Source organism: Paraburkholderia lebeckiae, assembly GCF_050436225.1.
Lineage (GTDB): Bacteria > Pseudomonadota > Gammaproteobacteria > Burkholderiales > Burkholderiaceae > Paraburkholderia > Paraburkholderia tuberum.
In genome coordinates, this window is record NZ_JBNDLU010000001.1 from 2,925,137 (window position 1) to 3,040,479 (window position 115,343).

84 protein-coding genes and 4 pseudogenes (1 of these 88 cut by a window edge) are annotated in these 115,343 nt (G+C 64.8%); 55 read left to right on the forward strand and 33 right to left on the reverse strand.

Features of this window, described 5'->3' with window-relative positions:
- Nucleotides 1–109: 109 nt before the first annotated feature.
- A complete protein-coding gene (locus OKW45_RS13750; protein ID WP_018424055.1) occupies nt 110–385 on the forward strand; it encodes a winged helix DNA-binding protein in 276 nt (91 codons plus the stop codon).
- A 542-nt stretch (nt 386–927) separates the two neighbouring features.
- Here OKW45_RS13750 and OKW45_RS13755 read toward each other — a convergent pair.
- Both OKW45_RS13755 and OKW45_RS13760 read right to left on the reverse strand, forming a co-directional pair.
- Nucleotides 928–1,686, reverse strand: coding sequence for an SDR family oxidoreductase (locus OKW45_RS13755; protein WP_429468869.1), 759 nt, complete (start codon nt 1,684–1,686; stop codon nt 928–930).
- 53 nt (nt 1,687–1,739) lie between these two features.
- Nucleotides 1,740–1,931, reverse strand: a pseudogene (locus tag OKW45_RS13760) (helix-turn-helix domain-containing protein); the annotation flags it as partial.
- Nucleotides 1,932–1,946: 15 nt separating this feature from the next.
- Between OKW45_RS13760 and OKW45_RS13765 the strand changes: the two are divergent.
- Nucleotides 1,947–2,579: pseudogene (locus OKW45_RS13765) on the forward strand (MFS transporter); the annotation flags it as partial.
- Between the two features lie 394 nt (nt 2,580–2,973).
- Here OKW45_RS13765 and OKW45_RS13770 read toward each other — a convergent pair.
- Nucleotides 2,974–3,705 (reverse strand): GntR family transcriptional regulator, encoded by a 732-nt coding sequence (locus OKW45_RS13770; protein ID WP_018424059.1) that lies wholly within the window; start codon nt 3,703–3,705, stop codon nt 2,974–2,976.
- A 170-nt stretch (nt 3,706–3,875) separates the two neighbouring features.
- Here OKW45_RS13770 and OKW45_RS13775 point away from each other — a divergent pair, with 170 nt between their 5' ends.
- The 4 genes from OKW45_RS13775 (at nt 3,876) to OKW45_RS13790 (ending at nt 10,371) form a co-directional block, all read left to right on the forward strand.
- Nucleotides 3,876–5,096 carry a pyridoxal-phosphate-dependent aminotransferase family protein gene (locus tag OKW45_RS13775; protein ID WP_018424060.1) on the forward strand — a complete coding sequence of 407 codons (1,221 nt, stop codon included), beginning with the start codon at nt 3,876–3,878 and terminating at the stop codon, nt 5,094–5,096.
- Between the two features lie 155 nt (nt 5,097–5,251).
- A complete protein-coding gene (locus OKW45_RS13780; protein WP_429468872.1) occupies nt 5,252–6,538 on the forward strand; it encodes an MFS transporter in 1,287 nt (428 codons plus the stop codon).
- A 3-nt stretch (nt 6,539–6,541) separates the two neighbouring features.
- On the forward strand, nt 6,542–7,291 hold the full coding sequence (locus OKW45_RS13785) for a 2-keto-4-pentenoate hydratase (RefSeq protein WP_429468874.1): 750 nt from the start codon (nt 6,542–6,544) through the stop codon (nt 7,289–7,291).
- A gap of 47 nt (nt 7,292–7,338) precedes the next feature.
- Complete coding sequence (locus tag OKW45_RS13790) at nt 7,339–10,371, forward strand: FAD-binding and (Fe-S)-binding domain-containing protein (protein WP_429468876.1); 3,033 nt, start codon at nt 7,339–7,341, stop codon at nt 10,369–10,371.
- A gap of 38 nt (nt 10,372–10,409) precedes the next feature.
- Here the strand turns inward: OKW45_RS13790 and OKW45_RS13795 are convergent, their stop codons facing one another.
- On the reverse strand, nt 10,410–11,285 hold the full coding sequence (locus tag OKW45_RS13795) for a helix-turn-helix domain-containing protein (RefSeq protein WP_429468879.1): 876 nt from the start codon (nt 11,283–11,285) through the stop codon (nt 10,410–10,412).
- 234 nt (nt 11,286–11,519) lie between these two features.
- On the opposite strand from OKW45_RS13795, the gene OKW45_RS13800 reads away from it, so the two are divergent.
- The 3 genes from OKW45_RS13800 to OKW45_RS13810 all read left to right on the forward strand — a co-directional run bounded on the left by OKW45_RS13800 (nt 11,520) and on the right by OKW45_RS13810 (nt 15,220).
- Entirely contained in the window at nt 11,520–12,422 is a 903-nt protein-coding gene (locus OKW45_RS13800) for a DMT family transporter (protein ID WP_429468881.1), read from the forward strand.
- Nucleotides 12,423–12,684: 262 nt separating this feature from the next.
- A complete protein-coding gene (locus tag OKW45_RS13805; RefSeq protein WP_429468883.1) occupies nt 12,685–14,868 on the forward strand; it encodes an NHL repeat-containing protein in 2,184 nt (727 codons plus the stop codon).
- Between the two features lie 94 nt (nt 14,869–14,962).
- Nucleotides 14,963–15,220 (forward strand): hypothetical protein, encoded by a 258-nt coding sequence (locus OKW45_RS13810; RefSeq protein ID WP_018424067.1) that lies wholly within the window; start codon nt 14,963–14,965, stop codon nt 15,218–15,220.
- Between the two features lie 120 nt (nt 15,221–15,340).
- On the opposite strand, the gene OKW45_RS13815 is transcribed toward OKW45_RS13810, so the two are convergent.
- The 4 genes from OKW45_RS13815 to OKW45_RS13830 form a co-directional block, all read right to left on the reverse strand.
- Nucleotides 15,341–17,071: an FAD-dependent oxidoreductase gene (locus tag OKW45_RS13815; protein ID WP_429468885.1), complete on the reverse strand. Its 1,731-nt coding sequence runs from the start codon at nt 17,069–17,071 to the stop codon at nt 15,341–15,343.
- Between the two features lie 118 nt (nt 17,072–17,189).
- Complete coding sequence (locus tag OKW45_RS13820; protein ID WP_429468887.1) at nt 17,190–18,182, reverse strand: DedA family protein/thiosulfate sulfurtransferase GlpE; 993 nt, start codon at nt 18,180–18,182, stop codon at nt 17,190–17,192.
- Nucleotides 18,183–18,577: 395 nt separating this feature from the next.
- The gene (locus OKW45_RS13825; RefSeq protein ID WP_008921056.1) at nt 18,578–18,829 is read right to left on the reverse strand and encodes a hypothetical protein; all 252 of its coding nucleotides are present in this window, start codon (nt 18,827–18,829) and stop codon (nt 18,578–18,580) included.
- Between the two features lie 457 nt (nt 18,830–19,286).
- Nucleotides 19,287–20,687, reverse strand: a complete 1,401-nt coding sequence (locus OKW45_RS13830) for a GntP family permease (RefSeq protein ID WP_018424071.1) — start codon at nt 20,685–20,687, stop codon at nt 19,287–19,289.
- A gap of 328 nt (nt 20,688–21,015) precedes the next feature.
- Between OKW45_RS13830 and OKW45_RS13835 the strand changes: the two genes are divergently transcribed.
- The 7 genes from OKW45_RS13835 to OKW45_RS13865 all read left to right on the forward strand — a co-directional run bounded on the left by OKW45_RS13835 (nt 21,016) and on the right by OKW45_RS13865 (nt 30,332).
- Entirely contained in the window at nt 21,016–22,482 is a 1,467-nt protein-coding gene (locus OKW45_RS13835) for a sigma-54 interaction domain-containing protein (RefSeq protein WP_018424072.1), read from the forward strand.
- Nucleotides 22,483–22,581: 99 nt separating this feature from the next.
- Nucleotides 22,582–22,845: a hypothetical protein gene (locus OKW45_RS13840; RefSeq protein ID WP_429468890.1), complete on the forward strand. Its 264-nt coding sequence runs from the start codon at nt 22,582–22,584 to the stop codon at nt 22,843–22,845.
- A 540-nt stretch (nt 22,846–23,385) separates the two neighbouring features.
- The gene (locus OKW45_RS13845) at nt 23,386–23,589 is read left to right on the forward strand and encodes a hypothetical protein (protein ID WP_084754379.1); all 204 of its coding nucleotides are present in this window, start codon (nt 23,386–23,388) and stop codon (nt 23,587–23,589) included.
- A gap of 143 nt (nt 23,590–23,732) precedes the next feature.
- Entirely contained in the window at nt 23,733–24,932 is a 1,200-nt protein-coding gene (locus OKW45_RS13850; protein ID WP_429469397.1) for a serine hydrolase domain-containing protein, read from the forward strand.
- A gap of 124 nt (nt 24,933–25,056) precedes the next feature.
- A complete protein-coding gene (locus OKW45_RS13855; RefSeq protein ID WP_018424077.1) occupies nt 25,057–25,356 on the forward strand; it encodes an H-NS histone family protein in 300 nt (99 codons plus the stop codon).
- 752 nt (nt 25,357–26,108) lie between these two features.
- Entirely contained in the window at nt 26,109–27,710 is a 1,602-nt protein-coding gene (locus OKW45_RS13860) for a peptide chain release factor 3 (RefSeq protein ID WP_429468891.1), read from the forward strand.
- Between the two features lie 171 nt (nt 27,711–27,881).
- On the forward strand, nt 27,882–30,332 hold the full coding sequence (locus tag OKW45_RS13865) for a bifunctional acetate--CoA ligase family protein/GNAT family N-acetyltransferase (protein WP_429468894.1): 2,451 nt from the start codon (nt 27,882–27,884) through the stop codon (nt 30,330–30,332).
- Between the two features lie 42 nt (nt 30,333–30,374).
- Here OKW45_RS13865 and OKW45_RS13870 read toward each other — a convergent pair whose 3' ends face one another.
- The gene (locus tag OKW45_RS13870; RefSeq protein ID WP_429468897.1) at nt 30,375–30,920 is read right to left on the reverse strand and encodes a hypothetical protein; all 546 of its coding nucleotides are present in this window, start codon (nt 30,918–30,920) and stop codon (nt 30,375–30,377) included.
- A gap of 91 nt (nt 30,921–31,011) precedes the next feature.
- Nucleotides 31,012–31,797 (reverse strand): IclR family transcriptional regulator, encoded by a 786-nt coding sequence (locus OKW45_RS13875; RefSeq protein WP_018424081.1) that lies wholly within the window; start codon nt 31,795–31,797, stop codon nt 31,012–31,014.
- Nucleotides 31,798–32,055: 258 nt separating this feature from the next.
- On the opposite strand from OKW45_RS13875, the gene OKW45_RS13880 reads away from it, so the two are divergent.
- Genes OKW45_RS13880 through OKW45_RS13895 form a run of 4 tightly spaced genes read left to right on the forward strand, consistent with a single transcriptional unit; the run spans nt 32,056 to nt 35,612 of the window.
- On the forward strand, nt 32,056–33,096 hold the full coding sequence (locus tag OKW45_RS13880) for an aldo/keto reductase (protein WP_429468900.1): 1,041 nt from the start codon (nt 32,056–32,058) through the stop codon (nt 33,094–33,096).
- A gap of 7 nt (nt 33,097–33,103) precedes the next feature.
- On the forward strand, nt 33,104–33,934 hold the full coding sequence (locus OKW45_RS13885; RefSeq protein WP_429468903.1) for an amidohydrolase family protein: 831 nt from the start codon (nt 33,104–33,106) through the stop codon (nt 33,932–33,934).
- Nucleotides 33,935–33,967: 33 nt separating this feature from the next.
- Complete coding sequence (locus OKW45_RS13890) at nt 33,968–34,711, forward strand: SDR family oxidoreductase (protein ID WP_429468906.1); 744 nt, start codon at nt 33,968–33,970, stop codon at nt 34,709–34,711.
- Between the two features lie 52 nt (nt 34,712–34,763).
- Nucleotides 34,764–35,612 (forward strand): ureidoglycolate lyase, encoded by an 849-nt coding sequence (locus OKW45_RS13895; RefSeq protein WP_018424085.1) that lies wholly within the window; start codon nt 34,764–34,766, stop codon nt 35,610–35,612.
- Nucleotides 35,613–35,699: 87 nt separating this feature from the next.
- Here the strand turns inward: OKW45_RS13895 and OKW45_RS13900 are convergent, their stop codons facing one another.
- Nucleotides 35,700–36,134 (reverse strand): PaaI family thioesterase, encoded by a 435-nt coding sequence (locus OKW45_RS13900; protein ID WP_018424086.1) that lies wholly within the window; start codon nt 36,132–36,134, stop codon nt 35,700–35,702.
- Between the two features lie 283 nt (nt 36,135–36,417).
- On the opposite strand from OKW45_RS13900, the gene OKW45_RS13905 reads away from it, so the two are divergent.
- Nucleotides 36,418–38,040 carry a methyl-accepting chemotaxis protein gene (locus OKW45_RS13905; protein ID WP_429468908.1) on the forward strand — a complete coding sequence of 541 codons (1,623 nt, stop codon included), beginning with the start codon at nt 36,418–36,420 and terminating at the stop codon, nt 38,038–38,040.
- Nucleotides 38,041–38,171: 131 nt separating this feature from the next.
- Here the strand turns inward: OKW45_RS13905 and OKW45_RS13910 are convergent, their stop codons facing one another.
- Both OKW45_RS13910 and OKW45_RS13915 read right to left on the reverse strand, forming a co-directional pair.
- Nucleotides 38,172–38,375: a cold-shock protein gene (locus OKW45_RS13910; RefSeq protein ID WP_018424088.1), complete on the reverse strand. Its 204-nt coding sequence runs from the start codon at nt 38,373–38,375 to the stop codon at nt 38,172–38,174.
- A 303-nt stretch (nt 38,376–38,678) separates the two neighbouring features.
- Entirely contained in the window at nt 38,679–39,812 is a 1,134-nt protein-coding gene (locus tag OKW45_RS13915) for an AGE family epimerase/isomerase (RefSeq protein WP_429468911.1), read from the reverse strand.
- 326 nt (nt 39,813–40,138) lie between these two features.
- On the opposite strand from OKW45_RS13915, the pseudogene OKW45_RS13920 reads away from it, so the two are divergent.
- The 6 genes and pseudogenes from OKW45_RS13920 to OKW45_RS13945 form a co-directional block, all read left to right on the forward strand.
- Nucleotides 40,139–40,601 (forward strand): annotated as a pseudogene (locus tag OKW45_RS13920) (MgtC/SapB family protein); the annotation flags it as partial.
- 154 nt (nt 40,602–40,755) lie between these two features.
- The gene (locus tag OKW45_RS13925; protein ID WP_429468914.1) at nt 40,756–42,102 is read left to right on the forward strand and encodes a hypothetical protein; all 1,347 of its coding nucleotides are present in this window, start codon (nt 40,756–40,758) and stop codon (nt 42,100–42,102) included.
- A gap of 154 nt (nt 42,103–42,256) precedes the next feature.
- Nucleotides 42,257–42,415, forward strand: coding sequence for a hypothetical protein (locus OKW45_RS13930; RefSeq protein ID WP_018424094.1), 159 nt, complete (start codon nt 42,257–42,259; stop codon nt 42,413–42,415).
- Between the two features lie 497 nt (nt 42,416–42,912).
- On the forward strand, nt 42,913–43,227 hold the full coding sequence (locus OKW45_RS13935) for a hypothetical protein (RefSeq protein ID WP_429468917.1): 315 nt from the start codon (nt 42,913–42,915) through the stop codon (nt 43,225–43,227).
- A gap of 213 nt (nt 43,228–43,440) precedes the next feature.
- Nucleotides 43,441–44,316: a 3-hydroxyacyl-CoA dehydrogenase family protein gene (locus OKW45_RS13940; RefSeq protein WP_429469400.1), complete on the forward strand. Its 876-nt coding sequence runs from the start codon at nt 43,441–43,443 to the stop codon at nt 44,314–44,316.
- A 110-nt stretch (nt 44,317–44,426) separates the two neighbouring features.
- Nucleotides 44,427–45,038, forward strand: a pseudogene (locus tag OKW45_RS13945) (flavin reductase family protein).
- Nucleotides 45,039–45,185: 147 nt separating this feature from the next.
- Here the strand turns inward: OKW45_RS13945 and OKW45_RS13950 are convergent.
- A complete protein-coding gene (locus OKW45_RS13950) occupies nt 45,186–46,631 on the reverse strand; it encodes a polyhydroxyalkanoate depolymerase (RefSeq protein WP_429468920.1) in 1,446 nt (481 codons plus the stop codon).
- Between the two features lie 226 nt (nt 46,632–46,857).
- Here OKW45_RS13950 and OKW45_RS13955 point away from each other — a divergent pair, with 226 nt between their 5' ends.
- Complete coding sequence (locus OKW45_RS13955) at nt 46,858–47,511, forward strand: glutathione S-transferase family protein (protein ID WP_026226457.1); 654 nt, start codon at nt 46,858–46,860, stop codon at nt 47,509–47,511.
- A 44-nt stretch (nt 47,512–47,555) separates the two neighbouring features.
- On the opposite strand, the gene OKW45_RS13960 is transcribed toward OKW45_RS13955, so the two are convergent.
- The 3 genes from OKW45_RS13960 to OKW45_RS13970 form a co-directional block, all read right to left on the reverse strand.
- A complete protein-coding gene (locus tag OKW45_RS13960) occupies nt 47,556–49,529 on the reverse strand; it encodes a methyl-accepting chemotaxis protein (protein WP_429468923.1) in 1,974 nt (657 codons plus the stop codon).
- Nucleotides 49,530–49,722: 193 nt separating this feature from the next.
- Nucleotides 49,723–52,365 (reverse strand): heavy metal translocating P-type ATPase, encoded by a 2,643-nt coding sequence (locus tag OKW45_RS13965; protein ID WP_429468926.1) that lies wholly within the window; start codon nt 52,363–52,365, stop codon nt 49,723–49,725.
- 95 nt (nt 52,366–52,460) lie between these two features.
- On the reverse strand, nt 52,461–53,108 hold the full coding sequence (locus OKW45_RS13970) for an FMN-binding negative transcriptional regulator (RefSeq protein WP_429468929.1): 648 nt from the start codon (nt 53,106–53,108) through the stop codon (nt 52,461–52,463).
- Nucleotides 53,109–53,452: 344 nt separating this feature from the next.
- On the opposite strand from OKW45_RS13970, the gene OKW45_RS13975 reads away from it, so the two are divergent.
- On the forward strand, nt 53,453–54,871 hold the full coding sequence (locus OKW45_RS13975; protein ID WP_429468932.1) for a DUF1254 domain-containing protein: 1,419 nt from the start codon (nt 53,453–53,455) through the stop codon (nt 54,869–54,871).
- Between the two features lie 213 nt (nt 54,872–55,084).
- Nucleotides 55,085–58,855, forward strand: a complete 3,771-nt coding sequence (locus OKW45_RS13980; protein WP_429468935.1) for a DUF748 domain-containing protein — start codon at nt 55,085–55,087, stop codon at nt 58,853–58,855.
- 143 nt (nt 58,856–58,998) lie between these two features.
- Here OKW45_RS13980 and acnA read toward each other — a convergent pair whose 3' ends face one another.
- From acnA to OKW45_RS14010, 6 genes are all read right to left on the reverse strand, one after another.
- Nucleotides 58,999–61,713, reverse strand: coding sequence for an aconitate hydratase AcnA (acnA, locus tag OKW45_RS13985; RefSeq protein ID WP_429468938.1), 2,715 nt, complete (start codon nt 61,711–61,713; stop codon nt 58,999–59,001).
- Nucleotides 61,714–61,755: 42 nt separating this feature from the next.
- Nucleotides 61,756–63,207: a bifunctional 2-methylcitrate dehydratase/aconitate hydratase gene (locus tag OKW45_RS13990; RefSeq protein WP_429468941.1), complete on the reverse strand. Its 1,452-nt coding sequence runs from the start codon at nt 63,205–63,207 to the stop codon at nt 61,756–61,758.
- 24 nt (nt 63,208–63,231) lie between these two features.
- The gene (locus OKW45_RS13995) at nt 63,232–63,744 is read right to left on the reverse strand and encodes a hypothetical protein (RefSeq protein ID WP_018424107.1); all 513 of its coding nucleotides are present in this window, start codon (nt 63,742–63,744) and stop codon (nt 63,232–63,234) included.
- Nucleotides 63,745–63,841: 97 nt separating this feature from the next.
- Nucleotides 63,842–65,029: a bifunctional 2-methylcitrate synthase/citrate synthase gene (gene prpC / locus OKW45_RS14000; RefSeq protein ID WP_018424108.1), complete on the reverse strand. Its 1,188-nt coding sequence runs from the start codon at nt 65,027–65,029 to the stop codon at nt 63,842–63,844.
- Between the two features lie 54 nt (nt 65,030–65,083).
- Nucleotides 65,084–66,100, reverse strand: coding sequence for an HpcH/HpaI aldolase/citrate lyase family protein (locus OKW45_RS14005; protein WP_429468944.1), 1,017 nt, complete (start codon nt 66,098–66,100; stop codon nt 65,084–65,086).
- A gap of 192 nt (nt 66,101–66,292) precedes the next feature.
- Complete coding sequence (locus OKW45_RS14010; protein ID WP_018424110.1) at nt 66,293–67,276, reverse strand: malate dehydrogenase; 984 nt, start codon at nt 67,274–67,276, stop codon at nt 66,293–66,295.
- Nucleotides 67,277–67,816: 540 nt separating this feature from the next.
- On the opposite strand from OKW45_RS14010, the gene OKW45_RS14015 reads away from it, so the two are divergent.
- The 8 genes from OKW45_RS14015 to leuC all read left to right on the forward strand — a co-directional run bounded on the left by OKW45_RS14015 (nt 67,817) and on the right by leuC (nt 75,533).
- Nucleotides 67,817–68,617 (forward strand): GntR family transcriptional regulator, encoded by an 801-nt coding sequence (locus tag OKW45_RS14015; RefSeq protein ID WP_429468947.1) that lies wholly within the window; start codon nt 67,817–67,819, stop codon nt 68,615–68,617.
- A gap of 157 nt (nt 68,618–68,774) precedes the next feature.
- Entirely contained in the window at nt 68,775–69,191 is a 417-nt protein-coding gene (gene sdhC, locus OKW45_RS14020) for a succinate dehydrogenase, cytochrome b556 subunit (protein ID WP_018424112.1), read from the forward strand.
- Nucleotides 69,192–69,194: 3 nt separating this feature from the next.
- On the forward strand, nt 69,195–69,563 hold the full coding sequence (gene sdhD / locus OKW45_RS14025) for a succinate dehydrogenase, hydrophobic membrane anchor protein (protein WP_018424113.1): 369 nt from the start codon (nt 69,195–69,197) through the stop codon (nt 69,561–69,563).
- Between the two features lie 4 nt (nt 69,564–69,567).
- Entirely contained in the window at nt 69,568–71,343 is a 1,776-nt protein-coding gene (gene sdhA / locus OKW45_RS14030; protein ID WP_429468950.1) for a succinate dehydrogenase flavoprotein subunit, read from the forward strand.
- A gap of 26 nt (nt 71,344–71,369) precedes the next feature.
- Nucleotides 71,370–72,074 carry a succinate dehydrogenase iron-sulfur subunit gene (locus OKW45_RS14035; protein ID WP_018424115.1) on the forward strand — a complete coding sequence of 235 codons (705 nt, stop codon included), beginning with the start codon at nt 71,370–71,372 and terminating at the stop codon, nt 72,072–72,074.
- 83 nt (nt 72,075–72,157) lie between these two features.
- Complete coding sequence (locus OKW45_RS14040) at nt 72,158–72,430, forward strand: FAD assembly factor SdhE (RefSeq protein WP_018424116.1); 273 nt, start codon at nt 72,158–72,160, stop codon at nt 72,428–72,430.
- Nucleotides 72,431–72,502: 72 nt separating this feature from the next.
- The gene (gene gltA / locus OKW45_RS14045) at nt 72,503–73,804 is read left to right on the forward strand and encodes a citrate synthase (RefSeq protein WP_018424117.1); all 1,302 of its coding nucleotides are present in this window, start codon (nt 72,503–72,505) and stop codon (nt 73,802–73,804) included.
- Nucleotides 73,805–74,123: 319 nt separating this feature from the next.
- On the forward strand, nt 74,124–75,533 hold the full coding sequence (gene leuC, locus OKW45_RS14050) for a 3-isopropylmalate dehydratase large subunit (RefSeq protein WP_026226462.1): 1,410 nt from the start codon (nt 74,124–74,126) through the stop codon (nt 75,531–75,533).
- Nucleotides 75,534–75,565: 32 nt separating this feature from the next.
- Here the strand turns inward: leuC and OKW45_RS14055 are convergent, their stop codons facing one another.
- Nucleotides 75,566–75,802, reverse strand: coding sequence for a hypothetical protein (locus tag OKW45_RS14055; RefSeq protein ID WP_429468953.1), 237 nt, complete (start codon nt 75,800–75,802; stop codon nt 75,566–75,568).
- Here OKW45_RS14055 and leuD point away from each other — a divergent pair.
- The 15 genes from leuD to OKW45_RS14130 all read left to right on the forward strand — a co-directional run bounded on the left by leuD (nt 75,789) and on the right by OKW45_RS14130 (nt 93,652).
- Complete coding sequence (gene leuD, locus OKW45_RS14060) at nt 75,789–76,442, forward strand: 3-isopropylmalate dehydratase small subunit (RefSeq protein ID WP_018424120.1); 654 nt, start codon at nt 75,789–75,791, stop codon at nt 76,440–76,442. The two genes, OKW45_RS14055 and leuD, sit on opposite strands and share 14 nt — an antisense overlap.
- Before the next feature lie 89 nt (nt 76,443–76,531).
- Complete coding sequence (leuB, locus tag OKW45_RS14065; RefSeq protein ID WP_018424121.1) at nt 76,532–77,599, forward strand: 3-isopropylmalate dehydrogenase; 1,068 nt, start codon at nt 76,532–76,534, stop codon at nt 77,597–77,599.
- Between the two features lie 360 nt (nt 77,600–77,959).
- On the forward strand, nt 77,960–79,081 hold the full coding sequence (gene asd, locus OKW45_RS14070; protein WP_429468956.1) for an aspartate-semialdehyde dehydrogenase: 1,122 nt from the start codon (nt 77,960–77,962) through the stop codon (nt 79,079–79,081).
- A 138-nt stretch (nt 79,082–79,219) separates the two neighbouring features.
- Nucleotides 79,220–81,874: a FimV C-terminal domain-containing protein gene (locus tag OKW45_RS14075; protein ID WP_429468959.1), complete on the forward strand. Its 2,655-nt coding sequence runs from the start codon at nt 79,220–79,222 to the stop codon at nt 81,872–81,874.
- On the forward strand, nt 81,871–82,683 hold the full coding sequence (gene truA, locus OKW45_RS14080) for a tRNA pseudouridine(38-40) synthase TruA (RefSeq protein WP_429468962.1): 813 nt from the start codon (nt 81,871–81,873) through the stop codon (nt 82,681–82,683). The genes OKW45_RS14075 and truA overlap by 4 nt, the downstream gene beginning before the upstream one ends.
- Nucleotides 82,680–83,390 (forward strand): phosphoribosylanthranilate isomerase, encoded by a 711-nt coding sequence (locus OKW45_RS14085; protein ID WP_184072219.1) that lies wholly within the window; start codon nt 82,680–82,682, stop codon nt 83,388–83,390. Before truA ends, OKW45_RS14085 begins: the two co-directional genes overlap by 4 nt.
- A 60-nt stretch (nt 83,391–83,450) precedes the next feature.
- Entirely contained in the window at nt 83,451–84,644 is a 1,194-nt protein-coding gene (gene trpB / locus OKW45_RS14090) for a tryptophan synthase subunit beta (protein ID WP_429468966.1), read from the forward strand.
- Nucleotides 84,645–84,653: 9 nt separating this feature from the next.
- A complete protein-coding gene (locus OKW45_RS14095; RefSeq protein WP_429468969.1) occupies nt 84,654–85,568 on the forward strand; it encodes a DNA-methyltransferase in 915 nt (304 codons plus the stop codon).
- A gap of 80 nt (nt 85,569–85,648) precedes the next feature.
- Nucleotides 85,649–86,461, forward strand: a complete 813-nt coding sequence (trpA, locus tag OKW45_RS14100; RefSeq protein ID WP_429468972.1) for a tryptophan synthase subunit alpha — start codon at nt 85,649–85,651, stop codon at nt 86,459–86,461.
- 79 nt (nt 86,462–86,540) lie between these two features.
- On the forward strand, nt 86,541–87,413 hold the full coding sequence (accD, locus tag OKW45_RS14105) for an acetyl-CoA carboxylase, carboxyltransferase subunit beta (RefSeq protein ID WP_018424130.1): 873 nt from the start codon (nt 86,541–86,543) through the stop codon (nt 87,411–87,413).
- Between the two features lie 311 nt (nt 87,414–87,724).
- A complete protein-coding gene (gene folC / locus OKW45_RS14110) occupies nt 87,725–89,035 on the forward strand; it encodes a bifunctional tetrahydrofolate synthase/dihydrofolate synthase (protein WP_018424132.1) in 1,311 nt (436 codons plus the stop codon).
- A gap of 29 nt (nt 89,036–89,064) precedes the next feature.
- Nucleotides 89,065–90,018 carry an SPOR domain-containing protein gene (locus OKW45_RS14115; RefSeq protein WP_429468975.1) on the forward strand — a complete coding sequence of 318 codons (954 nt, stop codon included), beginning with the start codon at nt 89,065–89,067 and terminating at the stop codon, nt 90,016–90,018.
- Nucleotides 90,019–90,025: 7 nt separating this feature from the next.
- On the forward strand, nt 90,026–90,577 hold the full coding sequence (locus OKW45_RS14120) for a CvpA family protein (RefSeq protein ID WP_184004328.1): 552 nt from the start codon (nt 90,026–90,028) through the stop codon (nt 90,575–90,577).
- Nucleotides 90,578–90,666: 89 nt separating this feature from the next.
- On the forward strand, nt 90,667–92,217 hold the full coding sequence (gene purF / locus OKW45_RS14125; protein ID WP_018424135.1) for an amidophosphoribosyltransferase: 1,551 nt from the start codon (nt 90,667–90,669) through the stop codon (nt 92,215–92,217).
- A gap of 238 nt (nt 92,218–92,455) precedes the next feature.
- On the forward strand, nt 92,456–93,652 hold the full coding sequence (locus tag OKW45_RS14130; RefSeq protein ID WP_429468978.1) for an O-succinylhomoserine sulfhydrylase: 1,197 nt from the start codon (nt 92,456–92,458) through the stop codon (nt 93,650–93,652).
- Nucleotides 93,653–93,808: 156 nt separating this feature from the next.
- On the opposite strand, the gene OKW45_RS14135 is transcribed toward OKW45_RS14130, so the two are convergent.
- Both OKW45_RS14135 and OKW45_RS14140 read right to left on the reverse strand, forming a co-directional pair.
- A complete protein-coding gene (locus OKW45_RS14135; RefSeq protein ID WP_018424137.1) occupies nt 93,809–94,597 on the reverse strand; it encodes an AraC family transcriptional regulator in 789 nt (262 codons plus the stop codon).
- Nucleotides 94,598–94,616: 19 nt separating this feature from the next.
- The gene (locus OKW45_RS14140) at nt 94,617–94,958 is read right to left on the reverse strand and encodes an FKBP-type peptidyl-prolyl cis-trans isomerase (protein WP_018424138.1); all 342 of its coding nucleotides are present in this window, start codon (nt 94,956–94,958) and stop codon (nt 94,617–94,619) included.
- A gap of 195 nt (nt 94,959–95,153) precedes the next feature.
- Between OKW45_RS14140 and OKW45_RS14145 the strand changes: the two genes are divergently transcribed.
- Both OKW45_RS14145 and OKW45_RS14150 read left to right on the forward strand, forming a co-directional pair.
- Nucleotides 95,154–95,975: a sensor histidine kinase gene (locus OKW45_RS14145; RefSeq protein WP_429468980.1), complete on the forward strand. Its 822-nt coding sequence runs from the start codon at nt 95,154–95,156 to the stop codon at nt 95,973–95,975.
- 91 nt (nt 95,976–96,066) lie between these two features.
- On the forward strand, nt 96,067–97,410 hold the full coding sequence (locus OKW45_RS14150) for a hemolysin family protein (protein WP_429468983.1): 1,344 nt from the start codon (nt 96,067–96,069) through the stop codon (nt 97,408–97,410).
- 40 nt (nt 97,411–97,450) lie between these two features.
- Here the strand turns inward: OKW45_RS14150 and treY are convergent, their stop codons facing one another.
- The 7 genes from treY to OKW45_RS14185 all read right to left on the reverse strand — a co-directional run.
- Nucleotides 97,451–100,318: a malto-oligosyltrehalose synthase gene (gene treY, locus OKW45_RS14155; protein WP_429468986.1), complete on the reverse strand. Its 2,868-nt coding sequence runs from the start codon at nt 100,316–100,318 to the stop codon at nt 97,451–97,453.
- On the reverse strand, nt 100,315–102,519 hold the full coding sequence (malQ, locus tag OKW45_RS14160) for a 4-alpha-glucanotransferase (RefSeq protein WP_429468988.1): 2,205 nt from the start codon (nt 102,517–102,519) through the stop codon (nt 100,315–100,317). Before malQ ends, treY begins: the two co-directional genes overlap by 4 nt.
- The gene (gene treZ, locus OKW45_RS14165; protein WP_429468991.1) at nt 102,516–104,420 is read right to left on the reverse strand and encodes a malto-oligosyltrehalose trehalohydrolase; all 1,905 of its coding nucleotides are present in this window, start codon (nt 104,418–104,420) and stop codon (nt 102,516–102,518) included. The genes malQ and treZ overlap by 4 nt, the downstream gene beginning before the upstream one ends.
- A gap of 139 nt (nt 104,421–104,559) precedes the next feature.
- Nucleotides 104,560–106,773, reverse strand: coding sequence for a glycogen debranching protein GlgX (glgX, locus tag OKW45_RS14170; protein ID WP_429468993.1), 2,214 nt, complete (start codon nt 106,771–106,773; stop codon nt 104,560–104,562).
- A 115-nt stretch (nt 106,774–106,888) separates the two neighbouring features.
- Entirely contained in the window at nt 106,889–109,099 is a 2,211-nt protein-coding gene (gene glgB / locus OKW45_RS14175) for a 1,4-alpha-glucan branching protein GlgB (protein WP_429468996.1), read from the reverse strand.
- Nucleotides 109,092–112,559, reverse strand: a complete 3,468-nt coding sequence (treS, locus tag OKW45_RS14180; RefSeq protein WP_429468999.1) for a maltose alpha-D-glucosyltransferase — start codon at nt 112,557–112,559, stop codon at nt 109,092–109,094. Before treS ends, glgB begins: the two co-directional genes overlap by 8 nt.
- A protein-coding gene (locus OKW45_RS14185; protein WP_429469002.1) for a maltotransferase domain-containing protein crosses the window boundary here: on the reverse strand, nt 112,556–115,343 show its 3' portion. Its footprint extends 665 nt past the window's final position; the window shows 2,788 of its 3,453 coding nt (coding positions 666–3,453); its start codon lies off the right edge, out of view; it ends in the stop codon at nt 112,556–112,558. The genes treS and OKW45_RS14185 overlap by 4 nt, the downstream gene beginning before the upstream one ends.

Genomic DNA, 115,343 nt, shown 5'->3' on the forward strand with positions numbered 1-115,343 from the left:
GTGCTACAAATTGCGAATGGTTTCCTCTGAAACTAATATCGCATTCCCAACCTTGCTTCCTTCTCGTCAGGTTCGCCCACGTCGATGCAACGTTTCCGTTTGAGGCGTCATGCGGTCAGGCCGTCTCGCCGGAAGCCGGCGAAGGCGGCGCGCACAAGAGACAAAGGCGCTGCTCGAACGCGAGAAGGTCGACGAAGACCGTCGCAATCATCTGATCCGGTTAAGCGATGCCGCACAGGCGCTCGTTCCCGAACTCGCGCAATTGGACGATCAGAACGCCGACGAAATTTGCGGCCATCTGCCCGCGCAGGTTAGAACGGCGATCTTCGACGCGATGAAGAATGTCGTCGCGGTGCATGGGCTGAAGAACGCGCCGATTGAATGAACGTGGCGCGTGCATCGCGTCAAAGGTGAGGACTTTCGGGAGTCGTGCGCGGCGGTTCTTTTGCAACTAACCGGCCGGGCCAGGAACGGCACAAACCGCGCGGCAAGAGGCTCGCGGGAATGCGCGCATTTATGCCTGTCAGCAATAGGTGAGGATATTCGGGAGCCGTCGATGCTGTATCGGGCGACGGCACGTCGTGCTGACGTACAAAACGCGCTTCATGCAGTCGCCAATCATGGCATCCGTCGCGGTGACCTTGCGCCGGTTGTGTAACGTAAGTCGTTGAATGTCCAGGCGATCTGCCGCGTACGCGGCCGGCATCGGCGATGCGAACCGGCTGCGTTCGATCAAAGGTGAGGGTTTTCGGGAGCGGTGTGTGAGCGCCGAATGCGCTCGCTGAAATGCCCCTTCGAGTCCTCTTTTCACCTCAAAGGTGAGGCATTTCGGGAGCAATGCCGACGGTAACTGACGCCGATCCGCCACCGCTCCGTGCTTGAGGTGAGGATTTTCGGGAGCGCAAATACCCGGCAGCAATAGGCCGTTCAAGCCGATTTCGCGATCTCGCGAATGTCCGCGACCGGCGTCTGCCCGAACGCATCGCTGAGCGCATAGTCGATCAGCTGCGCCGCGCATTGCTCGGGCGTCGACAGTTGGCCGTTGCGTTTCAGCTCGTCGAAGCGCTGGCGCATCGGGAACTGCTCTTTGCCGCTACCGCGAATTTGCGCCTGCATGTCCGTATCGATCACACCCGGCGCAAGGCTGCAGATGCGCAGGGCGCGATTCGCGTCGAGCGCGACGGCGCGCGCGTGATGATCGAGCGCGGCCTTGGTCGCGCAATAGATGCTCCAGCCCGGATACGCGTTGCGCGCCGCGCCGCTCGAAATGTGCACGATGCGGCGGTCGGTTGCGTCGACGGCCGCGGCGGCGAGCGCGCTCGCGAGCATCAGCGGCGTCGCGACGTTCAGGCTCACCGCGTCGGCGACGTTCGCAGCGTCCTGTCCTTCGATGGGCCCGATCGGCTGCACCATGCCCGCGTTGTTGATCAGCAGCACCGTCTGCGCGCCGCGCACGAAGTTGCTCAGTGCGTCGGTGGCGATCCATTGCGCGACGCGTGCGGGCTCGGCCAGCGGCAGCTCGATCTCTTCGAGTTGCGCGGCAAAGCGCGCCTTCAGCGCGGCATGCCGCGAGCGCGACAGACCCAGCACGGTGACGTTGCGCGCGAGCAGTTGTTCGGCGAGCGCCGCGCCCAGGCCGCGCGTATGGCCGGTGACGATCGCGCGAATCGGAGAAGAGGAGGTCATGTCGTTCCTGGTGATCGTTGTCTTGCAGAGTCGACGATTTTCTCACGCCGTATTCACACCGGGCGAAAGCGCTCGCGATACTGCATCGGCGTCACGCCAAGCCGCTTCGTAAACACGATGCGCATGCGGTCGGCGGTGCCGAAGCCGCAATCGTAGGCGATCGTCTTCAGCGCCGCGGCGCTGCTTTCGAGCAGCTTGCGTGCGGCATCCACGCGCGTGCGTTCGACGAATTCATGCGGCGTCACGTTTTCCACGCACAAGGCCGAGTCGTTCGTCCAACTGCTCGCGGCGCTTGTGATCGGCATATGGACGGCGTGCTCGGCATGCCCGGTTGGCACTGGCTGTTCCTGCTCGGCGGCTTGCCGTGCGTCGTGCTCGGTCTGCTGGTGCTGAAGCTGCTGAAGGATCGCATCGACGACGCGGGCTGGCTGTCGTCGGTGGAAAAGAGCCTGCTCGCTGGGCAGATCGCGCAGCAAAGCCGCCCGGCAGAGACGGCCATTCGCTGCTGGGCGCGCTGAAAACGCCGGACTTCCTGACGCTTGGGCTCGTGTACTTCCTGATTCAGGTCGCGTCGTACGGCCTGAATTTCTGGGCACCGCATCTGATTCACGTGGCGGGCACGAAGAATCCCACCGTGGTCGCGTCGATCCCGGCATTCTGGGCGCTGCCGCCAAAGCTGCTGACGGGCGCGGGCGCCGCGCTGTATCGCGTTGATCAACACGCTGGGGCAACTCGGCGGGATCGTGAGCCCGGTGATGGTCGGACGCGTGAAGAATCTGAGCGGCAGCACGACGCCGGCGCTGTGTGTGATCGGCGCGATGAGCGTGGTGTGCGCGCTGATCGTGCTGTATGGGTTGCCGGAGTCGTTGCGCAGTCGTGAGACGACGCAGTGAAATCGAGGGTGGGGGGCGCGGCCGTTGGCTTGCATCGCGTGAGGTGCCGCGCCGCTGCCCGCTCCCGCATCCGCGCACGATAGGCCTGCCGCATCAAACACTTGGCAGGCCTGTGCGCAGGTTGTCCACAAGCTTGTTCCCAAATTATGTGGACAACTGGACTTCGAGGTCGGCGCGAGCGATACGGCATCCCTGCTAAGCGCATTCGCCAGTATCACGGACTCCGTAGCGACGCTCACTGCCTACGCGTGCACCGCGCGCGGATAGTTCTCACGCTTCAAGCACTTAAGCTCGCTGTGCGAAGGTTGTCCACAGGCTTGCCAACAATTTAGGTGGACAAGTTTTGTTTGCCGACGGAGTGGCGAGGAGCGGGATTCGGCATCAGTTGTCCGCATCACGCCTTCAACACGGAGGCCGAAGCGACCACCTCCTCCGGCACCTGCACCTGCAAAACCGCATCCCGCTTATCAAGCAGATGCTGCCGCAAAATCGCGCTGAGCTTCTTGCCGTCGCGAGCCTCGAGCGCCTTCAGCATTTCATCGTGATCGTGAATCGCGCGGTCCCACTTCGGCGTCTGATAGTTCGAGCGAAAGCGCAGTGCCTGCAGCCGCCGGTTGACCGACACATACGTCTGCCGCAGCGCCGAATTTCTCGCCGCTTCGTTGATCTTGTCGTGGATCGCCTGGTTGCGACTGTAGTAGCCCGGCAGATCGTTCTGCGCGCGGCACGCCAGCATCGCGTAATGCAGCGCCTTGATCTCTGCGAGTTCGGCCGCCGTTATGCGCTCGGCCGCGAGTTCGCCGGAAAACGCTTCGAGGCCGCTCATCAATTCGAAGGTTTCGCGCACTTCCGCTTCCGACATCTTCGATACCGACGCGCCCCGGTTCGGCGAAATCTCGATCAGACCTTCGGCAGCCAGCACCTTCAGCGCCTCGCGCAGCGGCGTGCGCGAAATGCCGAGCGTTTCGCACAACTCCCGCTCGTTCAGTTTCTTGCCGGGCTCCAACGCTCCCTCGACGATAAAGCGGCGGATGTGCTCCACCACCGTGTCGTGCAGGCGCTGACGCTCGACCTTCGGCATTAGCGGGCCAGCGGTTAGACCCGCATCGAGATCCGAATTTTGCATACAAAAACCCTCAGCTTCATATGGATTGGATTTTATCGGAACCGCATCGATTAGTTAATCTGTAGCCACACGCGGGTAAACACGGGCCTGAACGGCCAATTTTCGTCTTGGAAGCGTCACGGTTCATCTGATATAGTTTTTTGCATGCAAAATTCAATTGGAGGAGTCTGATGCTGAAGCTAGATTTTCATCCCGCTGGCCGTCATTTCCTGCAGATTCCGGGGCCGAGTCCGGTGCCCGATCGCATTCTCCGCGCGATGAGCTATCCGACCATCGACCATCGCGGACCCGAATTCGGCGAGCTGGGTCTCAAGGTGCTCGACGGTATCAAGAAGATCTTCAAGACGCAGCAGCCGGTCGTCATCTATCCGGCGTCCGGCACGGGCGCGTGGGAAGCCGCATTGTCGAATACGCTGAGCCCCGGCGATCACGTGCTGATGTTCGAGACCGGCCATTTCGCGACGTTGTGGAAAAAAATGGCCGAGAAGCTCGGCCTGATGCCCGAATTCCTGGGGCTGCCAGGCATCGAAGGCTGGCGGCGCGGCGTGCAACCGCAGATGATCGAAGAGCGCCTGCGCGCCGACACGCAGCATGCGATCAAGGCGGTCTGCGTCGTGCACAACGAAACCTCGACCGGCGTCACGTCCGACATCGCCGCCGTGCGTCGCGCGATCGACGCCGCGGGTCATCCGGCGCTGCTGCTCGTCGACACGATCTCCGGTCTCGCGTGCGCTGATTATCGTCATGACGAATGGGGTGTCGACGTGACGGTGTCGGGCTCGCAAAAGGGCTTGATGCTGCCGCCGGGCATCAGCTTCAACGCGATCTCGCCGAAGGCGATGGCCGCCAACCAGCACGCGAAGCTGCCGCGCAGCTTCTGGGACTGGGCGGAAATCGTCGACATGAACAAATCCGGTTACTGGCCGTACACGCCGAACACGAACCTGCTGTACGGGCTGCATGAAGCGATCGAAATGATTCTCGGCGAAGGGCTCGACAACGTATTCGCACGTCACGAGCGGCTTGCCGAAGCGACGCGCCGCGCGGTGCGCGCGTGGGGGCTCGAAATCCAGTGCGCCGATCCCGCCGTCTATAGCCCGGTGCTGACGGGCGTGATGACGCCCGACGGTGTCGATGCCGATGAGGTGCGCAAGCTGATCTACGAACGCTTCGACATGTCGCTCGGCACGGGCCTCGGCAAGATGAAAGGCCGCATGTTCCGCATCGGCCATCTTGGCGATTGCAACGATCTGATGCTGCTCGCGACATTGGCTGGCTGCGAAATGGGTCTGCGGCTTGCTGGCGTGCCGCTCAAGGAAAGCGGCATGCCGGCCGCGATGGAGTGGCTGAGCCAGGCACCGAAGACGCCGGGGTTGAAGGCCGCGGCTTGATTGTCGGGCGCAGGGAGCGCTTCCCTCATCGAGCCGCGCGCAGAACGCGGCCAGAACAACATGCAATGCGTCCATAGCGGCTCTCGCGGCCGACGGGCGACGGACGCAGCGCGCCACTTCGGGCGCGCCGTCGACACATGCCATGGAGAGAGACGATGAAGCGGTTTCGTTTGACCAGTGCGACCAGTATCGTTCTAGTGATGCTCTGCATCATGTACTTCATCACGTACCTCGATCGCGTAAACGTCAGCACCGCGGCGGCGGGTTTCGGCAAGGAATTCAATCTCACGCATACGCAGGTCGGCCTCGTGTTCTCGGCCTTCGCGTATCCGTATCTGGTGTTTCAGGTGATCGGCGGCTGGGTAAGCGATCGCTTCGGCGCGCGACGCACGCTGCTGTTCTGTGGCGCCATCTGGGGTCTCGCGACGGTATTCACGGGCTTCGCGGGCGGGCTCGCTTCGTTGCTCGCCGCGCGGCTCGTGCTCGGTTTCGGTGAAGGCGCGACGTTCCCGGCTGCAACGTCGGCGATGTCGCGCTGGGTCGCGAAGGAAAAGCGCGGCTTCGCGCAGGGCATCACGCACGCGGCGTCGCGAGTCGGCAATGCGGTCGCGCCGGCGCTTATCGTGATCGTGATGACCAACTGGGGCTGGCGCGAATCGTTCTTTATCTGCGGCGGGCTAAGTCTGGTGTGGGTCGTCATGTGGGCGCTCACGTTCACCGAGCATCCGAAGGATCATCCGCGCATCACGGCCGAGGAACTCGCGGTGCTGCCCACGCCGAAGCCGAAGGTCTCCGGCCTGCCGTGGGGCAAGCTGTTTCGCCGTATGACGCCGGTCACGATCGTCTACTTCTGCTACGGCTGGACGCTGTGGCTGTTCCTGAGCTGGATTCCGCTGTACTTCCTGCATAACCACCATCTGGAATTGAAGAAGTCGGCGATCTTCGCGTCGGTCGTGTTCTTCGCGGGCGTGATTGGCGACACGCTCGGCGGCATCGTCACCGATGCGATCTTCACGCGCACCGGCAGCCTCAAACGCGCGCGCAGCTGGATGGTGTCGGTGTGCATGCTGTTCTGCCTGCTGTCGCTGATTCCTCTGATGTTCACGCATGACCTGACGCTGTCGATCGCCTGTCTCGCGTCGGGCTTCTTCTTCGCCGAGATGACGATCGGCCCGATGTGGGCGATCCCGATGGATATCGCGCCGGAATTCGCCGGCACCGCGAGCGGCATGATGAACACGGGCTCGGCGCTCGCCGCGATCATCTCGCCGGTGATGGGCGGCTTTCTGATCGACCACTTTGGCAACTGGGATCTGCCGTTCGTGGGCAGCATGTTGCTGATGGGCATCGGCGTCGTGCTCGCGTTCCGCATGCAGCCGGAGAGCCGCTTCGAAGTTGGCGCGTCGGAGAAGGCGCACGTTTCCACCCGGATGGGCGTGTAACACATGACTTCATCATTTAGCCAGCTGCTTGCCGATGCGCGTCGCAATCGCACGGTGCTCGATACGTTGCCGCCGGAGCTGCTTCCTTCCGATGCCGACGCGGCCTACGCAATCCAGCACGAAATCTTGAGCGCGTGCGGCGCGCGAATCGGCGGCTGGAAGATCGGCGCGAAATCGGCGAGCGGACCGATTCAAGGCGCGCCATTGCCCGACACCGATCTGCACGCCGACGGCGCGCGTCTATCGCGCGAAGGCTTCGCGCCGCTCGGTCTCGAACTCGAAGTCGCGTTCCGTTTCGGCCAGCGTTTCGAGCCGTCCACTAAACCGTACCGCGAGGACGAAGTGCTCGGTAGCATCGGCTCGATCGGCGCGACCATCGAGATCGTCGCGAGCCGCCATGCCGCGTGGCCCGCCATCGACAAACTCGCGCAGCTTGCGGACCTGCAGAATCATGGCGCGCTGATCGTCGGTGAATTCACACGGTATCGCGAGGATTTTCCGTTCGTCGCGCCGTCGCTGCGCTTCGCGTTCAACGGAGGCAATGTCGTCGAAACGACGCCCGCGAATCCTGCCGGCGATCCGCGGCGGCTGTTGACGTGGCTCGTCAATCACGCGAGTTCGCGCGGCATTGCGGTGACGCCGGAGATGGTGATCACCGCCGGTTCGTACACCGGTATGTTCTTTCCGCGCGAGGCGGGCACCGTGAGCGGACATATCGAAGGACTCGCGCCGGTGCATCTGACGCTGTACTAGGTAATTCGAGCCGTGCGGTTCAGGCGCGCTCCTCACAGGCCGACGAAATGACGAATCCCACTGCGGGCTTGCTCGTCAAGCCGATCCATCTGGTCCCCTCCGCCGCGCGCGCAACGAGTCCGCTCGCGCAGCATCTGCGCAAAGCGCTGCGCGGCGACGTGCTGTTCGATCTCGCCAGCCGCGGCCGCTACGCGACCGATGCGTCGATCTATCAGATCACGCCGGTCGGCGTCGTGGTGCCGCGCGATCAGGACGACCTGCGCATCGCGCTCGAGATCGCGCGCAGCGAGAAAGTACCGCTGCTCGCGCGCGGCGCGGGCACGAGCCAGTGCGGGCAGACGGTCGGCGAAGCGCTGGTGGTCGATACGAGCAAGTGGCTCAACAACATCGTCGCGTTCGATGCCGACGCGCGCACCGTGACGGTCGAACCCGGCGTCGTGCTCGATCATCTCAACGCGTGGCTGAAACCGCATGGACTGTGGTTTCCGGTGGATGTATCGACGGCTGCCCAGTGCACGATCGGCGGCATGGCCGGCAACAACTCATGCGGCTCGCGCTCGATAGAATACGGCAACATGGTGCACAACGTCGACGCCATCGACGCGATTCTCGCCGACGGCAGCGAAGCGCGCTTCGCGTCGCTGCGCGAGCCGCCGCAAGGCGAGCGCTTGCAGCAGATCGTCGCGGGCGTCACGCGGATCGCGCAGCGCGAGCGTGACGAAATCGTCGCACGCGTGCCGAAGGTGCTGCGCCGCGTCGCGGGCTACAACATCGACCTGTTCGACTGCCAGAATCCGCGCGCCTATACCGATGACGGCAGCGCGAACCTCGCGCATCTGCTGGTCGGCTCGGAAGGCACGCTCGCATTCAGCCGGCAGATCACGCTGAAGCTCGCGCCGCTGCCCGCGCACAGGGCGCTTGGCGTGGTCAACTTTCCGACCTTCCGGCAGTCGATGGCGCTCACGCAGCACATCGTCAAGCTGAAGCCGGTCGCTGTCGAACTCGTCGATCGCACGATGATCGATCTCGCGTTGACCAATCCCGCGTTTCGTCCGGTGATCGAGAAGGCGCTGGTCGGCGAGCCGCAGGCGATTCTGCTCGTCGAGTTCGCGGGCGAGGATCGCGACGCGCAGCTCGCGTCGCTGAAGCAGCTCACGGAGTTGATGGGCGAGTTGGGCCTGCCCGATGCGGTCGTCGAGATGCCGGACGCAAATGCGCAAAAAGCGCTGTGGGAAGTGCGCAAGGCCGGTCTCAACATCATGATGAGCATGAAGGGCGACGGCAAACCGGTGTCCTTCATCGAAGATTGCGCGGTGCCGCTCGAACATCTGGCCGACTACACGAGCCGGCTGACCGACGTGTTTCATCGCCACGGCACCGAAGGCACGTGGTACGCGCATGCAAGCGTCGGTACGCTGCACGTGCGGCCGATTCTCGACATGCGCCGCGACGGGGCGACGAAAATGCGCGCGATCGCCGAGGAAGCGGCCGCGCTCGTGCGCGAGTACAAGGGCGCGTATTCCGGCGAGCATGGCGACGGGCTATGCCGTGGCGAATGGGTTGCGTGGCAATACGGGCCGCGGCTCAACGAGGCGTTCAGCGAGATCAAGGCGTTGTTCGATCCGGACAACCGCTTCAATCCCGACAAGATCGTGCGTCCGCCGAAGATGGACGACGCGCGCAATTTCCGCTTTGCGCCGGGCTATCGCGAACAGCGCATCGAAACGGTGCTCGACTGGTCGACGTGGAACGTGAAGCGCGATCCGCTGACGGGCGCAGAAAGCGCGCCGGGCAGCGGCGACGATCTGAGCGGCGGCCTCGCGAAAGCGGTCGAGATGTGCAACAACAACGGCCACTGTCGCAAGTTCGACGCGGGCACGATGTGCCCGAGCTATCGCGTGACGAAGGACGAGCAACATTTGACGCGCGGGCGGGCCAACACGTTGCGGCTCGCGATTTCGGGGCAGCTCGGCGAAAGCGGGCTCGCGAGCGATGACGTGAAGGAGACGCTCGACCTGTGCGTATCGTGCAAGGGCTGCAAGCGCGATTGCCCGACCGGCGTCGATATGGCGAAGTTCAAGATCGAGGCGCGGGCGGCGCGTGTCAAGACGCATGGGGTGCGGCTGCGCGACAGGCTCGTCGCGTTCATGCCGCGCTATGCGGGCGCGGCGAGCCGCATGCCGAGGCTGCTGGCGCTCGCGGACAACGTGCCGGTGCTGTCGGCGTGGTTCAAGCGCTCGGTCGGATTCGCGACCGAGCGGAGTTTGCCGCGGTTCAAGAAGGCGTTTCTGGCCGATGCGGTGTCCGTGAAGCCTGCACGCAACGCCGCCCAGGCGTCCGCGCTGAAAGAAGTCCTGCTGTTCGTCGATACCTTCAACAACCACCTCGAGCCCGACAACGCGCGCGCCGCGCAACAGGTGCTCGAAGCGGCGGGCTACACGGTCCACTTCAATGCACGCCCGGGAGAGCGTCCCGTGTGTTGCGGCCGCACGTTTCTCGCGGCGGGTCTCGTCGACGAAGCGAAAGAGGAAGCGCGGCGCATGCTCGAGCTGTTCAGGCCGTTCGTCGAACGTGGCGTGCCGGTGGTGGGGTTGGAGCCATCGTGTCTGCTGTCGTTGCGCGATGAATTTCTGCAGTACGGTTTCGGCGAAGAGGCGCAGCGCCTCGCGCAGCACGCGTTTCTGTTCGAGGAATTCCTCGTGCGCGAAGAAAAGGCCGGACGATTGCAGCTCGAATTGAAGCCGCTGCCGATGCAGCAGGCACTCGTGCACGGCCACTGCCATCAGAAGGCGTTTGACGCATTCACGCCGGTGCAGACCGTGCTGAAGTGGATTCCCGAGTTGAAGGTATCGACGGTCGAATCGTCGTGCTGCGGGATGGCCGGCAGCTTCGGCTATGAAGCGGAGCACTACGCGAGCTCGCAGGCGATGGCCGAGCTGGCGCTGCTACCCGCGGTGCGCAAGCTGGACGCGGCCACGGTGATGGTCGCCGACGGCACTAGCTGCCGGCATCAGATTCACGACGGCGCGGGCGTCGACGCGATCCACGTCGCGCGTGTGCTGGCGATGGCGCTGCGATGACACGGAGCTAACCGCAAAGCGAAACTCGAACGCGAATCTCAAACACCGATAGCCTGCCGGAACCCACTCGGCGTCACCCCTACAGCCTCGCGAAACCGGTGACTAAAGTGACTCGCGTTCGCATAGCCACACTGCCCGGCGATCTGCGCGAGCGGCAACGTCGTCGTGCGCAGCAGCGTGCGCGCGCGATCGAGCCGCTGCCGCGCGACCCAGGCGGCGGGCGGCAACCCGAACGACTCGCGAAACATCCGCGCAAGATGAAACTCCGACAGCGCCGCGACACCCGACAACTCCCCGAGCGTCAACGGCTGCGCAAGATGACTGTCGATATAGTCGCGCAGGCGGCGCCGCGTCGCGGCCGACAGCCCGCCTTTCAGCGCCACGTTCGCGCGCCGTACGCCTTGGCCGCGCAATAGCAGGCTCAGCACTTCGTGCGCGGTCTCGTTGGTGCGCAGCAGACCGTCGGGACTTTCCCACTCCTCGTTGACGAGCGACTGACACAGACTCGCAATGCGCGGGTCCTCGAAATAGGTGCGATCGGCGAGCGTCAGTTCGCGCGGTTCGCGGTCGAGCTCCTGCACCGCGCGTCGCGTGAAGTGCTCGGGCAGGAAGTACAGATGCATGAAGTGCATGTGGCCGCGCACCCACCAGCGCGATTCGTGATCGCCGGGCAGTGCGCACAGCCGCGACGGCGCGCCGTAGTGGCCCGGCATTTTCTGGCGCTCGGTGCGATAGCCGCCGTCCAGATAGCACGACAGCGTGTGATGGCCGGGCCGTTCGTAGACGGTCTCGTCCTCCTTCGTGTCGCGAGTCCATAGCGCGATCGCGAGTCCGTCGCCGAGCCACGCGAAGCGGTCCAGATGCGCGTTCGCACTGGCGAGCGTGTGACAGACCGACTGCAGGCCAAAAGGCATGCCGGCGGTGGATATCACGGGGACGGACGGGGTGGGGTTCACGGGGCGCGCGGAGGTTTTCGGTGTAGGGTGCTGGTTGAGCGGCCAGTATACGGCGGGGTCCCGTCTGCCTGCGCATCGGCGTGAAAAAGTGCGCAATTTTGGACAATTGCGGTCGGCGGCGCGGTTGCATAGTCGGGCTTTCTTCCATGCTGCACGTCATCGCAGTCCGTCATTGCAGTCTGAGGCCCGACCATGAATCTCCTCCTTTATGCCATCACCGTGCTGATCTGGGGCACCACGTGGATCGCAATCAAATGGCAACTCGGCGCGGTGCCGCCACCGGTATCGATTGCGTGGCGTTTCTGGATCGCCGCGCTGCTGATGTTCGCACTGGCGCGCATCATGCGCCGCCCGATCTGGCCGCCGCGCGACGCCTGGCGCTACCTCGCCGCGCAGGGTCTCGCGCTGTTCTGCCTGAATTTCCTGTGCTTCTACTACGCAGAACAGCTCGTGCCGAGCGGGCTCGTCGCGGTGGTGTTCTCGACCGCGCCGCTGCTGAACTCGATCAACGGGCGGCTGTTCATGGGCCGGCCTCTGCAGCCGAGCGCGATTGCGGGTGCGTTGCTCGGGCTCGTCGGCATTGTCTGCCTGTTCGTGCAGCAGATGGCCGGGCATCTCGGCGACCACACCGCATGGCTCGGGCTCGGCGTCGCGTTTCTCGGCACGCTGTGCTTCTCGGCCGGCAACCTGCTGTCGAGTCGCATGCAGTCAATGGGCCTGCATCCGTTCGCGACCAACAGCTGGGCCATGCTGATCGGCGCTGCCGTCCTGACGCTCGGTAGTCTGTTCGCCGGCTATTCGTTCGCGGTGGAACCGTCGGCGCGCTATCTCGGTGCGCTCGCGTATCTCGTGGTGTTCGGCTCGGTGATCGGCTTTACGGCGTACTTGATGCTCGTCGGCCGTATGGGCCCGGAGCGGGCCGCCTATTGCACGGTATTGTTTCCGATCGTCGCGCTCGCGGCATCGACGCTGTTCGAGGGCTATCGGTGGTCAGCGCTCGCGGTGGTCGGTCTAATGCTCGTGGTGGTCGGCAATCTGGTGGCGTTCGATCTGACGCGGCGGATTTTCGAGCGTCGCCGGGCGGCGCGGACATGATGAGCGTCTCGCTCAAGGTGAGGATTTACAGAAGCAGAAAAAGCGACTTAATCTCTGATCGGTGAGTGTTTACGGGAACCGGTATTTACCGGATTCGTGGAGGAAAGACTTTGTCGGAAACATGATTCCATGCAAATGGAATGAATTCGATGAATCGGCATTCAACAAACATTTTTCAACAATAAATTTACTATTTTTATGTGAGAGGATAAAAGGCACAAATCTGATGTGCGCGTCTCGCGCCTAGCAAGGACCGACTGCCGTGAAGCCTTTCTCCCGCCTTGGCTTGGCCGTGGTGTTAATCCACAGCCTGATCTCGCCGAATGTTTCCGCGCAATCCCAATTGAATTACACGACCTCATGGATCGGTAATAGTTTCGGATTCGGCGACGGCAAATGGATGCAGCAGGATATTCAGGCCATTAGCGTCGGCGCCAATGGCACCGTTTATACGAATGCGCCGTGGGACGAAAGCGGCAGTGAAATCGCCGCCTATCAGGGGGGCGACAAGCTCGCGGTGGCCGGTTCGACGCATGGCTGGGGTGCGGCCGGCGGCGACGCGGTGGCCGTCAACCAGACGTACCTGTATGCGGCGATGTCGATCGGCAACGAGAACAATGCGCTGGTCGGCGCCGACTATCCGCCGGCCAATCAGACCTGGTACGGCATCACGCGACGCACGCTTGCGAATCTCGCGACCGGCGCGCCGTTTTCCAGCGGCATCGGCAATAGCGCGAACGCGACGAAGAACAGTTTCGTCGCGGTGGAAACGGTGAAGACCGGCACCGACGCGAGCATTCGCGGCCTCGCCGCAACCGACAGCGAGCTCTACGTGGCCGACACGTACGGCAACCGGATCGCCGTGTACGACGCGCAGTCCATGCAGCCGCTGCGTTCGTGGAGCGTCGCGTCGCCGGCCCGCATCGCGATCGACACCGACTCGACGCTGTGGATCATCAGCGGCTTCGGCACGGGCAATCTGAGCATCCTGCACTACCGCGCCGACGGCACCGCGCTCGCCGGGCCATTGACGTTGCCCGCCGGCACCGTGCCGAGCGACCTCACAGTGACGCCATCCGGCCAACTGCTGGTCGCCGACAACGGCGTTTCGCAGCAGATCCTCGTGTTCAACAAGGGCGCGGGCGGCGAGATGCAGGCGGGCACGTCGATCGGCACGCGCAACGGCATTTTCCACCCGGTGCGCGGCGTGCCCGGCGATACGCGTTTCAACGGCATCACCGGCATCGGCGTCGACGCGGCCGGCACTCTGTACGTCGCGCAAAACGGCGAGGGACCGCGCGCGCTCGGCTCGGCATCCGTAGGGCAGGGCGCAGTGCTGGAGAGCTACGTGTACGGCACGCGCGTGCTCAACTGGCGGCTCTACGGTCTGAGCTTCGTCGATAGCGGCGCGTTCGACCCGGCCACGCCCGCTTCCATCTACACGGGCTCGAAGCGCTTCACGCTCGATTACAGGCAGCCGGTCGGCCTCGAATGGTCGTATGCGGCGTTCACGCTCGATCGCTTCGATTACCCCGACGATCCCGCCTTTCACGAGCCGCGCGGCGTGCGTGGCGAACCGATGGTGCGCAGATTCGATGGCCAGCGCTTTCTCTATACGCTCGATCCGGGCGCGCACTATCTGAACGTCTATCGCTTCGATGCCGCGCATGGCGAGATCGCGATACCGTCGGGGATGCTCGCGCAGAATCCGCTGCCCGGCGCATGGCCCGCCGCGCAACCGACCTTCGGCGAATGGCTGTGGCGCGACAGCAATGGCAATGGGGCCGTCGACGCGAGCGAGATCAGCGGCAATCCGTCGACCGGCAGCACGGTCGGCGACGGCTTCTGGTGGGTCGACGAACCCGGCAACGTGTGGCTTGCCACACCATTGAGCGGCGTGCGCGAGATGCCGCTGCAAGGTCTCGACTCCGCCGGCAATCCGATCTACACGTACGCGAGTGCGAAGATGTTCGCGATGCCCGCGCCATTCACGCGGCTCGCGCGGCTCGTCTATGTCGCAGCGACCGACACGATGTATCTGTCCGGTTTCACGAGCGCGATTCCGTGGGACTCGACGCACTGGAAGGAAGCGGGCCCGGTGCTTGCGCGCTATGACAACTGGAGCAGCGGCACACCGACCCTGGTGTACACGGTCTCGCTGCCGTGGAACACGCAAAGCGATCCGCAGACCACCACGGTCGGCGTCGCGGTGGCGGGCAACTATATCTTCGTTGCCGAGCTGTACACCGATCGCATCGACGTCTACGACGCGCGCAATGGCACGGCGGTGGGTTACATGACGCCGGGCGCGAGCGTCGGCGGCACGAGCGGCTGGGTCGACGTGTATCTCGGCATCAGCGCGGTGCAGCGCGATAACGGCGAGTATGTGGTGCTGGTCGAAGACGACGCGCGCGCGAAGCTGCTGATGTATCGCTGGACGCCTTGACGTGGATCGCTGTCGCGCCGAACACGAATAGACGGCGGCGCACGATCGGTATATAACAACTTTACCAATGCACTCAATGGAGCGATGTTCGATCATGACGCAAGACGTTTCCCCCAAGCCGCCCTCCGACGATCGTCCCGAGATCGAGCAGCTCGACGCGGCGCTCAGTCACGTCGATCAGCAGGTGTCGTCAGGCGGCATTGCGTCGGGCGCCGCGAAAGGCATTGTGTACAGTCTGATCGAAACGCTCGGCGCGCTGGTCGGCGATCCCGATCTGCCGGAGCACGCGCGTTCGGGTTACGAAGGACTGCTGGAGGCCGCGCGCGAGTTGCGCGCGAAGTTGGACCGCTGAATGGACCGCTGAATGGACCGCTGAACGCGCGGGTCCGCTCCGGCGCAGCCATCGTGCCGTCTGTTATACAAAAGCGCACTGTGTAACTCACCGTGCGCTTTTTTTCATGCTCTTTGAGGCTCACGCCCCGAGCGCCACCTCTTCACCGCTCGTCTGCGCCAGCAACTGGTGAATCTGCGCGACCACGGCCGCGCCTTCGCCGACCGCCGCGGCCACGCGTTTCGTCGACCCGGCACGCGCATCGCCGATCGCATAGACGCCTTCGACCGTGGTCCCGAGATCGCACGCGGTGGCCGAGCCATCCGCGCTGATGCCAGTCAGCACGAAGCCTTTCGCGTCGAGCTGCACGCCGCAGGTACGCAGCCATTCAGTGTTCGGGTCCGCGCCGGTGAACAGAAATAGATGCCGGGTGTCGAAGTGATCGACGCCGCCGGGCAGCGGCCGCTTCAGCGCGACCGACACGAGCCCGTCCTCATCGCCTTCGAGCCGGCCGACTTCCGAATTCGGATGCACGAACACGTTCGGCAGCGAGCGGATGCGGTCGATCAGATAGCGCGACATCGTCGCCTCGAAACCGCTGCGGCGGATCAGTACGTGAACCTTGGCCGCGTGCGTCGCCAGATAGACGATCGCCTGGCCGGCCGAATTGCCGCCGCCAACCAGCACGACCTCCTGGCGCTTGCACAGCTTCGCCTCGACCGGCGACGCCCAGTAGTAGACGCCACGTCCGTCGAAGCGCTCGAGCCCGTCGAGCGCCGGGCGCCGGTACACGGCGCCGCTCGCGATCACGATCGCCTGCGCGCTGATGTGGCCGCCGCATTTCAGCTCGAGCCGATACGGCGACTGCCCGCAATGCAGCGCTTTCACGTTGACTGGGATCGCAACGTGCGCGCCGAACTTCTGCGCCTGCACGAACGCGCGGCCGGCGAGCGCCTGGCCCGAGATGCCGGTCGGAAAGCCGAGGTAGTTTTCGATGCGCGAGCTCGCGCCCGCCTGGCCGCCCGGCGCGCGGCTGTCGAGCACGATCACCGAAAGTCCTTCGGAGGCCGCGTACACCGCGGCGGCAAGTCCCGCCGGCCCCGCGCCGACGATCGCGACGTCGTACACGTACGTGTCGTCGAGATCGGGCAGCATACCTAAGCGAGTGGCAAGCTCCGGCATGCTCGGATGACGCAGCACCGAGCCGTCCGGGCAGATCACGAGCGGCAGGTCCTCGCGCTGCGCGGCGAACTGCTCGATCAGACGCAGCGCGTCTTCGTCGCGTTCGTCGATCACGGAATGCGGATGGCCGTTGCGCGACAGGAAGCCTTGCAGCGTCACGAGCCGTGCGTCGCTGCTATTGCCGATCAGGATTGGCCCGCCCGCGCCCTTTTCGATCAGCGCCACGCGCCGCAGAATCAGCGCGCGCATGATGCGCTCGCCGAGTTCCGCTTCGGCGACGATCAGCGCGCGCAGGCGCTCGGGCGAAATCAGCAGCGCTTCGACGGGGCCGATCGCGAGGCCGTTCACCAGCGAAGGCTTGCCCGACAACTGCCCGACCTCGGCCAGGAAATGCCCGGCGCCGCGCTCGCTGATCACGTGCTCGCGGCCGATGCCGTCACGCTGATAGACCTTCACGCGCCCTTCGAGCAGCACGAACATGCCGGGGCCGGTGTGACCGGTCTCGAACAGCAGCTCGCCGGACTTCCAGTGACCGATCTCGCCGAAGCGGCGCAGCCGGTCGATCTCGGCGCAACTGAGCTCCGGAAACATCTGGTGCATGCGCGTCGATAGCGACGAAAACGGCGCGTCGGCGACGACCCCCTGCTGTCCTTCCACCTCTTGAGTCGAAACGTCCTGAGTCGAAAGCATCGAACCGCTCCTTCGATATTCATTGCACGATTGAACGCGAGGCAACGCGATGCGCGCTCGCGCGCCGGGACGAGCCGTGCCGCGCGCGTCAGGCGGACGCTGCCGCCGCTAATTCCAGCTAGACGGCTTTGGGCGCGATGTCGTCGACCGCGACTTCCGGCGGCGGCATCGCGGGCAGCGAGTCGACCGGCTTGCCCGAATCGCGCCAGGCTTCCATGCCGCCGCGCAGCGGCAGCACGTCGGAGAAGCCGGCTTCGTTGAGCTGCTTGGCCATCCATGCCGCGGAAATCTCGTTCGGGCAGGAGCAGTAGATCACGAGCTTCTGATCGTGCGCGTAGGTGGCGACGATGTCGTCGAGTTGCCGTTCATCGGCGAATTGCGCGCCGGGGATCACGAACGGATCGAGCTTGCGCTTCTCCTCCGAACGGATGTCGAACACGACCGGCGCCCGATCAGCCGCGAACAGCTTCGCGAGTTCGTCGACCTCGATGCGCGCGGACGCGAGCTTCGCGATCAACTGACGGCGCCGGATCCACCGGTACGCCGCGTACAGCACCAGCAACGCGACGACGACGAGCGCCGCGGTGCGCCCGAGCCGCCCGGCGATCGCGAACAGCATGTCGATCTGCCGCGCGAACAGCGCGCCGATGATTAGCCCGGTGCCGGACCACAGCGCGGCGCCGACGCCGTCATAGGTGAGGAAGGTGCGGTAGCGCGTGCCCATCGCACCGGCCATCGGGATCGACACGATCGACAGCCCCGGCACGAACTTCGCGACCGCGAGCACGCGCACGCCCCAGCGACCGAAGAAGCGCTCGGTCTTTTTCACGCAGGTGTCACGCGACAGCGACAGCCGGCAGATCGTCTTCAGCGTATTGCCGCCGTAGATGCGGCCCGCAACGTACCACGCGCTGTCGCCGATCAGCGTCGCGAAGATCGACAGCACGAGGACCGGCAGCAGTTGCGTGCCGACCGAGCCGGGGTGCATCGCGGCCATCGCGCCGAACAGCACGAGCGACGGCATGGCCGGCACCGGCAGCCCGAGCGCGGCGGCCAGCACGTTGAGGAAGACGAGCGCCGGTCCATATTGCGCGACGAGGTCATGTAGCATCGGTTTAACATCCGCGGCCCTTGCGGGCGCAGCGTGGTAAGGAATGCACAGGGGAATTCAACGATTATGGACGTATTTTCGAGACGTGCAACCGGCCCGTCATCTGGCTGCGATCGGGCCGGCATGCGTGGCCGCATGTCCCGAAGCACAAGCGTGGCAACCGCTTGTGACAAGTTGCTGAAGGCTGGGAAAGCGTGCTCGACGAGACGCGCGAAAGCGCTTGCAAAAAACCGTAGGAACGCGGGATTGATGGCGTGAGCGGAACAAACGGAAGCACGGCGACGCGCGCAGGCGCGCCCAATGCCAATAATCCCGCGCTGACGCGTCGAAGTGCGACGCAACCGGCGCGAGAGGCTGACGAGTCACGCGACGGTCACCCCCGCCGCGCGCCTGCTTCACTGACGATGATTGTGCTGCTCGCCCGGCAACTCGGCGCCATGCGCGCGGATCGCGGCGATCAGCTCCGCGGGCGTGATTTCGTAGCGCACTTCGCGATGTATGCCCGGCTTGCGCTCATCGACCTCGATCAGCAGGATGCCTTTGCCGTCTTCGGTCGATTCGAGGCGCAGCGAGCGAAGTTCGCGCGCCGTTGCGTCGTCGTATTCGGTGAGCAGGGCCATTGACCCGGAGGACCCGGTGATGCGCATCGAAGTTGTCCTTGTTGCGTTGGTGATGGAACCATTGTACGGGGCGGACGGCGTGCCGTCTGCCGCGTCCTCGTGCCGTGTTGCGTCTGCCTCTGTCTCGCCGGGGTTTTAGTCGAGTATGACGCTGCCGCTAGCGGATTCGCGGTTGCGGAGCGAGCAACCAGTTTAACGCGACTCCTCGTCGCGACGGATGCATTTTTCATGCCCCACCGTGGCGCGACGTGCGTTCGGATTTTGTCATGCGGGTGACGCGGGGGCGGGCTAGGAAGCGTTGGGCGCGCGCAAAAAAATAGCCCGTCCGGACAGGGACGGGCCGTTAAACGCCGTTGTTACTCGGGTCAGCCTGCCCTTGCAACATTGGGCGCTGACGACTCCATCCTGGTGCTTCGTTGGCGGGCTGTCGAGGTGGGGGTAATGCGGATCTATCAGATCAAAGTACTGTTTTCCGGTTCGGCGTTCACACGAGGCCGGTCGCGTAATACACCGCGATCACGAAGAACACCGCGAGCGTCTTGATCACGGTGACCGCGAAGATGTCGCGATACGACTGCCGGTGCGTGAGACCCGTCACGGCGAGCAGCGTGATCACCGCGCCGTTGTGCGGTAGCGTATCCATGCCGCCGCTCGCCATCGCGACCACGCGATGCAGTACTTCGAGCGGAATATGCGCGGCTTCCGCACCCTTGATGAACGTATCCGACATCGCGGCGAGCGCAATGCTCATACCGCCCGATGCCGAGCCCGTGATGCCCGCCAGCGTGCTCACCGACACCGCGGCGTTGACGAGCGGATTCGGGATGCTTTTCAGCGCATTGCTGACGACGAGAAAGCCCGGCAGCGCCGCGATCACACCGCCGAAGCCATATTCCGACGCGGTGTTGAGCGACGCCAGCAGCGCGCCCGCCACTGCCGCCTTGGTGCCCACCGCGAAGCGCTGGCTGACGCGACTGAACGCCGTCACGACGACCATCACGATGCCGAGCAGCAGCGCGCCCAGCACGGCCCAAATCCCCACGAGAGCCTTGACGCTCGTTTCGACCGGTGCATGCAGCCCCGGCAGGATGTCCGGGGTGACTGTGAAGGACGGGCCGTACCAGGTCGGAATCCAGCGCGTCAGCAGGAAGTTCGCGACGCCGACCATGACGAGCGGCGCCACCGCCAGCAGCGGATGCGGCAGCTGCTTCGACTCGACGCGCTCCGGCTCGTTGACGAGGTCGGTGCCGTAACCCTCGCCGGTCGCCATCGCGGCGCGGCGGCGCCATTCCAGATACGACAGACCGACCACGATGATGAACAGCGAGCCGAGCACGCCGAGCGTCGGCGCGGCCCACGAGGTGGTCTTGAAGAACGTCGTCGGGATGATGTTCTGGATCTGCGGCGTGCCGGGCAGCGAGTCCATCGTGAACGAGAACGCGCCGAGCGCGATCGCGCCGGGCATCAGCCGCTTCGGAATGTTGCTCTGGCGATACAGTTCGGCCGCGAACGGATAGACCGCGAACACGACGACGAACAGCGACACGCCGCCGTAGGTGAGCAGCGCGCACACCGCGACGATCACCGCGTTCGCGCGCGAGCGGCCGATATAGCGGATCGCGGCCGCGACGATGGACTCCGAGAAGCCCGACAGCTCGATCACCTTGCCGAATACGGCGCCGAGCAGAAACACCGGGAAGTACAGCTTTACGAAGCCGACCATCTTGTCCATGAAGATGCTCGTGAAGACCGGCGCGACGGCGGCGGGCTCGGTGAGCAGGACGGCGGCGAGCGCCGCGATGGGCGCGAACAGGATCACGCTGTAGCCGCGATACGCAGCAAACATCAGAAACGCCAGCGCGGCGATAACGATGAGAAAGGTCATTGAGTCTCCATAGCCTGTTTGTTCTACATGTTTGCCGTCCTGATCAAGCGACGGCGCGGCGCGGTCGGAATGCAGGTTCCATGCCATGCCTGCCGTTTTGCTGCCGGCGCGCCGTGGCGCATGGCGCGCCCGCGCAGGGGCGGGCCGAGGCATCGTTGGCGGATTGTACCCAAGCGTCTCCGAAACGGGACTTCTACCCGGTGAAGATCACCTGAAACCAGGGTAAGTCATGATGCATAAGGCCTGTCGTGTGTCTCATTTTGGAGATAAATTCGTCCACAGTTTGAGATCGATGCCATCAAAAACGATAAGCGGAGACAACGACAGCATGATGACCGACTGGACGGGCCTGCCCGCCACCTATGACGACGTGCTTCGTCGGGCGATGGATTCGCTGTTTCGCACGTTCGAAAACTTCAGCGAAGGCACCTTCATCGTCGATGGGCAGGCGCGCGTCGTCTGGATCAACAAGCGGTATGCGGCGCGCTTCGGCTTTGCCGACCCGCAGCAGGCGATCGGCCGCGATTGCGAAGCGGTGATTCCAAACAGTCTGATGCGCGAGGTCGTCAACACCGGCAAGCCGATCCTGCTCGACATCATGGAGACCGATCGCGAGCCGCTCGTCGTCACGCGCCTGCCGCTCAAGGACGATGCCGGCGTGACGATCGGTGCGGTCGGCTTCGCGCTGTTCGACGAGCTGAAAGCGCTGTCGCCCCTCTTTTCGCAGTACTCGCGGTTGCAGCAGGAGCTGATCGCGACGCGCCAGTCGCTTGCGCAGGCGCGCCGCGCGCGCTATACGTTCGGCAGCTTCGTCGGCACGAGCGCGGTGTCGCTCGAAGTGAAGCGCCAGGCGCGGCGCGCGGCGCAACTCGAAGCGCCGGTGCTGCTGCTGGGTGAAACCGGCACCGGCAAGGAGCTGCTCGCGCATGCGATTCACGGCGGCTCGGCGCGCGCGCACAAGCCGCTCGTCAGCGTCAACGTCGCGGCGATTCCCGACACGCTGCTCGAAGTCGAGTTCTTCGGCGCCGCACCCGGCGCGTACACCGGCGCGGATCGCAAGGGGCGGGTCGGGAAGTTCGAGCTCGCCAACGGCGGCACGCTGTTTCTCGACGAGATCGGCGACATGCCGCTGCCGTTGCAGGGCAAGCTGCTGCGCGTGCTGCAGGACAAGGAATTCGAGCCGCTCGGCTCGAATCGGATCGTGCGCGCGGATGTGCGGATCATCGCGGCGACATCGGCCGATTTGCCAGCGCTCGTCGCGGCCGGGCGTTTTCGCGCGGATCTGTTCTACCGGCTCAACGTGCTGACGATCCATGCGCCGGCGCTGCGCGAGCGTCCGTCCGACATCGAGGCGCTTGCCTACGCGATGCTCGAGGATCTGGCCGCGCAGGCAGGCGGCGGCAGCCACTTCGAATTGCACGACGACGCGTTGCGCCTGCTGTGCGCGTACGACTGGCCCGGCAACGTGCGCGAACTGCGCAACACCTTGGAGCGCGCCGTGATGCTGTCCGACAGCGAGCGCATCGACGCGCGTGTGCTCGCGCCGTTCATCGGCTCGGGGCAGGGCGGCGCGGTGGCACCGGCGCGGACCCCGTCTGTCGCGGCCACCAGCGCGGACGTGGCCGCCACCGCCGAACCCACCGCGTGGAGCGACGCGATGGCCGCGTTCGAAAAGCGCTTTCTCTGCGACGCGTTGCGCGCGAACGGCGGCCGCGTCATTGACACTGCGAAACAGATCGGCATGGGCCGCGCGACGCTGTACAAGAAGATCGCCGCGCACGGCATCGACGTTTGACTCGCCGCGCCCGTCCAGCCGCGCCGCGCCAGCTGACGCAGCACGAGAGCAGCGTGGCACAATCGCGAGATCGAAAAACAAGACGCGACCGGGGTCTCCATGAAATGCATTTCCTTCTTCGCGCGCCGCTCGAGCGGCATACTGGCCGTCGCCGCGATCGTCGCGCTTGGCGGTTGCAGCAGCAGTGCGCCGCTGTTCCTGCCGGACGGCCGTGCGACCACGCTCGTGCAATGCCCGGTCGGTTCCGACTCGTGCTCGCAACAGGCGGCCGCCAGTTGCAATGGCGCGTTCGACGTCGTGCGCCAGTCGAGCGAGGGCGGCACGTTGAGCCTGATCTACGCCTGCCGCGCGACCGCGAAGTAAGCACCTGATGCCGTGCCGGCGCAATGCCGGCGCGCGCGGCTGGCCGATCCGTTGGCGGCCTTCGGTTTTTTTCACCCGTTCCCGGTTATTCCCTGCCGATTCCCGATACGCTCGCTGACCACGCTCGTGTCATTCCGGTCACCACATGGCCGTCATAAATTCATGCGCCTAATGTGTGCCCGATAAGCGGTTAGCATGCGAATTGGGATAAGTAAGTCGCATGCGGCATTTTTACAACGTTGAGTCACCGCGCAGCGATTATCCTTTGCGCCCGGGCCACGATTTATCTTTACCTTCGGGGCGTCGAACGAAGTCAGTGCGCCAGGCAACGGAACGTGAAATTTGACAGCAGTATCCTTTTTTAAACCGTTGGGGATTTAACCCCGGCGCGCAGAAATTGCCGGTTTTTTTCCGACATAGGAGAAGTTCAGGAAGGTTTTTCGCTACTGGCGGGCATTACATTGGCCGCGCGGGCCAACGCGGCTTCATGCTTTCGATTTTTTTGCTTCAATACTAATTCAATAAAATCCGGGGAAAGCAATGAATCACCAGCAACTCGAAAAAGACATCGAGCATCTCGAGCACATAATTTCCCATATTTCCGCAGAAGACCGCATTCCTTTGTCTTACTGGCGTAACCGCCTTCAGCACGTTTCCGGCGCGGTTCTCGTGCCGGCGCAGGCAACCCGCGTCAAACGCCTCGATGCCGCGCTTTGCGCGTTGGAAAAACGGCAGAAAGCCTAATGTCGTCATTGTGTCCGCCAATCGGGATCGGCAGTTAGGAAAGCCGTCGTGTGCGCTTTCGCCGGAAAGGTTTTATCTTTCGGTTTGATCGCCCAAAGCGATCAGGGCGCGCGCACGTTTTCTTTTACCGACACAGGGTGAACATGCAGATAGCAGGACTTGCCGCGACCCGGCTCGCGACGCTGACCAACGCGATGCAGGGCTATGTGGAGCGGGGCGAAGTGGCGGGGGTGGTGTCGCTCGTATGGCGGCGCGGCGAAATCGGCTACTTCGAACCGGCGGGCCTACGCGACGAAGCCGCGCAATTGCCGATGGAGCGCGACACGCTGTTTCGCATCGCGTCGATGACGAAGCCGGTGACGAGCGCCGCGATCATGATGCTGATCGAGGAAGACCGCCTCGCGCTCGATGCGCCCATCTCGCGGTGGCTGCCCGAGCTTGCGGCGCCGCGCGTGCTGCGTGACCCGACCGGCCCGCTCGACCAGACCGATCCGGTACGCGCGCCGATTACGGTGCTCGACCTGCTCACGCATCGCGCGGGCTTCGCGTATGACTTCACGGCGTCGGGTCCGCTCGCCGAAGCCTACGCAGCCGCGTTCAACGGCTTCGAGGCGAGCGGCGGCAACAGCGCGTGCCTTGCGCGCATCGCCGCGTTGCCGCTGATGTTCCAGCCCGGCTCGCGCTGGCACTACGGCGTGGCGACCGACGTGCTCGGCGTGCTGATAGAACGCGTGAGCGGCATGACTCTTGGGGAGTTTTTCCGCACGCGCATTTTCGCGCCTCTCGGCATGCGCGACACCGCGTTCTGGGTGCCCGACGCACAGCTTGCGCGCCTCGCCACCGCATATAACATCGATCCCGGCACGCGGCGACGTGTGGTCGAGGATCATGCGGCGGCGAGCCGCTGGGCCAATCCGCAACGCTTTCAGAGCGGCGGCGGCGGGTTGGTCTCGACCGCCGAGGATTATCTGCAATTCGCGCAACTGCTGCTCGGGCGCGGCCGCGTCGGCGACACACGGCTGCTGTCGCATCGCTCGGTCGACCTGATGCGCAGCAATTTCCTGAGCCGCGAGCAGCGCCGCCTGCCTGCCTTCGGTCACGTGATCTGGGCGGGGCAAGGCTTCGGCCTCGGCCTGTCGATCGTCGATGATCCGGCGCAGCAATTGCCGCTCGGCTACCGCTCGCTCGGCTCGTTCGGTTGGCCCGGCGCGTACGGCACGAGCTGGTTCGCCGATCCGGTCGAGAACATGATCGGCCTGATGCTGATCCAGCGCCGCTCGATCGACCCCTTCCCGATGGCTGTCGACTTCGAACGCCGCGTCTACGATGCGATCGACGATTGAGCGCGGCCGCCGCGCCTGCGCTCGGCCGCGCGATTCACTATCCTGTGATTTATTCGTCTGATAGTGTCCGTCGACCATTCATCGCGATTCATCGTAGTGCGTCCAACCGAGGGGGAACACCGGCATGGCCTCTTACAAACAGCTGACTGCGCAACTCGAAAAACTCCACAAGGAAGTCGCAGCCGCGCGCGAAAAAGAAGTCTCGCAAGCTATCGCCGATATCAAGCAGAAGATTGCCGAATACGACCTGACCGCCGAAGAACTCGGTTTGACGAGCGCCTCGCCGAAGCCGCGCCGCAAGTCGTCGACGACGTCGGTCGCCAAGTACCGCAATCCGAAGACCGGCGAAACCTGGAGCGGCCGTGGGCGCTCGCCGGCCTGGCTCGTCGGGAAAAATCGCGAGCGGTTTCTGATCGAAGGTTGAGCTTCGTCGTGGACGCCGATGCGTCCGGGTTCTCTGAAGTGATGCGTGGTTTGCTCCGTATCGCACCGTTGCAAAGGTCCCGAAAACGCTCACCTTTGCGTGACGCCTGACCGTACACAGCGATATTCACCGAACATTCGAACCTCGCGGGATGCTTCGGTGAGCCAGGCTTTGTCGCGCGACGCACCTCCGCGGGTGCGAATCGCCATCGTGCCGCCCCGCCCCGCGCCGTTCGTCGCAAACCCGCGATAGCCTTTGCTGGCGGGCGTTTCCAGGCGTCGAGCCGGAACCTGTTCATAGCGGTGCGAAGCTTTATCGCCGTTTTCCCGCGCATCGTGTTGGTGGCGCCCGGGCCCTGACAGGTGCGTGCATGCGCTTCGCGATCCTCACCTTTGACCGCAAATCGATATTCGCCGCCGCAAGTCCCGAAAACGCTCACCTTTGCCAGAAGCATGCGCGGCGCGCCGACGCTCGCGCCGTCGCCCCGTCCGGCGCCCGGGCCCTTTCCCCCGGCCGTCGCGCCGGACGTGTATCATTCGCACCTTGCGCCGTTTCTGCGCCAGCGATTCCCGCATTGTCGAACGCTGGGTCGTGACCCGTTCGCCACCCGTTTTCGGACGCGGCGCGAGCGCCGGCCGATCCGGGCCCGCGCCCGATTCTCGCAGCTCGACGCCGCCGCGCCACGCGCGGCATACCGGCCGCCCACGGCCGCCGGGAACCGCCTGAACCCCTTTCCGTGACCGCCAGACCCGATGTCAGTCTCCGAACTCAAACGCCGCCGCACGTTCGCGGTCATTTCCCACCCGGACGCGGGTAAAACCACGCTCACCGAAAAACTGCTGCTGTTCTCGGGCGCGATCCAGATCGCCGGCACCGTGAAGGGCCGCAAGAGCAACCGCTACGCGACGTCCGACTGGATGGAAATCGAAAAGCAACGCGGCATTTCGGTCGCGAGCTCGGTGATGCAGTTCGAGTACGGCGATTGCGTGATCAACCTGCTCGACACGCCGGGCCACGAAGACTTCTCCGAGGACACCTACCGTGTGCTGACCGCGGTCGACGCCGCCGTGATGGTGATCGACGGCGCGAACGGCGTCGAAGCGCAGACGCTGAAGCTGCTGGAAGTCTGCCGCAGCCGCAAGACGCCGATCGTCACGTTCATCAACAAGCTCGACCGCGAAGTGCGCGAGCCGCTCGAACTGCTCGACGAGATCGAGCAGCACCTCGGCGTGGCAGCGGTGCCTTTCACATGGCCGATCGGCATGGGCAAGGATTTCCAGGGCGTCTACGACGTCCAGCGCGATCAGGTGCGCGTGTTCCGCGCCGGTCAGGACACGGCCGGCGGCGCGGTCGAAACGCTGCAGGCACTGAGCAACGAGGAAGGCGAGCGCCGTTTCGGCCACGCGTGGGTGCGTGCGAAGGAAGAAATCGATCTGATCACCGGCGCGACGCCCGAGTTCGACCGTGAGCAGTTCCTCGCCGGCCAGCAGTCGCCGGTGCTGTTCGGTTCGGCGATCAACAACTTCGGCGTGAAGGAGATTCTCGACGCGCTGGTCGACCTCGCGCCGCCGCCGTCAATGCGAATGACCGTGCAGCGTCCGGTGCAGCCGGAAGAGTCGAAGTTCACCGGCGTCGTGTTCAAGGTGCAGGCGAACATGGACCTCGCGCACCGCGACCGCGTCGCGTTCATCCGCGTGTGCTCGGGACGTTTCGAGCGCGGCATGGCGGTGAAGGTCACGCGCTCGAACAAGACGTTCCGCGCGAACAACGTGGTCACGTTCCTGTCGCAGCGTCGCGAGACGGTGAGCGAGGCGTATCCGGGCGACATCATCGGTATTCCGAACCATGGCACGCTGAGTCTCGGCGATACGCTGACCGAAGGCGAGCAGCTGCAGTTCGTCGGCCTGCCGTTCTTCGCACCGGAAATTTTTCAGACCGTCGAAGTGGTCGATCCGATGCGCGCCAAGCAGCTCGGCGAAGCGCTGAGGCAGCTCGGCGAGGAAGGCGCGATCCAGGTGTTCCGTCCCGAAGCGGGCGGTCTGATGATTCTCGGCGCGGTCGGGCAGCTGCAGTTCGAAGTGGTGTCGCACCGTCTGTCGACGGAATACAAGGTCGACGTGCGCATGGCGCCGGCGCGTTACCGCCTGTCGCGCTGGGTGACCTGCGACGATCCGGGCGAGCTGCGCCGCTTCACCGACTCGTACTCGGCGCGAATCGCGCTCGATGCGTCCGATGCGCCGACCTATCTGGCCTCGCACGTGTCGGAGATCGAAGTCGCGCAGAAGGCGTGGCCGAAGATCGTGTTCAACGAGTTGCGCGAGCACTCGGGGGCGCCGTTCAGAAAGGCGATGTAAAACCGCGAGTCCGCTGGTTTCGAAGCAAAAAAGCCGCGTCGTTCGACGCGGCTTTTTACTTTTCCGCCGCAACAACGTCCCGCGCCAGCGCGCGACTTCGCCTATGCTGACGGAACCACCCGCCCCGCCGCGAAGCCGGCTCCAATTCCTGTCCAACCGCATGGAGCGCCCGTGACCGTTCGCAACCTCGACGCCTTGTTTCGCCCGAAATCCGTCGCCGTGATCGGCGCGTCCGAGCGGCCGGGCAGCACCGGCGCGATGGTCTGGGCGCGTGTGCTGGAAGGCGGCTTCGACGGCCCGCTGTGGCCGGTCAATCCGAAGCACGCGACGCTCGGCGTCCACCCGGTGATTCCCGACGTCGGCGATCTGCCGCAGGCGCCCACCGTCGCGGTGATCTGCACGCCGCCCGCGACGTGGCCCTCGTTGATCCATAAGCTCGGTGGCATGGGCACGCGCGCCGTAATCATCGTTGGCGAGGTGCGCAGCGATGAAGACCGGCTCGAGCTGCGGCACGCGCTGTCGGCGGCGCGGCCGCATCTGTTGCGCATCGTCGGACCCGGCAGTCTCGGCGTGGTCTCGCCGGCGCTCGGCGCGCATCTGGGCGCACCGTCGTGCACGGTCAAGGCGGGCGGCGTCGCGTGGGTGTCGCAGTCGAATGCGCTGACCAACGCAGTGCTCGGCTGGGCACGAGCGCGCGGGCTCGGTTTTTCGCACGCGGTGGCGCTCGGAGCGGAGGCCGACGTCGATGCCGGCGACGTGCTCGATTACCTTGCGAGCGACCCCGGCACCCGCGCGATCCTGCTCGAACTCGACAGCGTGCGGGCGGCGCGCAAGTTCATGTCGGCCGCGCGCGCGGCGGCGCGCAACAAGCCGGTGCTCGCACTGCGCTCCGGCCGCGACGATCCCGCGGACGGTCTCTACACAGCGGCGTTCCGGCGCGCGGGCCTCGTGCGCGTCGACGCGCTCGACGATCTGCTCGACGAAATCGAAACGCTCGGCGTCGGCCGCGTGGCGGCGGGCGCCACCGCCACGCTGATCACTAGCGACCGCGGTCTCGCGACGCTCGCGCGCGACGCGTTCACCGCCGCCGGTGGCCTGCTCGCGCCGTGGCCGGCCGCGGCGTCGGACGCGCTGCGCGAGGCGTTGCCGCTCGCGGTCGGCGGCAATCCGTTGCTGCTCGGCGACGGCGCGCGTCCTGAACACTTCGGCACCGCGCTGAAGCTGCTCGGCGAGTATCGCGAGACCGGCACCGCCGTCGTGGTGCACGCGTCGACGCATGGCGCGCCCGTCGACGATGTCGCGCAGGCGCTGATCGAGCATCAGCGCTTTGCGTATCGCGGGCTGCTCGCGTGCTTTTTCGGCGGTGTCGATGCGGCAAGGCGCGACGCGCTGCATGCGCAGGGCATCCCGGTGCACACGACGCCGCAGCGGCTCGCGCGCGCCTTCGCCCGTCTGGTCGATTACCGGCTGGGCCGCGAACTGCTGATGCAAACGCCGGAAGGCCTGCCTGCGCAGATTCCCGAGTCGATCGACGCCGCCCAGGCGCAGGCTCGCGAAGCGTTGGCGGCGGGCGCGAGCGAGCTTGCCGGGGCGGCGGCGGCGCGGTTTCTATCGCGGTTCGGGTTGCGGGTGGAGGGCGCGCAAGGAGGGGGCGCCCACGCGTCGGGCGCCGATGCACCGAGCGCCGATGCCGACGGCGCCGTAAAGCCCATCGTCGACGTCGCCGTCGAACTGCACGACGACGACAACTTCGGCCCCGTGTTCCGCTTCGCCGCGCCGCCGATCGACGGCGTTTCCAGCGGGTTGCACGTGTACGGCCTGCCGCCGCTCAATCCGATGCTCGCGCGCGACATCGTCACGCGTTCGCACTACGCGAGGCTGGTCGCGCCGGAGCCGACGCTCGCGGCGTTGACGGCGGTGTCGCAAGCGGTTTGCGACGTGCGCGTGATCGTCGGCCTGTCGTTGAAGCTCAGGGTCTACCGGGACCGGGTGACGGTGGTCGATCCCGTGTTGCGGGTCGGCGCGCAGCGCAGCCGTCTCGCGATCGTGCCGTATCCGCGCCGCTTCGAGGAAACGATCGACTGGCAGGGGATGCGTGTAACGGTGCGGCCGATTCGCCCCGAAGACGAAAACGCGCATCGCGAGTTCGTGCAGGCGATGACGCCGGAAGATTTGCGGCTGCGTTTTTTCGCTTCGGTCGGCGCGTTCGACCACTCGCAACTCGCGCGCATGACGCAGATCGACTACGACCGGGAAATGGCGCTGATCGCGACGGTCGACAACGAAGACGGCGTCGCGCAGACGCTCGGCGTGGTGCGCGCGGTGGCCGATCCCGACAACGAGACGGCCGAATTCGCGGTGACCGTGCGCTCGGATCAGAAAGGGCGGCGCCTCGGCCAGTTGCTGATGCAGCGGATCATCGCGTACGCGCGGGCGCGCGACACGCACTGGCTGATCGGTGAAGCGTTGCGCGAGAACGCCGCGATGATCGCGCTCGCGAAGGCCAGCGGCTTCACGATCACGCGGACCGATGACCCCGGTGTGGTCGGCTTCCGGATGGCGCTCGACGAAACGGCGGGGGCGGACCCGAAGTCCGCCGCGCAGAAGCAGCCGGCGCGTTGAGCTGCTGACGTCGCGAGCCGCTCAACGCATGGCTTCACCGCCTCACGCCGCCAGCTTCTGAGCCGCCTCATCGACCTGCGCGCGCGTGACCGACAGCTCGTCGAGCCATGCCTGCGCATACACGGCGCCGGTTTCGCGTTCGAGCCGCGCGATCGTCGCGGCGCAGCGGTTCGCGTCCTTCAGCGTCGAAATGAACGCTTTCACCGACTCACCGCCCTTGAACGCGTCGAACAGCGGCACGCGAATTTCGTCGGGCAGTGCACGGGTGGTCCATTGGTACGGCTTGCCGTTGAACGTCAGCGACGGCGGCAGCACGCGCTCCTTGCGCGCGGCCGGAATCAGGCCGTAGGTGCGCGCCGCTTCGCCGATCTGCTCGGGCGAAAACAGCTCGTCGGGCGTGATGTGGAACTGCTGGATGAAGGTCTCGATGCTTCGCATCGCGGCGGCGCGGTCGTCGCGGCGCTTCTGCGCGTGGGCGACGATGTCGCGCAGTTCGTCGGCTTCTTCGGCGGAGATCGTGAAGCTCGACTGCTTCTGCTGGAGTTCGGAAAAACGCTGGAATTCGGAATCGGTCAGAAGTTTGGCCATTGCTCAATCGATGCGCGCGCATGAGCCCGTCATGCGGCGTTATTTTGGAAGGGCCGCCATTCTAAACCATGTGCGCGTGCGCGCTTACCGATCACGCCGCCTGCTCGCGGAACATCGACAGCGCCTGCACCGTGTCGCGCAGCAGCGTGGTGGCCGCTTCGAGCGTCGGCGCGACGTATTCGTCGATCCGCCGCAGATATGGGCAGGTCAGCACCGCGATCGCCTGTCCCGACGGCGCGAGTATCGGGAACGTCAAGTCGGTGACGCCGAAGGTCTGCTGGCTGTCCTTCTGCCAGAAGCCCGCTGCGCGGATGCGCTCGCAGGCCTCCTCCAGCGCGTCGCGATCGAGCGTCACTTCGCCCTTCACCTTCGTGTGCTCCGCCAGCATCTGCCGGCGCTGCTCGACGCTCTGGAACGCGAGCATCACGCGCCCCGAACCGGTATCGATCAGGCCGACCCGCGAACCGAGCCGCACTGACATGCCCCATGTGCCCGGTCCGTCGACTTGCGCAATCACCAGCAGGTTGCCGCGGTCGTAGACGACGAGGTGGCAAGACTGCTCGGCCGCGTCGGCGAAACGCTGCATCAGCGGCAGCGCTTCTGCGATCAGCCGGTTCATTGGCGGATGACGGTGCGCGAGCGCGAACAGCTTCAGGCTCAGCGAGTAGCGGTCGCCAGCCGCCGAGCGCACCACATATTGGCGCGCGACGAGGCGTTCGAGCATCCGGTACATCTCGCTCGCGTTGCGGCCCAGCTGGCGCGTGATTTCGGCGCGCGTGAGTCCTTCCTTCTGCTCGGACAGTAGCTCGAGAATGTCGAGGCCTTTATCCAGCGCGGGGGCGCGATAGCGGTCGTCGTCCTTGTCTTCGGCGTCCATCGTGAGGGTCGGAGAATTCGGGCTGGAGTTCTTATTATCTGGTGTACGCGGGCGAGTGCGTAGCATTTCGCGAACTGATGGCCTATGTCCAGGGAAAACCCAGGCATCCGCGCCGCGTCGTTTCCTTGACTTGGAAAAATTCGAATATGAATAATACGTTCATTGGTGAATGAAAGCACTTCCAGGCGGTGCGCGGAGTGTGACCGCCGCACCTCGCCGCCGCATGGTAAAAAGACCACAAAATCTGGAGACACGCTCATGTCGGCATCGATCGTATCGAAAATCGGGCAGCGGCGCCGTATCGGCCGCGGCTCGTTGCAGGTGAGCGGACTCGGGCTCGGCACGGCGCCGCTCGGCGGCCTGTACCGTGACCTGTCCGACGAGGAGGCCCAAGCGACGATCGCCGCCGCCTGGGACGCGGGTGTGCGCTACTTCGACACCGCGCCGCACTACGGCAACACCAAGGCCGAGCATCGGCTCGGCGCTGCGCTGCGCCACTATCCGCGCGGCGAGTATGTGCTGTCGACCAAGGTCGGCCGCCGCTTCGTGCCGCGCACGTCGCCATTCGACGACCGCGAAGGCTGGCAGAATCCGCTGCCGTTCGAAGCGATCTACGACTACACGCACGACGGCATTCTGCGTTCGTTCGAGGACAGCCAGCAGCGCCTCGGCATCATTGATATCGACGTCCTGCTCGTGCATGACATCGGTCGCGTCACGCACGGCGACCAGCATCCGCACTACTGGCGGCAACTGACCGAAGGGGGCGGCTTCCGTGCGCTCGAGCGCCTGCGCTCGACGGGCGCAATCAAGGCGCTCGGCCTCGGCGTCAACGAGGGCGCGGTGATCCTCGACGCGATGGCCGAGTGCGATATCGATTGTGCGTTGCTCGCGGGCCGTTATACGCTGCTCGAACAGACCACCCTGGATGACCTGCTGCCCGCCTGCGAGGCGCGCGGCGTCAGCATCCTGCTCGGCGGCGCGTTCAATTCGGGCATTCTGGCGCGGGGCGTCGAAGGCGATCTGAAGTTCAATTACGGCGCCGCGCCGCCCGAGGTGATCGAGCGCGTCGCGCGTCTGGAAGCGGTGTGCCGCGCGCATGACGTGCCGCTCGCCGCCGCCGCGTTGCAGTTTCCGTATGCGCACCCGGCGGTCGCCACCGTGCTGACCGGCGCGCGCAGTGCCGGCGAATTGCGCGAGAACGTCGCGTCGTTCGAACTGCCGATCCCCGCGGCCTTGTGGTCCGCATTGCGCGACGCGGGCCTGCTCGACCCCCGTGCGCCCGCGCCCGAGGACTGATCCGACCATGCCGATCGACGCTCACCAGCACTACTGGGACCCCGCGCGGGGTGACTACGAGTGGCTGACGCCGGAGCTGAAAATCCTTTACCGGCCGTTCGGGCCTGATGATCTGAAGCCGTTGCGCGAACAGGCCGGCATCGAGCGGACCGTGGTCGTGCAGGCCGCGCCGACGCTCGACGAAACTCGCTACCTGCTCGACATCGCGCGGCACGAGCCGTCGATCGCGGGCGTGGTCGGCTGGGTGCCGCTGTTGTTGCCGAACGCGCCCGATCTGATCGAGGTGCTCGCGCGCGAGCCGAAGTTCAAGGGCGTGCGACCGATGCTTCAGGATCTGCCCGACGACGGCTGGATCGCGAATCCCGATCTCGCGCCGGCGATCGAGGCGCTGATCGCGCACGATCTCGCGTTCGATGCGCTGATCTACGCGCGTCACGTGCAATACGTCGAGATCTTCGCGCAGCGTTTTCCGGCGCTGCGCATGGTGGTCGATCATGGCGCGAAGCCGCCGATCCGCTACGGCCAGGCGGGCTACCCGGTATGGCGCGACGCGATCACGCGGCTCGCCGCGCTGCCGCAGGTGCACTGCAAGCTGTCGGGTCTCGCGACCGAGGCCTCGCCCGGCTGGACCGAGGACACGCTGCGGCCCTACGTCGAGCATCTGCTGAACACGTTCGGTCGCGCGCGGCTGATGTGGGGCAGCGACTGGCCGGTGCTCGAACTGAACGGCGACTATTTGCTCTGGCATTCGGTGGCGACCACGCTCGTCGCGTCGTTGAGCGACGCCGAGCGCGACGCCGTGTTCGGCGACAACGCCGCCGCGTTTTATCGGCTTTGATTTCGTTAGCAGCCCATTCAACTGGAGTCGTAGATGACACAAAGACTGGCCGGCAAAACGGCCCTGATCACCGCGGCGGGACAAGGTATCGGTCTCGCCACCGCCGAACTGTTCGCGCGCGAAGGCGCGCGCGTGATCGCCACCGATATCCGCATCGACGGACTCGCCGGCAAGCCGGTCGAGGCGCGCAAGCTCGACGTTCTCGATGGCGCGGCGATCAAGGCGCTCGCCGCGGAAGTCGGCACGATCGACGTGCTATTCAACTGCGCGGGCTTCGTACACTCGGGCAATATCCTCGAATGCAGCGAGGAGGACTGGGATTTCGCCTTCGACCTCAACGCGAAGGCCATGTACCGTATGATTCGCGCGTTCTTGCCGGCCATGCTGGAGAAGGGCGGCGGCTCGATCGTCAACATGTCGTCGGCGGCGTCGAGCGTGAAGGGCGTGCCGAATCGCTTCGCGTACGGCGCGTCGAAGGCCGCGGTGGTCGGGCTGACGAAGTCCGTCGCTGCGGATTTCGTCACGCGTGGTGTACGCTGTAACGCGATTTGCCCGGGCACGGTGTCCTCGCCGTCGCTCGAACAGCGAATCGCCGCGCAGGCTCAGGCGCAGGGCGCGTCGCTCGATGCGGTGCAGGCCGCCTTCGTCGCGCGTCAGCCGATGGGCCGCATCGGCAAGCCGGAGGAGATCGCCGCGCTCGCGCTGTATCTCGCGTCCGACGAGTCGTCATTCACGACGGGCCAACTCCATGTAATCGACGGCGGATGGTCGAACTGATTCTGATTGACTGACGAACCGAACACTACTGAACGTAAAGGGAAGTGCAACGATGAAATTGCTTCGTTATGGGCCGAAAGGCCAGGAAAAGCCGGGCCTGCTCGACGCGCACGGCAAGATTCGCGATTTGTCGAAGGTGGTGGGCGATATCGACGGCGCTGTGCTCGGCGATGAAAGTCTCGCGAAACTGCGCGCGCTCGATCCGGCAACGCTCCCGGTCGTCGAAGGTAATCCGCGCGTTGGACCGTGCGTCGGCAAGATCGGTAAGTTCATCTGCATCGGCCTGAACTATGCGGATCACGCGGCGGAATCGAATCTGCCGGTACCGGCCGAACCGGTCATCTTCAACAAGTGGACGAGCGCGATTAGCGGCCCGAACGACGACATCGAAATCCCGCGCGGTTCGAAGAAGACCGACTGGGAAGTGGAACTCGGCGTCGTGATCGGCAAGGCGGCGAAGTATGTCGACGAAGCGAACGCGCTCGAGCACGTGGCCGGCTACTGCGTCATCAACGACGTGTCGGAGCGCGAATGGCAGATCGAGCGCGGCGGCACGTGGGACAAGGGCAAGGGCTTCGACACGTTCGGCCCGATCGGCCCGTGGGTCGTCACGCGCGACGAAGTCGCCGATCCGCAGAACCTTAGCCTGTGGCTCGAAGTGGACGGCCATCGCTACCAGAACGGCAGCACGAAGACGATGATCTTCAGTGTCGCGAAGCTGGTGTCGTATGTGTCGCAGTGCATGAGCCTGCAGCCGGGCGACGTTATCTCGACCGGCACGCCGCCGGGCGTCGGCATGGGCGTGAAGCCGAACCCGGTGTTTCTGAAGCCGGGGCAGACGGTGCGTCTGGGTATCGAAGGGCTGGGCGAGCAGACGCAGAAGACTTACGCGGCGGAGTAACGCTCTTTCGCTTTCCGTCATATCGCTGAGAAATGAAAGGCCGTTCCTGCTTCGCGCAGGAGCGGCTTTTTTCATGGCGTCCCGGCTTTAAGCCCCCGCCTCCTGCTCTCCGTTCTCCCCAATCCGATTCACGGTCCCCTGCGCGACCGCCACCAGCTTCTCGCGGTTCCCCTCCATCACGAACACACTGCACTGGCACGTCGCTTGATGCCTGCCCGCATAGACAACGCTAGCGCGCGCGATCAGCATGCCCTTCACTGCCGGGCGCAGATAATTGATCTTGTACTCACCGATCACGACTCTCGGACCCAACGACAGCGCGCCAGCGAACGTCAACGCATTGTCGGCCAGATAGCTGATGACGCCGCCATGTACGAAGCCATGCTGCTGCCGCAGTTCATCTCGAATCGGCAGACACAGGGTGAGCTCGTCGCTGCCGGCGTGCATCAACTCCGCGCCTAGCAGCATGCTGAACGGCTGGGCGTGCAGTGCGCCGCGCGCCCGGTCGAGTAGGTCGGTCATCGTGGTTCCTTCGTGCAGGGTCTGGATAGGGCATCGGTGCAGCAGAGCATCCGCGCGGCGTGCGCCACGCGGTCCCTACCCACTCTAGGAAGCGCAGCTGAACTGCGCAAGGTGATTCCGCGCGACCAGCGGCGCATTGTTGTGCAAAACAACCGCAATCGCGACGATCGACGATGAAACCCGTACGTAGAGCGCTTTTTGCGGGAATTGGCCTCAAGCAGCCAATCGGCCTGCCGTTAACCCTGGTCTAACCCCCGTCATCCTTTGTTCCCAGGTGTCCACGATGTTCAGCAAGATCAAGGTCGCATCCGGCCTCCTATGTGTTCTGGCCGCGTTCTGCGTCTTCCAACTCGTCACGGTAGGGTTGGGCTTCTGGTCACTGACGCGGACGCACGACGATGTCGGCGATCTGTCGAACATCGCACTGAAGCAGGTCGAGGCGGTCAATCAGACCACGCAGCGCCTGATGGACGCGCGCATCAACCTGTCGCGTGCCGGCACGCGCATGGTGCGCGGGGGCACCGAGCCCACGGACATCGTGCAGCACGCTCGCGAACAGCTCGCCGCCGCCGATCAGTCTTTCGCGGCCTTCATGAGCGCGCAGAAGACCAGCGGCGAAAACAGCGCGCGCGCCACCGCGCTCGCCGAACGCTACAAGACGCTGCATGGCGCGCTCGCGGAGCTCGCGCAGTATCTCGACTCGAACAATATCCAGGCCTTCCTCGATCAGCCGACGCAGTCGTTTCAGGACGCCTATCTGGCGGAAGTGCACAACTTCGGGCAATTCGGCGACGCCGCGAGCCGCGCGTCGCTCGATTCGATCGATGCGCGCGTGGCGGCGTTTCGCATCGTCAGCATGGTGATTTTGCTCGTGCTCGTCGCCGGCACGCTCGCCGTCTATACGGCGCTGCGCCGCGGCGTCGTGGCACCGCTCGAGGAAGCGGGCCGCCACTTCGAGCGCATCGCCCAAGGCCGTCTCGATCAACCGATCGCCGCACGCGGCAGCAACGAAATCGGCCGTCTGTTCTCGGGCCTCGCCACGATGCAGGCGAGCGTCGCACGCACCGTCAAGAGCGTGCGCGAATCGGCCGACTCGATCCATCTTGGCGCCAACGAAATCGCGACCGGCAACGCCGATCTGTCGGCGCGCACCGAAAACCAGGCGGCATCGCTCGAGGAAACGGCATCGAGCATGGAGGAACTCACAGCGACCGTGCGCCAGAACGCCGATCATGCGCGCGAAGCCAATGCGCTCGCCGAGACCGCGCTTGGCGCGACGTCACGCGGCAGTGAAGTCGTCAATCAGGTGGTCGACAAGATGCGCGGCATCGCGCAGAGCTCGGACAAGATCGCCGAGATCATCTCTGTGATCGACGGCATCGCATTCCAAACCAACATCCTCGCGCTGAATGCCGCCGTCGAGGCGGCGCGCGCGGGCGAGCAGGGCCGCGGCTTCGCGGTCGTGGCCGGCGAAGTGCGCGGCCTCGCGCAACGCAGCGCGCAGTCGGCTAAGGAAATCAAGACGCTGATCAGCGAATCGGTCGCGGAGATTCAGGGCGGCTCGACGCTCGTCGAGCGCGCCGGCGAAGCGATGAGTCATGTGTCGGCGTCGATCTCGCGCGTCACGCAGATGATGGCCGAAATCAGCGCGTCGTCGCTCGAGCAGAGCACCGGCATCGAGCAGGTGAATCAGGCGGTCGTGCAGATGGACGAGATGACGCAGCAGAACGCGGCGCTCGTCGAGCAGGCCGCGGCGGCGGCGGCTTCGCTACATCAGCAAACCGAGCAATTGAAACAGGCCGTTTCCGTGTTCGAAATTTCTGAAAGTGTGTTGCGTACGCAACAGCGCGGAGCAATGTCCGTCGCAAACGCAGAATTCGCAATAACCGGAATGCATGCGCTTTAAGCGGCGACGCTTGTAAACGGACGCAGAAATAGAAAATGGCCCGCGTAAAGCGAGCCATTTGCATTAGACGCAAGCGCCTGTAGAGGCGCCTATCGTGACGTCCAGGTCTGTCTCAAAGTACCCGAAGGAACTTAGACCGGCTGGATGTTTGCAGCCTGCTTGCCCTTCGGGCCTTGCTTGACTTCGAACGACACTTTCTGGTTTTCCTGCAGGGACTTGAAGCCCGAAGACTGGATTTCCGAGAAGTGCGCAAACAGGTCTTCGCCGCCGTCGTCCGGGGTGATGAAGCCAAAGCCCTTTGCATCGTTAAACCACTTAACAGTACCTGTTGCCATTTTTGATCCAAATAAATGTTGTGTATTGCATCGCGACCGCAATCGCTCCAATGCGAGAGCGAGCGCGAGGGGAGAGTTGTATCACGTCTTTATGACAGACGCCAATCAACCTGCGTCCGGGTATTCCCCGGTTTTGATGTTTTTTCGCGCTTTGAGAACGTCTGACGATAACTTTTTTTGCGCCAGGGTTTACCAGCGGCATAAAATTTCTCCCGCGACCCGGCGGCGGGCATTCGTCCGTGCGTGCCGCACTTTATTGAGACGATCAAGCGTTGAACCTGATCTATCACTGGCCAAATTCGGCTAAGTTCGCGCTCGCAATTCGGCGTCCGCAGGCAGCGCCGCGTAGGCGGTGGCCAGATGATAAGGCGTCGTTGACGGCATGTCCGTACGTGCAATTTCGCCGCTCGACGTCTTGCATTCGAACCAGCCGTGTTCATGCAAAAAGCATCGCCGGAAACGTGCGATCTGCTGCGGCAGCGCCGCGCGCACGGCCGGATCGTCGTGACTGGCAAGCGCGCGCAGATATTCCGTCTGCGCCCAGATCCGCTGGGTCGCGTCGGTGACGTTGCCAGCCTCGTCGAGGGATGCGCACACGCCGCCGTTGTCCGGGTCCACGCCATGCTGCTGCGCGAAGGTGAAGGCGCGCGCCAGCGCTTCCGTCAGCCCCGTGCCGTCGAACAGCGCGCCCGCCTGCCTGACCAGCCAGTACCACTCGAACTGATGTCCCGGCTCCAGACGGTTGCCGCTCGCGCCGATCGGCAATTCGGCGATACAGCCGCTCGGCGCATGCACGAAGTGTCGCGCGACCGCGACAGCGAGGCGGCGCAACGCGGCGCCGAAGACGTTGTCGCGCGTCGCCTCGCAGGCGGCGAGCCACGCTTCGGTCAGGTGCATCAGCGGATTCTGCAACGGCGTCGCGGTGACCTTCGAAAAGTCGACGTTGAGCGCGGCGTTGAACAGATCGCCGTCGGCCGCGAAGTTCGACTGGATCAGCGCGGTCGTGTTGTGCACGAGCTTGAGCGCATCGAGGTTGTCGGAGCGCCGCGCGTATTCCGCGCACGCGAACATGACGAACGCATGCGTGTAGAGGTCCTTGGTCGTGTCGAGCGGCACGCCGAGCGCGTCGACGCTGTAGAACCATCCGCCGTGGTCGGTGTCCCGAAAGGTGTGCGTCAGCGAATCGAACAGCACGCGCGCGTGTTCCATGTCGCCCGCTTGCGCAAACGTGAACAACTGGCGCGCGCACGCCATCGCCCGGTAGCGTTGCGCGGGCAGCGGCTCGCCTCCGGTGGCGTCGAGCGCTTCGTAGGGCAGCTGCAACGCGTGGTTGAAGCCGGGCCCCCGCCACATCGGCAGCACCACGTTCGCGAAGTGCTCGCGCAGCGCGGTCGCGACGGTGGTCGTCGAAGCAGGGGGAGGGGTCGTGCTTGGCATGGTCGGTTGGTTCGGGCGCAACGTGCGCAGTGTATCGAGGCAGCGTTCAGGGCGGCGGTTCAGGATTCCGCTCGCCGAGACTGCTGCGGTGTGCGGCCTAGCATAAAGCAAACGCCTCGCGCTGACAGCTTGGGTCAAGCATCCGAAATGCTCGACGCCTAGGCGGGGCGACAGACGCATCAGGCGCGGCAGATGCACGAGCCGCATGGAATGCGTAACGCGAGGCGCACTGAGCTGCCGCCGCCGCTTATTTCGGATAGGGGAACAACGATGCTCGGTAATCCCGAACTCATCTCCCGTCTCGTGCTGGCAGCGGTGCTCGGGAGCACGTGATACTCGATCCGTCGCGGATGGCCGCCCAGGTCGTGTCGGGCATCGGCTTTCCAGGGGCGGGCTCGATCCTGCTGCGCGGCGAGATCGTGGGCGGGCTCACGAGCGCGGCGAGCCTGTGGTCGGTCGCGGCGTCGATTGCGGCGACCATCATCGTCCTGATCATCCTCGCCGGCATCAAGCCGCTCGAGCGGCGCTTCATCCACGGCCACGCAGCGGCGTCAGCTGACGATGGTGGTCGAGCGCGGAACGCTGACGTTCCATTCGCTGCACGACGAACTCGGCACCGCGAGTCCGCGCGTCAAGCAATTCGTGATGCAGTAAAGCGACGATGCGAACGAGTGCGACGAAGTGATCGTCACGCTGCATCGCGTGTGGAATCCGGAATACGAGTCGATCTGCGCTCGCATTCGGCAATTGCAGGGCGTGCGGGAGTTCCGGGGCGACGACGCGAGGTAGTGAAAGGCGCGAGGGGCACGAAAGCGCGCAAATCGTCGGGTAATGGCTTCGGCGCGGGCGGAGCGCCATGCGACAATGCTGGCTCTAAATATTCCAATGGCAATGACAAGCGGCATCCGGCGCCCCGTTCCTGGCGACGACCGCTTTTTCCTCTATGGCAGAATCCGCAGCATCCCCGCAGTCCATGTCCCGGCGCGTCGCTTCGAAGAAGCAGCGCCAGGGCGCCGTCTCCACCGAAACCGAAAACAAGCTGGCGCGCGCGGCGCGCTCGGCGCAACGCCTCGCGCAACTGAGCGGCGTCGCCCGCGACGACAGCACGCTCGACCTGTTCCCCGACGATCCGACCCGCGCAACGCTCGAGGCGATGAACATCGACGTCCGCCAAGGCACGCTGCACGGCTTCGAACTGCCGGACGTGGTGCTGCAGGCGGTCGGCGCATTCGATGAACATGGATCGCTCGACAAAACTGCGCGCCGCGCACCGCGTGCGGCGAAGCTGGATGCGTCGATGCCGGTGAACGGGCAGTTGAGCGGGTTTGACGTCGGGCCGGTGGTGGCGGTTGCGGATGCGTCCGCAAACGAGCCGGCGAACGGCGGCCCCGACGACGCAGCGCCGAACGCCGCAGCAAACACCGACGACAAGCCCGCGGCAACGGCGCGTGAGCCATCCGCGCCGCTCAGTTCGGCGATGGCCGCCGCGACCGTTGCGCGCAGCGTGACCGCGTTGCGCCAGGCGGCCGAAGCGGAGTCGGCTGCGACGGCGGGCGCGGGGAAGCCACAGCAGCGTTTCGCCGCGACGTTCGCGAAAGCCGCGACGGCATCGCGCGATGCCGCAGCGGCTACCGCTCCGGGTTCGCTTGCAACGTCCGCTGCGACCGACGGCAGTAGCATGAGCCAGTCCGCCGACGAGCCCGCGACGCGTACGCAATCCGCCTCGCCAGAGGCCGTGACCACGAAACTGGACGACAAGCTCTCCGTCACCGCGCCGTTGACGACACCCCGGTCCTCGTCCGCAGACAACCATGCCGGATTCGCCACTTCCTCGCGTGACGCGCGCCGCACCGACGCGGCCGCCGCCGCGCTACGCTCAGAGCTGGAACTCGACCACGCGCGTGCCACCGCGTTCGCCGATACGGTCGATGCGCTCTATGGCGTGATCGCCGATCAACGCCGCGCCGCGACCGATCATTCGCGGCGCGTGAAATGGATGCTGTCGATCGTGGTCGGTGCGCTGCTGGTGACGGTGGCTATCGGCATCGCGCAGACGCTGCTGCTGATGCGCCTCACGCGCGAGACGACGGCGCAGCAACACCGCATCGAACAGATGATGCAGAACCAGCAAGCGGCGATGGTGAGCCTGATCGACGCGCATACGGCGACAGCGAACGCCGTGTCGGCGCCTGCGGCCACGACCCCCACCGCAGCGCCCGTCCAGCCCAGCGCTACGCCGACGCGCGCGAGGCACGCCCGCGCTTCGCACGGGCGCCCGCCGGGTCATTAAACGGGGACGTTGTCGCGATACAACGCCGCCCGGCGTCGCGGCTGCCCGCCGCAGCGAAAATTTGCTGCATTGCACTAGCTTTTCCCTGGGGGAAACCCCTATAATCACGACTAAGGGAAAACCCTAGCAACGCAGTCACTAACCGGGAGTCGCCATGAGCTACATCTTTGCACTGTTCCAAAAGGTCAGCGACCTCTTTGCGTCGCCCCATCTGCCGCTGGATTCGGACTACTCGTACGCAGCGCGTGCCCGTGAAGCAGAGCGTCTGCGCCGCGCGCAGGCCACGCTGTTCGGCATCAAGCTGACGGACTAAAAACCAGCCGCACCTCCCGAGCGCGCGACAACGCGCCGGGGCGCGCACCTCGAGTGCGCTTCTCATTGAGCCACTATTCGCGAAATGCGGATCGTGGCTTTTTGTTTTTCGGGGCTCTCTTGTCGCGATGCACCATTGCGCGACGAGACAGACGTATCAGCGCCAGGCCTCCAGTATCTGTCCGACTCGTTGCGAAATATTTCGGGGCCGAAATGAATGTAACCAGCTTTCACGCCGATTCAGCGAGCCGAATGAAAGCATTGCCCGTAAGTCTTTGTTGAATGAAGCGCAAAAGCGAAACCGCGCTTCCATCATCAAGCCCCATCTATGAAATGCTCGCTTACAAGTGCTAACGTCTTCACGCGATCCGGGCCGCTAAAGTGAGTCTCAAGCGTACGGCGTCTGGTTCGGCTCACAAGCGAAGCGAACGAAGCGAATCGCACGGTCCGAACAAACACGGACGCTGGCCTGGAATAAAACTTTGACGGGAGGTCATTATGAAAAACTTTGGCAAGGCATCGCGCTCGCTGATCGCAACGCTGCTTGCGGGCGGCGCACTCGTCGCGGCTGGTAGCGCATTCGCGCAGGACCGCGTGATCGTCGAACACGGTCCGGCGCCAGTCGTGTACGGGCAACCGCATATGATGCCGGTGGGCGTGTCGATCAACATCGGCTGGCACGGCGATCGTTACTGGGACGGCCACCGCTACTGGGAGCACGACGAGTGGATGCGCCATCATCCGCACGACTACGATCCGCACCACCGCGGCGGCGATCGCGACGATCACCGCCCGCCGACCTCGCGCTACTAAAGCGCGCCTGACGGCGCCGCAACAGGCGGCGTGAGTCCACGAAGCCGGTCTTTCCTCGAGGGGAAGGCCGGCTTCGTCGCAATTGGGCGTGCGAGTCCGACCGTGGTATTGCGCGTGCTGCGCTATGCTTCGGGACTTTCATCGACGGCAGCGGGAGCGCGCGTGGGCAAGACGACACAGGATGTAGCGATAGGGGTGGTGGGCACGGGACTGATGGGCGTCGGCATTGCGACGCAGGCCGCGTTGCATGGATACCGCACGATCGTTCACGACGTTGATCCGGCGCGACTCGCGAGCGTCGCGCCGAAAGCGCAAGCCGTGCTCGACGAACTGATCGACGCGGGCCGTATCGACGATGCTGCCAAACAGGCGGCGCTCGCGCGCATCGAAACCAATGCGCAACTCGATGCGATCGGGCAAGCGCGCTTCGTGATCGAGGCGATTCCCGAAGTGCTCGAACTCAAACACCGCCTCTACGCGACGCTGACGAGCCTGCTCGCCGATGATGCGATCCTCGCGAGCAACACCAGCGGCTTCCCGCCCGACCAGCTTGCCACCCCGCTGTGCGCGAAAGAACGCTTCGTGATCGCGCATTTCTGGAACCCGCCGCACATGATTCCGCTCGTCGAGGTCGTGCCAGGCACCGAGACCGCGCCCGAAGTCGTGCAGCAAACCGCCGGACTGATGAGCACGATCGGCATGGAGCCGGTCGTGCTCGCGAAGGCGATTCCGGGCTTCGTCGGTAATCGGCTACAGTTCGCGGTGCTGCGCGAGGCATTGCATATCGTGCGTTCGGGAGCGGCAACACCCGAAGTCGTCGATTGCGTGATGAAAGCTTCGCTGGGACGTCGCTGGGGCATCGTCGGACCATTCGAGGGCGCGGACATGGGCGGACTCGACACGTTCGTCGACATCGCGTCGCATCTGATGCCGCAACTCGCGAAAGACGAGGGCGTGATCGATCTGCTGCGCGCGCAGGTCGACGCTGGGCGTGTCGGCGTGCGCAGCGGCGCGGGTTTTCATGACTGGGATGAAGCGCGCATCTCGCGGGTAAAGGAAGGGCGCAAGCGCGTGATCGGGCGCGGCTAGTGCGGTATAAATAGCCGTTCCGTGTCTGGTACTCCGCCGCTTTTCGCGCTAACTGCCACATGCGTCGCAAGCGAACCCAAGTCAACTCCAAGCCAATCCGAAGCCACTCCATGTCTCACTACTTCTACGACCCCGCCGCCGGTCACGGCCTGCCGCACGATCCTTTCAAGGCGATCGTCGCGCCGCGGCTGATCGGCTGGATTTCGTCGCGCAATGCCGAAGGCACGCTCAATCTCGCGCCATACAGCTTTTTCGGCGCGTTCGCGACCTTTCCGCCGATCATCGGTTTTAGCAGCGAGGGCCGCAAGGACAGCCTCGCCAACATCGAGGCGACCGGCGAATTCGTGTGGAATCTCGCCACCCGGCCGCTCGCCGAGCAGATGAACCGCTCGTCGGCGCCGGTCGCGCCGCACGTCGACGAGTTCGCACTGGCCGGGCTCACGCCCGCGCCGGGCCGCAACGTCGCCGTGCCGCACGTGGCCGAATCGCCGGCCGCGCTCGAATGCAAGCTGCTGCAGATCGTGCGTCTGCATGACGTCGATGGCAAGCCGATGGACAACTATCTGTCGCTCGGCTAGGTGGTCGGCGTGCACATCGACGAGGCCTATCTGAAGAACGGCCTGTTCGACACGCACGCCGCGCAGCCGATCATGCGCGCGGGTTATCGCGCCGACTATGCGCAGATCGGCGAGATGTTCCAGATGATCCGGCCAACGGCCTGAACTCGCCCTCATCAGCTTCCGCTGATTAGCTCCACTGGCCTGCTCGATGCTCGCAACCGCCGCTCCACCGCGCCGGTATCGATGCCGGCGCGGTGCGAGCTTCGACGCCGTGGCGTGACGGAACGGTTTGATGGAGCGGCGGATCGCTCAGGGTGTCACCGGCGGCGGTTTGCGTGGGGACTGCGCGGACGTTTTTGCCGCGGAATCGTTGTTGTCGCTCCTGCCGCCGCTCTCGCCCACGGGCGCATCCACTTCCACCTCGACAACAGAGGCCGCGACCGGCGCGGCCGCCGTGACTTCTGCCGCGGTCGCCGCGGGCACCGGCTGGATCGGGCGCGCACGCGAGTTGACGAGCACCGCGCGCGGTTCATTGTCGTAAATCACGGCCCGCACGCGCGGATAAATGTGCCGCTCCCAGCGACGTCCGCTGAACACGCCGTAGTGGCCGACGCCCGTTTGCACGTGATGCGTCTTCAGATACGGCCGCAGACGATCGCACATGTCCTGCGCAGCGAGCGTCTGACCGACTGCGCAGATATCGTCCTTTTCACCTTCCACGGTCAGCAATGCGGTGCGGCGAATCTTCGACGGCTCCACCAGACGCCCCTCGACTTCGAGCGCGCGTAACGGCAGCGCATGCTGCTGGAACACGGTGTCGACGGTCTCCAGATAGAAGTCGGCGGTCAGATCCATCGTCGCGAAGTACTCTTCGTAGAACGTGCGAATCGTGTCGGCTTTCTGCGGATCGCCCTTGCCGCGCTCGTAGTACATCGTTTCGAACGAGTCGGCGTGGCGGCCCGGATTCATCGCCATGAACGCTCCCAGCTGCACGAAACCCGGATACACGCGACGCTGCGCGCCGGCGAAGCCGAACGGCACCGCGCTGATCAGGTTGCGCTCAAACCACTCGATCGGCCGGCTCCTGGCCAGTTCATTGACGCGTGTCGGATTGATGCGCGTGTCGATCGGGCCGGCCATCAGCGTGATGCTGGCCGGCTGCGCGGGATGGTCGTCGGCGGCCATCAGCGCGACGGCGGCGAGCGCCGCGACGGTCGGTTGACAGACCGCGAGCAGATGCGTGCCGGACCCGATCGTCGCGGTGAAGTCGATCACGTGGCGCACGAATTCATCGAAGCCGAAGCGGCCTTCGCCGAGCGGCACGTCGCGCGGGTTGTGCCAGTCGGTGATATAGACGTCGTGCTCGGTCAGCATCGTGCGCACGGTTGCGCGCAGCAGTGTCGCGAAGTGGCCCGACATTGGCGCGATCATCAGCACGCGCGGCTGCGGCGTTGAAAGCACGGCGTCCTTGCGAAAATGCAGCAGCGAGCAGAACGGCGTGCGCGCGACGACTTCCTCGACCACCGCGACCGGCTCGCCTTCGGTGACGACGCTGTCGATGCCGAACGGCGGCCGCTTCGGCGTGAGTCCGCCGAGCATCAGAAGTTCGCACGTCGCGCGCAGCGAGCGTCCGTGCGACGTCTGAGCGAATGCCGACCATGCATCGAGCGAACGGTTCGCCAGCGCCGCGCCGTGACGCAGCGGTAGCAGCAGGTCGGCGCAGGCCTGATAGGCGGGATAGGCGAACAGATTCATACTTTCGAATGCGCCAGAAAGACCGGAACTCAAAATAAAAGCAAGTGGTGCGCCAGGCGCTGGCGCGCGTTGCCCCGTGTATAGCGTCATGTCTGCGTGCGTCGGCATATCCCTTGCGTGCGTAAGCGAAATGGGCCGGCCTTGCCGCGCTTTGGTGCGCGCGCGCACCGCGGCGTGCATGGGTGCAGGCGCGCGCGGCGCGATGCCCGATCTGGAGGAGACACGGATGGGAAATACTACGCTTACGATTAGCAGCAGGAATTATTCGTCCTGGTCGCTGCGCGGCTGGCTGCTGACGAAGTTCAGCGGCTTGCCGTTCGAGGAAATCGTGGTGCCGATCGACGACCCCGCGACGCGCGCCGAACTACTGCTGCTGTCGCCCTCGATTCTGGTGCCATGCCTCGTGCACGACGGCGTCAAGGTCTGGGACACCCTGGCGATCGCCGAATTTCTGAACGAGCTGAAGCCGCAAGCCGCGCTGTTGCCGCACGAGATCCGCGCTCGTGCGCATTGCCGCTCTATCTGCGGCGAGATGCATTCGGGGTTTGCGTCGTTGCGCTCGGCCCTGCCGATGAACCTGAAGGCGCATTTCCCGGGCTTCAAGGTATGGGCGCGCGCGCAATCGGATATCGAGCGGATCGTGACGATCTGGCGTGAATGTCTGAAGGAGTACGGCGGCCCGTTCCTGTTCGGCGAGCGGACCGCCGCGGACGCGATGTACGCACCGGTGGTTACGCGTTTCGTGACCTATGACGTGCAACTCGATCCGGATATCGTCGAATACGGGCAGCGCATCATGGCGCTGCCCGAAATGCGCGAGTGGATCGCGCTCGCGCGTCAAGAGGTCGAGGAGATCGATGAACTGGACGTCGAGTTCTGAGCGCGGCGGCCGCCGTCCGCCGCCGTCCGCATCAAGCGGATCCGTCAGCCGCGCTCGCCTTCGAGCTTGAACACGCTAACCAGCTGCGCGAGCCGCGCAGCCTGCTCGCGCAACTCGGCCGCCGCGGCTTCCGCATCGACCACGATCGTCGCATTCTGCTGCGTCGCCTCGCCGATCTGCGTGACCGCCAGGTTGACCTGCTCGATGCCGCCCGACTGCTCGCGCGACGCGACATTGATCTCGCTCATGATCGCGCGGACCTGACCGACCTGAGTGACGATCCCCTGCATCGTCGCGCTCGCTTCTTCGGCGATGCGAAAACCGCTTTTCACGTTCGCGCTCGACGCCGCGATCACCCCCTCGATCTCCTTCACCGCCGCCGCGCTGCGCTGCGCGAGCGCGCGCACTTCCGACGCGACGACCGCGAAGCCCTTGCCGTGCTCGCCCGCGCGCGCCGCTTCGACGGCCGCGTTCAACGCGAGGATGTTGGTCTGGAAGGCGATGCCCTCGATCACCGTCGTGATCTCGGCGATCTTCTGCGACGAGCGGCCGATCTCGGACATCGTCGACACCACGCGCTCGACCGCGCGGCCGCCTTCGAGCGCGGCGTCGGCGGCGTGGGTGACGAGGGTGTTCGCTTCGGTCGCGTGATCGGCATTCTGCTGCACGGTCGACGTGATCTGCTCCATGCTCGCCGCGGTTTCTTCGAGGCTGCTCGCCTGGGTCGCGATGCGCATCGCGATGTTGCCGCTGCCGCTGGCGATCTTCTCGGTGCCCGCCGACATGTCGGCCGACGCGTTGCGCACCTGGGCGACGATGCGCGCGAGGCCTTCGCCGATGCCGTCGATCGCCAGCATCAGGCGGCCGATCTCGTCGGCGCGCGCGCGGCCGTGCTGCGCGACGCGCACGCTCAGATCGCCCGCGGCGAGACGCTCCGACGCACGCGCGGCTTCGTCGAGCGGACGGCTGACGAGCCGCCGCACCGCGACGAGGAACACGATCGCGAACAGGCCGACCAGCGCGAGGCCGAGCAGCAGGAAGGCGTTGCGGGTGCGCACGACGTCGGCCATCACTTCGTCGCGCGGCGCGACGCCGCCGACGAGCCACTGCCACTCCGGCACCGTGACGAACGACACGAACTTGTCGCGCGCGTCGCTCTCGCCGAGCGTCGCGTCGGCCGAGCGGTAGTCGAGCTCGCCCTGCTTCATGTCGAGCATGCGCTGATACGGCGCGTTGGCGTCGACGGCTTTCTGGCCCGCGGCGGCCGGATGCACGAGCAGCTTGCCGCGCTCCGCGCCGCTCGACGCGTCGAGCACGAAGTAATAGCCGCTCGCGCCAATCTTCAGCGCGTGGATGCCGTCCTGGACCGACTGGATCTCCTTGTCCACGTCGACGCCGACGAACAGCGCGCCGATCACGCGGCCGCTCGCGTCGGCGATCGGCCGGTACTGCGTGATCATGCGCTTGCCGAACAGCATGGCGAGGCCGGTGTACGAGCGGTTCGCGAGCAGCGGCGCATACGCCGGCCCCTTGCGGTCGAGCAGCGTGCCGACCGCTCGGGTGCCGTCCTGCTTCTTCAGCGAGGTGGTCACGCGCACGAAGTCGTCGCCGCTGCGCGCAAACACGGTCGCGACCGCGCCGCTGCGTTCGAGGAACTGGTCGGGAATCGTGAAGTCGAGATTCAGCACCTTGCCGCCGGCCTTGAAAGTCGGCGTCGCGGTGCTCCCGATGTCGACTTTCTGCGTGTCGTCGAGCGAAAAGTCGGTGGGCAGGAAGCTCGCGAACAGCGCCATCGACCGATCGACTTCGGCCGACAGCGCCTTGTCGAACAGCTCGATCATCGCGGCGATCGAGCGGTCTTTTTCGGCGATGCGGGCGAGCACCTGGTCGCGGACCTGGTCGCCGACGGCGCGTGCGAGCGCCCACGCGAAGGTGCTGAAAATCAACGCGACCAGCACGCACGAGAGCACGGCAAGCCGCGCGCCGACGCTGGCGCGGCGCAAGAAGAGAGAGTTCATGGGCAGGCGTGAAAAAAGGGGACAGGCGACGCGCGTCGGGCATGGCCGCGAACAGCATCGATTTACTGGTTTACGGCTCGGGAGACGGCGGCTTTAGGGCGACTGAAAGCCGCTCGTAATATGCTGAAAGGGGCCACAAAAAACGGGCCCCGAAAAAGGGACGAGGGGAATGCGGAAGGTGTTGCTGCGTTGCTCAGCGCACCCGATCGACGGTTCGGCCGGGCGCGCTTCGCCACGTCCGCAGCAACAACGCATTGGTGACGACGCTGACGCTCGAAAACGCCATCGCCGCGCCCGCGAGCATCGGATTCAGCAAGCCGAAGGCGGCCAGCGGAATGCCGACCAGGTTGTAGACGAATGCCCAGAACAGGTTCTGCTGGATCTTGCGCCACGTTCTGCGCGAGATGTCGATCGCGTCGGCGACGAGCGCCGGGTCGCCGCGCATCAGCGTGATGCCGGCGGCGTGCATGGCGACGTCGGTGCCGCTCGCCATCGCGATGCCGATGTCGGCGGCGGCGAGCGCGGGCGCGTCGTTGATGCCGTCGCCCGCCATCGCGACGATGCCGGCGTGGCGCATCTTCAGGTCGCGGATCACGCGGGCCTTGTCGTCGGGCAGCACCTCGGCGTGGAATTCGTCGATGCCGAGCGCCCGCGCGACGCTCGCCGCACTGCCGCGATTGTCGCCAGTCACGAGCACGCTGCGGATGCCCATCTGCGCGAGCCGCGCGACGGCCGCGCGCGCGGTCGGCTTCACCGTGTCGCCGAACGCGATCAGCGCGAGCACTTCGGGGGCGTGAGGCGCGCGGGTCATCAGCCACGACACCGTGTTGCCCGCCGCTTCGAGTTCCTGCGCGCGCGCGGCAAGCGCGGTCGGCAGCGCGATGTCGAGCTCGCGCAGCCAGCGCGTGCTGCCGAGGGCGAGCGTGCGGCCGTCGACGTCGGCTTCGACGCCCCGGCCGGCGACGGCGCGAGCGGCGGTGGCGCTTGGCCCGCCCTCGCGTGCGCCGGCCAGTTGCCCGAGTTGAGCCTCGTGCGCGCGCATCACCGCTCGCGCAAGCGGATGATCGCTATGCCGCTGCACCGCCGCCGCGAGCGCGAGCGCTTGGTCGCGGCTCAAGCCCCCAACCGGCTCGAACGCCGTTACCGATGGTTGGCCGAGCGTCAGCGTGCCGGTTTTGTCGAACGCGACGATCGACACGCGATGTGCGATTTCCAGCGCTTCCGCGTCCTTGATCAGCACGCCGTGGCGCGCGGCGACGCCGGTGCCGGCCATGATCGCGGCGGGCGTCGCGAGGCCGAGCGCGCACGGGCAGGCGATCACCAACACCGCGACCGCGTTCAGGATCGCGGTTTCCGCGCCCGCGCCGGCGAGCAGCCAGCCGATCAGCGTCAGCGCGGCGAGCGCGAGAATCGCCGGCACGAAGACTTCGCTGACGCGGTCGACGAGCCGCTGGATCGGCGCCTTCTCGGCCTGCGCGCTTTCGACGAGCCGGATGATGCGCGCGAGCGTCGTCTCCGCGCCGATCGCGGTGGTCGTCACCACGAGCGCGCCTTCGCCGTTGATCGAGCCGGCCGTGACGGCGTCGCCGGTCTGCTTCGGCACCGGCAGGCTTTCGCCGGTGATCAGCGCTTCGTCGATATGCGTGCGGCCTTCGAGCACCGCGCCGTCGACCGGTACGCGCTCGCCCGGCCGCACGATCACGACGGTGCCGACCCGCACCTGCGCGAGCGGCACCTCGCGTTCGCCGGCGCCGTCGCGGATGCGCGCGCGCTCGGGGCGCAGCGCGTTGAGCGCGCGGATCGCGTCGGTGGTCTGGCGCTTGGCGCGCGCCTCGAGCCACTTGCCGAAGCGCACCAGCGTGATCACGACCGCCGATGCCTCGAAGTACAGATGCATCGCGTCGCCCGGATGCATCGCGAGTTCGTACACGCTGATGCCGTACGCCGCCGATGTGCCGAGCGCGACCAGCAGGTCCATGTTGCCCGCGCCGGCGCGCACCGCGCGCCAGGCTGCGCGATAGAAGCGCGCGCCGAATATGAACTGCACGATCGACGCGAGCACGAATTGCAGCCAGGCTGGCAGCATCGCGTGGAGGCCGAACCATTCGCCGAACATCGGTGCGACGAGCGGCAGCGTCAGCAGCGCGGACGCAACGACGCTCGCGAGGTCGCGGCGGGTTTGAATCCGCTTGCGGTCGACGACGGGGGCGTGGGTCGTGTCGAGGATGTCGCGTTCGTCGCCGGACGCGGCGATAGCTGCCGTTGTCTCGGCTGGAGCGGCAGCAGCGGGCGGCGCGCTCAACGTCGCTTCGTAGCCAGCTTTCCTGACGGCTGCGATCAGCGCGCCGGTATCGGCGGATGCGCTGCCCTGCGGATGAACGGTGGCGGTTTCGGTCGCCAGATTGACCGACGCGCGCGCGACCCCAGGCACCTTCGCGAGCGCTTTTTCGACGCGCAACGCGCAGGCTGCGCAGGTCATGCCGGCGATCTCCAGTTCAATGGTTCCCGGGGTCGCGGCGGGTGTCGCGGTTTGCGTCGCGCCTGGCGCGGCAAGCTCGGCGTTCGCGACCGGCGTCGCTTCGTATCCGGCCTTGCGCACGGCATCGGCCAGTTGCTGAGGCCCGAGCGTCGCGTCGCTTTCCACGCGGGCGCGCTCGGTCGCGAGATTCACCGACGCGCGCGCCACTCCCGGCAGCTTGGTCAGTGCTTTTTCGACGCGGCTCGCGCACGACGCGCAAGTCATCCCGCCGATGTCGAGTTCGACGACGCGCGTGGGCGAAGAAGAAGCAGTAGCGGCAGCGTCGGCGGGGCGCTGCGGGTTGGCAAGTGCGGTCATGGCAGGCTAGGCTCGTGGCGGCATCGGGCCGCATCGTGAATCCAGTATCGACCTTCCCATGACGGGAAGGTCAAGGCCGGATTATGCGGCCGCCGTCAGAACGCCGGCGGCGCATCGAGCATCGCCTGTCCCACCGCCTTCTGTTGATCGCCGTCGCGCGCGAGCAGCGTTTGCGCGGCGCCGCGCCGGTCTTCGGCCGCCTTGTTCTGCCCGAGCTTCCATTTGCCGACGAGCCGCGTTACCTCGATCTCGATGCCGACGATCGCGCCGAGCATCTGCGCGATGTAGTCGGCGGGCGCGTCGCCCATCTTCCATGGCACCGGCTCGCCGGCCTCCATCTCGCGCGTGAGTCGCGCGACGAGACCGCGCACGAACGATTCATCGTCATGCACCACGATCCTGCCATGTGCATGCACGACCATATAGTTGTAGGTCGGCACCTGCTTGTGCGTTTCGTGTTTGCTCGGATACCAGCTCGGGGAAATATAGGCGGTCGGCCCCTGGAAGATCACGAGCGCTTCGGGATGGGTCGCGGCTTCCTGCCAGACGGGGTTCGCCCGCGCGACGTGCGCGCGCAGCACCAGACGTGACGAATCCGCCGCATCCGCCTGCGCCTCGAACGGCAGATGATTCGCATCGAGCCCATTGGGGCCGTGCGTAATCAGCGCTGCGAATGGGTGCTCGGCGATCAGGCGGTGAAGAACCTCTGGACGGTTCTCTTCGAAATGGGCGGGCATGTACATTGAAGTATTCCGAATGCAGGACGACGAAAGAGTGGAGGCGAACGGCCAAGCTGGCGGTTCGACGAATCCGCGAATCGAAAAAGCATGGCGCGCTCGCGCGAGCCGTTGGCGCGGGAACATAATGTGGCGGCGACGCCGATTGTCACATCGGTGACGCGCCTGCGCGCTGTCAGCCGCAATTCCGTGCTTTGTGCTTGCCTGGCTAGCAAGGATACGATACAACGCGATGTTGTCGGAATCGCAATCCGCGGACTCGCTGCGCAGTGTTTCGGGAGAACCGCGCATGCACCAGGCGCTGCACACCGGCATCCCCCATAGGACCGCACGTTCCGCACTCTGAACGAATGATAAAAAATCTCCGAGAACTGTTTTTGCTTCAACGAACCTGCGCGTCGCTCGCGGGTCTCGCACTGCTGGCCAGCTGTGCGTCGACCCCCACCGCGACGCAACAACGCACCGGCTGGATCAAGGACGAAGTCGCCGACTCCTACGTATTCGGCTATCCGCTCGTGCTGATGAGCGCCGCGCGCGACGCGGCGGTCGGCACCGAGCCGGGTCAGGCGCCTTTCAACACGCTGCGTCACGCGCAGGCGCTGCCGCCGATCGGCGCGACCAATCCGCCGCAGCCGAGCCTCGACACGCTCGGCTCGACTGGCTGGCTCGACCTTGCCGCCGAGCCGGTGATCCTGGCCCTACCTGATTCGCATGGCCGTTACGTCGATGCGCGGGTGCTCGACATGTGGACCAACGTCGCGTGGTCGACCGGACCGCAGTTCGCCGCGGGCATGGGCACCGCGAAGGGCTTGCGGGCGCAGACGATCGCGTTCGTCGCACCGGGCTGGAAGGGCGAGCTGCCGAAGGGCGCACAGCGCGTCGAAGTGCCGACGCGCAACGCATGGATCAGCGTGCGCATCCAGTCGAACGGCGCGCGCGATCTGAACGCGGTGCGCAAGCTGCAGCACGCGATCCGTCTGGAGCCGCTGAGCGTGTTCGTCGGCGACGCGGAGCCGGCGGTGCCGCCGCGCGGTTACGCAAGCGGCGTCGCGGGCCCGAGCGGCACGCCGGCGCAGCAGGTCGCCGCGCTCGACGCGAGCGGCTTCTTCGGCCGTCTCGCCGTTGCGTTGCCTGACAATCCGCCGACACCGGCCGATCCGCACGCGCTCAAATTTCTCGCCGACCTCGGCGTGACGCCGGGCGATCCTGTGAAGCTGCCGAAGTCATCCGATGCGCTCGCGGCCGGTCTCGCCGACGGTCGCGATCGCGTCGCGACGCCGCCGTCGAATCTGCTGAGCGCGAACGGCTGGAGCTGGTTCGGCGACACCGTCGGCAACTACGGTCCCGACTATGGATTGCGGGCGTATGCGGCGAGCACACAGTTGGGCCTCGGTACGAAGGACGACGAAGTACGCGCGTTCGTCACGCAGGACAGCGACGGCAACGCGCTGAACGGCGCGAATCGCTATGTGATCCACTTCGCGGCGAACCAGCTGCCGCCGGTGCGCGGTTTCTGGACGATCACCGCGTATAAGAAGGATGGCGCGCTGGGCGAGAACGCGCCGGCGCGGCTCGCGGTTGGCGATCGCAATGGCGCGCGCCGCAATCGCGATGGTTCGCTCGACGTGGTCGTGTCGTCGACGCGCAGCCGGACCGGTAACTGGCTGCCCGCACCGCGCGCGGACATGCAACTGGTGCTACGCCTGTATGCGCCGAAGCCGCACGCCACCGACGGCAGCTGGCAGCCGCCGCCGGTCGTGCGGCAATGATGTGAACGGCGCGCGGGCAAACCGCGCGCCGTCCGGTTTCGTTATCTAACGCTCGCGAAAATCTCGTTCGCGGGAAAGCCAGTCAGTCAGCAGCACGAATCGTCAAGGCGGGCCTGACATTCCTGTCTAACCATTGATTCACGCCTTATACTGCCGCTTGCGGGATCTCTGTTTTTCGCGGCGGGCTTGCCGCCGCATTCCTCCACATCGAGCATGGCAAGCCTCAATAAAGCATCGTTAGCCTCCTCCATACAGTCCGTGCGCGCAGTCGCGCAGTCGCGCCGTACGCGACGGATTCTCGTCGGTCTGCTGATCTTCGTCGTCGTCTTCGGCCTGCTCGGCTTTTTCGCAGCGCCGCCGCTGATTCGCCACATCGCGAGCCAGCAACTGAGCAAGCAGCTCGACCGGCCGGCGTCGATCGGCCGCATCGCGCTCAATCCGTACACACTGCGTTTCGAGGCCGACAACGTGCACATCGGCGAGCGCGGCGGCGCGGGCGACTTCGTCGATATTTCGCGCCTCATCGTGAAGCCATCGTGGAGTTCGCTGTTTCGCGGCGCACCCATCGTCGACGAAGTGCAGGTCGATTCGCCGCGCTTTCATATCGTTCGCCTCGATGCGCAGCACTTCAATTTCAGCGACCTGATCGAGAAGTTCGCGAATCAGCCGGCAAAACCGAATAGCAAGCCGACGCAGTTCTCCGTCTCCAACATTCGCGTCGAAAACGGCCAGATCAGGTTCGACGACCGGCTGCTCGGCACGAGCCACGTGATCGATCAATGGAAGCTCGGCATTCCGTTCATCGCGACGCTGCCGTCGAAGACCGATATCTTCGTCGAGCCGCTGCTGCGCGCGCGCATCGACGGCGACAGTCAGCTCGCGATCGACGGCAGGACCAAGCCGTTCGCGGCGTCGCGTGAGTCGGAAGTGTCGCTGCGCTTCGACGAGCTCGACGTGCCGAAGCTGGTGTCTTACGCGCCGTCGAAGCTGCCGGTGATCGTGCAGTCGGGCAAGCTGTCCACCGACCTGAAGCTGAACTTCGAGATGTCGAACGACACGCCGTCGCTGCGCGTCGCCGGCACCGTCGATCTGAACGACGTCAACGTGCAGGATCAGGGCAAGGCGCCGTTTTTCGCGGCGCGCGCCGTGCATGTGGCGGCGGCATCGCTCGAACCGTTGAAGAGCATCTATCACTTCGACGATATCCGCATCGACGCGCCGAGCGCGAGCCTCGCGCGCGACAAGGACGGCGTATTGAGCGTCGAGCATATGTTCGCGCCCGCGCCGGACAAAACCGCCGCAAAGGAAACCGCGGACGCGCATGCCAGCGTCAAAACCGCCGCCGCCGAAAAAGCGGCCCCGCCGTTCGACGTCGCGATCAAACGTTTCACACTCAACGACGGCACCGTGAACGTACACGACGAAGCCGTGTCGCATCCGGTAGAAGCCGGGCTGCAAAACCTCGCGGTTACGCTGACCGATTTCTCGACGCTCGCGTCGGCGCCAGCGCACTACACGCTGAACACGAACCTGAAGAACATTGGCGGTTCGCTCGCCGCCGATGGCACGGTCGGCCTCGCGGCGAAGACGGCGAGCGCGAAGCTCGATCTGAAGTCGCTGAAGCTGCCGCCGTTGCAGCCGTATCTGGATACCGCGACGTCCGCGCAGGTGCTGGACGGTGCGTTGTCCGCGACGACGAATATCGACGCGAACTGGTCGAAGTCGCCGATGGCGCTGACGGTCGCGGACACGCAGCTGGACATGCAGGCGGTGAAGCTCGCGGCGCGCGGCGGCAAGACGCCGATAATCTCGCTCGCGCAGGGCAACGTGGTAGTCAAACAGGTCGACGTCGCGGCGCGCACGGCCGACGTGACGAGCGTAGACGTAACCGGTCTCGCGGTAGACGCGCAGCGCCTGAAGGACGGCACCATCAATCTGAATGCGCTCGCGGGGGCGCATCAACAGGCGACGGAGCGCACGGCGATCCACGCGGCGAAACAAGCGCACGCCGAAGGCCCCGCATGGCGCTACAAGATCGCCGAATTGACACTCAAAGACGCGACCGCCGATTTCACCGACAACACGACGCCGCAGCCGGTCAAACTGAGCTTTACGCCGGTGCAGCTGAAGGTGCAGAAGATCAGCGACGACCTGAGCCGTCCGCTGCCGGTAGACCTGCAAGCGACGTTGAACAAGAAGGGCACGCTTGCCGTGAAAGGCGACGTGACCGCGACGCCGCTGAAGCTGGCTGTCAAGATCAACGCGAACCGGCTCGACGCTGCCGCGTTCGAGCCGTACTTCGGCAACAAGCTGAACGCGGCGGTCGCGAGCGCGCTGCTGAATGCGAACGGGGATCTCGCGGTCGCGCAGGCGAAGTCGCTGAAAGCGAACTATCACGGCGACATGGCGCTCGTCGACGTGCGCATGCTCGACAAGGCGACGTCGAACCCGTTCGCGGGCTGGGGCTCGCTCGCGCTGTCGAACCTGAAGGCCGATTACGACGAGCACGGCACCGTGGTCGATGCAAGCCGCGTGACGTTCTCGAAGTTCTATGGACGCGTGCTGCTCGACGCTCAAGGTAAGCTGAACCTGAATGATGTGGTCGCGCACGAGGGCGGTACGGCGCCGTCGCTGACGCGCGACAAGAGCGGCTCGCACCCGATTCCGCTGACGCCCGAGGCGGTGTCCGAGGCAGTCGCGGCGTCGGCGCCGGTCGCGGCATCTGCCGCAACGCCCGGCAAGCCTGCCGCCACGGCCGTCGCCAGTGCCACGGCCGCGAAGCCGCCAGCAAACCCGGTCAAGATGCACTTCGGGCAACTGGTGTTGCAGCAGGGCCGCGTGACCTATACCGACAACTTCGTCAAACCGAACTACACGGCGAACCTCGTCGCCATTCAGGGCACGATCGGCGCGTTCGGTACGGAATCGACGACGCCCGCGCCGGTCGACGTCGCCGCGAAGCTCGCGGCCAACGGTCCGCTGACGATCCGCGGCACCATCAATCCGCTGATCGCGAAACCGGCGCTCGATCTGACCGCGAGCGCGCACGACATCGAGCTGACCAATCTGACGCCGTATTCGGCGAAATACGCGGGCTATCCGATCACGAAGGGCAAGCTCAACGTCGATCTGCATTACAAGCTCGAGAACGACCAGCTGAACGCGAACAACCACCTGTTCATCGATCAACTCACGTTCGGCGATCACATCGACAACGACACCGCGACCAAACTGCCGGTGCGTTTCGCGATCTCGCTGCTGAAGAACTCGCGCGGCGAGATCGACGTGAACCTGCCAGTGTCGGGCTCGTTGTCGAACCCCGAGTTCAGCATCGGCGGGCTGATCTGGCATGCGGTGCTCAATCTGCTCGAAAAGGCGGTGACCGCGCCGTTCTCGCTGATCGCGCACGCGTTCGGCGGCAATGGTGAGGACCTCGGTTACGTCGAATTCGAGGCCGGCTCGGCGACGCTCACCGATGCCGACAAGCAGAAACTCGACACGATCGTGAAGGCACTCACCGACAAGCCGTCGATCCGCATGGACCTGATCGGACGCGTCGATCCGAAGGTCGACGAGCCGGCGCTGCGCACGCAGTACGTCGATCAGATGGTCAAGCGGCAGAAGATCAAGGATACGGTGGGTAATGGTGAGAGCGTCGATCCATCGACGGTCACGGTCGATCAGAAAGACTACGACAAATATCTGACCAAGGCCTACAAGTCCTCCGACTTCAAGAAGCCGCACAACTTCATCGGCATGACGAAGACGCTGCCCGACGACGACATGAAGGGCGCGCTCGCGGCCAACGCACCGATCGACGACGCGAGCTTGCGGCAACTCGCGCAGCGGCGCGCGCAGAGTGTGCAGCAGTACCTGCAAGGCAAGATCGACAGCAGCCGCGTGTTTATCGTCGCGCCGAAGATGAATGCCGACGACATCAAGGACAAGGGTGCGACGACGCGGGTCGATTTCGGCTTGAAGTGACGGAGGAGTCGCGGCGCACGAGCCGTGGCGCTCGGCGAGCCGATAAAAAAAGCCCGACCTGAGGTCGGGCTTCAAAGTCGGCTGCGCCCTCCACAGGACGCAGCCCCTGCAAAACAGCGAGGCTGTATGCGTTGCCGCGAGGCTTAAGCAGCCAGCAGCGAGCGCAGCACGAACGGCAGAATCCCGCCGTGCTTGTAGTAGTCGACTTCGATCGGCGTGTCGATACGCAGCAGCACCGGAACGCGCTTGTCGCCGTCCTTGCCGTGGATCACGAGCGTGACTTCCTGTTGCGGCTTGAAGTCGTCGCCGAGGCCTTCGATGTCGTACGTTTCTTCGCCGGTGATGCCGAGCGACTGCACGCTATCCGAGCCCTTGAACTGCAGCGGCAGAACGCCCATGCCGACCAGGTTCGAACGATGGATCCGCTCGAAGCTGCGTGCGACCACAGCCTTCACGCCCAGCAGTTGCGTGCCCTTGGCCGCCCAGTCGCGCGACGAGCCCGTGCCGTACTCTTCGCCCGCGAACACGACGGTCGGCGTATCGGCGTCGATGTACTTCATCGCTGCGTCATAGATGGACAGCTGTTCGCCGCTCGGCTGGTGAATCGTCAAGCCGCCTTCGACGCGCGAGCCGTCCGCCTTCACCGGGATCATCAGGTTCTTGATACGGACGTTCGCGAACGTGCCGCGCATCATCACGTCGTGGTTACCGCGCCGCGAGCCGTAGCTGTTGAAGTCGGCCTTTTGCACGCCGTTTTCCTTCAGCCAGCGGCCTGCCGGCGAGTCTTCCTTGATCGAGCCTGCCGGGCTGATGTGGTCGGTCGTGACCGAGTCACCGAAGATGCCCAACGCGCGTGCGCCCTTGACCGGCGGGATGCTGGAAGCCGGCGTCATCGAGAAGTCCTTGCCGAAGAACGGCGGCTCGGCGATGTAGGTCGACTTCGGCCAGTCGTAGACCTGACCTTCTTCGCCCTCGATCTTGCTCCACAGGTCGCCCTTCTTCGTGAGCTGCGAGTAGTTCTTGCGGAACGCGTCGGCATCCATCGCGTACTTCAGCAGTGCGTTGACTTCTTCGCTGCTCGGCCAGATGTCGCCGAGGTAGATGTCCTTGCCGCCCTTGCCCTTGCCGACCGGCTCGGTCATCAGGTCGCGCGTGATGTTGCCGGCGATCGCGTATGCCACGACGAGCGGCGGCGACGCGAGGAAGTTCGCGCGGATGTTCGGGTGGATACGCGCTTCGAAGTTACGGTTGCCCGACAGCACCGCTGCCGCGACGATGTCGTTCTTCGTGATCGCGTCGTTCAGTTCCGGCGTCAGGTCGCCCGCGTTACCGATACAGGTCGTGCAGCCGTAAGCGGCCAGCGTGAAGCCGAGCTTGTCGAGGTACTTCAGCAGGTCGGTTTTCGTCAGGTACTCGGTGACGATACGCGATCCCGGCGCCAGCGACGTCTTGATGTGGGGAGCGACCGTCAGGCCAGCTTCGACAGCCTTCTTCGCAAGCAGACCGGCGGCCAGCAGCACGCTCGGGTTCGACGTGTTCGTGCACGACGTGATCGCGGCGATCAGCACGTCGCCGTTCTTGACGTCGACGCCGTTGCTCGTCGTGTATTGCGCGTCGAGATCGGCGGCCTTCTTCGCAAAGCCGTTTTCGGCGACCGGCTTCGAGAACAGGTCGGTGAAGGTGGACTTCACGTGGCCGATCTCGATGCGGTCCTGCGGACGCTTCGGGCCTGCCAGCGACGGCGCGACCGTCGCGAGATCCAGCGTGACGACCTTCGTGTAATCGATATCGCCTTCGCCCGGAATGCCGAACAGCTCCTGTGCCTTGAAGTAGTTTTCGAACGCCGAGATCTCCGCGTCCGTGCGGCCGGTGCCGTGGAAGAAGTCGATGGTCTTTTCGTCGACCGGGAAGAAGCCCATCGTTGCGCCGTATTCCGGCGCCATGTTGCCGATCGTCGCACGGTCCGGCACCGACAGCGAGCGCGTGCCTTCGCCGAAGAACTCGACGAACTTGCCGACGACCTTCTCCTTACGCAGCAGTTCGGTGATGGTCAGCACGAGGTCGGTCGCGGTCACGCCTTCAATCAGCTTGCCCTTCAGGTGCACACCGACGACGTCCGGCGTCAGGAAGTACACCGGCTGGCCGAGCATGCCTGCTTCGGCTTCGATACCGCCCACGCCCCAGCCGACCACGCCGATGCCGTTGATCATCGTCGTGTGGCTGTCCGTGCCGACCAGCGAATCCGGGTAGTACACGGTGTCCGCGCCGTCGGCCTTCTTGTGCACGCCGCGCGCGAGGTATTCGAGGTTCACCTGGTGAACGATGCCGACGCCCGGCGGCACGACCTTGAACGTGTCGAACGCCTGCATGCCCCACTTCATGAACTGATAGCGCTCGTTGTTGCGCTGGAATTCCAGCTTCATGTTCAGGTCGAGCGCGTTCTTCTCGCGGAAGTGGTCGATCTGCACCGAGTGGTCGACGACCAGATCGACCGGCACCAGCGGCTCGATCGACTTCGGGTTCTTGCCGACGGCCTTCGCGACGCCGCGCATCGCGGCGATGTCGGCGAGCAGGGGCACGCCGGTGAAGTCCTGAAGCACGACGCGCGACACGACGAACGGAATTTCGTCGACGCGCGCCGCGGTCGGCTTCCAGTTCGCGAGTTGCGTGACATGTTCTTCGGCGATTTTCTTGCCGTCGTAGTTGCGCAGCACCGATTCCAGCACGATACGGATCGAGACCGGCAGGCGGTCGATCTTGAGGTTCAGAGCCTTGCCGAGTTGCGGCAGGGAGTAGAACTTGCCTTTGCCGGAACCGCTGTCGAATTCCTTGAGCGTTTTGTGGAGGTTGTGGGCCATGGTGTTTTCCTTGGTTTGGATCGCGGAACTACAGTACTCAACCTAGATGACGTACAGATCGACGTATTCATTGACCGGCGTCGCTTCGAGCTTGGCCTGGTCGAGCGATACCTCGAGAATCGCCCGTTGTTGCTTGACCGGAAAGCGCCGCGCGAGGTTGGTCTTGAACTTCTCGACCAGCAACGGAATACCGTCTTCACGACGGCGCTTATGACCGATCGGGTATTCGACTACGACTTCATCGAACTTCGACCCGTCGTTGAATTCGATCGTCAGTGCGTTGGCGATCGAACGCTTCTCCGGGTCGTGATAGTCCTTCGTGAACTGTGGGTCTTCGACGCATTCCATCTTCGCGCGCAATGCATCGATACGCGAGTCCTGCGCGACTGAATCTTCGTAATCGGCAGCCGTCAGACGGCCGAAAATCAGCGGCACCGAAATCATGTACTGGATGCAATGATCACGGTCAGCCGGATTGTTCAGCGGACCCTTTTTATCGATGATGCGAATCGCCGCTTCGTGCGTGCGGATCGTGATGCGGCGAATGTCTTCGACGCGCCGGCCCTGCGCGGCGAGCTGCACATGCAGCGCGAGCGCGGCTTCCACTGCGGTTTGCGCGTGGAACTCGGCCGGAAACGAGATTTTGAACAGCACGTTTTCCATCACGTACGAGCCGTACGGACGCTGGAACTGGAACGCGTTGCCGTTGAACAGCACGTCGTAGAAGCCCCACGTTTTCGCGCTGAGTACCGACGGATAGCCCATCTCGCCGGTCTTCGAGATCAGCGCGAGGCGCACGGCGCGCGAGGTCGCGTCGCCGGCGGCCCACGATTTGCGCGAACCGGTGTTCGGCGTATGACGGTAGGTGCGCAGCGCCTGCCCATCGACGAGCGCCTGCGATACCGCGTTGATCAGCTCGTCGCGCGTAAGGCCGATCAGCTGACCGACCACGGCGGTCGACGCGAGCTTGACGAGCAGCACATGATCGAGCCCGACCTTGTTGAACGAGTTCTCGAGCGCGATGCAGCCTTGAATTTCGTGCGCCTTGATCATGGCGATCAGGACGTCTTTCATCGTCAGCGGCGCTTTGCCGGCAACGATGGCGGTGCGCGAGAGCCAGTCGGCCGTCGCGAGAATGCCACCGAGGTTATCGGACGGATGGCCCCATTCGGCGGCGAGCCAGGTGTCGTTGAAATCGAGCCAGCGGATCATCGCGCCGATGTTGAAGGCGGCCTGAACCGGGTCCAGCTGGAACGACGTGCCCGGCACCTTCGCGCCGTTGGGGACGATCGTGCCTGCCACGATCGGTCCCATCAGCTTGGTGCAGGCTGGGTAGGTAAGCGCCTCGAGTCCGCAACCGAGCGTGTCGATCAGGCAATGACGCGCGGTTTCCAGCGCGAGCGCGCTGTCGATCCGGTAATCCAGCACGTAGTCGACGATATCGACCAGGACGGCGTCCGGGGCGGGTCGTACATTGGAGATCGGGGCGGACATCGGGGGCTTCCCTGGCAGCGAAAATCAGTTGCCGGTCTTGTTGATCGCGTTCGATTGCGTTGCAGCCGGCGCGCCCTGTTCCATGGCGACCGTCTTGCACTCGTCGGCGAGACGCGAGCTGTCCTTGTCCTGGAACAGCATGGCCTTAGTCGGGATCACGACGAGGTCCATACCGGATGCTGCGTCGTGGAAGCGGTCGGCGCCCGTCGTGGTCGCTTCGCGCGGCAGGTTGTAGTTCTTGTTCGCCCAGTGAACCGTGACAATCTGATCACGCTTCATGTCACCTTTCATTTCGAAAGCAAGGCCGTCCTTGCACGCCCACTTTTCAGCGCCTTCGGGAATCGGATCGAACTTCGCTTCCTTCGCCGGATTCGCCTTGCGCTTGATCAGGCGGCGCGGCTCCGGGCGCTTCGCGACGGCCTTGGTGGCCGGCTTCTTCGTGGTGGTGGCCGTGTCCGCAGCGGTGGCGTCAGTCGCGACGGTCAGCATCGTCGTGGACAGGGCGCCAATCATGGCGGCGATCATCAGCTTTTTCATGTAGAAAACCTTTCAAAATCAGTTAAACAGTGCGCGAACGACCGGTCCGGCGGCCGCGCGGGTTGAACTGCACGCGCTGTGGAGCGCGCAGCGACCGCTATTTTCTCCTATTTAGCGGCACGTACTTCAAATTCTCGGGTCCGGTGTAATTCGCGCTCGGGCGGATGATCTTGTTGTCGACGCGCTGCTCGATGATGTGCGCGCTCCATCCTGCCGTACGCGAGATCACGAACAGCGGCGTGAACATCGCGGTCGGCACGCCCATCATGTGATACGACACCGCGCTGAACCAGTCGAGGTTCGGGAACATCTTCTTCGCGTCCCACATCACCGATTCGAGCCGTTCGGCGATCGAGAACAGTTTCGTGTTGCCCGCTTCCTTCGACAGCTTCTTCGCGACTTCCTTGATGATCTTGTTGCGTGGGTCCGAGATCGTGTACACCGGATGGCCAAAGCCGATCACGACTTCCCTGTTCTCGACGCGGCGGCGGATGTCGGCTTCGGCTTCGTCAGGCGTCTGGTAGCGCGACTGGATTTCGAACGCGGCTTCATTGGCGCCGCCGTGTTTCGGGCCGCGCAGCGCGCCGATCGCGCCGGTGACCGCCGAGTACATGTCCGAGCCCGTGCCCGCGATCACGCGGCCGGTGAACGTCGACGCGGTGAACTCGTGCTCCGCATACAGGTTCAGCGACACGTGCATCGCATCGACCCACGCCTTCGACGGCTCGACGCCATGCAGCAGATGCAGGAAATGACCGCCGATCGAATCGTCGTCGGTTTCGACCTCGATGCGCTTGCCGTTGTGCGAGTAGTGATACCAGTACAGCAGCATCGAGCCGAGCGAGGCCATCAGTTTGTCGGCGATATCGCGCGCGCCGGGCAGGTTGTGATCGTCTTTCTCCGGCAGCACGGTGCCGAGCACCGACACGCCGGTGCGCATCACGTCCATCGGATGCGCGGCGGCCGGAATCCATTCGAGCGCGGCTTTCACGTTGGCGGGCAGGCCGCGCATCGACTTCAGCTTCGTCTTGTACGCGGTCAGTTCGGCCTGCGTCGGCAGCTTGCCGTGAACCAGCAGATAAGCGATTTCCTCGAATTCGCACGCCTCGGCGATGTCGAGAATGTCATAGCCGCGATAGTGCAGATCGTTGCCGGTCTTGCCGACCGTGCACAGCGCGGTGTTGCCCGCGGTCACGCCCGACAGCGCGACGGATTTTTTTGGTTTGAAGCCGCTTTGCGTTTCGTTGCCGCCGGTTGCGCCAGCGGCTTGCGTCGTCTCGCTCATGTTCCGCCTTCTCCTGTGTGCCGGCTCATCGCGGCCGTTTGAAAAACGCGTTGCTTATGCCACCGACTGTCGGTTGGCGCCCACTTGCAAAAAAAGCGGCGCCGCTTCTTGTGGAACAGCGCGGCCGGTGGTTTGCGCGCGGCGCAGCACCGACCAGTAATAGCGGTAGCTCGCGCGGTCGTGCAGCGTATCGCCGTGACGCGTCGGGCCCCAATGCGCGGACTGCGCGGCCAGCAGGATTTCGGTGGCCGTCGCGATTTCTTCGTCGCGCGGCGCGAACGCGGCGACGATCGCCTCGATCTGCGCGGGGTGGATGCTCCACATGCGCGTGTAGCCGAACTCGTTGCGGGCGCGCTGTGCGTCGTTCGCGACCACGCTCATGTCGCGCACTTCGGTGCTGACGTTGTGCGACGGCACCTTGCCGAACGCATGGCAGGCCGCCGAAATCTCGAGCTTCGCGCGCCGCACGAGTGGATGATCGAATTGGCCCGGCGAGCGCATCGCGGTGTCGGGGATCGCGCCGTCGTGCGCGGAGACGAAGTCCATCAGGCCGAAGCTCAGCGCCTCGACGCCCGGCAGCGCGGCGAGTTCGAACACACGCGTAAGCGCGTCGTGGGTTTCGACCAGCAACTGCACCGGCACCGGCTGCGCGAGGCTGAGCTCGCGTCGCGTCGCCTCGATGAACGCGATCATTTCGGCGGCATCGTGGACGTTGCGGATTTTCGGCAGCGTGATGTAAGAGGGTGCTCGCTTTGCGGCGCGCAGAATGAGGCGTACGTCGTCGCGCCAGTGCGCGTGAGCGAAGTCGTGGATGCGCACGCCGACGCGGCCGAAGCGGTCATGCTCGCTGCCCAGTAGCGACGCGACCAGTTCCGCGTGCTCGGCCTCGCGGCCGACCTGCGCGCCGTCTTCGCAATCGAGCGTGATATCGAACACCGGGCCGAGTTGCCGCTGTAACGCGAGCGACTTCAGCATCAGCTTTTCGCTGCCCGCGTAGTGATCGCAGGCAGGCAGCACAGCGGGCGGCGCTTCGCCCTCGAACAGCACTTCGGCGGGTGTGAGAACGCGCATCTTCGGCGTGTGGGGCGTGGTGAGGATCAAGGATGTCGGATTCGGACGTGCTCTGCGCGAGTGCCGTCGGGCAACGGCAAAGCACGTTCGAATCAGAGGCGAATGGCGATGATCGCACCGCCATTCACACGAAAAAAAACCGGAACCCGCCGCGCTGACGCTTCGGAGTTCCGGTTCATCGGCATCAGATGCTTAGCCGAGCAGGTGCTGAACGCCGTCGCGCTCTTCCAGCAGTTCCTGCAGCGTGCCGTCCATCTTTTCGCGCGAGAACGCGTCGATTGCCAGACCTTCGACGCGCTTGTACTCGCCGTTTTCGCAGGTCACGGGCACGCCGTAGATGATGTCTTCAGGGATGCCGTACGAGCCGTCCGACGGGATGCCCATCGTGACCCACTTGCCGTTCGTGCCGAGCACCCAGTCACGCACGTGGTCGATTGCAGCGTTAGCCGCCGATGCCGCCGACGACAGGCCGCGCGCTTCGATGATCGCCGCGCCGCGCTTGCCGACGGTCGGGATGAACGTGTTGCGGTTCCATTCTTCGTCGTTAATCAGCTTGGTCAGGTCCTGGCCTTCAGCCGTTGCAACGCGGAAGTCCGGGTACATGGTCGGCGAGTGGTTGCCCCACACCGCGAGCTTTTCGATCGACGCGACCGGCTTGCCCGACTTTGCGGCCAGTTGCGACAGCGCGCGGTTGTGGTCCAGACGCAGCATCGCGGTGAAGTTCTTCTTCGGCAGATCCGGCGCCGACTTCATGGCGATGTATGCGTTCGTGTTGGCCGGGTTGCCGACCACCAGAACCTTCACGTCGCGGCTGGCGACGTCGTTCAGCGCCTTGCCCTGAACCGTGAAGATTTCGGCGTTGGCCGACAGCAGATCCTTGCGCTCCATACCCTTCGAACGCGGACGCGCGCCGACGAGCAGTGCAATGTCTGCGTCCTTGAACGCGACCTTCGGGTCGTCCGTGATCACGACGCCCGACAGCAGCGGGAATGCGCAATCATCCAGTTCCATCACGACGCCTTTGACGGCGGCTTGCGCTTGCGGCAGATCGAGCAGTTGCAGGACCACCGGCTGGTCCTTGCCGAGCAGGTCGCCATTGGCGATGCGGAATAGCAGGGAGTAAGCGATTTGACCTGCGGCGCCGGTGACGGCAACGCGCTTTGCGGGCTTAGCCATTGAGAAATCTCCAGGACGATGCGTTAGACGCTAGGGAAAACGCCATTCTATATGCGCGTTCAGCGAAGCGTTATGAAACACGGCGGAATTCACTGTTCGCGTGCGGGCTCGGAATTGGCGAGACCGGGCGGCGCGTTGCGGCAAGACCGCCGTGCCGGAAACCTGTACTGCCGGAGCGGGACGGGATGGCCCAGGGCTTACGCCGGGCCGGGGCCGCAACTGCACGGTGCGGGCTCCTGCAAACAGCGCGTTTCGGCGAGTGTCGGGCCAGCGGATGCAACACGGAGACAGCGCGCGAATGCAACGGATGGCGGCGAATCGAAACCTGGACTGCGTAGGGGACAGCATGGTGCAGAGTGGCTGCCGGAGCGTCGCGGCACTGCATCAAACTGCCGCCGCAAAATCCCGCAAACCCTTGCTCGACAAGGAGTGTAGGAGTCGAAACAGACAAAGTCAACAGTATCTTATGTCTTATATAAGACACATCTATCGCGGGGAAAACCCTAGACGTGCCCCAGCCCTTTATGATGAAATGCGCGCATGAATTCGAACCCGGCGAATCCTGTGAACCCGAACGGCCAGGGGGCCGCCGGCGAAGCTGTATCCGCTGTTTCCGCTGCGGCGTCGCCTACCTTCAGCCCCTTATATCAGCAGATCAAGGGCTTGATTACGCAGAGCCTCGAAAGTGGCGAATGGAAGCCGGGCGAGATCATCCCTAGTGAAGTCGAACTGGCCGCGCGTTTCAAGGTGAGTCAGGGTACGGTGCGCAAGGCGATCGACGAACTCGCCGCCGACAACCTGCTGGTGCGCCGCCAGGGCAAGGGCACATTCGTTGCGACGCACAACGAAGAGCGCGCGCAGTTCCGTTTCCTGAGATTGCTCGCCGACGACGGCGTCGAGCATCCGCACGTGAGCCGTCTGCTCGAATGCCGGCGGCTGCGCGCATCGGCGGAAATCGCGCGGCAGCTCGATCTGAAGCCGGCCGATCCGGTCGTGCTGATCAAGCGTTTGCTGCAGTTCGACGGCGAAGTCACCGTGCTCGACGAAATCTGGCTGCCCGGCGTCGTGTTCCGCGGGCTCACGCTCGAGCGGCTGTCGGAGTACAAGGGTCCCCTCTACGCGATGTTCGAGACGGAATTCGGCACCCGCATGATTCGGGCGACGGAAAAAATCCGCGCGGTCGCGGCGGAGCCTGCCGTGGCGGACCTGCTGCATGTGCCGGCGGGTTTTCCGTTGCTCTCGGTCGAGCGCGTGTCCTATACCTATGGGGACCGGCCGGTCGAAGTCCGGCGAGGTTGGTATGTCACAACCGGGTATTACTATCAGAACGATCTGAGCTGAATCGGGCTGAAACGAGGCGCGGCGTCCCACACGCGTGCCAATCGGAAGGCGCTTTCAATGCGCGCGCGGCAAAGGACCCAGCGTGGTTTTCGCTGCAGCGCGATATAAAAAGGCGCTAAAATCGCGGATTAGTGTGACTACATAGTAGGGGTCTAGCATGGCAGAAGCCGTAAAAAAACCGAGGCCGGAATTCCGGAACATCGGTATCGGGCAAATACTGACGGCATACCGTCTCCCGCTGGCGGGGCGCGTGTCGATTCTGCATCGCGTGAGCGGTGCCTTGTTGTTTCTCTTTCTTCCGTTCCTGCTGTTCCTCTTCGATCAGAGCCTGACTTCCGAACTGAGCTTCGAAGTCTTCAAGGGCTTCCTCTCCAATATCATCGTCAAGCTGATCACGCTCGTTCTCGCGTGGGCTTTCCTGTTCCACTTCTGCGCCGGCGTCCGTCACCTCGTGATGGATACGAATCATGATGCCGTGTCGAAAGAGAAGGGCAAATCGACCTCCATCGTGGTGATCGTCGTCTCGTCGCTGCTTACCATCGCATTCGCGGCAAAACTGTTCGGAGCATTCTAAAAAATGTCAGCCAATAACCGAATCGGTTCGAAGCGTCTCGTCGTCGGCGCACATTACGGTCTGCGTGACTGGCTCGCGCAACGCGTCACCGCCTGCGTGATGGCGGTCTACACGGTGATTCTGCTCGCGTGGTTCTTCCTCGCGCACGACTTTTCGTACGACGGTTGGGCGTCGATCTTCGCGACGCAGTGGATGAAGCTCGCCACGTTCGTCACGCTTCTCTCGCTGTTCTACCACGCTTGGGTGGGTATGCGCGACATCTGGATGGATTACGTGAAGCCCGTTGGCACGCGTCTCGTCCTGCAGGCGCTGACGATCCTCTGGCTGCTCGCATGTGCGGGCTACGCTGCGCAGATTCTCTGGAGAGTATAAAAGCATGGTTGCAATCAAGAATTCTCTGCCGCGTCGCCGCTTCGACGTGGTTATCGTCGGCGCGGGCGGTTCGGGGATGCGCGCGTCGCTGCAACTGGCGCGCGCCGGTCTGTCGGTCTGCGTGCTGTCCAAAGTGTTCCCGACGCGTTCGCACACGGTCGCTGCCCAGGGCGGCATCGGCGCTTCGCTCGGCAACATGAGCGAAGACAACTGGCACTACCACTTCTACGACACGATCAAGGGCTCCGACTGGCTCGGCGACCAGGACGCGATCGAGTTCATGTGCCGTGAAGCACCGAACGCCGTCTACGAACTCGAACACTTCGGCATGCCGTTCGACCGTAACGCGGACGGCACGATCTATCAGCGCCCGTTCGGCGGCCACACCGCGAACTACGGCGAAAAGCCGGTGCAACGCGCCTGCGCGGCGGCTGACCGTACCGGTCACGCGCTGCTGCACACGCTGTACCAGCAGAACGTTGCTGCCAAGACGCAATTCTTCGTCGAATGGATGGCGCTGGACCTGATCCGCGACGCCGACGGCGACGTGCTCGGCGTGACCGCGCTGGAAATGGAAACCGGCGACGTCTACATTCTCGAGGGCAAGACCACGCTGTTCGCCACGGGCGGCGCGGGCCGGATCTTCGCGGCATCGACCAACGCATTCATCAACACCGGTGACGGCCTCGGCATGGCGGCCCGTTCGGGCATCGCGCTGCAGGACATGGAATTCTGGCAATTCCACCCGACCGGCGTGGCCGGCGCGGGCGTGCTGATCACCGAAGGCGTGCGCGGCGAAGGCGGTATTCTGCGTAACTCGAACGGCGAACGCTTCATGGAGCGCTATGCGCCGACGCTGAAGGATCTGGCGCCGCGCGACTTCGTTTCGCGTTCCATGGACCAGGAAATCAAGGAAGGCCGCGGCGTGGGTCCGAACAAGGATCACGTGCTGCTCGACTTGTCGCACATCGGCGCCGAGACGATCATGAAGCGTCTGCCGTCGATCCGCGAAATCGCGCTGAAGTTCGCGAACGTCGACTGCATCAAGGAGCCGATCCCAGTCGTGCCGACCATCCACTACCAGATGGGCGGTATTCCGACGAACATCAACGGCCAGGTCGTTGGTACGCCGCGCGGCCCCGAAGAAGTCGTCAACGGCTTCTACGCAGTGGGCGAATGCTCGTGCGTGTCGGTGCACGGCGCGAACCGTCTCGGCACGAACTCGCTGCTCGACCTTGTGGTGTTCGGCCGCGCTGCCGGCAACCACATCGTCAAGCACGTGAAGGAACTGAAGGAACACAAGCCGCTGCCGCCCGATGCAGCCGACTTCGCGCTGTCGCGTCTGGCGAAGCTCGATAACTCGTCGTCGGGCGAGTACGCGCAGTCGGTCGCGAACGACATCCGCGGCACGATGCAGAAGCACGCTGGCGTGTTCCGTACGTCGGCTCTGCTGGCCGAAGGCGTCGAGGCCATCCGTGAAGTGGCGGCACGCGTCGACAACATCCATCTGAAGGACAAGTCGAAGGTCTTCAACACGGCCCGTATCGAAGCGCTCGAAGTGGCGAACCTGATCGAAGTGGCGCGCGCCACGATGGTCTCCGCCGAAGCGCGCAAGGAAAGCCGTGGCGCGCACGCGCAAAACGACTTCGAACATCGCGACGACGAAAACTGGCTGCGCCATACGTTGTGGTTCAGCGAAGGCGATCGCCTAGACTACAAGCCGGTTCACATGAAGCCGCTGACCGTCGAATCGGTTCCGCCGAAAGCGCGTACCTTCTAAGGCACAAGTCAAAGGAATTCAGAGAAATGGCCAAGCGTACATTTGAAATTTACCGCTACGATCCGGACAAGGACGCCGCTCCGCGCATGCAGACGTACGAGATCGAAATCGACTCGCACGAACGCATGCTGCTCGACGCGCTCATCAAGCTGAAGGCGTTCGACGAAACCCTGTCGTTCCGTCGCTCGTGCCGCGAAGGCGTGTGCGGTTCGGACGCAATGAACATCAACGGCAAGAACGGCCTCGCGTGCCTGACGAACCTGAACGACCTGCCGCAGAAGATCGTGCTGCGTCCGCTGCCGGGCCTGCCCGTCGTGCGTGACCTGATCTGCGACTTCACGCAGTTCTTCAACCAGTATCACTCGATCAAGCCGTACCTGATCAACGATACGCCGCCGCCGGAGAAGGAACGTCTGCAGTCGCCGGAAGAACGCGACGAGCTCGACGGCCTGTACGAATGCATCCTGTGCGCGAGCTGCTCGACGTCGTGCCCGAGCTTCTGGTGGAACCCGGACAAGTTCGTCGGCCCGGCTGGTCTGCTGCAAGCCTACCGCTTCATCGCGGATAGCCGCGACGAGGCAACCGGCGAGCGCCTCGACAACCTGGAAGATCCGTACCGTCTGTTCCGTTGCCACACCATCATGAACTGTGTCGACGTTTGCCCGAAGGGCCTTAACCCGACCAAGGCAATCGGCAAGATCAAGGAATTGATGGTTCGCCGCGCTGTCTAGTATCAATGAGCTCCGCGCTCCCTGGCGCGCTGCCCCCCGAGAGGGCGGTCAGTGCGCCCGGGCGCGGCGCGGGGTGTACCGACATGACCGAAACATCGCATCAGTCCGACCCTCTCCGCCGCGCGCGTCTTCGCTGGCGCGCACGGCGGGGCCTGCTGGAAAACGACCTGATTTTCGAGCGTTTTTTCAGCCGATATGAGCATGACCTCAGCGATGCCGACGTGGGCGCACTCACGCGCCTGCTCGAGCTGAGCGATAACGACCTGATGGACTTGCTGCTCGCGCGCAAGGAACCAGAAGGCGATCTAGCCGACCCGGATGTGGTCCGGGTTCTGGAGTTGCTGCGCAACGCTTGAGCGCCGCCAGTCCGTTGTTCCAGGCTTGCAATTATCGAAACCCTGTATCCATACTTCGATTGAGGATGTGCTATGACCCCGTCAGATGTTAAAGCCACGCTATCGTTCAGCGACAATTCGCCGAGCGTCGAAATGCCGATTTACAAGGGCACGATTGGCCCGGATGTGATCGACATCCGCAAGCTGTACGGCCAGACCGGCAAATTCACGTACGACCCGGGCTTCATGTCGACGGCGGCGTGCAATTCGGCGATCACCTACATCGACGGCGACAAGGGCGAACTGCTCTACCGCGGCTACCCGATCGACAACCTCGCGCAGAACGCCGACTTCCTCGAAACCTGCTACCTGCTGCTGAACGGCGAGCTGCCGAACGAGAAGCAGAAGGCCGAATTCGTCGGCACCGTCACGAAGCACACGATGGTGCACGAGCAGATGCAGTTCTTCTTCCGTGGCTTCCGTCGCGATGCGCACCCGATGGCAATTCTGGTCGCCGCGGTCGGCGCGCTGTCGGCGTTCTATCACGACTCGCTCGACATCAATAACCCGCGTCACCGCGAAGTGTCGGCGATCCGTATGATCGCGAAGCTGCCCACGCTGGTCGCGATGGCGTACAAGTACAGCATCGGCCAGCCGTTCGTGTATCCGAAGAACGACCTGTCGTACAGCGCGAACTTCATGCGCATGATGTTCTCGAACCCGTGCGAAGAGTACGTGGTCAACGACGTGCTGGTGCGCGCGCTCGACCGTATCCTGATCCTGCACGCGGACCACGAGCAGAACGCGTCGACGTCGACCGTGCGGCTCGCCGGTTCGTCGGGCGCGAATCCGTTCGCGTGTATCGCGGCCGGTATCGCGTGTCTGTGGGGCCCGGCGCACGGCGGCGCGAACGAAGCCGCGCTGAACATGCTGGAAGAAATCGGCTCGGTCGACAACATTCCTGAGTTCATCAAGCAGGTGAAGGACAAGAACTCGGGCGTGAAGCTGATGGGCTTCGGCCACCGCGTGTACAAGAACTACGATCCGCGCGCGAAGCTGATGCGCGAAACCTGCCACGAAGTGCTCGAAGAGCTGGGCCTGCACGACGACCCGCTGTTCAAGCTTGCGATGGCGCTGGAAAAGATCGCGCTCGAAGACGAGTACTTCGTGTCGCGCAAGCTGTACCCGAACGTCGACTTCTACTCGGGCATCGTGCAGCGCGCGCTAGGCATCCCGACGTCGATGTTCACCTGCATCTTCGCGATGGCACGCACGGTCGGCTGGATCGCGCAGTGGAACGAAATGATCGCCGATCCCGAGCAGAAGATTGGCCGTCCGCGTCAGCTGTTCGTCGGCGAGACGCTGCGTGAAGCGAAGCCGATCGTACAGCGCTGATCGCTGATCGACCCCGATACGCGCGCTTCGTCGCGGCATTCGTGCCGCGCACAAGCGCGAAATTGGAGTGAATGAAACGCCTCAACGGGTTGACCGTTGGGGCGTTTCTGTTTCTGCGGCCGCCGCGGGTCGGACGTGCGGCGCATTGGCGTCGCCGGTCGCCGATGCTTGCCGGGTAACACCGATACAGGTATCGGCACTACCAGACAACCCCATGTTTTTTATCGGTTTTTTCGCCGTCTATGCAGCCCATCGCGGTGCGCAGCGTGGCATAATCGATCGACACAGTCAGCCCGCAGTCATTACTATCCCGCATACCATGGCACAGACTCTCTACGACAAATTGTGGAACACGCACGTGGTCCACACGGAAGACGACGGCACCACGATTCTCTACATCGACCGCCACCTGCTGCATGAAGTGACCAGCCCGCAGGCGTTCGAAGGCCTGAAAATCGCCCAGCGTCCGGTGTGGCGCATCAGCGCGAACCTGGCCGTGTCCGACCACAACGTGCCGACCACGGACCGCAGCCACGGCATCGCCGATCCGGTGTCGAAGCTGCAGGTCGACACGCTCGACGCCAACTGCGACGCCTACGGCATCACACAGTTCAAGATGAACGACCTGCGTCAGGGCATCGTTCACATCATCGGGCCGGAACAGGGCGCCACGCTGCCGGGTATGACGATCGTCTGCGGCGACTCGCACACGTCCACGCACGGCGCGTTCGGCGCGCTCGCGCACGGCATCGGCACGTCGGAAGTCGAGCACGTGCTGGCCACGCAAACGCTGCTCCAGAAGAAGAGCAAGAACATGCTCGTGAAGGTCGAGGGCCAATTGCCGCGCGGCTGTACCGCGAAGGACATCGTGCTCGCGATCATCGGCAAGATCGGCACCGCGGGCGGCACCGGCTACGCGATCGAATTCGGCGGCTCGACGATCCGTTCGCTGACAATGGAAGGCCGCATGACGGTCTGCAACATGGCGATCGAAGCGGGCGCGCGCGCCGGCATGGTCGCCGTCGACGACACCACGGTCGAATACCTGAAAGGCCGTCCGTTCTCGCCGCAGGGCGTCGAGTGGGATCACGCGGTCGAGTACTGGAAGCAGTTCAAGTCGGACGACGGAGCGCATTTCGATCGCGTGGTCGAGTTGAACGCCGCCGAAATCGTGCCGCAGGTCACCTGGGGCACGTCGCCGGAAATGGTCACGCCGATCGACGGCCGCGTGCCGGATCCGGAGCGCGAAAAGGACCCGGTCAAGCGCGACGCGATGGAGCGCGCGCTCAAGTACATGGCGCTCGAGCCGAACGCGCCGATCGAGTCGATCAAGCCGGATAAAATCTTCATCGGGTCGTGCACCAACGCGCGCATCGAAGACATTCGCGCCGCGGCTTACGTCGTGAAGAAGCTCGGCCGTCGCGTCGCGCCGAACATCCGTCTGGCGATGGTCGTGCCGGGTTCGGGGCTCGTGAAGGCGCAGGCGGAGCGTGAAGGCCTCGACAAGGTCTTTACCGAGGCCGGTTTCGAATGGCGCGAGCCGGGCTGCTCGATGTGTCTGGCAATGAACGCTGACCGGCTCGAGCCGGGCGAGCGTTGCGCGTCCACGTCGAACCGCAATTTCGAAGGTCGTCAGGGCGCCGGTGGCCGCACGCACCTGGTGAGCCCCGCAATGGCCGCGGCTGCGGCCATCGAAGGGCATTTCGTCGACATTCGCAAGCTCGGATAAATCGCATGATGAAGAACATGAATCGCATCACTCTATTGCGCCGCTTCGCACTCGGCACGTTCGCCGGGCTCCTGCTCGGTCTTGCCGGCTGCAACACGGTGCACGGATTCGGCCAGGACATGTCGCACCTCGGCAATTCGATCAGCAATCACGCTGAGAAATAAGCGGTTTTTGATTTTTGCCGGCGATACGGCGCGGGGGTTCCAGCCGCCAGCCGCCAGTCGCATCGCCCGGTCCTGAACAGGCGCAAGCGTCATGGATAAATTCATCGTACACACCGGCGTCGTGGCGCCGCTCGATCGCGAGAACGTCGACACGGACGCGATCATTCCGAAGCAGTTCCTGAAGTCGATCAAGCGCACGGGTTTCGGTCCGAATGCGTTCGACGAATGGCGCTACCTCGACCACGGCGAACCGGGTCAAGATAACTCGAAGCGTCCGCTGAACCCGGATTTCGTTCTGAACCAGCCGCGCTACCAAGGCGCCTCGGTGCTGCTCGCGCGCAAGAATTTTGGCTGCGGCAGTTCGCGCGAACACGCGCCCTGGGCGTTGCAGCAATACGGCTTTCGCGCGCTGATCGCGCCGAGCTTCGCGGACATCTTCTACAACAACTGCTTCAAGAACGGCGTGCTGCCGATCGTGTTGACCGAACAGCAGGTCGATCATCTGTTCAACGAGACGTATGCGTTCAACGGCTTCGAGCTGACGATCGACCTTGAAGCGCAAGTCGTGCGCACGGCCGACGGCGGCACCGAATATCCGTTCGAAGTCGCGGCGTTCCGCAAGTATTGTCTGCTGAACGGTTTCGACGACATCGGCCTCACGTTGCGTCACGCGGACAAGATCCGCCAATTTGAAGCGGAGCGTCTCGCGAAGCAACCGTGGCTGAACAATCGCCTCGTCCGTTAAGCGAAACCGTGAGGGCGTTAGGGGCGTGAAGTCCGCGCGCCAATGTCGGTTCGCGCCAGAAAGATCCGAAAAATCATCAAGGAATTCGCATGAAGATCGCAGTGTTGCCGGGCGACGGCATCGGTCCCGAAATCGTCAAGGAGGCCGTCAAGGTCCTGAACGTGCTCGGCGAGAAGTTCGAACTCGAAGAAGCGCCGGTCGGCGGTGCAGGCTACGAAGCGAAGGGCCACCCGCTGCCGGACTCGACGCTCACGCTCGCGAAGGAAGCCGACGCGATCCTGTTCGGCGCAGTCGGCGACTGGAAGTACGACAAGCTCGAACGCGCTCTGCGCCCTGAGCAGGCGATTCTCGGTCTGCGCAAGCACCTGGAACTTTTCGCGAACTTCCGTCCGGCGATCTGCTACCCGCAACTGACGGGCGCATCGTCGCTGAAGGAAGAAATCGTTTCGGGTCTCGACATCCTGATCGTGCGCGAACTGAACGGCGACATCTATTTCGGCGCGCCGCGCGGCCTGCGTACGTCGCCGGACGGCCTGTTCGCCGGCGCGAAGGAAGGCTTCGACACGATGCGCTATTCGGAACCCGAAGTGCGTCGCATCGCGCACGTCGCGTTCCAGGCGGCGCAAAAGCGCGGCAAGAAGCTCACCTCGGTCGATAAAGCCAACGTGCTCGAAACGTCGCAGTTCTGGAAGGATGTGATGATCGACGTGTCGAAGGAATACGCGGACGTCGAACTGTCGCACATGTACGTCGACAACGCCGCGATGCAGCTCGTGAAGGCGCCGAAGTCGTTCGACGTGATCGTGACCGGCAACATGTTCGGCGACATCCTGTCCGACGAGGCGGCCATGCTGACCGGCTCGATCGGCATGCTGCCGTCGGCATCGCTCGACAAGAACAACAAGGGCTTGTACGAGCCGTCGCACGGCTCCGCGCCGGATATCGCCGGCAAGGGTGTTGCCAACCCGCTCGCCACGATCCTGTCGGCCGCGATGATGCTGCGCTATTCGCTGAACAAGGCGGAGCAGGCCGATCGCATCGAAACCGCGGTGAAGAAGGTGCTCGAACAGGGCTATCGCACCGGCGACATTCTCACGCCGGGTTGCAAGCAGGTCGGCACCGCCGCGATGGGCGATGCCGTCGTGGCCGCGCTGTAAAACGCGTGCACCGCATGCGCTCGCAGAGCGAGGGCGTGCGGTGGTCAGGTCAACGATACTGGCCTTTTAAAAACGCGAATCGGGCCTTGAAATAGGCCGATTTGCGCGTCATACGGCGAAGAACGCCGCCAGTTTTCCGTTTTCGTGTATATTGTTTTGATGGCTCAGATCTCCCCAATCTCCTCGATTTCCAAAATGCACGGCACAACGGCCCGTGCGATCGAGTTCGCCATTACCATCAAAACCATTACCCCGAAAACGATCACGAAGCGCTGATCGTCCGCCGTGCCCGCCCATCTTCCCCGCGCGGTCACTGCGGGCCAAGATGCGGGGAAGTTTCCATTCGAAGGGTATGAAGTCATGAACGTAGGTCTCGTAGGTTGGCGCGGCATGGTCGGCAGCGTCCTGATGCAACGTATGCAGCAGGAAGGCGATTTCGACTTGATCGAACCGGTGTTTTTCAGCACCAGCAACGCGGGCGGCAACGCGCCTTCGTTCGCCAAAAACGAGACCAGGCTCAAAGATGCGACAAGCATCGACGACCTGAAGAAGTGCGACGCGATCATTTCCTGCCAGGGCGGTGACTACACGAACGAAGTGTTCCCGAAGCTGCGCGCGGCGGGCTGGAACGGCTACTGGATCGACGCGGCATCGTCGCTGCGCATGAAGGACGACGCGGTCATCATTCTCGATCCGGTCAACCTCGAGGTGATCAAGAACGCGCTCGTCAAAGGCCAGAAGAATTTCATCGGCGGTAACTGCACGGTCAGCCTGATGCTGATGGCATTGGGCGGCCTGTTCCGCGAAAACCTCGTCGACTGGATGACGGCCATGACTTATCAGGCTGCATCCGGCGCGGGCGCGCAGAACATGCGCGAATTGCTGTCGCAAATGGGCACGCTGCACGGCGCGGTGAAGAACGAACTGGCAGACCCGGCTTCGGCGATTCTCGACATCGACCGCCGCGTGCTCGAAGCGATGAACAGCGACAGCATGCCGACCGACCACTTCGGCGTGCCGCTCGCGGGCTCGCTGATTCCGTGGATCGACAAGGATCTCGGCAACGGCATGTCGAAGGAAGAGTGGAAGGGCGGCGCGGAAACCAACAAGATCCTCGGCAAGCCGGCCATGGGCACGCCGGGTTCGATTCCCGTCGATGGTCTGTGCGTGCGGATCGGCGCAATGCGCTGCCATTCGCAAGCGCTCACGATCAAGCTGAACAAGAACGTGCCGCTCGACGAAGTGAACAGCATCCTCGCGTCGGGCAACGACTGGGTCAAGGTTGTGCCGAACGAACGCGAAGCGTCGATGCGCGATCTGTCCCCGGCGGTTGTCACCGGTACGCTGACGGTGCCGGTCGGCCGCGTGCGCAAGCTCGCGATGGGCGGCGAGTATCTGTCGGCCTTCACGGTCGGCGATCAGCTGCTGTGGGGCGCGGCTGAACCGCTGCGTCGTATGCTTCGCATTGTGCTCGACAAGTAAAGTAAACTACGCGCTCACGACGCGTAGACAACTCAAGAAGCGTCGCGCTTGCGCGGCGCTTTTTTCATTGTGTGCTCCGATCATCTTGTCTCTTTCCACTCGCAAAAAAGGCTGCGCGCTGACGCGCCAGGAGTCCCGATGAACTTTCGACGCTCCGCTCTTCGGGCTATGTCCATTCGTCACGAGAAGGTGCGATTCAGCAGCCGTCCAGCTGCGGTGGCCGCTTGTGCCGCTTTCGTCCTTGCGCTGCTCGGCGGTGGCGCGGGCAATGCGCTTGCCGCGCCGGCTAGTGCCACGAGCGCGCCGGATGCCGCTTCCGCTGTCAGTTCCACTACCGCTGTCGTTGCCGTCGCTGCTGGCTCTCAGTACACCGTACACGCAGGGCAGTCGCTGAACGATGTCGCGATCGCTATTACGCAGTCGCATGACCGGGCGATACTCGCGCGCGCTACGCACGCATTGTTCGACACGAATCCGGCCGCGTTCATGAATCACGATCCGAGCCGGATGCGCGTAGGAGCGGTGTTGATCGTGCCGGCGCTCGATGCGTCGGGGGCCTTGGCGGCTTCGTCGACTGGGGCCGCGGCAGGGGCGTCGGAGTCCACGGCGGCTGCGCCCGCTTCCGCGCCGACTGCCGCGCCGGCCGCGGCGGCGGCTGCCGCCAGCACGGCGAGTGCAGTCGCGCAGGTCAACGCCGCCGCCGCGAGTGCGGCCAGCGCGGCGGCTCAAGCGACGACGCCAGCCGCACCCACGGTTTCCGGCGCGGCCAGCGCGGCGGTATCGACCGGCGCGGCGGCGGGCGGTGCGATTTCGTCCGCGCCAGCGGCCGGTTCGCCGCCGGTGGCGACGAGTGGCACGCAAGAATGGGCCGGATCGATTCAACCGGGGGCGAGCGCGCCCGCCGGACAAGCGCCGTCGGTAGCGACCGCGACTGCACCGGCGGCCGCGGCCGCGCAGGCGGCTTCGCAGCCGCATCCGCAGGTGTCGAGTCTGCAGCAATTGCTGGCGCTGAAAAACCGCGTGCTGATGGAGTTGCAGAAGCACGGTATCGGCGGGGCGCCCGTCGCTTCAGGCCCAACGCCGACGAGCGCGGCGCAGCCGGCACCGGCAGGTTCCGCGGCGACCGTGGCCGTGGCGCCGGAGCGCGCGAATGTGACGACGTCGCCGTCGAATGAGGGCGGCATCTCTCAGCGCGATTTGAGCATCGCGGCGGCCGTGGGCGCGGCACTGATCGTTCTGCTCGCTGCTCTGCGCATGGGTCGCCGCAAGCGCGATAAAGAGGCCGCGGCACGGGCTGCCCAGACAACTGATGCAGAAATGGCGAGATCCGCGCGTGAGGCCGATTCGCGCAATGGCGGCGCGGCGGCGGGGCAGGCGGCGGTCACGGAAGGATCGGACGCGCAAGATCAAGAGGTCGCACGGCAGGCCGCAGCAGCAGAGCATGCGGCTGCGGAACGTGCGGCAGCCGAAGAGGCAGCGGCAGAAAGCGCGGCTGCGGAGCGGGTAGCAGCGGAGCGCGCGGTGGCCGAGGAGGCGGCGACCAAGCGCGCCGCAGCGGAACGTGCGGCTGCGGAACGCGCAGCAGCCGAGCAAGCCGCAGCGGAAAGTGCAGCAGCCGAACAGACGGCAGCGGAGCGAGCAGCGGCCGTAGAACACGCCGCGGCGGCACGCGCAGCAGCGGAACAAGCGGCAGCCGAACAAGCAGCAGCACGCGTCGCCGCCGAACATGCGGAAGCGGAACGCATAGCAGCAGAACGCAGCGCATCCGAGCGCGCCGCAGAAGAACAGGCGGCACAGCAAGCAGGCACGCCCGAACCTACTGCACCGACGGCGCCACTCGCCAGCATCCCGCTACCCAGCGAAAGCGAACTGTCCAGCGAACCACCGGCGGTCGCGCCCGCCCATGACGAGACGCTTCGCTCCGCAGCGACGGCCGCCAATCTCGCCGCCGCGGCAGAACTCGGCGCCGACGCGTTGCCGCTGGGACCGCTCGAACCGGTCAGCGCCGCGACGGAGGACGAGAACGCGCATCGCCTGCAATGGGACGAGCAATCCACAGAAAGTCCGACCGCAGAGAAAACGACAGGCACGACGACAACCCCGAGCCCAAGCGCCGCGGAACCGCCCTCGACAGCGTCGCACACCGCGACGGCCGAACCGCAGTCCCCCTTGAACGTTCCACCCCCAGTGATCGATTTCACGCAACATCAGATCGAACCGCGCCCCACCACGTCGTTCGGTCAGCCGTTCAGCGACATCCCCGTGCCGACGGAACCCGCGCCGTCCGCACCGACGGAGTTCCCGCGCGCGGCCGTCGACGCGTTCGGCAGCCTCAACATGCCGCTGCCGCCGCGCATCGACGTGCCCACCGTCGGCGAAGCCGAGCCTTCCACGTCGCTGTCGACGCAACCGGTCGCATCGCCTGACACGACCGCGCAGCAGGCCTTCGGCGTCCATGGCGCGGACGACGACGCCCCGCACATCGCCGATCAGATCGTCGCCGGCACAGCCGGCCACGGCGCCGTCGCGGGCCTCGGCGCGGCCGGCTTCGGCGCGCTGAAGCTCGACTTCGACCTCGAATTGCCGCCGAGCCCGGCTCAGCCATTGCCGGCCTTCACGCCAGCCGATCTCGGCCGCATCGCGCGCAACAAGCTGGAGTTGGCCTCCGAGTACATCGAGCTCGGCGATCTGGCGGGCGCGCGCGCGCTCATCAACGAAGTGATCGAAGCGAACGATCCAGCCACGCGCACCGAAGCCCGCGCGTTGCTTTCGACTCTCGCACCGCTGTCGTGAAGCGCATCGCATTAGGCGTGCAATACGACGGCGCCGGATTCGCTGGATGGCAGTCGCAGCCGCACGGCAACACGGTACAGGACGAGCTCGAACGGGCGCTGCGCGAATTCACGCGCACGCCCGTGCAGACGGTGGTCGCCGGCCGCACTGACCGCGGTGTGCACGGCTTGGGCCAGGTCGTGCATTTCGACACCGACCTCGATCGCCTCGACATCTCCTGGGTGCGCGGCCCGAATGCGTTTCTGCCGAAGACGATCGGCGTGCAATGGGCCAAGCCGATGCCCGACGATTTTCACGCGCGGTTTTCGGCATTCGAGCGGACCTATTACTACGTGCTGTACGTAAGTCCGGTTCGCTCGCCGATGCTCACGACGCGCGCCGGCTGGATGCACACGCCACTCGACGTCGAAGCGATGCGCTCGGCCGCCGGGCACCTGATCGGCGAGCATGACTTTTCGGCGTTTCGTTCGTCGCAATGCCAGTCGAAGACGCCGTTCAAGCACCTGTACCAGATCGACGTCAAACGACAGGGTAACTTCGTGCATTTCCGCTTCCGCGCGAACGCGTTCCTGCATCACATGGTGCGCAACGTGATGGGCTGTCTGATCGAAATCGGCAGCGGCCGCCGCCCGGCCGCGTGGATGGCCGACGTGCTCGCGAGCCGTAGCCGCGATTGCGCGGCGCCGACCTTCATGTCCGACGGCTTATACCTCGCGCAAGTGGGCTATCCTGAGCAATTCGGCGTGCCCAACCCGGCGACGGGCAGCGTGCCGTGGAGCAGCGTATGGACCGAGCAACCGGAAACATGAAAGCAGCAGAGAACCCCGCCATTCAGACCGACGCCACCGCCTTGCAAGGCGTGCCACATCGCACGCGCATCAAGCTGTGCGGACTATCGAAACCCGTCGACATTGCACACGCGATCGACCTCGGCGCCGACGCGATCGGCCTCGTGTTCTATCCGCCGAGCCCGCGCTCGGTGAGCGTCGCGCAAGCGGTCGAACTCGTGCATGAGGTGCCGCCGTTTGTGTCGGTCGTCGGTCTGTTCGTCAACGCGACGCCGGAATGGGTTCACGAAGTCGCGAGCAACGTGAACCTGACGCTGTTGCAGTTCCACGGCGACGAGACGCCTGAGCAGTGCGAGGCGCTCGCCGGCGTTGCGGGTTTGCCTTGGTTGCGCGCGTTGCGAGTTGCGGCGGATACTCGAGCGGCCGATTTGGTAAAATCGGCGTTCAACTATTCAGCAGCCAGTGGTCTCCTGTTCGACACCCATGTCGAAGGCTACGGCGGCGGTGGGAAGGTTTTCGATTGGTCACTTATTCCAGCAGAGCTCGCGCATCGGGCCGTTTTGAGTGGTGGGTTGAACGCGCAAAACGTCAGTGATGCGATCCATCGCGTGCGCCCGTACGCGGTCGATGTCTCGAGCGGCATCGAAGTAGCGGGCGCCCGGGGCGTGAAGGATCACGCCCGGATGGCGGCGTTCGTACGCGCGGTGCGCGCTGCGGACGCTGAATGATTCAGGCTCGCGGGCGCTTTCCGATGAAAGCCGCGAGCCATCCTGAGAAGAGTGATCACAATGTATAACTTGCCTGACGAAAGAGGCCACTTCGGCCAATTTGGTGGTGTGTTCGTCGCCGAAACGCTGTTTTCCGCACTCGACGAGTTGCGTGAAGCGTACGAGAAATATCAGAAAGACCCGGAGTTCGTCGCCGAGTACGAGCGCGAATTGAAGTATTTCGTGGGTCGCCCGTCCCCAATTTATCACGCCCAGCGCTGGAGCGAATTGCTCGGCGGCGCGCAGGTTTATCTGAAGCGTGAAGACCTGAATCACACCGGCGCGCACAAGATCAACAACGTGATCGGCCAGGCGCTGCTCGCCAAGCGCATGGGCAAGCCACGCGTGATCGCGGAAACCGGTGCGGGTCAGCACGGCGTGGCCACGGCGACGATCTGCGCGCGCTTCGGTATGGAGTGTGTGGTCTACATGGGCGCCGAGGACGTGCGCCGCCAGGCCGCGAACGTTTATCGCATGAAACTGCTTGGTGCGACGGTCGTGCCGGTCGAATCGGGGTCGCGCACTCTGAAGGACGCGCTGAACGAAGCGATGCGCGACTGGGTCACCAACGTCGAAAACACGTTCTACATCATCGGCACGGTTGCGGGTCCGCACCCGTACCCGATGATGGTGCGCGACTTCCAGCGCGTGATCGGCGACGAATGCCGCGTGCAGATGCCAGAACTCGCTGGCCGCCAGCCGGACGCCGTCATCGCGTGCGTTGGCGGCGGTTCGAATGCGATGGGGATCTTTTACCCGTATATCGACGATAGTCCCGTGCAGTTGGTCGGCGTCGAAGCGGCCGGCGACGGCCTCGAAACGGGGCGTCACGCGGCATCGCTGATCGGCGGTAGTCCCGGCGTGTTGCATGGTAACCGCACGTATCTGCTGCAAGACGAAGACGGCCAGATCATCGAGACCCATTCGGTGTCGGCAGGCCTCGACTACCCGGGCGTCGGCCCCGAGCATGCGTGGCTAAAAGAGAGCAATCGAGCTCAATACGTAGGCATCACCGACGAAGAAGCCCTGAAGGCGTTCCACGATTGCTGCCGCATCGAGGGCATTATTCCTGCGCTGGAGTCGAGCCACGCGCTCGCTTACGCTACGAAACTCGCGCCGACCTTGTCGAAAGACAAGATTCTGCTGGTCAACCTGTCGGGCCGCGGCGACAAGGACATGCACACGGTCGCCGAGCGATCGGGTATCCAGTTCTGAGCCGCGACGATGCGTGACGAGTTCGACGAGCCGCAGCCGGCGATTGAATCCACGAATCCGGCCGCCGAAGTCCCGGCGGCCGCGGCATCCGCACCGCTGCTGGCGCAGGTGCCGGCCGGCATTCAGCTGTTGAATCGCGATTTTCTAACCGATGTAGAGAACATTCCCGATGGGTCGATCGACCTGATCGTCTGTGATCCGCCTTATGGGTTGGGGAAGGACTATGGCAACGACTCGGACATGCGCACGGGCGAGGAATTTCTCGTCTGGACGTGCGGCTGGCTAGAGCTAGCTGTACCGAAGCTCAAGCCAACTGGGTCGCTCTATATCTTCTGCACCTGGCAATACGCGCCGGAAATCTTCAGTTTCCTGAAGACGAAACTCACGATGGTCAACGAAATCATCTGGGACCGGCGCGTGCCGAGTATGGGCGGCACCACGCGCCGCTTCACGTCAGTGCACGACAACATCGGTTTTTTCGCGGTATCGAAGGACTATTTCTTCGATCTCGATCCCGTCCGCATCCCGTACGATGCAGTCACGAAGAAAGCCCGTTCGCGAAAGTTGTTCGAAGGAAGCAAGTGGTTGGAGCTTGGCTATAATCCGAAGGATGTCTGGTCGGTTTCGCGTCTGCATCGGCAGCACGCCGAGCGCGTTGCGCACCCAACCCAGAAACCACTGGAAATCGTCGAGCGGATGGTACTGTCCAGCTGCCCGAAGGGCGGCCGCGTGCTCGACCCATTCATGGGCAGCGGCACTACCGCAGTCGCTTGCGCCCGTCATCAGCGCGAATTCGTCGGCTATGAGATCAACGAGAGCTATTGCGCGATAGCGCGCGAGCGCGTCAGCGCCGCCGCTACGCCTGCTGCGCCCCGTCGGACCCGAGCCAGGCCAAAAGTGCAGCCGTCGACCGAAGTGCAGTGAAAAGCGCGAGATTTGCCGCTAAGTTCGCTGAAAAGCGCGCGGCAATGGGCGCGCAATGGCCCTAATTCGAGAGTACTTCCATGTCCCGTATCAAGAACACGTTTGCCACGCTGTCCGCCCAAGGTAAGAAAGGCTTGATCCCGTTCATGACTGCTGGCGATCCGGACCCGGCGCGCACGGTTGAGTTCATGCACGCCCTCGCCGCCGGCGGCGCCGATGTGATCGAACTTGGCGTGCCGTTTTCCGACCCAATGGCAGATGGTCCTGTCATTCAGCAGTCGTCTGAACGCGCGCTCGCGAAGGGCGTGTCGCTACGCCATGTGCTGGCCGACGTCAAACGCTTCCGCGAAGCCGACGACAAAACCCCGGTCGTGCTGATGGGCTATGCGAATCCGATCGAGCGAATGGGCGCCGAGGCCTTCGCGAAAGCCGCGAAGGAAGCCGGTGTCGATGGCGTGCTCGTGGTCGACTATCCGCCTGAAGAGTGCGTAAACTTCGCGGAACAGATGCAATCTGCCGGGATCGATCCGATCTTTTTGCTCGCGCCGACTTCAACCGACGAACGTATCGCCGAAGTCGGCCGCATCGCCAGCGGCTACGTCTACTATGTGTCGCTGAAAGGAGTTACCGGCGCCGCAAATCTGGACGTTTCCAGCATCGCGAGTAAAATCCCGGCCATCAAGTCGCGCGTTCCCCTGCCGGTGGGCGTCGGTTTCGGCATTCGCGACGCGCAAACGGCGCGTGCGGTGGGCGAGGTGGCCGATGCCGTCGTGATCGGCAGCCGTATCGTTCAATTGCTCGAACAGGCAGCGCCCGACGCCGCTGCCGAGACGCTCACGCGTTTCATTGCCGAGGTGCGCGAGGCGCTCGATAGCCTCGCGAATGCCCGATAACAGTTATTTTTTGTCGCGGTAACGTGAGCGGCGGGCTCGTCCCGCCGTTCGCGCGACTGCTGACCCAGAAGGATTCCCTATGAGCTGGCTCGATAAGCTGCTGCCGCCAAAAATCAAACAAACCGACCCGAAAAACCGCAAGGGAATTCCGGAAGGCCTGTGGATCAAGTGCCCGTCGTGCGAAGCCGTGCTGTATCGCAACGACGTCGAGGCCAATCTGCATGTTTGTCCAAAGTGCGACCATCACATGCGCATCGGCGCACGTGAGCGGCTCGACGGTCTGCTCGATCCGGAAGGCCGCTACGAAATCGGCCAGGAAATCGTTCCGGTCGACGCGCTGAAGTTCAAAGATAGCCGCAAGTACCCTGAGCGCATTAAAGAGGCGATGGACGAAACCGACGAGACCGACGCAATGGTCGTGATGGGCGGCGCGATTCACACGCTGCCGGTCGTCGTGGCGAACTTCGAGTTCTCGTTTATGGGCGGCTCGATGGGTTCGGTGGTCGGCGAGCGTTTCGCGCGCGGCGCGCAGAACGCGCTCGAACAGAAAGTGCCGTTCATCTGCTTCACCGCTTCGGGCGGCGCGCGGATGCAGGAAAGCTTGCTGTCGTTGATGCAGATGGCAAAGACCACCGCGATGCTCACGAAGCTGGCGGAAGCCAAGCTGCCATTCATCTCGGTGCTGACCGACCCGACGATGGGTGGCGTGTCCGCGAGTTTCGCATTCCTCGGCGACGTCGTGATCGCCGAACCGAAGGCGCTGATCGGCTTTGCTGGTCCGCGCGTGATCGAACAGACCGTGCGCGAGAAACTGCCGGAAGGCTTCCAACGCGCCGAGTTTCTGCTGCAAAAGGGCGCGATCGACATGATCGTCGATCGTCGCAAGCTGCGCGAAGAGATCGCGCAATTGCTGGCGCTGTTGAGCCATCAGCCGGCGGACGCGGTCGCGTAAAAGCCGGGCAGCACCGCATTTGCCGCTCTTTCGCCGCGCTGTCGAAGACGCGGCGGAGCCAGGGAAGCAATCAAAAAAATAGCGCGCCGCGTGAGCAATCAAGCGGCGCGCTGTCATTTCCAGGATAATTACGGTCGCCTGCGATGCGGCAGCGGTCGAAGCCGAAGCTGGCGCGGCTAAAGGCACGGGTTTGTGCGCATAAACCGCGCAACGGCCTACGCCCATGACCGGCGACCCGCAACCGCAACCGCCTGACCAGCACCCTTCGCAGCACTGCAGAACCGAACCGCGACCCACTCAAGATTCACCCGATGACGACATTCCCCACTCTCGACGCGTGGCTCACGCACCTTGAATCTGCGCATCCGGTCGGCATCGACATGGGTTTGGGCCGCATCTCCCAGGTACGTGATGCGATGCAGCTATCGTTTGCCTGCCCGATCATCACGGTCGGCGGCACGAATGGCAAAGGCTCGACCTGCGCGATTCTCGAAGCGATCCTTCTGCGCGCGGGCTATACGGTCGGCTGCCACACGTCGCCGCATCTGCTGTCGTTCAACGAGCGCGCGCGCATCAACGGGGCAATGGCCAGCGACGCAGATCTGCTGCCGCACTTCGAAGCCGTCGAAGCCGCGCGCCAGAGCCTCGCCAAACCGGTCACGCTGACCTATTTCGAATTCACGACGCTAGCGATCATGAGCCTGTTCGCGTCGCGCGGCCTCGACGCGGTGATTTTCGAAGTGGGCCTCGGTGGCCGTCTCGACGCGGTCAATATCCTCGATACCGACTGCGCGATCATCACGAGCATCGATATTGACCACACCGACTATCTCGGCGACACGCGCGAAAAAATCGCGTTCGAAAAGGCCGGTATCTTCCGTCCCGGCAAGCCCGCGATTTGCGCGGACCCGGTGCCGCCGCAATCGTTGATCGATCACGCGGAAAAGATCGGCGCGCAATTGTGGTTGTTCGGCCGCGATTTCCGTTACGAAGGCCAGGCCGGCAGCGAGCGACAGCAGTGGAGCTATGTCGGCCCGACGCTGCGGCGCTCGGCGCTCGCGTATCCATCGCTTCGCGGGGCGAATCAGCTGATCAACACGTCGGCGGCGCTGGCCGGGCTCGAAGCTTTGCGCGACCGTCTGCCGGTGTCCGCGCAGGACATCCGGCTCGGCATCGCCAACGTGGATCTTCCGGGTCGTTTCCAGGTGCTGCCGGGCAAGCCGTCCATCGTGCTCGACGTCGGCCACAATCCGCATGCCGCCGCGGTGCTCGGGCAGAACCTCGGCAACATGGGCTTTTTCCCGTACACGTACGCGGTGTTCGGCGCGATGCGTGATAAGGACATCGCCGGCGTGCTCAATCATCTGAAAGGCGAGATCGATCACTGGTGCGTAACCGATCTGCCGACCCCGCGCGCTGCGTTCGCGCAAGAGCTCGAAACCGTGTTGCGCGAGCTGGGCGTGGAAGACGGCGCCGACAGCAGCGTCACGCGTTACACAACGCCGGCGCTGGCTTTCCAGGACGCGCTAAAACGTGCGTCAGAGAATGATAGAATCGTGGTCTTCGGCAGTTTCTATACGGTAGCGGGTGTGATGGCCTACCGGAAATCGCAGCAACACTGAGCGGGCACCAGGCTCGAACCAAGCGATTCATGGGAATTTTCTCGTTCGGCAAGAAAGACGACGCGCCCAGCCGGCGCGGCGCAAACACCAGTTCCAATCGGGCCGCCCGGGGCGAACGCGTCGAGCGGCGCACCCGCCGCACCGAGCGCACCGTCGATGCAGATGCAATGCTGCTCGACCCCACGCTGCCTGAAAAGCAGCGCGCGCGCCGCCGGCTCGTCGGCGCAATCGCACTGGTTGTCGCGGCGGTGATCATCCTGCCGATGGTGTTGGACTCGCACCCCAAGCCCGTCACCGACGACATCTCGATCGACATTCCGAACCGGCCCGCGCCGAAGCTCTCCAGATCCACCGACAACGAAGACGTGCAGGCCGGCGTTGCGCCGGACAATCCGACGGCCGCCGACACGGGCGTGGCTGCATCCAGCCTCGCGCCGGCAACGAGCGCGGCGACCACGGCGGCAGCCTCGGCCTCCGCCGCCAAACCGACGCAATCGACGCAATCGACCGCAGCGAAACAAGGAGCGACCCCCTCCGCCGCAACTGGCGCTCTTACCGCCGCGACGCCGAAACCCGCCGCGAAGCCGCAAACGGAGTCGCTCGCAGCCAACACCGCGCCTGCTGCCCCCGCCAAACAGACGAAGGCACCCGCCACCGCACCGTCGGCGTCGACCGACGACGAAGCGAACACGGCCACCGCCAGCGCCCACGCGAACTCCGGCACGCCGGCCTCGCCGCCGGGCAACCGTTTCGCGGTGCAGCTCGGCGCCTTCTCGAACGAAGCGAACGCGCGCAATTGGGCAGCGAAGTTGAAAGCGGCAGGCGTGCCCACATATACCGAACATAGGAAGCAAGCCGACGGCTCGACGCTGACATTGCTGCGTGCGGGCCCGTTCGCCGACCGCGCCGCGGCCACCGCCGCTGTCGCGAAGGTCCGCGAGGCGGGCCTCGTGTCGGGCTCGAACGGCAGCAGCGCACAGTAAGCGAGCGATGTTCACTGCCTTCGACTACGCTGTAATGGCGGTGATTGGTTTGTCGGCGCTGCGAGGCGCCTGGCGCGGTTTGCTGTCGGAAGTGTTTGGTTTGATCGGCTGGGTTGCGGCGTTTTTCATCGCTTGCGAGTTCGTGGGCTACGTGGTCCCGTATATCCCGTCTACCTGGCCGGGCGGCGCGTTGACGCAGTGGCTGCTGGCTTTTTCGCTCGTGGTGATCGGCGTAGTGCTGGTCACGAGCGTGGTGAGCGCGCTGCTCAGCCGCCTCGTGCAGGTCACGGGACTGGGCGGTGCGGACCGCTCGCTCGGCTTGATGTTCGGCCTCGTGCGTGGGGTCGTTCTGGTGCTGATTCTGGTCGCCCTCGCAGGCTTGACCGAACTGCCCAAAGAGGAATTCTGGCGCAACGCGCTGCTTCGTCCGTATGCGGTTGCGGGCGTACGCGCAATGAAACCGCTGCTCCCCGAGGCGCTCGCCGCTTACGTCCATGTGGACGATTCGGGCGTCCCGAGCAATGCGCAACAGGACTCCGGCGCATACCGGCTGCCTTGACGTCGTAGCGCGTCCCGTCCCATGAAAGCGCGGGCGCGGTCGCAGGCACCGGTCGCCATCACGAATTTCGTACCTTTGAAGGACATGCCATGTGCGGCATCGTAGGCGTAGTTTCCCACTCCCCGGTCAACCAGCTGATCTATGACAGCCTGCTGCTTCTGCAGCATCGCGGTCAGGACGCCGCCGGCATCGCGACGGCGAACGGCAGCAATTTCCACATGCACAAGGCCAATGGCATGGTGCGCGACGTGTTCCGCACGCGCAACATGCGCGGCCTGCCGGGCACGACGGGCATCGGCCAGGTCCGTTACCCGACCGCCGGTTCGGCGTCGAGCGAAGAAGAAGCGCAGCCGTTCTACGTGAACGCGCCGTTCGGCATCATCCTCGCGCATAACGGCAACCTCACCAACTGGCAGCAGCTGAAAGATGAGATGTTCCGCATCGATCGCCGCCACGTGAACACCAATTCCGATACCGAAGTGCTGCTCAACGTGCTCGCGCACGAGCTGCAACTATCGAGCTCGGGTCTGCAGCTCGATCCGGCCGCGCTGTTCAAGGCGGTGTCGGGTGTGCATCGCCGGGTGCGCGGCTCGTACGCGATCGTTTCGCTGATCGCCGGCTACGGCCTGCTCGGTTTCCGCGACCCGTTCGGCATCCGTCCGCTGTGCCTCGGCAAGCAGGAAACGGCAGAGGGTGTCGAGTGGATGCTGGCGTCGGAATCGGTGGCGATCGAAGGCATCGGTTTCGAATTCGTGCGCGACGTGCAGCCGGGCGAGGCGATTTTCATCGACACCGAAGGCCAACTGCATTCGCAGCAGTGCGCGACGACCACGAGCCTGAACCCCTGCATCTTCGAACTCGTGTATCTGGCGCGTCCGGATTCGGTGCTCGACGGCGTGCCGGTCTACAACGTGCGTCTGCGCATGGGCGACTACCTCGCCGAGAAGATCAGGCGCGAGCTGCCCGACGTCGCAATCGACGTGGTGATGCCGATTCCCGATTCGTCGCGCCCGGCCGCGATGCAGGTCGCGAAGAAGCTCGGCGTCGAGTATCGCGAGGGCTTCTTCAAGAACCGCTATGTAGGCCGTACCTTCATCATGCCGGGGCAGGCGGTGCGCAAGAAGTCGGTGCGCCAGAAGCTGAACGCGATGAACATCGAGTTCAAGGGCAAGAACGTGCTGATCGTCGACGACTCGATCGTGCGCGGCACGACGTCGCATGAAATCGTGCAGATGGCACGCGATGCGGGCGCGAACAAGGTGATTTTCGCGTCGGCGGCGCCGCCGGTGAAATTCCCGAACGTCTACGGCATCGATATGCCGACGCGCGGCGAACTGGTCGCGCACGGCCGCTCGGACGAGGAAGTTGCGCGCATGATCGGCGCGGATCACCTCGTGTATCAGGACGTCGATGCGCTGAAGCAGGCGGTGCGCGATATCAATCCGGCGCTGAAGGAATTCGAGGCTTCGTGCTTCGACGGCAACTACGTGACCGGCGACATCACGACCGAATACCTCGACCGCATCGAAAGCGCGCGTCTCGCGCCGTCGTCGCAATCGGATCGCGATGCCGCGAGCGAAGCGATCGACGGTGGCGGCCCGGCGCGTTCGCAGCTGCATCTGCAACTGTCGGTGGGTTGAGCATACACACCGCGCCACGAGCGTATTAACACGTTGGCTTGCGTCGATGTGATCTCGGCTTGCGGACGCGGGGCAACCCGAAACAGCTAAAGCGAAGGGCGGAACGCCACGGTCGTCCGCCCTGGCTCCAACCTCCCCGCACATGAAGCCCGCTTATGCCGACGCAAAAGCGGGCTTTTTTGTTGCTGCCTCATTTAGCCACGAAAGCAGCCACGGAAACCTGGAGACCAGAACCAACATGGACGACTTCCACGACTTTGACTTCGACACGCTGGCCGTTCGCTCGGGCACCGTGCGCAGCGATTTCAACGAGCATTCGGAAGCGATCTTCCTGACCTCGAGCTTCGTGTTCGCGAGCGCCGCGGACGCCGCCGAACGCTTCAGGAACTCCGAGGACTATTTCACGTACTCGCGCTTCTCGAACCCGACCGTCTCGATGTTCCAGGACCGTCTGGCCGCGCTCGAAGGCGGCGAGGCCTGCATCGCGACGGCTTCGGGGATGGCCGCGATCATGTCGGTCGTGATGTCGACGTTGCAGGCGGGCGATCACCTCGTTAGCTCGCGGGCGCTATTCGGCTCGACGCTCGGCATGTTCTCGCAGATCTTCAGCAAGTTCGGCATAACGACTACGTTCGTCGATCCGACTGATTTGAACGCGTGGAACGAAGCGGTGCGTCCCGAAACGAAGATGTTCTTCCTCGAAACGCCTTCCAACCCGCTGACGGAAGTGTCGGATATCGCAGCGATCGGCAAGATCGCGAAGGCCGCGAATGCGCTGTTCGTCGTCGATAACTGCTTCTGCAGCCCGGCGTTGCAGCAGCCGCTGAAGCTCGGCGCGGACGTCGTCATGCATTCGGCGACCAAGTTCCTCGACGGCCAGGGTCGTGTGCTCGGCGGCGCGCTGGTCGGTTCGAAGAAAATCATCATGGAAAAGGTGTTTCCGTTCGTACGCAGCACCGGGCCGACGCTGTCCGCGTTCAACGCGTGGGTACTGTTGAAAGGCATGGAAACGTTGTCGCTGCGCGTCGAGAAGCAGTCGGCGAATGCGCTCGAAATCGCGCGCTGGCTCGACTCGCATCCGGCCGTCAATCGCGTGTTCTATCCGGGGCTCGAATCGCATCCTCAGCACGCGCTCGCGATGCGTCAGCAGAAGTTGGGCGGCGCGATCGTGTCGTTCGAGTTGAAGGGCGACACGCTCGAGCAGATGCGTACGAACGCATGGCGCGTGATCGACGGCACGAAGGTCTGCTCGATCACCGGCAACCTGGGCGACACGCGTACGACGATCACGCATCCGGCGACGACAACGCACGGCCGCATTACGCCCGAAGCGCGCGCGGCGGCAGGCATCAGCGAAGGTCTGATCCGGCTTGCGGTGGGGCTTGAAAACGCGGGCGATATCCGTGCGGATCTGCAATGTGGGCTCGAAAGCTGACAGGCAGGGCGAAGCCTGTGCGCGGCATACAGGCTTCAAATGGCCTCAAAGCCCTCAAAGCCCTCAAAGCCCTCAAAGCCCTCAAAGCCCTCAAAGCCCTCAAAGCCCTCAAAGCCCTCAAAGCCCTCAAAGCCCTCCGCGCCACCTCCGCCGCGCTCAGTGCCGTAACGCGCGCCACTGCCCGGGCGGCAGCCCGAAACGCCGCGTGAACGCGTGCGTGTAAGCGCTCTGATCCCCGAAGCCGATCTCGAGCGCGATGTCAGTCAACGAAAGACGCGGGTCCGCAAGCAGCGTGATCGACGTGTCGAGCCGCAGCCGCTGCAAATAGCGATGCGGCGTCTCGCCGAACGCATCGATAAACAGTTGATGAAAACGCCGCATGCCGAAGCCGCAGTGCGCGGCGAGGTCCGCGATCTTCAGCGGCTCGGACAGATGCGCGCGCAGCCAGCGGTCGATGCGCGCGAAATCGAGACGAACGCCTTCGCTCTGCACACCGGCAAGTGCCCCGGAATCGGCGACAAGCGCGGCGCCCAGGCGTGCCGCAGCATCCCAATGAAAGCGACGGTGACCGAAGGCATTACCTTGCGCTTCGCCCACGCCGCCCGCAGCATGCGCGGCAATCGCGTGCACGAGCTGCGCGAGCGACGGATCGACGGCCACGGCGCGCGCGCGCTCGAACAACCGCTCGGGCACCGCCAGCGACGCCGCAGGCAAATCGAGCACGAGCTGCCGGTTCGTGCCGACACCCGCATAATCGTGCCGCGCGCCGGCCGGGATCAGCCATGCGGAGCCGGCGTCGATCTGCTCGGCGACGCCGTCTACCGCCATCACCATTGCGCCGTCGAGCCCCAGCACGACCTGGTGGAAGTCGTGCACGTCCGACGCTTCGATCGCGCCATAGCAGCGCAGCGAAACGTTGGGGGCGGCGACGGCGGCGTGGCTCATGACAATACTTTGGTGTAACTCAGACTTCGAGCAGTTCGACTTCGAACACGAGCGTCGCGTTCGGCGGAATCACCCCGCCCGCGCCGCGCACGCCGTAGCCGAGTTGCGGCGGAATGGTCAGCTTGCGCTTGCCGCCGACCTTCATGCCTTGCACGCCTTCGTCCCAGCCCTTGATGACCATGCCGCCGCCCAGCACGAACGCGAACGGGTCATTGCGGTCCTTGCTCGAATCGAACTTCTGGCCGTCGGTCAGCCAGCCCGTGTAATGCACGGTCACGGTCTTGCCGGCCACGGCTTCGGCGCCGGTGCCTTCCACGAGATCTTCGTACTTCAGGCCGGATTCGGTCGTCACAGTCGACATGCGTTGCTCCTCAGATCAAAACGTAAAACCGACATTGTAGGCGCGTTGACGTCGATCGCCGAGTCCGGTCCGGTTCCGCGCATGGCATGCGGATTGCGTCCCGCGTGGCGATTCGGCCTCGACTGGTCGGTCCGACCGGGATGCCTATAATGAGGCTTCCGCCCATCATCCAGCATTGCCTGAGAGGACTCGATCGTGACTACGTCACCCAACGGGACTGCTGGCGCCCAGCCGGCGTCGGCCGGCTTCGTCATCACCGAACGCAGCGCGCTGCTGCGCGCGGAAACCGCGTTGTTCATGCGCGATCACGTGCTGTCGCTGGTGTCGCACGACCTGCGCGGTCCGTTGAATGCGATTCATAGCTGGGCGTACGTGCTCGAGCGCAAGCTCGACGCGAACGATCCCAATTCGCAGCGCGCGATCACGGGCATTCGCAGCGGAGTCGATCAGCAGGTGAAGCTGCTCGAGACGATCGTCGATGCGACGCGCGCCGAAACGAAATCGCTCGCGCTCACGTATGAACCCTTTCCGCTGCATCCGCTGCTCGACGAAACCGTCGACGAAGTCCGCACCGGCCTCGCCCGCGCGCGCGGCGTCGAAGTGCGGCTCGACTCGCAGATCGCCACCGAGCAACTGAACGGCGACCGCGCTCGGCTCGCCGCCGCGGTGTGGCTGATGCTGACGTTCGCCGTCGAAGCGAGCGCGCGGGGCACCGAGGTCGCACTGGCCGCGCGCGCGGACAACGGCACATGGCACGCAAGCGTCACTTACGAGCCGAACGAGGCCGCGTTGAACGACGCCGCGCTGCCGCATGTGCTCGAAGCGTTCGCGCGCAAGCAGGCGGGCGAACCGCGCGAGGCGAAGCGCATCGCGTGGGTGTTCGCGTTGTGCAAACGCGTCGCGGAGGCGCACGGCGGAAGCTTCGAGCAAAGCGATACGACGGAAGCGGACGGCGTCACCGCGACCCCCGCCACGCTCGTGCTGCGCGTGCCGTTCAGCGCGGCGGCGCCGAAATGAGCGTCGCGCGCGAATGCATTGGCGCACAATCAAGATTTCATCGAGCTTTCAGCCCCTATACTGACAACTTTTGTTGCCGGAGCCCGTCGCTTTGATCCAGGTTGTCGCTCTTATCGGTGCAATGTTTCTGGTTGCACTCAACGGTTTTTTCGTCGCCGCCGAATTCGGTCTGGTCAAACTGCGGCAGACCCGCGTGCAAAGCCTCGCCACCCAGCATGGCATGCGCGGACGTCTGCTCGCGAAGGTGCACGGACAGCTCGACGCGTATCTGTCGGCGTGTCAGCTCGGCATCACGCTCGCGTCGCTCGGCCTCGGCTGGATCGGCGAACCGGCGTTCGCGCAACTGCTGATGCCGCTTTTCACCGTGATCGGCGTGGAGTCCGAGAAGCTGATGCATGGCATTTCACTGTTCTTCGCGTTTTCGTGTATTTCGTTCCTGCATATCGTGGTCGGCGAACTCGCGCCGAAGTCGCTCGCGATTCGCGAGGCGGAGAAAATTTCGCTGTGGGCCGCCGCGCCGCTGTACGGTTTCTATTGGGCCATGTACCCGGCCATCTGGCTGCTCAACACGAGCGCGAACGCGGTGCTGAAGGCCGCGGGGCTCGATACCGACCAAGGTCATGACTCGCATTACTCGACCGAGGAACTCAAGCTGATCCTGCGCGGCCGCCGCGCGAACGTCGCGAGCGAACTCGGTGCGTCGACCGGCGCGTACAGCCAGGACGAATGGAACACGATCGCGCACTCGCTCGACTTCTCACGAATGACCGTATCGGACCTGATGCGGCCGTCGCATGAAATGGTGTGCCTGCGGCGCGATCTGCCGCTGCGCGACAACATGCAGGTGGTCGCGCGGCACCGCTTCAGCCGCTATCCGCTATTCGAGGATGCATCGGGCGAACGCGTGGCCGGCATGATCCACCTGAAGGACCTGTTGCTCGCGCGCCAGGCGGGCAGCACGCTCGACGACCTGTCGCGCTACGTCCGCCCCGTGCAGTACGTGAAGCCGGACATGCCGGCGCTCGATCTGTTCCGGCGCTTTCGCAAGGGCGCGCCGCACTTCGCGCTGGTCGGCCACAAGAACGCGAAACCGATCGGCTTCCTGACGCTCGACAACCTGCTCGGCGCGCTGGTCGGGCAGATCCACGATGAATTCCGCCAGGGCGACGCCGACTGGACCCGCATGGACGACGGCACGCTGATGGGCAAGGGCAGCTTGCCGGTGGTGTCGCTCGAACGTGCACTGGGTATCGACATCGATGAAGGCAAGGCCGAATCGGTGGGCGGGCTCGTGATCCAGGCGCTCAACGATCTGCCGAGCGAAGGGCAGCGCGTCGAGTTCGAAGACTTCGACGTCGTGGTCAAGAAGATGAAGGGACCGCGCATCGTGCTCGTGCGCGTGTATCCGAAGGTGTTCGACGACGAGGACGGTTGAGGCCCGAACCAACCCGAAGCCTCAACCCTTTTTGGCCGCCTTAGCTTCGAGGCACCCCATCCTCCACCAGCACCGCGACCGGCATCGCCGCGAGCGCGTCGCGCAGATACAGCAGCCCGTGATCGTCGACTTTCGGCGCGGCGGGGCTCAGCCAATCGAACAGCGCACGCGCCGACAGATCGGGCGGCATTTCGATGGCCGTATCCGCCCATTGCGCCGGCTCGACGAGCGGCAGACCAGCATCATCGCCAAGCAGTCGCGCGGCCAACCGGCTGGCAATCACCACGGCCCACGCATTGCCATGCCGCCGCGCGAACGCGATCACACTCGACGCATGCGCGCCGCGCACCGTGAGCGGCAGATACGTGCCCTGACTCAGCAGCTCCGGCAGATGCGCGCGCAACGCCAGCACGCGCTGGATCACCGCGAGCTTTACGCGCCCGTCGCGCCAGTCCGCCAGAAATTCCGACGGCGGCGTTTGCGACTGCGGCAGCCACGCCTCGCGTTTCGCGAAATCGACGGGCCGCCGATTGTCCGGGTCGACGAGGCTGAAGTCCCACAGCTCGGTGCCTTGATAAAGATCAGGGATCCCAGGCGACGCGACGCGCAACACCGTCTGCTGCAGGCTGTTGAGCGCGCCCGCGCGACCAATGCGCTCGACGAACGCCGACAGCTCCTTCAGAAAGGCGTCGCGCCGCTGCGGCGCAAGGATACCGAACAGGAATTCGCGGCAGCCGGCCTCGTAAGCTTCGTCGGGCGCGAGCCAGCTGGTTTGCAGCTTCGCCTCGCGCAGCGCCTTCAACTGCCATTGCGCGACGCGCTCGGCCAGCTCCTTGACGCCGGCTTCGTCGTCGGCGCGCAGCGCCGGCGGCCAGCAGCCCACCAGCGTTTGATACAGCATCGCCTCGGCGGCGGGGCCGGGAGCCCATGCGTCGCTCTTGTCCTGGCTCACGCTGCTGATCGGCGTGCCGTCGAGCGCTCGACGCTGCGGCGCGTTCAACGTCGACCATGCACGCAACGTCGCGCCCCATTCGTCGGCGATCTCGCTGAGCACCGCGAGCCGCGCGCGCACGTCTTCGCCGCGCTTGTGATCGTGCGTGGCGGTCGCAAGCATCGCATGAGGAAAACGTTGCGCGCGCTCGAGATTGCCCGCATGAAACCGCTCCACCGACAGCGCGAACTCGCCCGGGTCCGAGCCGACTTCGTTGCGCGACAGCAGACGGCCGTAGCGATAGCACGCGGTGTCCTCGATCGCCTTGGCGGCGAGCGGCGCGGTCAGCTGCGAAAACAGCGTTTGCGCGCTGCGCCGGGACGAGCCCGCATGCGGCGGCGCTCCGCCGCCTTGCGCCTGCTGCTGCGACTGCGCGCCGGGGCGCGCGGGCGGGGCTTCTTCGGCGCTGCCGCCGAGCCACGCATTCACGCGCTCGAGCGCCGCATGGTCCGAGCGCGGCAGCGAAGCGCGCGCGCCCGCGAGCGCCTCCTCGAAATAGACGTTGTCGGCGGCGCTGCGCAGTCCGCCCAGCGGATACATGCGGTACACGGGGAAATGCACGACCAGTTCGGTCAGCACGCGGCGCAGCGCCGGGTACGTGAAGTCGCGCGTGCTCAGCGAATCGCGTGCGATCCGATGCAGCGCGCGCGCCGCGCGGTCCAGTTCCGCGGAGAAGTTTTCCGCGAGAATCTTGCGCCGCGCAGCGTGCGCTTCATCGGCGAAGCGCGCGCTGCGGCCGGTGAGCTCGGCCCACGTACCGGCGAGCGGGTCCGCGCCGGCCGGATCGTGCAGCAGCGCGCCGACGTCGCTCATGAAGTCGTAGCCGGTCGTGCCGTCGACGGGCCAATCGTCGCGCAACGGCTCGCCACGGCCGAGAATCTTCTCCACCAACACGTACGGCGCTGTGTCGCGCAACTCGCTGAGCCGTTGGCGCAAACGCTGGCAGTATTCGCGCGGCTCGGCGAGCCCGTCGATGTGATCGATCCGCAAGCCGTCGACGAGCCCTTCGCGATAGAGGCGAAAGATCAGCGCGTGCACTGCCTCGAACACCTCGGGCCGCTCGACGCGCACGCCGGCGAGCGTCGAGATGTCGAAGAAGCGCCGCCAGTTCACTTCGTCGGAGGCGGTGCGCCACCACGCGAGCCGGAAATGCTGCCGCTCGATCAGCCGATGCAGCCGGTCGCGCGTGACCGGATCCTCAGGCGCGTAAGTCTCCAGCACGAACTCGATCGCCGACTCGCCTTCGCGCGCGACGAACTCGCGCAACTCGTCGCGCGCCTCGGCGGCGCGTGGTTGGTCGGCGGGCTGCGTGGTGAGTCCCTGAAAGCGATTCGCGAGCGCGCTCAGATCGGCGCGGTCGGCGCCTTGCAGGATCGCCGCGTAATCGACCGGGCAGATCGGGAACACGTGCGGACCGTAGCCGATTTGAAAGCGTCCGCTGTCGGCCGCGAAATGCAGCCCGATGCGGCCCGCCGCCAGTTCTTCGCCGTACGACGCGCCGAGCGTCGGCAGCAGCACCTTGCCGCGCAGCGCGGGATCGGGCGAATGCCAGTCGACGTCGAAATGTCGCGCATACGAGCTGTGGCGGCCCCATTCGAGGATGTCGAGCCACCACGCGTTGCTCGACCCGCCGACGCCCATATGATTCGGCACCATGTCGACGATGAGCCCCATGTCGTGCGCGCGCAGCTTGTCGACGAGGCGCTTCAGGCCCGCCTCGCCGCCGTATTCGGCACTGACCTGGTTGTAGTCGACGGTGTCGTAGCCGTGCATCGAGCCGGGCTCGGCCGTCGTGATCGGCGACGCGTACAGGTGGCTGATGCCGAGCGCGGCGAAGTAGTCGACGTGTCGCGCGGCGTCGTCGAACGTGAAGCCTCGATGGAACTGGAGGCGCAGTGTGGAGCGTGGAACGGTCATGGCGTGTCAGGCTCCGCGGAAGTGTTGGATGAACGCGCGGCGGCGCGGCGCGCGCCGTCGACGGCCAGCAGGCGGTCGGTAAACACGGGGTCGTCGAACATCGCGTCGACGGGCAGCGTCATGCGGCGGCGCCAGTTCGGATGTTCGTCGATCGAGCCCGGCAGGTTCGGTTGCTCGTCGAGCGCGAGCAGGTCTTCGAGCGGAAACGTGACGAGTGGCCCTGGTGTCGCGGCGACGAATGCGAGCGCTTCGTCGACCGGCGCGTTGTCGGCGTCCGGCGGCGCGACATCGGGCGCGGCCACGCCCGCTTGCTGGAACGCGCGCCACAAGTCGGCGCGCTGCTGCGCGCGCTCTTCGAGCGCCGCTTCCTCGGGATCGCGCCCGTCGGCGCGCGCCATCGTCTGGCCGATGCGGTTGCGCCACATGATGTCGCTGCCGCGCCACCAGCCGGCGACGGTCGGCAGATCGTGCGTGGTCGTCGTGCCGACCGCGTAGCGGTCCCAATCGGCCGGCGCCTTGAAGCCGTTGCCGTCGGGGGCGCCTTCGAACCACAGCACGCGAATCCCCTCGATGCCGTGCTCGTCGAGCCGCTCCCGAAACCCGGACGGCACGGTGCCGAGGTCCTCGCCGATCACGATCGCGCGATGCCGCCACGATTCGAGCGCGATCAGCCGCAGCAGGTCTTCGAGCGGATAGCGCAGATACGCGCCATTGCGCGCGCTTTCGCCTTCGGGCACGAGCCACAGACGCCGCAAGCCGAGGATGTGATCGATGCGGATGCCGCCGGCATGCGCGAACGCCGCGCGCAGCATGTCGATGAACGCGGCGAAGCCTTGTGTGCGCATCGCGCGCGGCGAAAAGGTCGTGAGTCCCCACGACTGGCCGGCCTGATTGAAGAGATCGGGCGGCGCGCCGACCGACACGCCCTGCAGCATGTCGTCGGGATAGGACCATGCATGACTGCCGGCGCTGTCGCAACCCACCGCGAGATCGGCGATCAGGCCGACCGCCATGCCGGCTTCGCGCGCGGTGTGCTGAGCGTGCAACAGCCCGCGCGATGCCAGCCACTGCAGGAACAGATGAAAGTCGACCTCGTTGCGATGCGCGGCGGCGAACGCCTCGACTTCGGGGCTGCGTGGGTCGCGCAAGGCGTCGGGCCAGTTGCGCCAATGGCCGTCGCCGCCTTGCGCGAGCTGCGCGGCCTGCAGCGCTTCGAAGCGCGCGTGATCTTCGAGCGCGCGCCCCGCGCGTTCGCAGAAGCCGTGAAATTCGAGCGCGCGCGGCGAGTGCCGCGGGCGCTCGTTGGCGCTGAACTGCTCGTACAGCGCGCGCAAAACCGTGAGCTTCAGCGGGGTCGCGTGCGGCCAATCGATCAGCGGCAGGTCTTCGTATTTGGACCACGCTTTGCCGGCTTGCGCCGATGCGGACGCTGATGCATCCGTGCCGAACACCGCGGCCGGATCGATATGCGTGACGTTCAGCCATAAACGCGACGACGGCGCATACGGGCTGAAGCGCTCGGGCTGCGCGCTGAACATCGCGTGGGTCGGACTGACGGCGAGCGCGTGCGCGCCGCGCTGCGCGCCGTGCCGCGCCAGCTGCGCGAGCGCCGTGTAATCGCCGATGCCGCCGTCGCCGGTGCGGCGCAAGCCATACAGTTGCGCGGCGATGCCCCACAGTGGCGGCGCGGGCGGCGCGGCTTCGCGTTCGCCTTCTCCGTCGCCGCCGTGCAGCGTGCGCCACGCGTCGGCGACGGTGTAGCAGCGCGGCGGCGCGACCGCGAGCGTTATGCGCTGGTCGTTGATCACGAGCGCGTGATAGCCGGCTTCGTCGATCGGCGCGAGCAGCGCTTCCTCGCCTTTCGGCGCGGTGAATCTGCCGTCGATGATCGAGCCGCTCTCCAGCTCGATCCGGTAATGGCTGCCCGACTTGACCGCGGCAGCGGGCAGCGCGATGCCACGCCCGATCACCGCGGTCATCAGCGGCGGCAGCCTACGGCCCGATAGTTCGGCCTCCAGAGCAGCGGCGCTGTGGCGGATATCCGTGGCGTTGCCGCACGGCAGACCCATGCGTTCGAGCAGCGTGCCAAGTGTCTTTTCGGGCACATGCTGCGTATTGTGGTGCGCGTCCTGCCACTCCACCTCGAAGCCTGCGCGGGTGGCGAGCGCGGCGAGCCTGTCGTTGGGGCGTCGGGTCGTCACGCGCGCTGCTCCTCGTGCGATGCGATGCGCGCATCGTGGCGGCTCGCGAATTCGTTGATGTCGCCGGTCAGCCACGCGATGCACGCATGCGCGGGCAACACCCGCGCGTCGGCCTGTTCGCGCGCGCGCGGCGGTGTTTCGAAAATGATCTTGCCGTCGGGGATGGCGTCGAACGCGACGTTCTGCTGCGACAGATTCAGCGCAATCGACAGCGTCTCGCCATCGCCGAGTTTCCAGCGCGCGATCAGCGCGTTCGCGTCGCTGCCACCGGCATCGCGCAGCACGGTCGCGCCGCACGCCTTCGTGTGTTTCAGGCGCGGCGTGATCAGCTTCGCGCGCACCGCGAGCGCGGACTTGTAGTAATGCATCCAGTCGAGCCGATCCGGCGTCGGCTTTACATCGGGCGCGGGTGGCGACGAGGCGGCGAAGGTCTGGGCATCGTTCGGATCGGGAATCTGCGCGCGGCGCTTCTCATCGCTGAACGCGGCAAAGCGCGCGAATTCACGGCGTCTCCCTTCGCGCACCGCGTCGGCGAGATCGCCGGTGTAGTCGGTGAAAAACAGGAACGGTTGCGTCGAACCATGCTCCTCGTCCATGAACAGCAGCGGAATTTGCGGCGACAGCAACAGCAGCGCGGTCGCCGCGCGCAGCGCGTCATCCGAGGTCAGCTTGCGCAGACGTTCGCCGAACGCACGGTTGCCGATCTGATCGTGGTTCTGCAAAAACATCACGAACGACGTCGGCGGCAGATGCGCGCTCGCTTCGCCACGCGGCGCACCATCGTGCAGCGGCGACGGCTCGCCCTGATACGCGAAGCCTTCGGACAACACTCGCGCGAGCCGGCGAATCGGTTCGTTTGCATACGCGTGGTAATAGCCTTCGGTTTCGCCGGTCAGCAGCACGTGCAGCGTGTTGTGCGCGTCGTCGTTCCATTGTGCGTCGAAATGCGCGTCGAGCAGGCTCGCGCTGTTGTGCTCGTTTTCGAGCACCAGATGCACGTGGCGGCCATGCTGCACGTGCGCGCGGATATGGTCCGACAGCTCGCGCAGCCACTCGGGATTGTCGATCGCATGCACCGCATCGAAGCGCAGTCCGTCGAAGCGGTACTCGTTGATCCAGTAGACGGCGTTGTCGGTGAAGAAGTCGCTGACTTCGCTGCGCTCGAAGTCGATCGCGGGGCCCCACGGCGTGTTCACGCCTGCGCGGAAAAACGGCTCCGCGTAAGTATGCAGATAGTTGCCGTCCGGTCCGAAGTGGTTGTAGACGACGTCGAGAAACACCATCAGGCCCACACCATGCGCGGCGTCGATCAGCGCCTTCAGTTTTTCGGGGCGGCCGTATGCTGAGTCGGGCGCGTACGGCAACACGCCGTCGTAACCCCAGTTGCGACGACCGGGAAAGTCGTTCAACGGCATCAGTTCGATTGCGGTGACGCCGAGCGCGGCGAGCTCGGGCAGGCGCTTTTGCACGCCCGCATACCCGCCCATTGCACCGACGTGCAATTCGTACAGCACCGTCTCTTCCCAGGGCCGGCCGTGCCATTCGGTGTGTTCCCAATGGTAGGCGCGCGGATCGATGACCTCGCTCGGGCCGTGCACGTCCCGCGGTTGGAACCGCGAGGCCGGATCGGGCACCGCCTGGCCGTCGTCGAGCTGGAACCGATACAGCGTGCCCGCGCCGCTCTCCACGGTGATCTCGAACCAGCCGTTGCCGGTCGGAGCCATGTCGTGCGCGCCTTGCGCGGGGCCATTTTCGACGACCACCTGCACGCTGTTGCACGACGGTGCCCAAAAACGGAACCGCGTGCGCGGTCGCGTGCCGCTCGCGCCGATCAACTGCGCGCTGAACGGCAGGCAGTGCGCATGATGATGCGTGTGAGGATCAATCGGACTTTCAGACATGTGTTCACCATTCGAATCTGCTAACGAGCCTGGACGGCAATGCGACGCAACGCAAGCAGGCATTGCGTCGCAACATTCTTGCCACCCCGGCTGCGGTGCGATTGGTTCACGCTCGAAGGAGGTCGCCGCAGTGCATCGTTCATTGCGAACCGTCGTCTTTTGCGGTCTGCGCGCCCGGATCGGGCGGCAGCGCGGTCAACAGCCGCGGCCCGTGCTGCGCGCCAGCCACCCAGCCGGCTTGCCAATCCGCTTCGCCGGTCGGCTGCGCGGCGAGTATCACGAGGCCGTGCGCGGCAACCTCGAGTTCGGCCGTCGCGAGCCGCTGCGGCGCGCGTTCCGGATCGGCCGTGTCTAACAGCACATGCCATTCCAGGTGCGGCGCGGGAGGCGCGAACTGCAGCGGTTCCTCGTGAGCGTTGAGCATCAGTAACAATACTTCGGTTTCGCCATTCAGGCCTGGACCCGCGCGACGCAACGTGAACGCGCGTCCCTCCGGGTCCTGCCACGCTTCGATAGTCAGCGGATCGCCGTGTTCGTCGAACCAGCCGACGTCGAACAGACCGGGCAGCACTTCGCGGTCGCCGAACAGAAAGCGCGTTTCACGTAGCAGCGGATGGCGCTTGCGCAACCCGATCACGCGCGCGACGAACTCGGTCATGCGCTGACCTTCCGGCGAATCCGCGAGGTCCCAGTCGATCCAGGATAGGTCGTTATCCTGACAGTACGCATTGTTGTTGCCGCGCTGCGTGCGCAGCGCTTCGTCGCCGGCGAGCAGCATCGGCGTGCCGAGCGCGATCATCAGTGTCGCGATCAGCGAGCGCGACACGCGACGGCGGGTCGCGAGGATCGCGGGGTCGTCGGTCGCGCCTTCGAGACCCCAATTGCGGCTGCAATTCTCGTTGTGGCCGTCGTTGTTGTCTTCCAGGTTGGCTTCGTTGTGCTTCTTCTCGTACGCGGTGACATCGGCCAAGGTGAAGCCGTCATGCGACGTGACGAAGTTGATCGACGCCCACGGCTTGCGATGCCGCCGGTTGAACAGATCGGCCGACCCGGTCAGGCGCGCGGCGAGGTCGGGCCGCAGGCCGGCATCGCCACGCCAGAAACGTCGCACCGTGTCACGGAAACGGTCGTTCCATTCGCTGAATCCCGGCGGATGATTGCCGAGCTGATAGCCGCCAGGGCCGATATCCCATGGCTCGGAAATCAGCTTGCGTTGCGATAGCACCGGGTCCTGGCGCAACGCGTCGAACAGGCCCGAGCCCGGATCGAAGCCGTGGCTTTCGCGCCCGAGCGTCACGCCGAGATCGAAACGGAAGCCGTCGATATTGAACGCGGTCGACCAGTAGCGCAGTGAATCCATCACCATCTGCAGCACGCGCGGATGCGGCAGATTGACCGTGTTGCCACAGCCCGTGTCGTTGATATGGTGACGCTCGTCGCCGGGAATCAGCCGGTAATAGCTGGCATTGTCGAGGCCGCGCCATGAAATGGTCGGGCCCATCTCATTGCTTTCGCAAGTGTGGTTGTAGACCACGTCGAGAATCACCTCGATGCCGGCCGCGTGCAGTTGGCGCACGGCGATGCGCATTTCGTCGAGCCGGTGCGTGCTCAGATAGGTCGGCTCCGGCGCGAAGAACGCTGCCGTGTTGTAGCCCCAGTAATTGCGCAGGCCGCGCTCCACGAGGAAGCGGTCATTCAGAAACGCGTGCACGGGCAGCAGCTCGACTGTGGTCACGCCGAGCTTCAGCAGATGCTCGATGAACTCCGGCGACGCGAGCGCCGCGAACGTGCCGCGTTCATGCTGGCGCAGATCAGAGCGCAGCATCGACGCGCCGCGCAAGTGCGTTTCGTAGATCACGGTCTCGCCCCACGGCACGTCGGGCCGCCTGTCGTGCGACGAGTCGAACGCCTCGTCGATCACGACGCACTTGGGCATCGCGGGCGCGGAATCGCGCCGGTCGATCGAAAGGTCCGCGCGATTCGAATGCACGCGATAGCCGAACAGCGCGTCGGACCAGCGAAACTGCCCGACGAGCTTGCGCGCATACGGGTCGAGCAGCAGCTTGTGCGGATTGAAACGATGCCCGAAATGCGGCTGATACGGTCCATGCGCGCGAAATCCGTACGCGGTGCCCGGATGCGCGTTCGGCAGATAGCCGTGCCAGATCTCGTCGGTGCATTCGGGCATGGTGAAGCGGCGAATCTCCTTGCGGCCGGTTGAGTCGAACAGGCATAGCTCGATTTTCTGCGCATTGGCCGAGAACACCGCGAAGTTGACGCCCAGCCCATCCCAGTTCGCGCCGAGCGGATACGGCGAGCCGGGCAGCAACCGGTCGGGCAACGCATGCGACATGATTTCCCTTTCCTGTTCTGATTGTCGAGCTGGAGCTCGGGTCTGCCGGGGTCCTCATGCAACGGGCGCGCGGCGGCTGCCTGTGCGCCGCGCGCCCGGGTTACGGCACGTTTCCTCAGTCCGCGCGCAATACGATCGTCGCGAGCGGGGGCAAGGTCAGCGCGGCGGAATATGGCCTGCCGTGGCTCGATACATGGTCGGAATGAATCAGCCCGCCGTTGCCCATGTTCGAGCCGCCATACACGCCTGCATCGGTATTCAGCACTTCCACCCAGCGTCCGCCGCGCGGCATGCCGAGCCGATAGCCGAGCCGCGGCACCGGCGTCATGTTGCACGCCACGACGAACTCCTGGCCCGCGCCGTCGGTGCGCCGATAGGCGAACACGCTGTTGCCGCTGTCGTCGCCGATCAACCATTCGAAGCCGCCCGGTTCGCTGTCGAGCAGATGCAGCGCGGGCTCGTTGCGATACAGATGGTTCAGGTCGCGCACCAGTAATTGCACGCCGTGGTGGTTCGAATCGTCGAGAAGATGCCAATGCGGCGAGCCGTCATGGTCGAACTCCGCCATCTGGCCGAATTCGCCGCCCATGAACAGCAGCTTCTTGCCTGGGTGCGTCCACATGAATCCGAAGTACGCGCGCAGATTAGCGAAACGCTGCCAGCGGTCGCCGGGCATCTTGCCGAGTAGCGAGCCTTTGCCGTGCACCACCTCATCGTGCGAAAGCGGCAGCACGAAGCGCTCGGAATATGCGTACACCATGCCGAACGTCATGTTGTGGTGGTGAAACTGGCGATACACCGGGTCTTCGTGCATGTAGTGCAGCGTGTCGTGCATCCAGCCCATGTTCCACTTGAAGTCGAAGCCGAGGCCGCCGTCCGCGAGGCGCGCGGTCACGCCCGGCCATGCGGTCGATTCCTCGGCGACCGTGATCGCGCCGGGGGCGCCCGGCACATAGCGGACTTCGTGATTCAAGCGCTTCAGGAACGCGATCGATTCGAGATTCTCGCGGCCGCCATAGATGTTCGGCACCCACTCGCCGGCCGCGCGGGAGTAGTCGCGATACAGCATCGACGCGACCGCATCGACGCGCAGGCCGTCGACGTGATAGCGCTTCAACCACGCGAGCCCCGACGCGATCAGGAACGCGCTGACCTCGTTGCGGCCGAGGTTGTAGATCATCGTGTTCCAGTCCTGGTGATAGCCTTCGCGCGGATCGGCATGCTCGTAGAGCGGCGTGCCGTCGAAATCGATCAGGCCATGCGCGTCGTTCGGGAAATGCGCGGGCACCCAGTCGAGAATCACGCCGAGCCCTGCTTCGTGCGCGCGATCGACGAAACGCGCGAACTGCTCGGGCTTGCCGAAGCGCGCGGACGGCGCGAACTGCCCGAGCGGCTGATAGCCCCACGAACCGCCGAACGGATGCTCGGCGATCGGCAGAAATTCGATGTGCGTGAAGCCCATACCCTTCACGTAGGGAATCAGCCGCTCGGCGAGCTCTTCCCAGACGAGACCACGCTGGCCTTCCTCGGCGATGCGCAGCCAGGACTCCGCGTGCACTTCGTAGATCGTGACCGGCGTGCGCGCGGTCTGCTTGTCGGCGCGCGACTGGATCCACTCGTGATCGGTCCACGGAAACTGCTCGATCTCGTCGACGTGTGCGACGATCGATGCGGTGCCCGGCGGCTTTTCCGTCTGCATCGCGCACGGGTCGGCCTTCAGCGGCAGCGGATGGCCGTCGCGCGACAGCAGCTCGTACTTGTAGCGCGTGCCGGCGCCGACGCGCGGCACGAACAGCTCCCACACGCCCGCCTGGTGACGCAGCCGCATCGGATGGCGGCGGCCGTCCCACGCATTGAAGTCGCCGACCACCGACACGCGCCGCGCATTCGGCGCCCACACCGCAAAGCGCACGCCCGGCACACCGTCGATGTCGACCGGCCGCGCGCCCAGACATTCGAGCACCGCATACGGATCGCCGTGCGCGAGACGTTCGAGCGGCTCGTCGCCGAGCACCGGACTGAATGAATAGGTATCCTCCACTTCCTGCGCCACACCATGCCAGTCGATGCGCAAGCGATACGGCATCGCCGACGTGATGCGGCCCGCGAACAGGCCAGGGCGCAGCTGTTCGAGTTCGCCGAGCGTCGCGCCATCAGCGCGCGAAATCACGGTGACGTGCGCGGCGTTCGGCAGCAGCGCGCGCACGATCGGCCCCGCGTCCGTCTGATGCAGCCCGAGCTGCGAAAACGGATCGGGGTGACGCGCTTCGACGAGCGCGTCGATATCGACGGGTTGAAGGCCTGCGGCCGGATCATGCTCACTCATAGTCGCCCTCGGCCGGGTTAGGCGGTGTGGCGGCGCCAGGCGCCTGGGTTGATGGATCGTGGTGCGGCGGCCTGCCGGTGTCGCCGAGCAGCCGGCTCACGAGCGCCGCGAGGCCGCGCACCGGCAAGCCGAGCCACGCCGGTCGGTTGGCCGCTTCGTAGCGGATTTCGTAGGCGGCCTTCTCGATCAGGAACAGATCGAGCAGCGCCTCCTCGGATTCGGGCGCGACGAGCGGCGTCGGCGACTGCGCGGCGGCCGCGCGATATTCCGCGAGGAACGCGCCGGTCGCGTGCGCGCGGAAGCGCTCGAACAGCGCGCGCTTGCGATCGGCGGTCTGTTGCGGCGCGCTTTCGGTGGTCGATTGCGCGGCCGCGCTCGCATACGAGAGCGAGCGCATCAGACCGGCCACGTCACGCAATGGGCTCGATTTCTGGCGACGCTCGTCGAGCGAACGCGCTGGCTCGCCCTCGAAGTCGATCAGGTACGCGTCGCCGTGCGCGACCAGCACCTGGCCGAGGTGGAAGTCGCCGTGGATGCGGATGCGCAACGCGCCCGCGTTCCCCGGCACGAGATTGTCGACGGCCTCGACGAGCGCGGCGCGGCGATCGATCAGACTTTGCGCGAGCCCCTTCGTGTCCGCGTCGCTCATGTCCGCGATGCGCGGCGCGAGCAGATCGAGCGCGGCCGCGAGCATCGTCTGCGTCGCGTCGACCCACGCCTTCACCTGGTCGGCGTTGGCCGGTTCCGGCGCGAACGCGGGGTCGTCGCTCGGCGTGGCGAGCGCGACGTGCAACTCACCGAGCCGGCGGCCGATGATGCCCGCGAGTTCGCCGTAACCGTCCAGCAGAATCGACTCGTTCGTGCGATCGGGTACGGTCTGCGTTTCGGTGTCGATCGCGATCGCGAGTTCGTCGACCGAGCGGCGCAGATAGTCGAGCGACCAGTTCCACGCATCGCCCTGATTGTCGATAAAGCCCTGCAGGATCGCGAGCGTATGCGGCACACCCTCGGGATCGACGCGCACCACTTCGCCATACAGCGGCGCGGTGTTCGCATAGCCGAGCTGCGTCAGATAGCGGCTGATTTCCGCTTCCGGATGGATGCCGCTGACAAGTCGTCGCACCAGCTTCAGCACCGCGGCATCGGCGACGATCAGCGAGCTGTTGCTCTGTTCGGCCGCGAGCCAGCGAATCTCGGGCCGCTCGCCGAGATCGTCGAGTTCGGCGAAGCGCTCGGTCGGCAGGAACTTGATCTCGCTCTTCTGCACGGTCGGCACGACCGCGCGCTCGCGCAGCTTGCGCAGCACGTTGTGCGCGAAGATCGGCAGCGCGAACGCGTCGGTCAGATGGCCGACGTTGCGGCCGCGCCGCACGCGCGCAAGCGCCAATTGCATGAACAGCGGCGTGGTGGTTTCGCCGCCCCACGTGATCGCGATCGGCACCACGTAGCGTTCGGTGTGGTTGCCGACGTCCGCTTCGATTTCGGTGAACGCGAAGCCGCCGTTCGGGATCGTGGTCAGCGCGGCGAGCCGCACCGCGTGCATCTTCTGATCTTTCGACGCGAACCAGCGGCGCCGGCTCAGCCACGACGGCAGCACCTCTGATTCCAGCAGCCGCACGTTTTCGGGTGTCGGCCCGGATTGTCCTTCGCGGATCACGATCGTGACGAACTCCGGCAGCGGCACGGAATGCGCCTGCGCCCATGTCGGACGCCCGCCGCCTTCGCACAGCATGAACCACAGGAAGCCGTATGGCGGGAACGTCAGCAGATAGGTCAACTGGCCGATCGCGGGGAACACCGAATCGGCGGTCATCTCGATCGGCACGAAGCCGTTGAATTCTGACAGTTCGAGCTCGACCGCTTGCGGCGCGCGCGACAGATTCGCGACGCACAGAATCGGCGCCTCGCCGGGCATCTCGCGCAGATACGCGAGAATCTTGCGGTTTTCCGGCTTCAAAAAGCGGATCGTGCCGCGTCCGAAGGTCTGCTTCGCGCGCCGCGTCGCAAGCATGCGGCGGGTCCAGTTCAGCAGCGAATGCGGGTCGCGGCTCTGCGCTTCGACGTTGACCGCGTCGAAGCCGTACAGCGTACCCATCACGGGCGGCAGCACCAGTTGCTCAGGGTCGGCGCGCGAGAAGCCGCCGTTGCGATCCGACGACCACTGCATCGGGGTGCGCACGCCGTCGCGGTCGCCGAGGTGGATGTTGTCGCCCATGCCGAGTTCGTCGCCGTAGTAGATGACCGGCGTGCCGGGCATCGACAGCAGCAGCGAGTTGATCAGCTCGATGCGGCGGCGGTCGCGCTCCATCAGCGGCGCGAGACGGCGGCGAATGCCGAGATTCAAACGTGCGCGGCGATCGCTCGCATAGGTGTTCCACAAATAGTCACGCTCGGAATCGGTGACCATTTCGAGCGTCAGCTCGTCGTGATTGCGTAGGAAGATCGCCCACTGGTTCGATTCGGGGAGTTCCGGTGTCTGCTTCATGATGTCGGTGATCGGGAAGCGGTCTTCGCTCGCGATCGACATGTAGATGCGCGGCATCAGCGGGAAGTGGAACGCCATATGGCATTCGTCTTCGTTGCCGAAATACTCCTTCACGTCCTCGGGCCACTGGTTGGCCTCGGCGAGCAGCATCCGGTTCGGGTACTCGGCGTCGATGGTCGCGCGAATCCGCTTCAGGACCTCGTGCGTCTCAGGCAGGTTCTCGTTGTTGGTGCCTTCACGTTCGACGAGGTATGGCACCGCATCGAGCCGCAGCCCGTCGATGCCCATGTCGAGCCAGAAACGCATCACCTGCAGCACCTCTCTCATTACCGCCGGATTGTCGAAGTTCAGATCGGGCTGGTGCGAGTAGAAGCGGTGCCAGTAGTACGCGCCCGCAACCGGATCGTGCGTCCAGTTCGACGGCTCCGAGTCGATGAAGATGATGCGCGTCTCCGCGTACTTCTGATCGGTATCGGACCACACATAGTAGTTGCGATAGTTCGAGCCGGGCTTCGCGCGGCGCGCGCGCTGGAACCACGGGTGCTGATCCGACGTGTGGTTGATGACGAGCTCGGTGATCACGCGGATGCCGCGCGCGTGCGCTTCCTGGATGAAGCGCCGCACGTCCGCGAGCTGACCATAGTCGGGATGTACGTTGCGGTAGTCGGCGATGTCGTAGCCGTCGTCGCGGCGTGGCGACGGATAGAACGGCAGCAGCCAGATCGCGTTGACGCCGAGCTCGGCGATGTAGTCGAGCTTGGCCATCAGACCGGGGAAATCGCCGACGCCGTCGTTGTTCCCATCGAAGAACGACTTGATGTGCACCTGATAGATGATCGCGTCCTTGTACCACAGCGGATCGTCGCTGAGGGCCGCGGGTTTACCGCGCCGGCGCGTGCGTACCTTCGCCGCGGTGCCGACGGCCACGGCCGTTTGCGCCTCGTGCGCGGTTTGGGCTGGATCGTCGCGCTTCATGTTCCACCTTCCATCCAGGTTGGGTTGACAGCGTCTGCTTGAGGAGCGCTGTCGGGATCGTGGTCGCTGTCCTCGGGGCGATCGGCGGGCAGGCCGCCAAGCGGCGCGATGCGCCAGATCGAGAAGGGTTGGCCCGAGCCGAGCCGCACGTGTTGCCAGCGTCCGTGCCATTCGAAGCGTGCACCGGTCATCTGGTCGATCACTTCGAGCGTGGCGTGATCGTGTAGATGCCAGCGCTGGAACGTGTCCCATGACAACTCGATGTCCGCGCCCTGCTCGTTGAACGGATCGAGATTGATCGCGACGACGATCACGTTGTCGCGCGATTCGGTCGCTTTCTCGAAGCACAGGATGTGGTCGTTGTGCGCGGCGAGGAACGTGAGACCGAGATGCGTTTGCAGCGCCGGATTCGCGCGACGGATGCGGTTCAGTGCGGTGATCTCGCCGACGATATTGCCGGGCCGGTGCCAGTCCCACGCCCGCAACTGATACTTTTCGGAGTCCAGATACTCTTCGCTGTTCGGCAGCGCGGTGGCCTCGCACAGTTCGAAGCCGCTATACACGCCCCACAGGCCGGCCAGTGTCGCGGCCAGCGCCGCCCGGATCAGAAAGCCCGTGCGCCCCTGCGATTGCAGATGGCGCGGGTTGATGTCCGGCGTATTGACGAAGAAGTTCGGCCGATAGAAATCGCGCGCGCCGGTCTGCGTGAGTTCGCCCATGTACTCGGTGAAATCGCGCTTCGACTCGCGCCACGTGAAGTACGTGTACGACTGCGAGAAGCCGATTTTGCCGAGCCGGTTCATCATGCGCGGCCGCGTGAACGCTTCGGCGAGGAAGATCGCGTCGGGATGGCGCGCGCGCACGTCGGCGATCATCCATTCCCAGAACGGCAGCGGCTTGGTGTGCGGATTGTCGACGCGGAAGATGCGCACGCCCGCGTCGACCCAGAACAGGATCACGTCGCGCAACGCGAGCCACAGGCCGGGCTTGGCGTCGTGCGCGTAGAAGTCCGGGTTGACGATGTCCTGATACTTCTTCGGCGGATTTTCGGCGTAGCGCAGCGTGCCGTCGGGGCGCCACGCGAACCACGTCGGATGCTCCTTCAGCCACGGGTGATCGGGCGAGCACTGGATCGCGAAGTCGAGCGCGATCTCGAGGCCATGCGCATGCGCGGCGGCGAGCATCGCCTTGAAATCTTCGAGCGTGCCGAGCTGCGGATGGACGGCGGTGTGACCGCCCTCGGCGCCGCCAATCGCATAGGGACTGCCCACATCGCCCGGCTGCGTGGTCAGCGTGTTGTTGCGGCCCTTGCGGTTCGCGAGGCCGATCGGGTGGATCGGCGGGAAGTACAGCACGTCGAAGCCCATGTCGCGGATGCGCGGCAGCTTCGCGGTCACGTCCGCGAACGTGCCGTGGCGCGACTCGTCGTCGCTCATCGAGCGCGGGAAGATCTCGTACCAGCTCGCGAAATAGGCGGCGGTGCGTTCCGCGCCGATCTTGTAGATCACGGAGTCGCGGCTCAGAAACGGGCGATGGCGCGCGGCGGTCATCGCCTTCGCTGTGGCGGGCGCGAGAATCACTGCAAGCTTCTGTTCGGCGTCGGCCTTCTGGAAGTCGAGCACGATGTGTTCGAGCGGCTCCGTGTCGGCGCCTTCGGTCGTCTCGACTTCGGCGAGCACGAGTGCGAACAGATGCGCGGCTTCGTCGAGTTCTATCTCGACGGTCTGGTTCGCCTTCAGCTTCTTCTGGATGTGCTCGACGAGCGACGCGAAGTCGTCGCGCCACGCGATCACGGTGAACTCGTAGCGGCCGATCCGCTCGAGCGGAATGCGCGCGCTCCACAAGTCGAGCCCGGCCGGCGGCGCGGGCGCCATCAGTTCTTCGTGCCACGCGGTTTCGTCGGCCGCGCGCCACAGCACGGCAGCCGCGATCTTGTCGTGACCTTCGGCGAAGATCGCCGCGCGAATTTCCGCGCGCTCGCCGACGCTGCGCTTGGCCGCGAAGCGACCGTTCTCCACCGACGGCGACACGCTCTCGATCGCGACGCGCGGCGCTTCGATCGCGTCGAGCACTGTCTTGCGGCCGCTGCGCTTGCTGTTCGCCTTGTCGATGGGCGGCGCGAGGCAGATCGGCTGTTCCGCGAACGCGCGCAGCAGCCGCACCGCACCGGGCGCGAGCGCGAACGGCACGAGTGCCGCGGGTTCGGTTCGGCCGCGCGCGTCGAGCGGCGCGAAGCGCGTAAAGCTGCCCGGCACGCCCGCGAGGAAGCGCGCGGGATCGACACGCACTGGCGCGCCGAGTTCGGGATTCACGACGATCAGGACTGCTTCGCTGGCGTCGCGCAGATCGGCTGCGTCGCCGCGCAGCAGAACCGCGGCCGATGCGCCGGGGCCGCTTAATGGGCGCAATTCACCGTTCGCGTGCAGCGTCGGCGTGTTGCGCGCGAAGTCGTTGGCCTGGGTGACGGCGGCGCTCAGATCGAAGCGGCGCGACTGCGCGGCGCGGGCGAACTGCGCGGAGTCGCCGCGCGTTTGCGACATCGGTTCGGCGATGCCGTATTCGAAGCCCATCGGCATCATCCAGCCGCTGCCCAATGCAACCGACGTGAACAGCGCGCGTCGATACGCCCGCTCGACGATCGCCGCATCATGCACGTCGCTCAGCTCGGCGGCGAGGCGGCTACCGTACGGCGCTTCGGGAAAGGCGATCGGCGCACCAACGCGCGCGAGCGCCGCATGCTCCTCGGCCATCCAGCTCGAACGGAAATCCCACCAGCGCACCGAC

Bases quoted from the DNA above. Each gene is read 5' to 3' on its own strand.
- OKW45_RS13750 (WP_018424055.1), top strand. From the start codon at position 110: ATGCGGTCAGGCCGTCTCGCCGGAAGCCGGCGAAGGCGGCGCGCACAA.
- OKW45_RS13755 (WP_429468869.1), bottom strand. From the start codon at position 1,686: ATGACCTCCTCTTCTCCGATTCGCGCGATCGTCACCGGCCATACGCGC.
- OKW45_RS13770 (WP_018424059.1), bottom strand. From the start codon at position 3,705: ATGCAAAATTCGGATCTCGATGCGGGTCTAACCGCTGGCCCGCTAATG.
- OKW45_RS13775 (WP_018424060.1), top strand. From the start codon at position 3,876: ATGCTGAAGCTAGATTTTCATCCCGCTGGCCGTCATTTCCTGCAGATT.
- OKW45_RS13780 (WP_429468872.1), top strand. From the start codon at position 5,252: ATGAAGCGGTTTCGTTTGACCAGTGCGACCAGTATCGTTCTAGTGATG.
- OKW45_RS13785 (WP_429468874.1), top strand. From the start codon at position 6,542: ATGACTTCATCATTTAGCCAGCTGCTTGCCGATGCGCGTCGCAATCGC.
- OKW45_RS13790 (WP_429468876.1), top strand. From the start codon at position 7,339: ATGACGAATCCCACTGCGGGCTTGCTCGTCAAGCCGATCCATCTGGTC.
- OKW45_RS13795 (WP_429468879.1), bottom strand. From the start codon at position 11,285: ATGCCTTTTGGCCTGCAGTCGGTCTGTCACACGCTCGCCAGTGCGAAC.
- OKW45_RS13800 (WP_429468881.1), top strand. From the start codon at position 11,520: ATGAATCTCCTCCTTTATGCCATCACCGTGCTGATCTGGGGCACCACG.
- OKW45_RS13810 (WP_018424067.1), top strand. From the start codon at position 14,963: ATGACGCAAGACGTTTCCCCCAAGCCGCCCTCCGACGATCGTCCCGAG.
- OKW45_RS13815 (WP_429468885.1), bottom strand. From the start codon at position 17,071: ATGCTTTCGACTCAGGACGTTTCGACTCAAGAGGTGGAAGGACAGCAG.
- OKW45_RS13820 (WP_429468887.1), bottom strand. From the start codon at position 18,182: ATGCTACATGACCTCGTCGCGCAATATGGACCGGCGCTCGTCTTCCTC.
- OKW45_RS13825 (WP_008921056.1), bottom strand. From the start codon at position 18,829: ATGCGCATCACCGGGTCCTCCGGGTCAATGGCCCTGCTCACCGAATAC.
- OKW45_RS13830 (WP_018424071.1), bottom strand. From the start codon at position 20,687: ATGACCTTTCTCATCGTTATCGCCGCGCTGGCGTTTCTGATGTTTGCT.
- OKW45_RS13835 (WP_018424072.1), top strand. From the start codon at position 21,016: ATGATGACCGACTGGACGGGCCTGCCCGCCACCTATGACGACGTGCTT.
- OKW45_RS13840 (WP_429468890.1), top strand. From the start codon at position 22,582: ATGAAATGCATTTCCTTCTTCGCGCGCCGCTCGAGCGGCATACTGGCC.
- OKW45_RS13845 (WP_084754379.1), top strand. From the start codon at position 23,386: ATGAATCACCAGCAACTCGAAAAAGACATCGAGCATCTCGAGCACATA.
- OKW45_RS13850 (WP_429469397.1), top strand. From the start codon at position 23,733: ATGCAGATAGCAGGACTTGCCGCGACCCGGCTCGCGACGCTGACCAAC.
- OKW45_RS13855 (WP_018424077.1), top strand. From the start codon at position 25,057: ATGGCCTCTTACAAACAGCTGACTGCGCAACTCGAAAAACTCCACAAG.
- OKW45_RS13860 (WP_429468891.1), top strand. From the start codon at position 26,109: ATGTCAGTCTCCGAACTCAAACGCCGCCGCACGTTCGCGGTCATTTCC.
- OKW45_RS13870 (WP_429468897.1), bottom strand. From the start codon at position 30,920: ATGGCCAAACTTCTGACCGATTCCGAATTCCAGCGTTTTTCCGAACTC.
- OKW45_RS13875 (WP_018424081.1), bottom strand. From the start codon at position 31,797: ATGGACGCCGAAGACAAGGACGACGACCGCTATCGCGCCCCCGCGCTG.
- OKW45_RS13880 (WP_429468900.1), top strand. From the start codon at position 32,056: ATGTCGGCATCGATCGTATCGAAAATCGGGCAGCGGCGCCGTATCGGC.
- OKW45_RS13885 (WP_429468903.1), top strand. From the start codon at position 33,104: ATGCCGATCGACGCTCACCAGCACTACTGGGACCCCGCGCGGGGTGAC.
- OKW45_RS13890 (WP_429468906.1), top strand. From the start codon at position 33,968: ATGACACAAAGACTGGCCGGCAAAACGGCCCTGATCACCGCGGCGGGA.
- OKW45_RS13895 (WP_018424085.1), top strand. From the start codon at position 34,764: ATGAAATTGCTTCGTTATGGGCCGAAAGGCCAGGAAAAGCCGGGCCTG.
- OKW45_RS13900 (WP_018424086.1), bottom strand. From the start codon at position 36,134: ATGACCGACCTACTCGACCGGGCGCGCGGCGCACTGCACGCCCAGCCG.
- OKW45_RS13905 (WP_429468908.1), top strand. From the start codon at position 36,418: ATGTTCAGCAAGATCAAGGTCGCATCCGGCCTCCTATGTGTTCTGGCC.
- OKW45_RS13910 (WP_018424088.1), bottom strand. From the start codon at position 38,375: ATGGCAACAGGTACTGTTAAGTGGTTTAACGATGCAAAGGGCTTTGGC.
- OKW45_RS13915 (WP_429468911.1), bottom strand. From the start codon at position 39,812: ATGCCAAGCACGACCCCTCCCCCTGCTTCGACGACCACCGTCGCGACC.
- OKW45_RS13925 (WP_429468914.1), top strand. From the start codon at position 40,756: ATGGCAGAATCCGCAGCATCCCCGCAGTCCATGTCCCGGCGCGTCGCT.
- OKW45_RS13930 (WP_018424094.1), top strand. From the start codon at position 42,257: ATGAGCTACATCTTTGCACTGTTCCAAAAGGTCAGCGACCTCTTTGCG.
- OKW45_RS13935 (WP_429468917.1), top strand. From the start codon at position 42,913: ATGAAAAACTTTGGCAAGGCATCGCGCTCGCTGATCGCAACGCTGCTT.
- OKW45_RS13940 (WP_429469400.1), top strand. From the start codon at position 43,441: ATGGGCGTCGGCATTGCGACGCAGGCCGCGTTGCATGGATACCGCACG.
- OKW45_RS13950 (WP_429468920.1), bottom strand. From the start codon at position 46,631: ATGAATCTGTTCGCCTATCCCGCCTATCAGGCCTGCGCCGACCTGCTG.
- OKW45_RS13955 (WP_026226457.1), top strand. From the start codon at position 46,858: ATGGGAAATACTACGCTTACGATTAGCAGCAGGAATTATTCGTCCTGG.
- OKW45_RS13960 (WP_429468923.1), bottom strand. From the start codon at position 49,529: ATGAACTCTCTCTTCTTGCGCCGCGCCAGCGTCGGCGCGCGGCTTGCC.
- OKW45_RS13965 (WP_429468926.1), bottom strand. From the start codon at position 52,365: ATGACCGCACTTGCCAACCCGCAGCGCCCCGCCGACGCTGCCGCTACT.
- OKW45_RS13970 (WP_429468929.1), bottom strand. From the start codon at position 53,108: ATGTACATGCCCGCCCATTTCGAAGAGAACCGTCCAGAGGTTCTTCAC.
- OKW45_RS13975 (WP_429468932.1), top strand. From the start codon at position 53,453: ATGATAAAAAATCTCCGAGAACTGTTTTTGCTTCAACGAACCTGCGCG.
- OKW45_RS13980 (WP_429468935.1), top strand. From the start codon at position 55,085: ATGGCAAGCCTCAATAAAGCATCGTTAGCCTCCTCCATACAGTCCGTG.
- acnA (WP_429468938.1), bottom strand. From the start codon at position 61,713: ATGGCCCACAACCTCCACAAAACGCTCAAGGAATTCGACAGCGGTTCC.
- OKW45_RS13990 (WP_429468941.1), bottom strand. From the start codon at position 63,207: ATGTCCGCCCCGATCTCCAATGTACGACCCGCCCCGGACGCCGTCCTG.
- OKW45_RS13995 (WP_018424107.1), bottom strand. From the start codon at position 63,744: ATGAAAAAGCTGATGATCGCCGCCATGATTGGCGCCCTGTCCACGACG.
- prpC (WP_018424108.1), bottom strand. From the start codon at position 65,029: ATGAGCGAGACGACGCAAGCCGCTGGCGCAACCGGCGGCAACGAAACG.
- OKW45_RS14005 (WP_429468944.1), bottom strand. From the start codon at position 66,100: ATGCGCGTTCTCACACCCGCCGAAGTGCTGTTCGAGGGCGAAGCGCCG.
- OKW45_RS14010 (WP_018424110.1), bottom strand. From the start codon at position 67,276: ATGGCTAAGCCCGCAAAGCGCGTTGCCGTCACCGGCGCCGCAGGTCAA.
- OKW45_RS14015 (WP_429468947.1), top strand. From the start codon at position 67,817: ATGAATTCGAACCCGGCGAATCCTGTGAACCCGAACGGCCAGGGGGCC.
- sdhC (WP_018424112.1), top strand. From the start codon at position 68,775: ATGGCAGAAGCCGTAAAAAAACCGAGGCCGGAATTCCGGAACATCGGT.
- sdhD (WP_018424113.1), top strand. From the start codon at position 69,195: ATGTCAGCCAATAACCGAATCGGTTCGAAGCGTCTCGTCGTCGGCGCA.
- sdhA (WP_429468950.1), top strand. From the start codon at position 69,568: ATGGTTGCAATCAAGAATTCTCTGCCGCGTCGCCGCTTCGACGTGGTT.
- OKW45_RS14035 (WP_018424115.1), top strand. From the start codon at position 71,370: ATGGCCAAGCGTACATTTGAAATTTACCGCTACGATCCGGACAAGGAC.
- OKW45_RS14040 (WP_018424116.1), top strand. From the start codon at position 72,158: ATGACCGAAACATCGCATCAGTCCGACCCTCTCCGCCGCGCGCGTCTT.
- gltA (WP_018424117.1), top strand. From the start codon at position 72,503: ATGACCCCGTCAGATGTTAAAGCCACGCTATCGTTCAGCGACAATTCG.
- leuC (WP_026226462.1), top strand. From the start codon at position 74,124: ATGGCACAGACTCTCTACGACAAATTGTGGAACACGCACGTGGTCCAC.
- leuD (WP_018424120.1), top strand. From the start codon at position 75,789: ATGGATAAATTCATCGTACACACCGGCGTCGTGGCGCCGCTCGATCGC.
- OKW45_RS14055 (WP_429468953.1), bottom strand. From the start codon at position 75,802: ATGAATTTATCCATGACGCTTGCGCCTGTTCAGGACCGGGCGATGCGA.
- leuB (WP_018424121.1), top strand. From the start codon at position 76,532: ATGAAGATCGCAGTGTTGCCGGGCGACGGCATCGGTCCCGAAATCGTC.
- asd (WP_429468956.1), top strand. From the start codon at position 77,960: ATGAACGTAGGTCTCGTAGGTTGGCGCGGCATGGTCGGCAGCGTCCTG.
- OKW45_RS14075 (WP_429468959.1), top strand. From the start codon at position 79,220: ATGAACTTTCGACGCTCCGCTCTTCGGGCTATGTCCATTCGTCACGAG.
- OKW45_RS14085 (WP_184072219.1), top strand. From the start codon at position 82,680: ATGAAAGCAGCAGAGAACCCCGCCATTCAGACCGACGCCACCGCCTTG.
- trpB (WP_429468966.1), top strand. From the start codon at position 83,451: ATGTATAACTTGCCTGACGAAAGAGGCCACTTCGGCCAATTTGGTGGT.
- OKW45_RS14095 (WP_429468969.1), top strand. From the start codon at position 84,654: ATGCGTGACGAGTTCGACGAGCCGCAGCCGGCGATTGAATCCACGAAT.
- trpA (WP_429468972.1), top strand. From the start codon at position 85,649: ATGTCCCGTATCAAGAACACGTTTGCCACGCTGTCCGCCCAAGGTAAG.
- accD (WP_018424130.1), top strand. From the start codon at position 86,541: ATGAGCTGGCTCGATAAGCTGCTGCCGCCAAAAATCAAACAAACCGAC.
- folC (WP_018424132.1), top strand. From the start codon at position 87,725: ATGACGACATTCCCCACTCTCGACGCGTGGCTCACGCACCTTGAATCT.
- OKW45_RS14115 (WP_429468975.1), top strand. From the start codon at position 89,065: ATGGGAATTTTCTCGTTCGGCAAGAAAGACGACGCGCCCAGCCGGCGC.
- OKW45_RS14120 (WP_184004328.1), top strand. From the start codon at position 90,026: ATGTTCACTGCCTTCGACTACGCTGTAATGGCGGTGATTGGTTTGTCG.
- purF (WP_018424135.1), top strand. From the start codon at position 90,667: ATGTGCGGCATCGTAGGCGTAGTTTCCCACTCCCCGGTCAACCAGCTG.
- OKW45_RS14130 (WP_429468978.1), top strand. From the start codon at position 92,456: ATGGACGACTTCCACGACTTTGACTTCGACACGCTGGCCGTTCGCTCG.
- OKW45_RS14135 (WP_018424137.1), bottom strand. From the start codon at position 94,597: ATGAGCCACGCCGCCGTCGCCGCCCCCAACGTTTCGCTGCGCTGCTAT.
- OKW45_RS14140 (WP_018424138.1), bottom strand. From the start codon at position 94,958: ATGTCGACTGTGACGACCGAATCCGGCCTGAAGTACGAAGATCTCGTG.
- treY (WP_429468986.1), bottom strand. From the start codon at position 100,318: ATGACCGTTCCACGCTCCACACTGCGCCTCCAGTTCCATCGAGGCTTC.
- treZ (WP_429468991.1), bottom strand. From the start codon at position 104,420: ATGTCTGAAAGTCCGATTGATCCTCACACGCATCATCATGCGCACTGC.
- glgX (WP_429468993.1), bottom strand. From the start codon at position 106,773: ATGTCGCATGCGTTGCCCGACCGGTTGCTGCCCGGCTCGCCGTATCCG.
- glgB (WP_429468996.1), bottom strand. From the start codon at position 109,099: ATGAGTGAGCATGATCCGGCCGCAGGCCTTCAACCCGTCGATATCGAC.
- treS (WP_429468999.1), bottom strand. From the start codon at position 112,559: ATGAAGCGCGACGATCCAGCCCAAACCGCGCACGAGGCGCAAACGGCC.